Below are 115,343 nucleotides of genomic sequence, written 5' to 3' on the forward strand. Positions count from 1 at the left end.
CCGCACCGATCTCCGCCTGCGACAACTTGTAGACCTTCCTCAACACGAACACGCGCCGGCAGATCGGCGGCAAGCTGTCCACCGCCGAACAGAACGCCTCGAACCGACGGCGCGCATCCAGCTGCTCTTCGAGCTGGGGGCCATCGGAAGAGACGCCCAACGCATCGAAATCCGCCACCGCATCGGTGGCGCGGCTGACCCGGCGGCGGCCCAGCTCGACCGCCAGGTTGTGGGCGATGGTGATCAGCAGCGCCTTGGGCGACTCGACCGCGGCGTAGTCCTGGATGCCGTAGATGCGCAGGTACGTGTCCTGGATGACGTCCTCGATGTCCTCGGCGGAGTTCAGGTACTTGCGCAGGTACTGCTGCAGCATCTGCCGATGGCAGAACACCTGGTTGAGGAACCATTCGTGGCGGTCGGACGACATGATCGCGGGCGGCGGCTGACAGGCGGCGGTCGCCCCCATGGAACCGCGACGCTGCCTCCATGTAAAGCGGAAACCCGCCTGCAACCGCTTGTTTTCACGAATGAAGCGCCGGAGTGGCGGAAGTTCGCCGGTCGCCCGTCTTCATGGGGTTGAGCCTTGCCCGCACCATCGGCGGCAGGCGCAGGGAGCACGCCTGGACCACCGGGAACCGCGACCGCCGCGAGGCCCTGCGCCTCGCGGCCGCAAGCGTGCCGCCGCGGCTACTTCAGGCCGTCGAGGAAGCCCAGCAACGCCCGGTTGAACGCCTCGGCGTGGCTGGCGTTGCAGCCATGCGGCGCGCCTTCGATCAGCACCAGCTCGCTGCCGGCGATCGCCTCGTGCGTGCGCTTGCCCGATCCCTCGAACGGCACCGTGCCGTCGGCATCGCCATGCAGCACCAGCGTGGGCACGTCCACCTCCTTCAGGTCCTGGCGGAAGTCGGTGGTGCCGAACGCCTTCATGCAGCCCAGCGCGGCGGTCTGGTCGGACTGCAGGCACAGCGCCAAGGCCTCCTGCCGCTGCGCCTCGCTCACCTTCAACTCGCCGTTGGCGCTGAAGAACTCGCGGGTGAACTGGTCGAAGAACTCCTCGCGCGAGGCCTTCAGGCCGTCCTCCATCTCCTTGGCCTTGTCCTCGGTCAACGGGCCCTCGGGGTTGTCGTCGCTCTTGAGCATGTACGGCGGCACCGCCGCGGCGAACACCACCGCGCCCAGGCGCGAGGTTCCGTAGTTGGCGACGTAGCGCGCGACCTCGCCGCCGCCCATCGAGAAACCGACCAGCGTCGCGTCCTCGAGCTCAAGGTCCTCGACCAGCCCGGCCAGGTCGGCCGCGAGGGTGTCGTAGTCGTAGCCGTCCGACGGCTTGTCCGAACGGCCGAAGCCACGGCGATCGTAGGTGATCACGCGGTAGCCGGCGTCCTTGAGCGGGCCGACCTGCGCCTTCCACGACTCGCCCGACAGCGGCCAACCGTGGATCAGCACCACCGGACGACCGGAGCCGCCGGAATCCTCGACATGCAGGCGAACGCGATTGGGGCTGGCTGACATGGTCGACTCCTGTGGGATAAGTCGTCCCATGGTGCAGAAGCGCGCATAGGGCGCACGTGAGCGAGACGTTCCCGCCGCGTCAAGACCGTGGCGGACAGCGCCGGGAGCCGAGTTGCCGGATAGGGGCTATCCGGGGCAGGGATGTCGGCGGCACCTCAAGGCCAGGCGGGGGTTCTGCGGTCGAAAGCGGCTGCACCCGGAAGGCTCGGCGCAGCATCCCTCAGCGGCAGCGTGGTCTTCCCCTGAGGACGGGCGGAGCATGGCGCGACGGTGATCGGCCGGTCATGGTCTGTGGCGCCCAGGAGCAACTGTTCAGCGCAACCCGCGATTGCTAAGGTCGGCACCCCGATCCTTCGCGGTTGAAACGACCTGCATGCGCCCGTTGCTTTCCCAGTCACTCACCGCGCTGGTCCTGTGCGTGCTGGCCGCCTGCGCCAGCTCGGCAGGTCGTCCGACTGCCGCCTCAACGGGAAATGGGCCTTTCACCCATCCGATCGACCGCGCGGCGAATGCACCGCTGGTCGCACTGGGAAACGACGGCCTGCTGCACTACGGCCTTTATCGCGAACGGGACGGTGCCGAGCCTCGCCATATCGTGCCGGACTTCTCGCGTGCCGGCTATCGCGGCGGCGGCGTGGCGCTGCCGGCGCGTGGGGACCTGCCCGTGCGCTTCGTCCTCACCCCGTCCGGTAAAGGCGACGACCATGCGCGCATCCAGCAGGCGATCGATGCCGTTGCCGCACTGCCGCCGGACAGCCGCGGCGTACGAGGCGTGGTGGTATTGAAGCGTGGCCGCTACACCATCGCCGAGGGCCTGGTCATCCGCGCCGGCGGCGTGGTGCTGCGTGGCGAGGGCCGGGGCGCCCACGGCACCGTGATCCGTTCCACGTACGCGGGCAGGCAAGGCAGGATCATCGAGGTAGGCAACCGCGAACCTGCGGTACCGCAGGCCGCCGCGGATGCGCGACGGTCGCCGATCAGCGCGAAGATCGTGCCGGTGGGAGCGATGCGGGTTCCCCTGCAATCGACGGCCGGCTACCGCGTCGGCGACACCATCGCCATCGCGAGGGAGCCCAACGCCGCATGGGTCGGTGCCGGCGGCATCGACACGGAACGCTACGGCTGGGCGGCCAAGGACTACGTGATGTACTACGAGCGTGTCGTCACCGCCGTGGATCACGACACCTTGAGCCTGGATGCGCCGGTGGTGGATGCCATCGAGCGCCGCTTCGGCGGCGGCAGCGTCTACCGCACCGATGTCGCACGGATCGGCGAGGCAGCCGTCGAGGACCTGCGGCTCGAAGGCAACCCCGATACCGGCACCGCCCTGGGTACGCCCGACACCGGCCCCTACACCGCCATCCACTTTGGCGGCGTGCGCGATTCCTGGGTGCGCAACGTCACCGTGCGCTATGTCTCGCACGGCATCACCGCCCACAACGGCGCGCACTTCAACACCTTCGAGGACCTGGCCTACCTGGACCCGCGCTACGGCAGGACCCAGGGCGTGCGGCGCTACGTGTTCGACTACGAAGGCAACGCCGCCTTCAACCTTACCCAGCGCTGCTATGCCGAGCAGGGACGGCACAGCTTCGTGACCGGCGCACGCGTGCCCGGCCCCAACGTGTTCCTGGATTGCCTGGCCGTGGACGCAACCAATGACAGCGGCCCCCACCATCGCTGGGCCACCGGCACCCTGTACGACAACACCCGCGACCAGCAGCTGCGCGTGCAGAACCGACGCAGGAGCGGCTCCGGACATGGCTGGGCCGGTGCCCAGCAGATGTTCTGGAACACAGGCAGCGCCCATTACGTGTTGCAGGCACCGCCGCATGCGATGAACTGGAGCATGGGACAGATCGGCGAGGTGGCGGCCGGCAAGTTCCCGCCCGAGGAGCCGTCTGGCATCGTGCAGTCCCCGAAGCAGGTATTGACGCCACGCAGCCTCTACCTGCAGCAGCTGCAGGATCGCCGCGGCGAACAGGCGGTGCTCAACGTGACCAGCGCTGCGCAGCGGCAGGGGCGTGTATGGGATGACCTGGCGTCGCGGCGGGGAGAGTAGCGGCAACCATGTGGCATCCGCCGCGTCCGCTCCCGCACAGGCGAGGAGGAAGATCACCCCAGTGGCGAATCATGCTCCGCCAGGAATGCATGCCGCACCTGGATCAATCCGGAAAACAAGCGGTCCATCCTGCGGCGGTACGGCTTCCGTCGGCAATTGCCCGATCTGCACCATGATCCGCAGCCGCTCTCGACCCAATCTTCATCAATGCGAATCATCACCCCTTAGCCTTCGCGCGATGATCCGGGGAGCACAGCCGATGCCGATCCGCGCCAGCCACGCCCCGCTCCGACGCAGCGCCGGCACAAACCGGCTGGGGGACCGAGCGGTGCCTGCCGCGCTGCCAGCCATGGCCCACCGGCCACCGCATGACTGGCGCGATACTACTCATCGACTCACCGGAGAAATGCCATGAACACCTACCAGCACGTCGCCACCGAACGGCTCGACATCGCCTACCTGGAATGGAATCCGCAGGCAGACCGAACGGCCGTCCTGCTGCACGGCTGGCCGGACAGCCCCGAATGCTGGAAGAACGTCGCGCCCATCCTCGCCGAAGCGGGCTACCGCGTGCTGGTCCCGGCGCTGCGCGGCTTCGCGCCGACGCGGTTCCGCGACGCCGCCACACCGCGCAGCGGGCAACTGTCCGCACTGGGGCGCGACCTGCTGGACTTCATCGACGCGCTGGCGCTGGAGCATCCCGCCTTGATCGGCCACGACTGGGGCGCACGGGCCGCCGCCAATGCCTGCGGCCTGCGCGAGGACGTGGCCTCGCACCTGGTGCTGCTGTCGGTGGGCTACGGCACCAATGCCCCGGACCAGCCGATGTCGCTGCAACAGGCGCGCAACTACTGGTATCACTGGTTGATGGCCACGCCGCGCGGCGCGCGCGTGGTGCGGGAAGAACGCGAGGCGTTCACCCGCATGATGTGGGATACCTGGGCGCCCGAGGGCTGGTACGCACCCGCCGACTTCGACGAAGCGGCACGGGCATTCCATGGCGAGGACTGGGCCGAGGTGGTGCTGCACTCCTACCGGCATCGCTGGGGCTTCGCCGAGGGCGACCCGGCCTATGCCGGCGACGACGCGCGCCTGTACCCGGCGCCCGTGCTCGCGGTGCCGACGCTGGTGCTGCATGGCGGAGCGGATACCTGCAACCGCCCCGACACGTCCCTGGGCCGGGAAGCATTCTTCCAAGGCCGCTACGAACGGCAGGTGCTCGACGGCATCGGCCACTTCCCGCAACGCGAGGCCCCGCAAGCCGTGGCCAATGCCATCGTACGGTTCTGCCAGCCTGCATGAATCCCGTTTCCGGGCGCGCGGGCGCAATCGCGCGTTCTCCGTTCCTGCAGGAACGCGGAGGAACCGGGATGTATCGGCTTACCGCGAGCTGTCGACGGCGAAACGCTGCTGTGATGGAAAGTGCATTTTGACCCCGGTTCCGTAACGGGGTCACTCCAATGGCGAGTCATGCTCGGCCAGGAATGCATCAAGCCTGGTCTTCTGCTCGTCGTCCAACGCATCATCCAGGGCCCGCAGGGATTTCAGCCAGTCGGCGGTGTCCTGCACCATGGCCTCGTTGATGCGGGCCATGTAGTCCATGTAGTCCAGCTCATCGGACTCATCGGGGCTGGCATCGTCCGTCGCGAGCGATCGCGTACGCAGCATGGGCGCGGCGGTTTCCGCTTCGAAGGCGCGCCAGTACGCAAGCTGTGCCGGACGCGGCTGGAGCGTGCGCTGCAACTGCGCGCGGCGCTCCAGCCAGCCCGCCAGCGCCGCCGTTATCGGGTCGGCTTGCGCCTCCTGACGTTCTGGCGCACTCCATGCAGCGCCACCAGTGCCGTGGAAAGCGCCGCACCCAGCAGCACACGCGCCAGGACGAGGTTCATCGGGCATCTCCCACGAACATGCGATCGATCCGCTCGCGTTGCGAGGCATCCACCTGCGTGTACAGCCAACGCAGCGTGTCGACCCACAGACGCTGGTCGCTGGCTTCCGCCGCGCTGGAGGTATTGAGCAACTCGAGCTGATCCAGCTCGCGGGTCGGCTCGTGCGCCTTGGCATCCAGGTAGATCTGCGCGCCACGGATATGCAGCCCCGCCAACCGCTGCTCGACCTGCCGCCAAAGCCCGGCCTGATCGTCGCGAATCCCGACCACCTTCCGCAGGCCGTCCAGTTGCTCCTTGCGCATCCGCGCGATGTCTTCCATGTACGCCGCGCGATCCTGCACGCTCGACGGCTCGTCTTCCGCGTGAACGATCGAGGAAACCAGGAGCGCCGGGACGACAAGGAAAGGAAGACAACGAATACAGCGTCTACGCCAGGCAGCCAAATCCATGTTCGATTTATCGGGGGAAAATCTTTTTTATCTTAGGCCGCGCAAGGTCACCCTACAAGAATGACACCTTGTTAAGAACCGGACGGATTCGCACGCACCGGTGGCGGAAGGGCACCTGCCCACGAGTCTGTCCCCATGCTTCGCCAAGCCGACTCCAAGCAAGGAACTCGAAACAGGGGATCTGGATAAACCAGCCGTTCGAACCATGTATCTCCCCGTCCCCCTTTTCCCGGCGTCAACACCGCTGCGGATGCACTGGCGCGGCGAGCCCGCCGAAGAGAAAGCCCCACCTCCTTGCCCATGTCCGATCCCTGTAACATCCGGGCCAGGGAGGCCGCCATACGCAGACATGGAGTTCCGCTATGAGTGCCACCCACTCCAAGAATGAATTGCTGTACAGGCAGGTCAGGCGCGCCCTGCAATCGGGTCGCTACGTCCCAGGGCAACGGATAGACCCAGCCACGCTCGCCACGGAATTCGACACCAGCACCACGCCCGTCCGCTTCGCCCTGTATCGCCTGGTCGGCGAAGGCCTGGTCGCCGATCATGCCCGCAACGGGTTGCACGTCCCACTGCTCACCGAAGTCGCCATGCGCGACCTCTACGACTGGATGCAGCGCCTGCTGCTGATGGCATGCGACATCGGCTTCGCATCGACGGCCCGGAAAACCACACAACCGGAGTTGGCCCCCACCGACGACGATGTGGTGAAGCTGACCTGGAAGCTGTTCGATGCGATCGCCCGCGCTACCTCCCATCGATCCCTGCACCGTGCCGTGAAGCAGGCCAACGGCCGGCTGGCGCCGATACGGCGGGCCAAGCAGGAGCTGATCGAGAACGCCTGCGAAGAGCTTTCGGCACTGGACCGGCATTGGCAGGCCCGCGACATCCCGGCCCTCAGATCCGCATTACGCGACTATCACGAACGCCGCAAGCAACTCGTCCCGCGCATCGTGGCCGCGCTGAGCGACGGCAGCGACTACCTCCACTAGCAACACGCCCCTCGGCCAGCGACGCTCCGGCCGCCCGGCCGATACGGTTGGCGCCTGGCTGGCGTCTCCGGCTGCGCCGCACCTGAATCCGGCATTGCACGACAAGCATCACAGTCCCAGACAATCAACAGATTACAGCCGAATAATCATTTGAAAACAAAAAGTCCTGCTTCCTACGCTGCGCCTGTCATGGGACGTCCATGACGCAACCGAAGGAGACAGCGATGGATACGAACCAGAACACCCGCACCAACACGGCGGAAGACCTGATCGTGCTTGGCGTCGCCAGCGTCGAGACGAAAGGACAGATGGGCATCACCGAGAACTTCGGCGCCGTTCCCCTCGACGGCATTTCCGATGCATGACCAACCAGGTGCGCCGAAAGGCGCACCTCTTGGCAGGTATGAAGAAGATGATGCCTCTCAAACTGCATGACGACCTGTCGTACTGCAAAGTCGATGGAAACCTGATCTTCCTCGACATCCAGAACGATCGCTACTTTCGGTTATCGACCGATCTGGAGTCGTGTTTCGTCAATTATCTGGAAGGCGATGACGGCTCGCACCGTGCAATCCAGAGACTGATCGAACATCGGATCCTGATCGGCGCGGCGACCGACGCAGGCCGAATCCCTGTATCGCTGCCAGGAAGTCCAACACGCAGCGCAATGGAAGAACAGGTATCCACCCATCGCACGAGCATCAGCGAAGTCCTGGACACTTTCGCGATTGTCTGCTCGACACAGCTGTTGCTGAAAACCCGCAGGCTGAAGCATGTCCTCGCCCGACTCGCCTCCTATCGTGAGAAACGAGTGCCTCAAGCCTTGATCTCTCATCAAGACAAGTCACGCACGCTGGATGCTACCGCTGCCTTCCGCAGCACACGCCCGTACGTCCCGATCGACACGTGCTGCCTGCTCGACTCAATCGCGCTGGTCAAGTTCCTGGCCAAGCGCGAGCTTGCAGCGAAGCTCGTCTTTGGCGTTACTGCAACCCCATTCTCGGCGCACTGTTGGGCGCAATACGAAACCACGGTGCTCAACGACACCGTGGGACATGTACTCGCTCATACGCCAATCCGGGTGATCTGATGTGCGGCGACTACATCGCAATTCTGGGCCACGGCATGGCAGAGATCGTGGCACCCGCTTCTCCGCTGGCTGACATACTCGGCACCATGAGCACATATGTCCGTTATGCATCGGACACGATGGTATTGTTCTGCGGGGAGGACGTTTCGACGCTATCTCTACCTGACGGCAGCATTCTCCTCGGCAGCCTCTTCACCCGCGACGGAATTTCCCTGGATGAGGAAGCAGGACTGCCAGCGCTCACCAGCCAGGCTGCAACCCGGCAACACATCATCGAGAAATGCTGGGGTTCCTATCTTCTGATCCAGCCCGACATGGAGGGTTCCGGCGAGCTCACGATAACCCGTTCTCCAGCCGCTGCCGGCGCTCTCCCATGCATCTACTCGATCAGGAATGGATCTGGATTCCTGACATCCGACATCTCCCTGGCAGTCCAAGCCAACCTCTATCGGAAGCGGATCGACTGGGATTTCATGATCCGCCGCCTGAAGCATCCACATATCAAAATGCAGCGCACCGCATTGGCCGAAGTCGCCGAACTTCTGCCCGGATGCTCGTTGAGCCTGCATGGCACCACTCCCCTCTCTATCGACCAAGCGTGGTCTCCTTGGCACTTCGTCATTCCCGAACGTCGTCAATGCGACCCGCGCGAGGCAGCAGCTCGGATTCGTCATGCCGTCGCAAGTTCCATTCACGCATGGGCGGCCACGGACAGGGCGATCTTGCTGGAGCTTTCCGGCGGGCTGGACTCGTCCATCGTTGCCGCCGGCCTGAGCGACTGCCATGCACGCGTCACCTGCTGCAACCTGGCAACCCCTGTTCCGGGCGTGGACGAGCGGCATTACGCGGGACTGATGGCCAGCCAACTCGGCACCGGACTTCACACCGAGCAATTGGATCTCGACCGGGCACGCCTCGATTTCGACATATCTGCCTCTTCCGTCGCCCCTGGCATGGGACCGCTGCAGTACGCCATCGACCGGACGATGGAGGATCTTGCCGAACGACATGGGGCCACTGCTTACTACTCGGGAGGCGGGGGAGATTCCGTGTTCTGCTATCTACGAACTGCTGCACCCGCTGCCGATGCGTTCAGAGCACGAGGGCTGGGAGACGCGATCACCGCGGCCAAGGACTTGTCCAGCCTGCACCAATGCACACTCTGGAAGGCTGGCCGCCTGACGCTATCCAAGCTGAGGCGGCCACCGACGTCGCCTTATCGCGAGGATGCCACGTTCATCGCACCAGGGACGGCCAGCACCAGCCCGGAGCCACATCCATGGTTCGCTGCTCCTGACGACGCGCTGCCGGGAGACAGGGAGCGAATCTTCGACCTGGCGGGGAACCAGCTCTTCCAAGACCAAGCCGCACGGGGCTCCAAGCGTCCCCTGCGTTTTCCGTTGCTATCCCAACCTGTAATGGAAGCCTGCCTCCAGGCACCCAGTTGGATGTGGATTTCCGGGGGCAGGAATCGTGCGCTTGCAAGAGATGCGTTCTCCGACACCCTGCCTTCCGAAATCGTGAACCGCCAAAGCAAGGCCACGTACATGAGCTACCTGGGCGCTGTGTACGAAAGAAGCAAGCATGAAATCTCGGACTTTCTGCTCTCCGGCCGACTCCAGTCCCAAGGCCTCCTGGACAGGCGCGCCATTGCCGCCTTCCTGGCGACGCCGCTGGCGCCACGAGATCAAACCTTCCTCAGGATGTTCGATCTCTGCATGGTCGAGAACTGGGTACGCCATCAGCCCTAGCGGACTTTGCGCGTACCGTGCATGGCTTCTCGCATCACGCGCCAAATGGCGTATTGGGGCGCCTTTCCTGGGTTCGGATCCTCCAGGCCCAGCAACCAGAACCGGAACCAGTCCAGGTTGCGCTCATACACGGCAAGCTTGTGTCGCGGCTGGAACTTGTTGTGAGGTTCATGGGGAAAGACATAGACGTCCGCCTTGCTGCTCCGCATGAGCGGAATGGCGTAGTCGAGTCCATGCATGTATTCCTGCTCCGGGAGCTGCAGCAGGATGGGGGCACCGATCATCCCCAGGTTCAAGGTCGGTGAAATCCGTTGCCACTGCGATGGCGTTTCGTCCAGCGTACCCAGTTGCCAGTTCCCCCGCATCAGTGACAAGAAGGGGTCGCCGATATTGCTGCCCAGCAGGTGATACAGCGGCGAGGTAGTAGGTGATGCCATTGATGCGGCCGCGAGTACGTCGGAATGGATCAGCGTCCACATCGTCACTTCACTGCCGAAGCTGATGCCACCCATGCCTATCCTGGCCTTGTCGATACGCCCTTCCGAGGCGAGCCGCTCGATCACGCTTTCAACCGCTGAAAGGCCGAGATCGTAGCGCTCGCCGGCATCGGCAGGGAACGAAGGAGCGTTGATGCATAGAGTAGAAATCCCCTGCTCTGCCAGAGTGGCCAGCGGCCACTCATCACCTGATCCTCCCCGCGTAAAGCCCATGCACCGGTAGTAGGTCACGAACAGGGCCGGCGGTGTGTCGCCGGTCGGGCGTGCCGGGTAGAGCTGCCCCGAGAAATACCTCCCCTTCGCATCCGTCCAACGAAGCAGTTGCGTCGGGATCCCGGAAAGATCGTGGGTCAGGCTTGCATTGGGATCGAACAAGACTTGGCGCGCCCCCGTCTGCAGATCGACCCTTTCCAGCCGCGGGGGACGACTCGCGTCGGCAGTCACGCATGCCAGCGCCGCATGCGATACGCCACAGGTACCCGGCCCCCAGCGTCCTTCGCCACCGAACATGCCGCTGGAAGAGGCGACCGGGTAAACAGCACCAGTGACGACATTCCAGCGGTAGATGGATTGTGCGAATCCCGCATCGTACGGGGTGACAGTGAAGACCACATCGTCGCTTCCGGGCCGCCACTGGATCCCGCTGATCTCCTTGCCAGTGCATGGCTCGGCCGAGCACTCAACCCATCCATGCGCCTTCCTGTCCGGCAGCACCCCCAGGACGACACGTGGCCGATCCGTCGTTGCATCCGTGCGCGTCAACAGCGCGACACGCCCGTGCTCGCGCTCAGGTTCCAGCTTCCAGGCGTTGTCCACGTGTCCCGCAAGGTCCGAGACTGCCAATGCCACCGGCGGCCTTTCGGATGGATCGATATCCCGCACGGTACCGTCAGCCAGGTCCACCGCCTGCCAACGATCAGGCGAAGCGGCCGTGAGAGCAGTGCGGTTGAACATGAGCCCCAGACGCTGGGTAGCAGGACGCCCCCCGGTATAGCCGGATCGGAACAGGTTCTGTCCCAGGGGCGTGGCCTGGTCGATACGGATGCCGCGGTCGTACTCGGCCTGCTCCACCGCGGCCACCGCTTCGCGGGTCGGCCCCACGCTGTACTTCAGCACGTTGCCGTCGGAACTGAGCGAAAAGTCCCTCACGTCCGCCCCGCCCCCGGTTACGCGTTCGGCGGCAGTGCCGTCGGCCGATGCGCGCCAGACGTCGATCCGGTCGCCCAAGCAGGCGCGATAGTAGATCCAGCGCCCATCTGGCGACCAGACCGGAATGGCCGGCTCGGTGTTGCCAGCCGAGTCCCGCAGGGGGATACCTCCGTCGGCAACGCGGCGCGGCGGCGACGTTCCGTCCATCCGCTGGATGTACCAGGCGGCATCGTAGGTATTGCGCTCGATCGATGCCCGCAGCACCCGGAATGCAACATGCTCGCCATCAGGCGATACCACGGGGCTACTGAAGTCCGCGATCTCCACAAGCTGTCGTGGCGAGACCGCGAACACCAACGGGACGGCGGCCAGAGTGCCCAGCGACACTCCCAGGACATGCCTGAGGATGGCCTTCACCCAAACGAACCTCATGACCTCACTCCTGTGTCGATACAGCAATGCACGGCCCTGTCCATGAAATGGATTCACCAATGCTTCGAGACAGCGAAACCGAGATAGCGGCCGATCGCCGTGTAGTTGGTCGAGTCGTAGGGCGCATACGTCCGCGAAGTGACCGCGTACAAGGGCGGCGCCCGATCGAACACGTTCTGCGCCGACAGTTCCAGCGTCAGACCGGCCCATGCATCCACACGCTCTCCGGTGGCGTAGCGCACGGTGGTATCGAACGTGGTGAACGAAGCCCCCTTCCTGCCGTCCGCAGTGTTGGTCACCCCGCCCTTGTAGTTGCCGAACAGCGATGCGGTGAAGCCGCCCCAGTGCCAGATCGCGCCGATCCTGCTGCTGGTCTTCGCTGGATAGAACAACGTACCGGTGAGATCGTAGGCCGGCTGGGCCGACGAAACCTGCCGCGTGCTGTCCAACCAGCTGGTCGCGCCGCGGATCGTCAGCTGGCCTTGGGCCAGATCGAAACGATAGCTCCCCGACACATCCACCCCCCTGGCCCGCTGCCTGGATGTGTTCACGTACAGGTTGCTCGCGATTGCGACCACCTTGCCGGGATCGTAGGCAACCCCGGTGGCATTGATGAACCTGAAGGTCTGGAGCAGATCGGCCTGCTCAGCAGCGGATGGCGCATCGATGATGAATTCGGCGAACGCCGGATTGCTCAATGCCTGTGCCGGGACGAGAGGCTGCACCACGCGGTCGGTGTAGTCGATGTCGAACCAACCCACCTCCGCTTCCAGGCCGGCAAACGCCTCGGGATGGAATGCGAGCGAGGCGCTCCAGGTTCGCGCGCGTTCGGGCTGCAGGCCGGTACTCCCGCCACCGATGAAGAGCACCGTCGCATCGGGCGCGTAGCCCGTTCCGCCCAGCATCGCGGCGGGGAAGAGGATGGCGTCACGCGCCAGGTACTGCTGCGACAGCGTGGGCACCTTGAACGACTTGCCCCAGGAGGCCTTTGCCGTGAAATCGGCGCTGGGGCTATAGACCAGGCCCAGCTTTGGCGTGGTGACCCCGCCGAAGCTGTCGTAGTCCTCGCCCCGGACCGCACCGGTCAGTGCCAGGCGATGTACACCGGGAACGGCCTGCTCCGGACCGATAAATGGCAGGCTGAGTTCGGCATACGCAAAGCGGCTGCCGATATCCCCATCGACCTGCGTATAACCGCTGATCAGGTTGCGGTTCTGGAAGGCATTGTTCCTGTAGCCGGCGCCGACCGCGAGCCGTGCATCGCCACCGGTCAACGGGAACAACGGCCCCTCGGCACCGATCTCGTACGCCCGGCTGCGATTGCGATAGGCGGTGCGGGAAAGCGTCGATACACCGGTCGCCGCGGTTACCACCGTATAGTCGACACCGGTGCTTTCCTTGCCCCAGGTTCCGCCGATCGACAAAGTCCAGTCGTTGGGCAGGAAGACATCTACGCCGGGCGCTACCAGCGAGGTCGTCGTCTCCGGCGCGTTGTGCTCGTAGTTGCTCGCGTAGGCCAGGTCCGTAGTGATCCCGCGTTCCGTCCTGAACGTGTCCAACCTGAACTCGCCAACCTCCCCCAGCGACTGGTGCACGCTGAGCAATCCACTTCTCAGGTCACCCGCCTGGTGAAGCGTCGAAGGCGCATACATGTCCTTGGCGTAACTGCGCTGATCCGCACGGATCGGTTCGTTCTCGCTCTTCTTCCACGTCGCGATCAGCCCACCAGTCGACCAAGTGGTGCCACCCGTCACCGTGTACTCGCGCGTGGTCAACCCGCCATCGGTAGCGGTGCCGTAGCGTGCCCCGATCTCCACGCCATCGAAGTCACGGCGCAGGATCACATTGCCCACGCCACCCACCGCATCGGAACCATAGATGGCGGACGCGCCGTCGGCGACGATCTCGATGCGATCCACGGCCTCGACAGGAATGGCACTGATGTCCACCATCTGGACGAAGCCGCCGTAGGACATCCGCCGGCCGTTGAGCAACGTCAGGGACGCATCCTGGCCGAGGCCACGCAGGTTCAGGCCCGAGCCTCCGGTAATGTTCTGATTGCCCTGCCCTCCTCCCGTAGCGCCAGCCGCGATACCCGGGTTCTGGCCGCCGGAGAAGTTCTGCGGCAGGCTGCGGATCACCTCGCCCAGATCGGTGAAGCCCTCCTCCCGGATGCGCTCGCTGCCGATGGTGATCACCGGCGAGGGCGTCGTGCCGCCGCGGATGCGCGTGCCGGTGATCGTTACAGCCTCCAGATCGACTGCCGCCAATGCCGCTTGCGGCACGGACCTTGATGTAGTCGTGGAGGATGCAGGATGGTCTTTCGAGCCGGAGCCATCCTCCGCTGGCTCGTTCAAGATGGTCGCGCCCGTTGCGACCTCTTGGGCCGGGGCCAATCCGGTCGCTCCGGTGGCTGTCGCGAACAAGGCGACGGAAAAGGCATTGCGCAAAGTGCTTGTCTTCATGCTGCGTGTTCTTCCCCTTATTGACGCCTTCCAACCGCTGCCCGACCGCAGGTCTAGCTCGCACACCCGCAGCCAAGCCATCGCCTCAGCGTCGTGGCTTCGTCTCCTCTTGCCTATGCCAGCGCGCTTGCCCCATGCGCCAAATTGCCAGGCAAAAGATCCATAGCTACGATAAACGTAGCTACGTTAAAACTACGTTTTACGTAGTATCGGTGTCAAGTGCTTGTCCGGCACGTTGTGCGCGTCGAAGCCAGACAAGCACGCATGACCGAGAAACGGCCTGGCAACATCTACGGACGCCGCCTACGCGAGGCGCGGGAGAGTTATGGCTATTCCCAGGCCGAATTGGCGATCGCGATAGGACTTGATGTGTCTTCCGTAGCACCCAGCATCAGCCGCTACGAGAACGGCGTTCACCAGCCCAAGCTGGGGATGCAGCGACTGTTCGCGCAGGCGTTGGAACTGCCACTGGCCTACTTCTATACAGTGGACGACGAAGAGGCGCGACAGATCGCGAACTCTGAGCGTAGCGACAAGCCGGTACAAAGGCTCATCGAGATCAAGAAGCAGAAGATGATGATGAGGAGAAAGCGGAAATAAGAACTTCCAAGAGCTATGGGTGGCTACAGACTGCCCGTTCGTGCTTGCCTAACACTTATTGCCCTAGTTCAAGCCTGACCAGCGAGTCATCCGGCCCATCTTTCTGTCTTCCCGCGCCAGGTAATACGCTCGACCCGAACATGCATCGCTTTGCCGCTAACTAACTACGTTTAACGTAGTATCGCGGCCGCACGTGTATCTGGATGCTTCCACGCATGGAAGTTCAGAACACATGCCGACGTGGCTGACAGGAAATCGCTTCCCGTCTATAGCCGTCGGCTGCGCGAGGCGCGAGAAGCCCGCGACATCTCGCAACGTGCCTTAGGCATCAAGGCAGGCCTGGACGAGTTCGTCGCCAGCACGCGCGTCAATCGCTACGAAACGGGTGTACACCAACCCGATCTGCAGACACTGCAACGCCTTGCAGCGGTCCTCCAGCTACCGGTGGCCTACTTCTACGCTGAAGACGACGAACTAGCGCAGCTGATTGCCAACTTCAAAGGGCGAAACAAGGGCAAGCGCTGATAGGAAGCCGCCAGTGTAGCCAAGTCAGGGTACCTGCCGACCAGGACAGTGACATATTGGCTTAACTACCAAGAAGCAAGCCTTCTCTAGTTTGTTGAGGTAGGACAATTCCGACATGGCTTCGCGGCGGACACCGATAGTCGGTTACCGACGGAAAACAGCATCCTCAATCCCGCCAGCAACGCGCGATCCCCGTCTCCCCCGGGTAGCCAAACGCGCGGGCCGGGGAACGGAGCACCCCGGCCGCTGGCCCCTCGACAATGTGTCTTCCAACTTGATTTCCCCTCCCTCAGGGTCGACAGCCCAACGAGGGATGCTGCTGGTAACGCCGATTCAATGCTCACGTTCATTGGACTCCATAACCGCTCTAGAAAAAGGCTCATCGAAACCGATCAAAGAGCCCATGAAGGGCAAGCCCATTGAGTGCGGCCAACCCCCGGTGATACGGTGGCATCCGGCTAAGTCCGTAGAAAAAGGAGCATGCTTAGGTACGGGAATTAAGCACCGTGACCGGGGAAAGCATTGGCGGGGACAGGGTCAGAGCTGGAGGCCGAGTCCCCGAACTACTTGCCGGAGCTATATATTTTTGAATAGTTGTTAGACTGTGAACAAGCAATGATCACCTGCCCAGAAAAATGCATCGAATGGATCAAGATCGGGATCAGTGGTCTGACACTTGTTTCAATCTTTATTGCGTTTCTTACTTATCGAGCCAATCTCGGCAAGATCAACGACGATCGGGCCCGAGAGCGTGACAAAGAGTATGTGTCTCAGTTCAAATCGTCTCTGGAATGGTCGTTCAATGCTTTGACGGCCGATGGCAAGAGAATTCCTCCAAAGGCGGATCGCCTCAACTGGTTAACTGCAGCACGCCATATTCTGCGGGCAAAAAAAATTCAGGCTCTAATTACTCATCCAACATACATAACGATTGCAGAAGAGATCGAGGAATTCTGGCGTCACAAGTACTACCTAGCTCTAAGCGATCCCTCTCTGCTTAATTTTCATTATTTTATGAATAAAGACAGGCCTGCTTGGCCGGAGAACATTGAGATAACATCAGCGCTAGTAGTGATCGACTTCTCAAACTGGAAGAATGGCACAAGTGATCCAACTGACTTAGTCGATCATGAAGTGCTTATGACCCAGGGAGAGGGCCTTAATGGAAACGCTGGACGCGGGCTCAGGACATACATTCAGCACCTCGAGAACTTGAAAAAACTAGAGACGCCGGCTAACGGGACGGCGGTCTAACAATTCATTTAAGCCCGTGCGTCGCGGGGGGCATCGCCATGCAGAGCATTACACGTATCGACGCCCTTTCCTATAAAGGGCCGGACGGATACCGGAGTCGGCTAAGCTGGTTGGCTGTCAGTCCCACAAAACTTCTTCGGGCCGTCTACTGCTGACCTGCGTCTCGTAATCCGCGTCGACGTGCCCGAGGAACTGTTCAGTACTCGCAAATCCACCGGCGAGCCGCAATTTCGTCACCTCGTTCGCCAGGCCCACACCATTGAGCAGCAACACCGGGTACTGATCGTCGTAGACCTCTCGCTGGACGGCCTCCGAGAAGAACGAGGTAGTCACGTAAGCACCAACCCAGCCACGACGGAGCCGAGCCACGGTTCTAGCGATATGAACGCCTCCAGTAGGGGCATCGATCTTCTCGCACTTGGCCTGACCCAGTACGACCAACTTCGTTCCGCAGAGACCATCACCGATATCGATGCGGCCCACGAAATCAAGGCCGCCATCCCCAGTACCGCGAGTCAGCCATCCACGGTGATACTCGGCACCGGTACCGCGCACCATGGATTCGCAGGCAAGACTTGCCAATGCCTCGAAACGATAGCGCTTAGGCTCATAGAATCGATAGATCGCTTCCAATGTTCTTCCGGTTTCAGAAGTCTGCGGGGCGATCTGATCACGCTTCGGCAAGATGTGATAACGAGCGACGCGACGTTTGACGCGCTCGATCTCCGGGCTACCGAACTTCACCCACTGCCGCCAAGCTTTCGGTGCCGTGGCATTGGCAACGTCGGATGGACGCGTAGGATCGCGCCGATCATGAATCCATTGCATCGCCAGACTCTCGTCCTCTTGGGTAAGGGACAGCACGGCCAAGTCGAATAGATAGTTGGTGAAGAAGCCCCCATTCTTTTCGGAGAACTGCGTTACCCGTCGCGCGCCGATGATCAGCGCCAATCCGGAAAACTCCTTGAACCCCTTCTTTGAAGATCGGAACAGGAGAATCGGTGCGGCACGCTCGCGCTTAATTCGGTCGGGCGAGGTATGAAGCTCGAACTGACGAAGCAGGGTCCGGTTCCCTATCGCCGTCGATGGGTCGACTTCGGGTGTCTTATTGTCACCGAAATAGCGCGCAAAGCCGTCGTCCGGCGCCAACGTGTCGTGCCACGGGTTCTCCACCGAACCACGCTTGTTCTCGTTGCTGGACAGAAGTACTACCGAAAGTCGTTCTCCATCTACGGCTAGCGTTGAACTCGGCGCATTGATACCACGTTCCAACTGCAGTCGTGGGAAACCCTGGGCGGCCACCACATGGTGAAAATTGGAGATGCCATCAACCTCGGGCAGCTCCGGCAAAGGAGGTCTGGCGTATCGATATAACTCTCCCATCCGAAACCGCTTCACCGGCATGTTCTCCTACACACATGAAGATCTATTCAAAGCCGGCACTTGTTCTCAGGCAGGATCGTGCACAAGGATCTGTACAATAGAAGGCAAGGACGGCAATGCTAACCGCGAGTCTATCCCGAATTCGTCATGGCAGGCTTATGGCTGAGCGGATCGACAACAGCAGTTTTTCTGCCACGATCGGACTGACACTGTTGCCTATTTGTCGGAATGCATGCCATTTGGTGGGGTGGAATACGAACCAATCCGGGAAACCTTGAAGTCTCGCCGCTTCGCGCGGCGAAATCACTCGAGGTTTCTTAGGATGGATAGGACGCACCGCCTGAAAGCTACCTTTGTCGGAATTAGTGCCAGCACGCAAAGTAGGGCAGAATCCCTCGGGATCCAAACGCGGAGAACGATAGACAAGGTCTACTTCTCCTGGTGCCAAGGCGTCGAATCGCGCCACAGTTTCGCCGCTGTGACGAGTACCTAAGAAGCCGGAGACCTTTCGCTTACGAGCCAGATGGAGAGCCTCGGGATTGCCGACACCTTCCGGGACATGCCCCTCGACTCGTTCGGCGAAGTCGCCACCTCCAAGTTCCTTGACGGTCCGCCAACTCTGTTTTTCCTGCTGCCAGTTTGCGTCCACATCCGGCAAACCACACAAAGCTTGCTTCACCTTGACTTGCTCAGTCTCCGGATTCGGCATGAACGAGTCGACGGAGAGTGCAGCAACGCGGGATGGATCGAAACCAACGAAGAACACACGCGTACGCGTGGTCGGTGCACCGTAGTCGCTTGCTCTGACTCTGATGGGAGCCAGCACGCGGTATACCGGGGGCAACCTGGAGAGCGCTGCCTCGATGACCGGAGAGTTTCCCTCACGCAGGATTCCCAAGACATTCTCGGCAACGAAAAAAGCAGGACGCGTTTCCGCCACGAGCCGGAAGAACTGACCGAACAACAAGTTTCGGGGATCGTCCTTGTCGCGCTTTCCTATGAGACTGAATCCCTGACAGGGCGGACCTCCGATCAGCCCCGCAAGCTGCTCAGGCGCAACGCCGCAGGTTTCCAGCAGGCGGGCACCAGTCAAAGCACCTACATCTTCTCGGAGATGAGTCGAGCTTGGGAAGTTGAATGCGTGTGAAGCAGAGGCAATAGGATCCAACTCCACGCTTCCGGCCACGCGGAAACCCGCACGAGCGGCCCCCAGACTGAGGCCGCCCACGCCAGAGAAGAGATCGATCACGGTCGGTCGATTCATCATCCGAATTCTAAAGGCTCTCTGCTCGTCTGTCGATCGCTTGCGCCTAAGCTAGTCGAGGGTAGCATGTTCGACTAAGCAACTCTCGCTTACAGCCTTATTGACATTACAGCCACTTCTCATGACCGATAGGATTTCAACCGAAGCCAGAAGCGCCCTGATGCGCGCGGTGCGCGGCAAGAATACGGGTCCGGAATTGATAGTGCGTAGCATGGCTCACTGCTTGGGTGCTCGCTTCCGCCTATATCGCAAGGATCTACCGGGAACACCGGATCTGGTGTTTCCATCCCGTCGGCTCTGCATCTTCGTTAACGGCTGTTTCTGGCATCGTCACGAGGGCTGCCGTTTGGCCACGATGCCGTCTTCCAATGTAACTTTCTGGCAGAACAAGTTCACTCGCAACGTAGAACGCGACAAAGAGAAGGCCCAGCAACTTCGACAGGCCGGCTGGCGAGTAGAGACGATCTGGCAGTGCGAGACGCGCAATACGGCGGCCCTGGAAAAGCGTCTACGGGAAATTCTCTCCCCCTCCCCAAAGGGACTGAATCGACCAGCTAAAGGGATGGCACAATTAGGCTAGCGTAACGGCGCCAGGTCAATCCGGTTCCGCTAGCTCTTTTAGCTCGACCTGGCTCTCGTATCCCCAGAGAGGGATCAGTAAGCAGCCTCCATAAATACAGGAAATTGGCGATAGAATCTCCGATATTTTTCGACCTCATTTGCGTCTAGGCGCACTCCTTCGCCTGTTACAGCATCTTTGTATTCGTCCGAGGACTTAGATGTGGGAAGGTACCGATCTAAAGTTATTTTCTCTCTTAGCGTGACCGGTGCTAGATCCATGCGGCAGTATCTGGGGTTCCCCTCGCTATCAGCCAGGCCCTCCTGCTGCCTTAGCACATCTCTCCATGCCTCTCGGTCATGCTCAGCGATTAGTGCGCCACCGACCGTAACCATGTCTGCATTATCTTTATGATGCATCAGGAAAAGTGGCTGGAAGCCGTAGTCGCCCTCATCGCCAGCTCTCGATAAACTAAAGACCCTATGCCACATATAATTCGAAATGGCCTCTGCTAGAAACCTAGGAAAATCGAGATCCGAAACGTCCCCGGCGACGCCAGGCTTATCCAAGAGTTCTACGAACTCCTTTGGCACTGCGCTTTTACCTAAAAATTGAGCAACGACGCCTAACCCCGTCTTTGGCGACTGCGGGCTAGCACCAATTGCGGTTGGCTTGGGCCTGTAAGAACCCCGGGCGCCATTTATCGTAATGGCCACAATCGAATTGCGCTTCGCCTTTGCCAGCAGCATGTCGATGTCACCGATAACTGTCTCATCCATCCGACCATCGTAATCAAGCCAAGCCATTACCGGACGCTCCCATAGCGCTGCGGCGATACCTTCTTTAAGAAGTTCACCACACTCGCCCGCAAGCACCTTAATGGTCGAGAAAGGACGATTGAATTCTGCCCGCGGCGCATGAGCCTGACGCTCAATCGAGATCATATCGTCCACATGAAGTGTACGATGGGCGATCTTGAAATCACTAAACCACATAGACCCGAAGCCAAGATACCAAAGGTCTACGAGGGTGAAATTTTTCTTCGCCGATAACGCGAGGTCGAATACCAGCTTTCGCTCTATAGCTTTATTGGCCCTCAACCCATAGTCGAACCGCTGAAAAGATGGAATAGACATCAATCCATCTCCGTCTTCTTGTAATACTCAAACGTATAGATACCAAGATCTTTGAGAGACATTCCCACGTTTCCGATGTGATCTTTTACAGCCTCAACCTCTTTCCTATCTCGTTTATAGGAAATATTAACCAAGTCTGGCCTATCGACCATCGCCAACTTTGGAAGCGCCAAGGCCTGGGGTTGCATAAGCGTTGAGATGTCGACCTTTTCACTCTTTTCTTCGGCTGCACGTGCAGTAGTTATATCGGATTTACGTTTATTAGTGTACTCAGTGAAAGTCTTTGAGACTTCCTTCATTTTCACGACTGCGCGCCGGTAGAGGGGGCTTGATATATCAAGCTCTCGTTTGGTCGTAGTCCAAGGCAGTGCGCGCTGATCATCCGACTCAAAAAAAACATAGCCAGCGAAACCATTGTACTGCGGATGCCAAACATTAAAGCCGTCATTGCCCCAGATGGTTTTCTCGGTCTTATCTGCGGCCAGCACCACTCTTCCGTTGCAGATAACGAACCAGCCGAATTGCTCCACTTTATCGGGTTTCAGTTCATCTGGAATATCCTCCGGGAGCTCATCGGCCAGCCCGGCAAGTACTTTTACATGTACACTTGCATCTTCATATGATCCAACATATGGCCGAACATTATCTGACTGCTTGAGTCGATATTTGTACGATGGAACCAACGTGCCATTGACGACGATCTTTAGGCCTTGGGCAATGAAGAACGCGTAATCGCGCGCAACATCCCGGATAAATTGCGTCTCAAACGAAGGATCGTTCAGAAGGCTACTGACCCCATCGTTCAGACTCTGGACCTCAATTTTCGTCCCTTTATGCACATCAGGATGCAAGTCCTCGTACTCAAAGTCCCAATCTGGAGAGCGCTCCCAGTCATCTACATTTATGACGACTTTGAATGACGCATCCTCTGCATGACTGATCACTTCGCTGCGGCGGCCTAGCTTGAATATCGCACGCTTCATTCCGATGCCGTACAGGCCAATTCCGCCTTTCGTATCATCCTTGGCACCGGGTCTCCGACCAAAGTGGAAAGCGTAGTCAATTGCGTCGGACAGGAGGATCCCTCCGCAATTGTCCTCAATCATGAAATAATCTTTACGCCATCCGAGCTTTATCTCGAAGGCAGCTAACGATTGGCTTCGGTCTGCAGCATGGCCTCGTCTTGCACCGTCGATCGAATTGTCGAGCAGATCAAAAATACAGTCTCGTAACGTGATATCACGTGTAATCATGGTTACGAAGAAGTCTTTTGTGGCATCCGCGTGGATTTTTCGCTCTTTCGCCGTTTCCTTCGCCTCGACACTCATTACCTGCTCCTTGATCTAACTACACCATTGCCTTATTCAATTCCGCGGATCAGCGGCGTTCCTTAGGCCCATTGGGCCTAAGTCCTGGTAGCGTAGGCCGCCGATAAGACCGATCTTACCTCCAACAACTTCACCAGCCTCTTTAACTGTTGTCGCACATGCTCGCCACATCGGTCTAGCCACTCCGCAGGTTCTATGGCCTCGGCATCACTGAGACAGTGTGCCTCATGGAGAACCCATAGAGGCCTGTTGTCACATAGCACTCCAAGGCAGCCGATGCAATTACCTCGATGAAGTGGACGCTAGAGCAAGTAGGACTGGCAGGCACACGCGATAACGCTAACGGTTGCCAGGTTGGGGAAGTCAACCAGGTACATCTGCTAATGCCGTTGGCTTAGCGACCTTTGTAATTCGCAGAAAATTGCTTACCCCTCCCCCTTCGCTTTTCCTATAAGCGAAAGGCAGTAGTGCCCCCTAAGAGGAGGCGGCCGCTGGCCGCCTCCTCTTAGGTTCACACCCCAACCGGGTTAGCCTTCTCCGGATCGATCCTGTACTGCTTGATCGCCCGAGCCACATCCTTCCCGGTCATCTTGCCGTCCTTGGCCAGCGCGGCGATGGCGGCATGCGCGATGTAGTACCGATCCACCTCGAAGAACCGGCGCAGGTTGGCGCGGGTATCCGAACGGCCGAAACCGTCCGTACCCAGCACGGTGTACGACATCGGCACGAACCCGCGGATCTGGTCGGCGAACACGCGCACGTAGTCGGTGGCGGCGATGGCCGGGCCCTGGCGGCCTTCGAGCTGCTCGGTGACGTAGGCCTTGCGCGGGGCCTTGGCCTCCGGGTGCATGCGGTTCCAGCGCTCGGCGTCGAAGCCGTCCTTGCGCAGCTCGTTGAAGCTGGTGCAGCTCCAGATGTCGGCGGTGACGCCGAAGTCCTTGTCCAGCAGCTCGGCCGCGGCGATGGCCTCGCGCAGGATGGTGCCGCTGCCCAGCAGTTGCACGCGCAGTTCGCCCTTCTTGGGCTTGCCGGCATCGTGCAGCAGGTACATGCCCTTGATGATGCCTTCCTCCGCGCCGGCCGGCATCTCCGGGTGGGCGTAGTTCTCGTTCATCAGGGTGAGGTAGTAATACTCGTCGATCTGGTCCTGCATCATCGACTTCATGCCGTGCTGCAGGATCACCGTCACCTCGTAGCCGAAGGTGGGATCAAAGCTGCGGCAGTTGGGGATGGCGCCGGCCAGCAGGTGGCTGTGGCCGTCCTCGTGCTGCAGGCCCTCGCCGTTGAGCGTGGTGCGGCCGGCGGTGCCGCCGAGCAGGAAGCCGCGGGTGCGCATGTCCGCCGCCTGCCAGGCGATGTCGCCCACGCGCTGGAAGCCGAACATGGAGTAGTAGATGTAGAACGGCAGCATCGGCACGTCGCTGACCGAGTAGCTGGTGCCGGCGGCCAGCCACGAGGAGATCGCGCCGGGCTCGCTGATGCCCTGCTGCAGCACCTGGCCGCTCTCGTCCTCGCGGTAGAACATCAGCTGGTCGGCGTCGACCGGCTTGTACTTCTGCCCGAACGGGGCGTAGATGCCGATCTGGCGGAACAGGCCTTCCATGCCGAAGGTGCGCGCCTCGTCGGCGACGATCGGCACGATGCGCGGGCCCAGCTCCTTGTCGCGCAGGGTGATGTTGAGCGTCTGCACGAAGGCCATGGTGGTGGAGTAGGTGCGCTCGCCGCTGGCCTTGAGCAGACGCTCGTACTTGTCCAGGCCGGGCACGACGAAGGACTTGCTGGCCTTGGGGCGGCGCGACGGCAGGTAGCCGCCGAGCGCGGCGCGGCGCTCCTTGATGTACTGGACCTCTTCCGAATCCTCGCCCGGGTGGTAGAACGGGATCTGCTCGGCCTCTTCCAGCTGCTTGTCGCTGACCGGGATGTTGAAGCGGTCGCGGAAATGCTTGACCGAAGCGTCGTCGAGCTTCTTGGTCTGGTGGGTGGGGTTGAGCGACTCGCCGGCCGAGCCCATGCCGTAGCCCTTGACGGTCTTGGCCAGGATCACGGTGGGCATGCCCTTGGTGTTCACCGCCTGGTGGTAGGCGGCGTAGACCTTGTGCGGGTCGTGGCCGCCGCGGTTCAGGCGCCAGATGTCGTCGTCGGACAGGCTGGCGACCATCTCACGGGTCTGCGGGTACTTGCCGAAGAAATGCTCGCGCGTGTAGGCGCCACCGAAGGCCTTGCAGTTCTGGTACTCGCCGTCGACGGTCTCCATCATCAGCTTGCGCAGCACGCCGTCGGTGTCGCGGGCCAGGAGCGGATCCCAGTACGAGCCCCACAGCAGCTTGATGACGTTCCAGCCGCCGCCGCGGAACACGCCTTCCAGCTCCTGGATGATCTTGCCGTTGCCGCGCACCGGGCCGTCCAGGCGCTGCAGGTTGCAGTTGACCACGAACACCAGGTTGTCCAGGCCCTCGCGCCCGGCCAGGGCGATGGCGCCCAGGGTCTCGGGCTCGTCGGACTCGCCGTCGCCGATGAAGCACCAGACCTTGCGGTCGGACGGCTCGATCAGGCCGCGGTGCTCCAGGTACTTCATGAACTGCGCCTGGTAGATGGCGCTGAGCGGGCCCAGGCCCATCGACACGGTGGGGGTCTGCCAGAACTCGGGCATCAGCCACGGGTGCGGGTAGGAGGAGATGCCCTTGCCGTCCACTTCCATGCGGAAGTTGTCCAGCTGGCTCTCGCTGATGCGCCCTTCGAGGAAGGCGCGGGCGTAGATGCCGGGGGCGCTGTGGCCCTGGATGTAGAGCAGGTCGCCGGGATGGTTCTCGCTGGGGGCGCGCCAGAAGTGGTTGAAGCCGACGTCGTACAGGGTGGCGCTGGAGGCGAAGCTGGCGATGTGGCCGCCGAGGTCGCCGGGCTTGCGGTTGGCGCGCACCACGGTGGCCATGGCGTTCCAGCGGATGATCGAGCGGATCTTCCACTCGATGGCCGAGTCGCCGGGGCTCTTGGCCTCGTGCTGCGGGCCGATGGTGTTGACGTACTCGGTGGTCGGCGAGAACGGCAGGTAGGCGCCGTTGCGGCGGGTCAGCTCGACCATGCCCTCCAGCAGCTGGTGCGCGCGCTCGGCGCCCTCGGCGTCGATGACGGCCTTGAGCGATTCGATCCACTCCTGCGTCTCGACGGGGTTCGGATCGTTGTTGAGAACATCGGTCAACCAGTTCATAGCGCTCCCAGTTAGGCCGCGCTGCCGCGCGATCCACAGTGTCTTCGTGAAGCCTGCAAGTGTATCGCAACCGTTTCCATACTCGTCCCGCTACGCAGGCGTATGGAGGGCCGGGTTTGCCCTGGGGCCCGTTCACGATCCCAGGAGGGGCACGGCCCATGCTGGTCGGCGCTGTGGCCCGGGGATGACTGGCGGGGCGAGCCTTTTGTAGGAGCGACTTCAGTCGCGATGGGGCTCTACCGGTAAGGCCTCATCGCGACTGAAGTCGCTCCTACGGGGATCGTGGACGGGTTCTGATGGCCGGGATTGGTCCGACCAGAGGAGGGGCATGCCGGGTGGCGGGCCGGGGGGCGCCGTATGGGGACAACGGGGAGGGGATTGCCGGGTTCGGCGGCGAAAGGCACCCCTCCCCAGCCCTCCCCTTCGCCTTCGGCGAAAGGGAGGGGGCCTGGGTTCCCTCCCTTGCTGAGGGGGCCAGGGCTTCCTTCCCTTGCTGAGGGGGCCTGGGCTTCCTTCCCTTGCTGAGGGGGCCTGGGCTCCCTTCCCTTGCGATGGAGGGGCGCCTTGGCCAGTCCTCTTGCGATGGAGGGGCGCCTTGGCCAGTCCTCTTGCGATGGAGGGGCGCCTTGGCCAGTCCTCTTGCGATGGAGGGGCGCCTTGGCCCCTCCTCTTGCGATGGAGCGGAACCTTGGCCCCTCCTCTTGGGAGGGAGTCTGGCCCCTCCCCTTGCGAAGCAGGGGGAGGCTGGGAGGGGGTTGGCGCCGGCCGGGCGGACGTCCGCCGCTGCGCCGATGGCCACTGGCGCCGCGAGAACAGGGTTCAGATACCGCCGCTACTCGGCAGCGGCGCGGGGACGTTGAGCATGCCGCCGGCGGCGACGTAGGCGGCCAGGGCCTTGCCCTGGCTGAGCAGGTGGCGGTTCATGGTGCGCTCGGCGCCCTCGGCGTCGCGGCGGCGCACGCAGTCCATCAATTCGCGGTGCTCGGCCAGCGACTGCGCCATGCGCCCGGGCGTGAGCAGCTGGCGGCCGCGGTGCATCTTGAGGATGCGGTGCAGGTCGTGGGTGACGCGGATCAGCCAGGGGTTGCCGGCGCAGTCCTGCACGGTCTCGTGGATGAGGTAGTTGCAGCGGTAGTACTCGGCCAGGTCGCCGGCACCGGCGGCGGCCTCCATCGACTCGTGCAGCCGCTCCAGCCGCGCCACGCCGGCGTCGTCGATGCGGCGCACCGCCTCGTAGGCGCAGCGGCCTTCCAGCATCGCCATCACCGGGAACAACTGGTTGAGGTCCTCCAGCGACAGCCGCGTGACCCGGCTGCCGCGCCCGGCGTCGATCTGCACCAGCCCCTCGGCGGCGAGCAGCTTCAGGCTCTCGCGCAGCGGGGTGCGGCTGATGCCCAGTTCCTCGGCCAGCGCCGGCTCGTCGATCCACTCGCCCGGCGGCAGTTCGTAGTCGTAGATCTTCTGCCGCAGCCGCGCGGCCACTTCCTCGTAGAGCGGCACGCGCTTGCGGGTCGGACGCGGATCGGCGGCGGAGACCAGGGACATGGGCGTCATTCTACTTCGCGTGCCGTCACGCTCCCGTGGAGCAGGGCCGTCCAGGCCCTGCCCGGTGCCGGGCGCGCCGCTGCGCGGCCGGCTCACATCCAGCCCGGCACCACGAACAGCAGCCACGCCAGCAGCGGCCCCAGCGCCACCACCAGCCCGCTGTAGACCAGGAACCGGCGGAACAGCTTCTCGCGCTCGTCCTTGGCGGCCGAGGCCACCACCAGCGCGCCGTTGGTGGAGAACGGGCTGACGTCGACCACGGTGGAGGAGATCGCCAGCGCGCAGATCACCCCGGCCGCGCCGAGGTGGCCCTGCATCAGGAACGGCACCGCCAGCGGGATGGTGGCGCCGAGCACCGCTGCCGAGGAGGCGAACGCGGAGACGATGCCGCCGACGTAGCACACCAGCAGCGCGCCCAGCAGCGGGATGCCGATCCCCGACACGCCGTGGCCGATGTAGTCCACCGCGCCGGCCTGCTGCAGCACCGCGATGTAGGTGACCACGCCGCTGATCAGCAGCACCGTGGACCAGCTGATGCCGTCCACCGCGCCCTTCTGCGCGTTGGGCGAGATCAGCGCCAGTGCCACCGCCACTGTGATCGACACCAACCCGACGTTGAGGTCGTAGACCAGCGCCGCCACGCCCAGGCCGAGCAGGCCGACCAGGGTGATGAAGCGGTCGCGGTTGAGCCGCACCGCCTCCAGCGCCACCGGGTCGGTGGACGAGGTGCCGCCGCCGGCCGCCAGCAGCGCGCCGTGGCCCTCGATCGCGAACTGCCGCGAGGAGGCCTGCGTGCCCTCCACCTCCGCCGTCGCCAGCACGCCCTGCCGGCGCAGCAGCTGCAGCCCGCCGAACGCCAGGAAGCAGATCACCGCCATCAGCAGGTTGAAGCCCAGGCTGGTGAGGAACACCGCCATCTCGCTCACGTCCAGGCCGGCCTTGGCCACCACCTGGTTGGTGATGCCGCCGTAGACGCTGATCGGCGAGAAGCCGCCGCCCTGCGCGCCGTGGATCACCAGCAGGCCCATCATCAGCGGGTTGATCCGGTACTGCTTGGCGAAGCGCAGCGCCACCGGGCCGATGATCGCCACCGCCGCCGGGCTGAGCGCGCCGAAGGCGGTCAGCACCGCGGTGACGACGAACATCACCCAGGGGATGGCGACGATGTGCCCGCGCACCGCGCGCACCGCCCAGTGCACCAGCAGGTCGATGGTGCCGTTCTTCTGCGCGATGGCGAACAGGTAGGTGATGCCGACCAGGGTCAGGAACAGGTCGCCGGGGAACCCGGCCAGGACCTCCTTGCCGCCCATGCCGACCCAGACGCCGCCGACGATGAAGGCCAGCGCGAATGCCACCGCGCCCATGTTGATGGGCAGTGCGGTGGCGACGATGAACATGATCACCAGGCCGATGATCGTTGCGATTTGTGGACTCATGCGCCCTCCCGAGACACCTGATTCACGTACAGCGTCGAATGGCGGCCCGCCATTCCGGGGTTGTTGCACGTCTTGCGGTACCTGCTTGGCGTCGAGTGCCGGTGCTCGAAGCCCCTCTCCCACCGGGAGAGGGGTTGGGGTGAGGGTACGAGGCGAAGCCCTCGCGATGCCTAGCTGCACGAGGCTTCCGTACCCTCATCCGCCCCTTCGGGGCACCTTCTCCCGACGGGAGAAGGGACACTGGCACTCGACACCGATCGGGTGCCGGTAAAGCTCCATAGCCGCTCCCACATCGCTCCTGCGAAAACCGGAAAGAACCGCTGCTACTACTGCGCGCGGGCGCAAGCACCCGCGACCCATTCCGCGACGCCCTCCAGCGTCTGGAAATCCTCCACCGCGCGTGCCTCGCAGCCGGGGAAGCCGTCGCGCGTCATCCGCGCCAGCGCCCCGCCCGGGCCCAGTTCCAGGAACACGCGCGCACCGCGCTCCACCGCCTGGGCAAGCACGTGGTGCCAGCGCACGGTGTGGGCGATCTGCGCGGCGAGCGTGGCGACCACGCGTGCGCCCGTCGCCACCGGCAGGCCATCGACGCCCGCCAGCACCGGCGTGGCCGGCGCGCGTACCGCGGCGGCCTGCAGGCGCTCGGCGAAGGCATGCGCGGCCGCCCTCAGCCAGGGGGTGTGCGCCGGCACGGAGACCGGCAGCGGCACCGCGCGCGCGCCGCGCGCCGTGGCGGCCTCGGCCAGCGCACGCAGTGCCGCGGACGGCCCGCCGAGCACGTAGTGGTCCTCGCCGTTGACGATCGCCACTGCCGCGCCATGGCGGTCGCACAGCTGGCCAATCGCCATGGCGCGCAGGCCGGTGACGGCGAGCAGGCCGGCATCGGCCGGGCTGGCCTCGTCCATCAGCCGCGCGCGCTCGACGGCCAGCGCCAGGCAGGTGGCGTCATCGAAGCTGCCGGCCAGCGCGTGCGCGGCCAGTTCGCCGACGCTGTAGCCGAGCGCCAGCCGCGGCGCCGGAAGACGCGGTTCGAGCGCCCGCCAGTGCGCCAGCGCCCCGGCGCAGACCAGCGGCTGCGCGCAGCGGTTGTGATAGCGGTCGGCATGCGCGGCCAGCTCCTGCACGTCGCGGCCGAGCGCGTCGCTGGCGGCGGCGAGCACCGGCGCGGCGCGCGGGTGGTCCTGCACGCGCGCGAACATCGCCGCATGCTGGCCGCCCTGCCCCGGACACAGCAGCGCCAGGCTCACGCGATGCGCTCCTGGCAATGCAGGAACCAGGCGCAGGCCAGCAGGTCGGCGCTGCCGCCGGGGCTGAGCCGGCGCGCGACGAAAGCCTCGCCGATGCGCGCCAGCCGCGCCTTCCAGTCCGGCCGGTATGCGCCGCCGCCGGCGAGGAATGCGCGCGCCAGCCGCTGCGCGCTGCGCAGGCCGGTCCCGCCGCCGCGATGCAGCAGGTTGAGGTCGTCGACCTCGGCGACCAGGCACATCAGCGTCTGCGCCAGCGCCGCCTCGCGCGCGAGCCCGGCGGCCAGTGCCCGGCGCAGGGCCGGCAGCGCGACCGCGCGCAGCAATGGGTAGCCGTCCGCGGCCTGCTCGCGCACGCCCGCCACGCCATGGCGCACGCGCATGCGCTGGCCATGGCTGTGCGGGTCCAGCGGCGCGGCGAGCAGGGCCTCGCGCCATTCGCGCACCGCCATGCACACCGCTTCGGCGTCGGGCGCGCGGCCGTCGCGACGGTAAAGGCGCGCGGCCTGCGCGGCGAGCAGGCCGAGGCTGAAGATCGCGCCGCGATGGGTGTTGATGCCGGCGGTGGCGCGCAGCATGCCGGCCTCGGCGGCGATGCCGAGCCGGCGCAGGGTGTCGAACGCCGCCTCGCGAGCGCCGGCCTCGGCGATGGCGACGAAGTAGCCGCGCAGCGCGAACAGGCTGCGCATGAAGGTGGACGCGTCCATGTCGGCGTGGCTGCCGTTGTCGAACGGGGTGACCAATCCCGGCTTGGGAGCGCAGGCCAGTTCGGCGTGCAGGCTGGCGACGGCGAGGCGGCCGAGGCGATGGGCCAGCGGCGAGGCCGGGAGCGGGGGCCGCAACGCAGGAGTGCCGCCTGGAACGATGGACCGGGAAGATGCGGCGCGCATGCGACCGGCATCCCTCGCTTCGACGGCTTTTCGCCGTCCTGTAGGAGCGACTTCAGTCGCGATGGGGCTTTCCCGGTAGAGCCTCATCGCGACTGAAGTCGCTCCTACGGGGATCAAGGCGTCGGACGGGGTGATTGGCCCCGGCTTGGGCGCGCAGGCCAGTTCGGCGTGCAGGCTGGCGACGGCGAGACGGCCGAGGCGATGGGCCAGCGGCGAGGCGGGGATGGGGAGGGCAGTGGGAAGTTGCGATTGGATCCGCAAGTCGCTGCGATAGCCGTCGGCGGATGTACTCAGCGAAGTTTCGCCAAGAGCACCCTCATCCGCCCTACGGGCACCTTCTCCCGCAAGCGGGAGAAGGGATTGGCTTTCCCGCGGTTGTGCGCGCAATCCGTGGCAACTCCCTTCTCCCGCTTGCGGGACTGGGCACCCTCGCGGTGGAAGGTGGCGCGAAGCGCCGGATGAGGGCCGCTTTTCCGCGTTCATGCCGTGCTCCACAACGAAAACAGCGCCGCACGCGGCAGCAGGCGGCAACCACCTTGCGACTTCGCCAGTACCTGGCGCGCGTCGCCGGCGTACTCTCGCCAGCTCACCGCGAGGTCGCCGGGCAGCAGCAGTTCGCCGTCGGCGCGCAGGCCGTGGCGACGCTCCCATTCGCGCAGCAGCGCGGCGATGGCGTCGGCCTGCGCGGGCCCTTCCACCTGCCACAGCAGGTCGAGGTCGGAGCCGTCGCGCACGTAGGCCAGGCCGGTGATCGCCTGCCAGGCGAAGCTGCCGAACACGCGCGGCGCCAATGCAGCTGCCTGCGTGGCACGCACCAGTTCGTGCAGCGCCGGCCGGGCGGCTTCCGGCGCGTTGTCGATCACCTCACCCAGTGGCAACGGCTCCGCTTCGCGGCACACGTGCGCCACCGGTGCCAGCAGCGACAACCGCTGCTTGTGCTCGGCCGGCGGCAGCGGCACGCCCAGCCGCAGCATGCCTTCGGGCTCGCTGCCGTCGCGACGCGCGACCACGGCCGGATGGCCGGAGGCGAACCACGCCTGCAACCGCGGCTGCGCACCGGGCGTCAGCGCCTGCCAGCGTGCGTCCCCGCGCAACCAGACCAGGGCGTGGCGGGCGGCCATCTCAGCGCTCGCCCGCGGCCACGGCGGCGGCGACATCGCGCGCCAGGGTGCGGCCGCCGCGTTCGGCGCCGAGCGCGCGCCGCTGGTCGCCATCGACGGGGGCGGCCAGCGCGGCCAGCAGTGCGGCGGCCAGGTCGCCCTCCCATACCGACTCCACCGCGCCCATCCGCACGTAGTTCTCAACGCCGGGCGCGAACACCGGCGAGCTCTCGCTCAGTGCCTGCAGCTTCTCCAGCGGCTGCTTGGTCACGCGCGCCATCGCGCGCAGGTCCATCACCCGCACCTGTGCCTCGGGCAGGGCGTGGATATGGTCGGCCATCAGCCCGAACGACAGGAAGCCGCCGCTGACCGACTCGCCGTACACCAGCGTGACCAGCCGCGCGCCGCGGCGGCGCGCCAGCTCCAGCGACTTGGCCAGGTGGGCGAAGTAGCCGTTGATGCCGAGCAGTTCGTCGCGCCGCGACAGGCGCTGGCCGGCGGTGTCGGCCAGCATCACGATCGGCCGCCGCGGGTGCTCGCGCGTGCTCGCCAGCACGGTGGCGGCGAGCGCGAGCGCGTGGTCCACGCCGACTTCCAGCTTGTTGGCGGTACCGATGACCGTGACCTCGCCGGCCGCGGTGGTGGCGGCGCCGGCGAGCACGTCGTCCTCGCGGCGGATCGCGTGCCCGAGCGGGAACAGGCGGTCGAGCAGCGGCGTCAGTTCCATGGGGCGCTCCGGTCGGCGGTGGCGGCGAGGAAGGCCTCGGTGTCGAGCAGCGGCAGCCGCTCGGGTTCGGCGATGCCCTGGCGGCGCCAGATCTCCAGGCCGTCGCGGCACTCGCCGTAGCCGGCGATGCGGCGCGACAGCCGCGCGTGCTCGTGCTCCAGAGCGGCCAGCAGGTCATCGCCCTGCTGCAGGGTCTCGAGCACGGACACCGCGGCGTCGGCGAAGGCGCCGATGCGGTCGGCCACCAGCGCGTCGGCCTCGCCCAGCAGGTAGCGGTGCTTGCCGCCGGTGACGCGCCAGACCAGGGCGCGGTCGCGCGAGTCGAACTCCTCCACGCCGCGCACGGTCTCGATCACCTCCGGCCCCGAAAGCGACAGCCGTCCCTCCTCGGACATGATCACCGCGCTGCAGCAGCGCGCGACGATGCCCATGCCGCCGAAGGCGCCGTTGCCGCTGCCGATCAGCGCCAGCACCGGCACCCCGGCGGCGCGCGCGGACAGGGTGGCGCGCATGATCTCGGAGATGGCGACCAGGCCGGCGTTGGCCTCGTGCAGGCGCACGCCGCCGGTGTCGAGCAGCAGCAGCACGGCATCGGGCACGGTGGCGGCGGCGCGTTCGAGCAGGCCGGTGAGCTTGGCGCCATGCACCTCGCCGACGCCGCCGCCCATGAACGGGCCCTGCTGCGCGGCGACCAGCACCGGCCGGCCGCGCAGGCGGCCCTCGCCGACCACGATGCCGTCGTCGAAGGCGCCGGGCTGGTCGAGCTGGGCCAGGTGCGGGCTGGCCAGGCGCCGGCGCGGGCCGACGAACTCGGCGAAGCTGCCGGCATCGAGCAGCCCGGCGATGCGCTCGCGCGCGTCGGCCTCGTAGAAGCTGCGTGCGTCGGCGGCGATCGTGCTCATGCGCGTCCCCTGCAGCGATCGGCCGCTACCGTAGGAGCGACTTCAGTCGCGAAAAGCTTTCCCATTTGAATCCGCGCACATGGATGCGCGGGCGCTCGCAGAAGGACCTGCATGGACGCCCCATCGCGACTGAAGTCGCTCCTACGGGGGGCGCGGCGAGGGTGGGCGCAGAAGCCATGAGGGCGCGCGGTCTTCATGCCCCGCCCTCCCGCAGCGCTTCCAGTGCCTGGTCCAGGCGCAGGCCGACCACCGCCGGGGTGGCGCCGACGTCGTTGATCGAGATGCGCACGTCGCGCAGCGGATGGCGCGCGGCGAAGTCGTCCAGCACCGCCTGCCAGATCTCGCCGAAGCCGCGCGCTGCGGTGACGATCTCGATCTCCATCGCGCCGTCCAGCGGCACGCGCTCGACCAGCACCTCGAGGTTGCCGGAGGCGACCACGCCGACCAGCGCATGGTCGTGGCGTGCCTGCACGGGGTCGCGGCCATCGAAGCGGTAGCGCAGGGTTTCCATCTCGCACCTCACCAGTTGCGGAAGCGTTTGGGCGGGTCGTACAGGCCGCCCGACCAGCGCACCAGGTCCTTGACCGTGCGCGCGGCGAGCAGGTCGCGGGTGGCGTCGCGGGTGCGGATGCCCAGGTCTTCCGGGCGCCGGATCACGCCGCGGTCGCGCAGGTTCTCGACCATGGCGCGGTCGCGGCCGAGGCCGACCGCGGTATAGCCGGCGACGCCGCGGATGGCCTGCTCGCGCTCGGCCGGGCTCCGGCACAGCAGCAGGTTGGCGATGCCCTCCTCGGTCAGCACGTGGCTGACGTCGTCGCCGTAGATCATCACCGGCGGCAGCGGCAGGTCGGCGCGCTCGGCCAGTTCCCAGGCATCGAGCCGGTCGACGAACGCCGGCGCCATGTGCTCGCGGAAGGTCTCCACCATCTGCACCACCAGCTTGCGCCCGCGCGGCATCTCGCCCGGACGCGCGGCCTCGCGGCCGGCCTTGAGCCAGGCCTCGCTGGCGTGGCGGCGGCCGCGCGCGTCCGAGCCCATGTTGGGCGCGCCGCCGAAGCCGGCGATGCGGTCGAGGGTGGCGGTGGAGCTGTTGCCCTGCAGGTCGATCTGCAGGGTGGAGCCGATGAACATGTCGCAGGCGTACAGCCCGGCGGTCTGCGACAGCGCGCGGTTGGAGCGCATCGAGCCGTCGGCGCCGGTGAAGAACACGTCGCCGCGCGCGGCGATGTAGGCCTCCATCCCCAGCTCCGAGCCGAACGAATGCACCGACCGCACGAAGCCGGACTCGATCGCCGGGATCAGCGCCGGGTGCGGGTTGAGCGCCCAGTGGCTGCAGATCCGGCCCTTCAGCCCCAGCGACTCGGCATAGGTCGGCAGCAGCAGCTCGATCGCCGCGGTGTCGAAGCCGATGCCGTGGTTGAGCCGCTGCACGCCGTACTCGGCGTAGATGCCCTTGATCGCCATCATCGCCATCAGCACCTGGATCTCGGAGATCTGCGCCGGGTCGCGGGTGAACAGCGGCTCGATGTGGTGGGGCCGCGGCGCATGGGTAACGAAGTCCACCCAGTCGGCGGGGATGTCCACCCGCGGCAGGGTGTCGACGATCTCGTTGACCTGGGCGATGACGATGCCGCTCCTGAACGCGGTCGCCTCCACGATCACCGGGGTGTCCTCGGTGTTCGGGCCGGTGTAGAGGTTGCCGTCGCGGTCGGCGGCCTGCGCGGCGATCAGCGCCACCTGCGGGGTGAGGTCGATGAAGTAGCGGCCGAACAGTTCCAGGTAGGTGTGGATGGCGCCGATCTCGATCTGCCCGGCGGCCACCAGCCCGGCCAGGCGCGCGCCCTGCGGGCCGGAGAAGGAGAAGTCCAGGCGCCGGGCGATGCCGCGCTCGAACACGTCCAGGTGCGCCGGCAGCGACAGCACCGACTGCACCATGTGCAGGTCGTGCACGCGCGCCGGATCGACATCGGTCAGGCACTGGGCGAGGAAGTCGGCCTGCTTCTGGTTGTTGCCCTCCAGGCAGACGCGGTCGCCCGGCTCGATCACCGCCTCCAGCAGCGCGACCATGTCCGCGGACGGCACCACGCGCCCGCGCGGTGCCAGCACGGCCGCGCGCTGCAGGCGGCGGCGGCGGTCCTCGGCCATGCGGTCCCAGTCTCGATTCATGCGCGCTCCGGTCTCGGGGCCCCTGCCGGGCCATGTAATCTCGATCTAATTACAAAGTAATTATGAAAACCGGCAATGTCCCGCCGCGGCGCACCATGGCCGCCGGCGGCGATGCGATCCTCGTTCGCAGCGGATTGCACCGAGGCCGGTTCCGATATATCTTTTCGCCGATTCGATATATCGGAAACGATGATGAAACCGTCCTTCTCCCGCCGTCACGACACCGGATCGCCGGATGAGCGGCACGCCGGCGCGCGCGGTACGAGCCAGGGCCGCCATCCCGGCCGCCGGCTCGGCCATGGCGACCTGCGCCAGCTGCTGCTGGTGCTGATCGAGCAGCAGCCGCGCCACGGCTACGAGCTGATCCGCCTGATCGGCGACATGTTCCATGGCCTGTACGTCCCCAGCGCCGGCGCGGTCTACCCGGTGCTGGCGCAGCTGCAGGAACATGGCCTGGTGCTGACCGAGGACGAGGGCGGCCGCAAGCGCCACGCGCTGACCGCCGAAGGCCGCGCCTTCATGCAGGCCCATCGCGACCAGGTGGAAGCCACCCTGGCGCGTACCACCCGCAGTGCGCGAAGCTTGGCCCGGGCCAACCTGCCGCAGCCGGTGCGCGAGGCGCTGGAACGCATCAAGCGCGCGCTGGGCGAGCGCCTCGGTCGCTGGGACGACGCCGAGGCCGCGCGCGTGGCCGCGCTGCTGGATGCCGCCGCGGACACCATGGAACAAGGCGATCGCGCATGAAGCGCGACGGCCCGCGGCCGCTCGCCGGTGCGGGCCCGTGCATCGCCCCGCCCGGTTCCCGCCCTCCCCTTTGTTCCCGCATTCCAACTACAGGACATCCCCATGTCGCTGCATGAAAACCTCAAGCTCCGCCACGCCGTCCGCTTCCGCCAGCTGCAGGTGCTGCGCACCGAGACGCTGACCCCGCACATGCGCCGCATCGTGGTCGGCGGCGAGGAACTGGACGGCTTCCACAGCGCCGCGCCGGACGATCACGTCAAGCTGTTCTTCCCCAATGCGGAAGGCCGCATCGTCACCCCGGAAATGGGCCCGGACGGTCCGCGCTACCCGCAGGGCGTGCAGCCCTCGCCGGCGCGCGACTACACCCCGCGCGTCCACGATGCCGAACGCAGCGAGCTGACGCTGGACTTCGTGCTGCACGGCGACGGCGTCGCCTCGGCCTGGGCCGCGGCGGCGCAGCCGGGCGACACGCTGGTGGTGGGCGGCCCGCGCGCCTCGTTCGTGGTGGCCGACGACTACGACACGCTGGCGATGTTCGGCGACGAGACCGCGCTGCCGGCCATCGCCCGCTGGCTGGAGGAACTGGATCCCATGGTGCAGGCGCGGGCGTTCATCGAGATCGCCGATGCCGGCGAGCGGCAGCCGCTGCCGCCGGCCCCCGGCGTCGAGGTCACCTGGCTCGAGCGCAACGGCACCGACGCGGCCACCAGCACGCTGCTCGAGGACGCGCTGCGCGACTTCGCCGCGCCGCTCGGCGAGACGTTCTACTGGATCGCCTGCGAATCGCGCCGCGCACGGACGCTGCGCAAGCTGCTGGAGGAACGGCCCGAGGTGGATTCCGATTCGATCCGCGCCACCGGCTACTGGAAGGCCGGGCCGGAGGGCTGAGGCCGCACGCGCGCGTCGGCCGCGAGCGGCCGATGCGCGGGGGCCGCGGGGACCGGCGACGACGCGGCTACTCTCCCTCCGGCGTCCCCGCCGAAGCCGGCCCGGTCGCATCCAGGTAGGTGGTGCTCCAGGGGCCGATCGCGGTACCGATGATCGTGGTGTCCTCCGCCGCGCCGTCGTAGTGGACCGCGCCCGCCGGCACCACCAGGTAGCTGCCGGCCGGATACGCCTGTGCCGCGTCCCGGTCCGCGCTCGCTCCGTAGCCGATCCGCAGCACGCCGCGCACGACGAAGATCCGCGCCGTGGCCGAGTGGAAATGCGGCGCGTCCCAGCTGCCGGCGGGAATGAAGAAGGCATACGAGAAGGGCACGCCGGCACGGTCGCGCACGCCTTCCAGCAGCGTGTAGCGGGTGCCGTCCGGCGCTGCTTCGCCCCACTCGATCGCTGCCGGCGACCATCCTGCCGGCGCTTGCTGCGGAATCGCCGCGGCGGCGGCTGTCGGGATCATCGCCAAGGTGGTGAACGCGCGCAGGTGCATGGGCTGCCTTTCCGTCATCGTGGGAAGGCCAGTGTCGGCAGCCGCAAGAATCCGTGCCGGCCGTTCTCGGACATGGCTGTCGCCGACGCAGAAGGACCGGCCGTGCCGGCAAGGCCCGCGACGCGGCGATGCGGGTCGAGGGCAAAGTGCAGCGCCGGTACTTGCGCGCCGACGCGGCACCGGGCCTGGACGATCGTGACGCGGGCCCACCGCGCGGTGGCGCGCGCGGATACGACGAGGCCCGCCGTAGCGGGCCTCGTCCCATGCGGTCGCCGCCGTGGCGACCCGCCGGCGGTTACTGCGCCGCGGCCGGCGCCTCGGCCGTGGCCTCGGTGGTGATGCGCAGGTTGACCTCGTCGCTGACGTTGGGCGCGTAGGCGCCGACGCCGAAGTCGCTGCGCTTGAGGGTGGCGGTGGCGTCGAAGCCGATCGCCGGCTTCTTGGCCATCGGGTGCTCGCCGCCGCCGTTGAGGGTGACGTCCAGGGTCACCGGCTTGGTGATGTCCTTGATGGTCAGGTCGCCGGTGACGGCCAGCTTGTTGGTGCCGGTGGACTCGACCTTGGTGCTCTTGAAGGTGGCGACCGGGAACTTGGCGGCGTCGAAGAAGTCGGCGCTCTTGAGGTGATCGTCGAACTTGGCGGTGAAGCTGTTCAGGCCCGACAGCGGCAGGGTGACCTCGACGCTGGACTTGCTCACGTCGTCGGCGTCGTACACCAGGGTGCCGTCGACGTTGCCGAAGTGCGCGCTCGGGTGCGAGTAGCCGAAGTGGGTCCACTGCGCGAGCACGTCGGTGTGCGACGGGTCGAGCTTGTAGGTGCCGGACGCGGCCGCGATCGCCTCGGCGGACGCGGCCGGGGCCTGCGCCGGCTCGGCGGCGGCGGATTCGGCGGGCGCCTGCTGGACGGACGGCGCGCCTGCCGGCTCGGCCGGCTGGTCGGCGGTCTTGGAGCAGGCGGCGACGGCGGCGGCCAGGGCGAGGGGAAGCAGCAGCTTGTTGAGTGTGGTCATGGGGTGGACTCCGTGCTTGGAAAGGCGGCGAGGAATGGAAGGATGATGCGGTCGGAACGGACACGGCGGCGGCACGGGGCCGCCCGCGGTCACTCGATGCGCGCGGCTTCGTCGAAGCCCAGGCGCGGCAGGCGCGGGAACAGGCCGGCGGGATCACCGTACCCCAGATTGACCAGGAAATTCGACTTGATCGCGGTACCGGCGAAGAACGCCGCATCGACCTTGGCGTTGTCGAAGCCGGACATCGGGCCGGCATCCAGGCCCAGCGCGCGCGCGGCCAGGATCAGGTAGGCGCCCTGCAGCGTGCCGTTGCGCAGGGCGGCCTCGTGGCGGCCCTCGCGCGGGCCTTCGAACCAGCTGCGGGCGTCGGTGTGCGGGAACAGGTAGGGCAGCTTCTCGTGGAAGTCCTGGTCGAAGGCGACGATGACCGTCACAGGCGCGGCCAGGGTCTTGCCGCGGTTGCCTTCCGACAGCGCCGGCGCCAGCCGCTGCTTGGCCTCGGCCGACTTCACGAACACGAAGCGCGCCGGCGTGGCGTTGGCCGCGGTCGGCCCCCACTTCAGCAGCTCGTACAGCGCACGCAGCTGGCCGTCTTCCACCGGCCGGTCGAGGAACGCGTTCTGGCTGCGCGCGTTGCGGAACAGCTGGTCGAGATCGGCATCGCCGAGCGGTTGGGACATGCGGTGCTCTCCGGGAAGCAAAGGCCGACGGCGTGGCGGGAAAGCCCTTCCGCCACGCCGCGGCGACGAGGACGGCCAGTGTAGAGTGGCGCGCTGGCCACAATACCCGACCGGGCTGAAACGTATTGATGCCGAACATGCAACGATCCGACGCGATTGTCGCCATCAGCGACGGCCGGGCAGGCAATGCGCGGCAGGCACTGGCACTGGCCGAGGCGCTGGCCGAAGGCGCCGCGGTGCGCCACGTGCAGCTGCTGCCGCATGCGCCGTGGCGCTGGCTGGCGCCGCGCCGCTGTCCGGGGACACGATGGGCGTTCGGCCCCGGCTTCGCCGCCCTGCTGGCGGCCCCGCCGGCGATCGCGGTGGGCTGCGGCCGCCAGGCGGCGCTGGCGACGCGGCTGCTGCGCGGGCGCGGCAGCCGTGCGGTGCAGATCCTCGATCCGCGGCTGTCGCCGCGGCATTGGGATGCGCTGGTGGTGCCCGAGCACGATGCCCTGCGCGGCCCCAACGTGCTGACCCTGGTCGGCAGCCTGAACCCGGTGGACGACGCCTGGCTGCAACGCGGGCGCCAGGCGTTCGCCGCGCTCGGCACGCTGCCTTCGCCGCGCATCGCGCTGCTGGTCGGCGGCCCCACCGCACAGGCGCCGTGGGGCGAAGACGACGCCGCGGCCCTGTTCGCCGCTGTCGCCGCACGGCTGCGGCACGATGGCGGCAGCGTGCTCGCCACCACCTCCCGGCGCACCCCGGCGGCGGTATGCGATGCGCTGCGGCGCGCCTTCGCCGATGTCCCCGGCCGGCTCTGGTGCGGCGACGGCGACGGTCCCAACCCGTACCCGGGCCTGCTCGGCTGGGCCGAGCGCATCGTCTGCACCCCGGACTCGGCCAACCTGCTGTCCGAGGCCTGCGCCACGCGGGTACCGGTGCAGGTGGCGCTGCCCGGGTGCGCGCGCGGACGCATGCAGGCGCTGCAGGATCGACTGCTGCAGTCGGGCCGCATCGTGTTGGCCGGCGCGATACCCGCGGCCGCTGAAGCGGCGACGGCAGCACCCCTGCGCGAAACCGCGCGCGTGGCCCGGCAGCTGCGGCCGCTGCTGCGGCCGCTGCTGCTGCCGGCCTGAGGCCGCTGGCCGATCCCGCCCGGCCGCCGGATAATCCCCGCCCCTCGTCCCGCCCCCGCCGCCATGCACCGCAGCGCGCCATCGATCTCCCGCTTCACCCTGCGCTCGCTGCTGCTGGCGGTACTGGCGATGGGCGCGGTGGTGCTGGCCTCGAACGTGCTGGTGCAGTACCCGATCAACGACTGGCTGACCTGGGGCGCCTTCAGCTATCCGGTGGCGTTCCTGGTCAGCAACCTGGTCAACCTGCGCTTCGGCGTGCACGCGGCGCGGCGGGTGGCCTGGTGCGGCTTCGCGCTGGCGGTGCTGCTGTCAGTGTGGGTGGCCACGCCGCGCATCGCGCTGGCCTCGTGCACCGCGTTCATCAGCGCGCAGCTGCTGGACATCGCGGTGTTCGACCGCCTGCGCGCCGGCAACTGGTGGCGCGCGCCGGCGGTGGCCACGCTGTGCAGCGCCACGCTGGACACCACGATCTTCTGGTCGATCGCCTTCGCCGGCTCGGCGCTGCCGTGGGTGAGCTGGGCGCTGGGCGACCTGGGAGTGAAGCTGGCGATGGGCGTGTTCCTGCTGGCGCCGTTCCGCGCGCTGGCGTGGCGCGCGATCTCGATGCGACGCTGAACGCGTCATGGCGGCAGGCTGCCCAAGAGTCTGTCCTCGATCCCCGCAGGAGCGACAGGAGCGGCGTAGGAGCGACTTCAGTCGCGATCAGGCCTTACCGGTAGAGCCTCATCGCGACTGAAGTCGCTCCTACGTCGCTCCTACGGACGGCTATCGTGCTTTTCATTCCCGGGCCACAGCGGCCGCCCCATCCTGGGATCGCGAGCAGGCGCTAAGGCGTCGCCTTCACGTACACCGGGTTGCCGACCAGCGCCAGCCGGTCCTGCGCGTCATGGACGTTGGCGCGCAGCCAGTGGCGGCGGCCGTCGGCCTGCCAGTCGAAGCGCCAGCGGCCCGCCTGCCCCGCGACCGGGCGCGGCTCGATGGCCTGGCCGTCGCCGTCCAGCAGCAGCTCGACGCGGGCATCGGCCAGGCCGTCCACCTCGACCGTGCCCTGGCAGGCGGTGCCATCGCGCGGCGCCAGCTCGGCGCCCATCGGCTGCGGCCCCTGGCCGCAATCGAGGCTGAGCTCCAGCTTGCGATCGCGACTGCCCTGGACGTCGATGAACACGCGGCCGGCGCGGATGCCGTCCAGGATCGCGGCCTGCGACAGCGCCGCCGCATGCACCACGGTGGCCGGATGCCCGACCGGCGTGGTGGCGCCCTCGCCGACCTCGCGGCGGGTGGCGTCGTGGTTGTCGCTGCCGCCGACGCCGGTCACGCGCTGCCCCCGGTCCAGCAGCGCGTGCCAGAACGGGATGCCGGACACCGGCGTGCCGGCATCCTGGCCGTTGACCGCCTCGACCACGGCGATCCGCTCCATCGCCACCGGCCGCTCCGGCGTCCAGCCGCAGCCCATGCAGCGCTCGTCGTTGGGCAGCCGCGGATGGTTGATCGACAGCAGCAGGCCGCGCCGCTGCACCTCGTCCAGCACCGCGTTCCAGTCCTGCAGTGACGCGCTGCCGAGGCGGAAGTCGATCCAGTCCTGCAGCCCGAACACGTTGGCATGGCCCTGGAAGGTGGTCAGTTCCATGCCCGGGATCAGCAGCAGGTCGTCGAAGTAGGGCTGCAGCTCGCGGATCGGCTGCAGGTGCGAGACGGTGTTGTGGTCGGTGAGCGCGACGAAGTCCAGCCCGGCGGCGCCGGCCGCCTGCAGGGTCAGGAACAGCGGGCACGGCACCCGCGTGCCGGAGCGCGAGGCGCAGGACGCGTCGCTGTGGGCGCTGTGCATGTGCAGGTCGCCGCGGTACCAGCCCGGCTGTGCGCGCAGCACCGGCGCCAGCGCCGCCGGCACGGCCTCCGGATGCGCGCGCGGGGTCAGGGTGACGAGCGCGATGTAGTCGGCGCTGCGCCCGGGGCGGATGTTCGGTATGCCCAGCAGCAGCTGCCAGCGCCCGGCCGGCAGCGTGCCGGGCAGGTAGGACGGCGTGGCGTCGCTGGCGGCGACGGTGAACTCGCGCTTGCTGCCGCCGCTCCAGCCGCGGAATCCGTGCGGATCCAGCAGGCCCAGGTCGATGACGGTTTTGTCCTCGCGGCCGCCATGGTCGAACCGCACCGAGAGCCGCGCGGTACCCTGCGGCACGTCGAACGGGACCTGCACGTAGCTGTGCGCGTCGCGGTCATGGATGGTCCCGTGCAGCCGCAGCACGGTGGCACCCGCCGGCACGGCGTCCGCTGCGGCCACCGCGTCCACCGCGACCGCAGCGGATGCCGCCGTTGCCCACGCGGAGGCGGCGACGATCGCGGCCGCCAGCGCATGTCGCCAGACCCGCCAGGGGCCGTGTCCGCTGCGCATGCTCAGAACCGGTACATCAGCGCCAGCCGGTAGGCGCGTCCGAGCAGCGGCCGGGCGATGAAGCTGCTGGCACCGACGTCGGCGTTCTGCAGTTCGCCGGCGCGCGGGTTGCCCTCGGTCAGGCCCAGCGAATTGGTCACGTTGTCGATGTAGCCATACAGCGAGAGGCGGTCGCTGACCTCGTAGCGCGCGCTGAAGTTGAGCACGTCGTAGGACGGCAGCTGCACCGAGTTGGCGGTATCGACGTAGCGCTTGCCCTCCCACTCCCACGACAGCTGCAGGCGCAGCTTCTGCTCGAGCAGGTTCACGCCGGGCACCAGCCGGGTGCTGAGCCTGGGCACGCGGATCAGCTGGTTGTCCACGTAGTCGCGCAGCACCGGCGCGCCGTCCACCAGCTCGGAATACTTCAGGCCCTTGTACCTGGGGTCCTGCCAGGTGGCGGTCAACTGCGCGTCGAACCAGTGGGTCGGATACCAGCCGGCCTCCAGCTCCAGGCCCCAGGTCCTGGTGCCGGCATAGCCCTGCTGGTTGACCGAGACGCCGGTGTCGGGGTCGTAGACGTAGTTGCTGAAGGGAACGTTGTCGAACTTGGTGTAGAACGCGGTGGCGTAGACGTTGAACAACGGGCCGTTGAACTTGTAGCCGACCTCGCCCAGGTCCATCGTCTGGGTGATCGCGTTGCCGCCGTTGGCGGCCCCGCAGGCCTCCAGCGTGGCCAGCGGGCAGTTGCTGTTGCGGGTCAGGTAGCTGCCCAGGCTGGGCAGGCGGAAGGCCGAACTCCAGCGCGCGAACACGCCCTGGCGGTCGTCGAACTGGTAGTTGGCGCCCACCGTCCAGCCGGTCTTGCTGGAACTCTGGTCGTAGCGCACGTACCGGCCCGAGCCGGTCAGCACGCTGGAGGTGGCCAGCGTGCCCAGGTCCACGGTCTGCCGCACCTCGGCCCAGCCGTCGCTGTCGATCTTCTCGTGGCGCAGGCCGGCGTCCAGCCGCAGCGCGTCGCTCACCTGCCACTCGTCGGACAGGTAGAACGCCTGCGTGGTGGACTGGCCGCTGGCGTTCTCCCATTCGTAGCCGTAGCGCCACACGCCGTTGTCGCTGAAGGTGCGCAGCACGTTGCCGGCGGCGTCCACCGCCACCAGGTCGAGCAGGCGCGCCTGGTCCTGCGCGTCCAGCAGCACGGTGGAGGAATAGCGGTCGAAGTCCTCGCTGACGGTTGCGTAGTAATAGCCCAGGGTGACGTCGTGGCTCTGCCCGCCGAACTGGAACTTGCGCATCAGCCGGGTGTCGCTGCCGAACTCGCGCACCGGCATGGTGAGCCCGCGCAGGCCGCCCATGATCATCAGCCCGGTGCCGTTCTGGCTGGCCGGGTCGAATACCTGGCTCGGGCTGGTGATGTAGCGCAGCTGCAGCCCGGTGGCGCCGGGCACGCCGGCCAGCAGCGACTGCTGCTGCTCCAGGAAGGTCGCCGCCGGCGACAGCGCGTTGGGGAACACGCCGTTGCGGGTGGTGTCGGTCTTGCTGAAGCGCAGCGCCTGCGCCAGCTTCCAGTCCGCGCCCAGGTCCAGGTCCAGCTTGATGGTGCCCTGGTCGCGCTTGACGTGGGTGCCGTCGGCATTGTCGAAGTCGTAGAGGCTGCCGTCGCCCGTCTTCATCCTCAGGTAGCGCGTCTCCGGCCCGGCCACGGTGCCGTAGTGCGCGTCGAAGCCCGGCACGCCGACGATGTCGCCGCTGCCGTTGCGGTGCATCGGGATGCCCAGGTACAGCATCACCCGGTCGTCCATGTGCTTGGCGTCGAAGCTGATCCTGCCGCCGTCGAACTCGCGCGCCAGGTTGAAGCGGAACTGGCCGCCGTCGTTGGCGCGGTAGCCGGGATCGCGGATGCCGTCGTCGACCCGGTAGAAGCCGCCCATGCCCAGCTTCCAGCCGTTGCCGAGCGGGGCGCCGTAGTAGACGTCGACGCGGTTCAGGCCGTAGTCGCCGACGGTGTACTTGAAGATGCCGCTGGGCTCGTCGCCGACCTGGCGCGGGATGAAGTTGATCGCACCGGCCGGGGCGTTGGAATAGAACACCGACGACGGACCGCCGCGCACCACCTCGACACGCTCGATGGTCTCGTCCAGGCGGAAGGCCTGGTCGCCGTTGAGATAGCCCAGCGCCGGGTCGTGGACCACCGGCACCCCATCCTCCAGCAGCGTCACCGAGCCGAAGCCGTCGATCGGGATGCCGCGCGCACGCACGTTGCCGGACGCCTCGCCGCCGGTGGATTCGACCCAGAAGCCGGGGACCGACTTCACCGCCTCGGTCACGCTGGTGGGCGCCTGCAGGCGCAGCGCCTCCTCCTCGATGTTGGTGACCGAATAGCTGGTCTCCGCCTTGGTGCGGGAGTCCACGCCGGAGCGGCCGGTGACGATGACCGCGTCCAGGTCCTTGGCGGCGATGGCGTCGGGATCGGGCGGGACCTGCTGGGCGATGGCCGGCGATGCCGGCACGGCGGACAGGCCGAGCAGGCAGGCCAGGTGCACGGCCGCGGCCGACGTGGTGGAGCGAGCGGACATGCGATCGGGTCCCCGGGACGAAATGCAGCACGGGCATGTTGAAGCGGCCACGTTGCAACATGACGACATCCGGCCGCCAACCTTCGGCATCGGTCCACCACCCAGCTCGCGCCAGCGCGGGCGTGCCGGCGCAGCTGCGGCCGCAGCTGCGGTTCAGCCCGCCGGCAGCACCGCAGGCAGGCCGGCGCCGGCCCAGGCCGCGCGCACCGCGGCACGGGACGCCGCCACCCGCGCGTTCTCCACGACGATGCGCGGGCGCCGGTCCAGGGTGCAGTCCAGGCCTTCCTCCAGCAGCACCGCATGCGCCTGCAGCAGTGCGGCGGCGGTGGCCGGGTCGAAGCGGCCGGCGTCGCGCAGCGCGGCGATCAGTCCCGGCGTGTCGCGCAGCGCCAGCAGCGCGGGCGGCTGCCCGTGCGCGTCCAGCACCCGGTACTGCAGCAGGAATTCCAGGTCGACCAGGCCGCCCTCGCCCTGCTTGAGGTCGAAGCGCGCGCCTTCGCTGCGGTCCAGTTCGGCACGCATGCGCGCGCGCATCCTGGCCACGTCCGCGCGCAGCGTCTGCGGGTCGCGCGGATGTGCCAGCGTCTGCGCGCGGATGGCATCGAAGCGCGCCATCAGCGCGGCATCGCCGGCCACCGCGCGGGCGCGCACCAGCGCCTGGTGCTCCCAGGTCCAGGCGCGCTCGCGCTGGTACTCGCCATAGCTGGCCAGCGAGGACACCAGCGCGCCCTTGCCGCCGTCCGGGCGCAGACGCACGTCGGTGTCGTACAGGCGGCCGGCGCCGGTGACGGTGGCCAGCAGGGCGATGATCTTCTGCGCCAGCCGCGCGAACCAGCGACCCGGCTCCAGCGGGCGCGGGCCGTCGGAAGCCTCCGCGCCGGGCGCATGGTCGTACAGGAACACCAGGTCCAGGTCCGAGCCGAAGCCCAGTTCGCAGCCGCCCAGGCTGCCGTAGCCGATCACCGCGAACGCCCCGCCCGGCACCTGCCCGTGCATCGCCTGCATCTCGTCGCGGGCGATGCGCAGCACGGTGCGCACCACCGCCTGCGCCAGCTGCGCCAGCTGGTGCGCGCTGGCCGCCGCGTCCTGGCGCCGGTCCAGCGTGGCCAGGGCGATGCGGAAGCTCAGCGCCAGCCGCACCTCGTTGAGCGCGCGCAGCGCCGCTTCCGGGTCGTCGATGGCCAGCGCGGCATCGCAGGCGCCGCGCATCGCCGCAGCATCCGGCAGCGGGCCGGCGATGCGGGTGTCGAGCAGTTCGTCCAGCAGCAGCGGGTAGGCGGCCAGCCGTTCGGCCAGCAGCGCGCTGCGCGCGAACACGTCCACCAGCCGCTGCAGCGCGCTGGGCTGCTCGTCGAGCAGGGCCAGGTAGGAGCTGCGGCGCTGGATCGCCTGCAGCAGGCCGAGCACGCGGCGCAGCGCGGCGTCGGGCTGCGGCGAGGCCGAGGCCGCCTGCAGCAGCGCCGGAAGCACCCGGTCCAGCCGCGCACGCGCCGCATCGGACAGGCTGGCCACGCCGTTGGAACGGGCGAAGTCGCGCAGCGCCTGGTCGGCCTCGGCGGCGCGGGCGAAGCCGGCCGCGGCCAGCGCCTGCGCATCGCCGGCGGACGGCAGCGCGCGCCAGTAGCCGGCCAGCGCGCCGGGCGGCGCCTCGCGCTCGCGCGGCGCCAGCAGGACGGAGAACTCGCCGGCCACGCGCGTGCGCACCGCATCCAGGCGGCGCTGCAGCGTCTCCCAGTCGGGACAGCCCAGGCCGACGGCGATGCGCAGGCGGTCGAGCGCATGGCGCGGCAGCACGTGGGTCTGGGCATCGCGCAGCATCTGCAGGCGGTTCTCCAGCTGGCGCAGGAAGCGGTAGGCGTCGGCCAGCGCGCGGCCGTCGCCGGCGGCCATCTGCCCGGTGGCCACCAGCGCCTGCAGCGCCGGCAGCAGCCGGCGCTCGCGCAGCGTCGCCTCGCGGCCGCCGCGGATCAGCTGCAGCGCCTGCACCAGGAACTCGATCTCGCGGATGCCGCCGTGGCCGCGCTTGATGTCGTCCTCCATCTCGCGCCGCGCCACGTCCGCGGCGATCGCCGCCTTCATGCCGCGCAGGCCGTCGAGCGCGGTGAAGTCCAGGTAGCGGCGGTAGACGAACGGGCGCAGCGTCTGCAGCCAGGCCTCGCCGGCGGCGACGTCGCCGGCCACCGCGCGCGCCTTGATCCAGGCGTAGCGCTCCCAGTCGCGGCCCTCGCGCTGGAAGTACTGGTCCATGCCGGCGAACGACAGCGCCACCCGCCCGGCCGCGCCGAACGGGCGCAGGCGCAGGTCCACGCGATGGCAGAAGCCGTCCGCGGTGGTCTCGTCCAGCAGCACCGCCAGGCGCTGGCCGAGGCGGGCGAAGTATTCCTCGGCGGCCAGCGGCCGCGCGCCGTCCGACTCGCCGCCCTGCGGATAGGCGTAGACCAGGTCCACGTCGGAGGAGAAGTTCAGCTCGCCGCCGCCGAGCTTGCCGAGTCCGAACACCACCAGCCGCTGCACGCCGCCGTCGGCCGCGCGCACCACGCCGTGGCGCCGCGCGAACTCGCCTTCCAGCGCCTGCAGCGCGAGGCGCAGGCAGTCCTCGGCCAGCGCGGTGGCGCCGGCCAGGGTGGCCTCGACCTCGTCCAGGCCGAACAGGTCGCGCCACACCAGGCGGGTGGAGGCGGCGGCGCGATGGCGGCGCAGCAGGCGCGGCCAGTCGGACGGCTGCTCCGGGTCCAGCAGCGGCAACGGCAGCGGCGGCGGGTCGGGCTGCGCCAGATGCGGCAGCAGCGCCGGCTGCCGCACCAGCGTGTCGACGGCGAAGTCGCTGGCCACCGCCAGCCGCTGCAGTCGCGGCACCAGCGCCGGGTCGAAGGACTCGCCGGCGGCCTGGCGCAGGCGCGCCACGGCGCGTCCGGCCAGCGGCTGCAGCTCGGGAGGGAGCGGATCGAAGGTAGGTTCCATGCCGCGATTCTGGCATTGCCTGCGCATCCGCCGGCGATCGCGGTCGCGCGGTCCCGGGAGCGTGGGCGGCAGCAACGTCCGGGGCGAGGGGCCGGCCTGCACGGGGCCGGCGTTTCGGCGATTCGCCGGCCGGCAGCGGGACCACAGGCCAGGTAGCGGCAGAAGTCCGGATCACGCCGACGGCCCTGCAGCGCGGACGATCGCTGCCGCCCACGCTTCCCCCACGGCGCCGGTGCTACCGTGCCGCGGTACCGCCCGGTCGTGCCGGACGTCTCCCACAGGAGTCTGCATGAACGCCAATCCCGAAACCCTGCTGCAGGTGCCCTGTCCGCTCTGCCTGGCGGTCAATCGCGTGCCTGCCCTGCGCCTGGCGCAGTCGCCGCGCTGCGGGCGCTGCCACCGGCCGCTGTTCGACGGTACGCCGGCGACGCTGGACGCCACCAGCTTCGACCTGCACGCCAGCCGCTCGGACCTGCCGCTGCTGGTGGACTTCTGGGCACCGTGGTGCGGACCGTGCCGGGCGATGGCGCCGGCCTTCGTGCAGGCCACCGCGGTGCTGGAACCACGGCTGCGCCTGGGCAAGCTCGATACCGAGGCCAATCCGGAACTGGGGACGCGCTTCGGCATCCGCAGCATCCCGACGCTGGCGATCTTCTTGCACGGACGCGAACTGGTCCGCCAGTCCGGCGCGATGCCGGCGCAGGCGATCGTGCAGTGGGCGCGCGAGCACATCCACGGGGCCTAGCCGGCTGCGGCCGCGTGGCCCGGGCACCCGGATCATGGTTCGTCGCGAGGTGCGCTTGGCTTAGCCGGGCCAGGGCGCACCGCCATGGCCGCCAGGTCGTGGCCGCGTCCCCGACGCCTTGCCGATCGCGCGGCCGCCGCGTTGGGCCATCCCACGCCCGGGCATTAAAAAGCCCGCTTGCAGCTTTGGGCTGCCAGCGGGCTCTGCTCCCTCCCCCACGTCGGGATGCGGGACCGATATTGCAGGCTCTTTTCCGACTATGCACGCTGCAGCGCAAAACGATACCGGGCGGTATACATAAAGCCAGGAACCACGATCTTCCGCAGGAGCGACTTCAGTCGCGATGGGGCTTTACCGGTAGAGCCCCATCGCGACTGAAGTCGCTCCTACAGGTCGCTCCTGCGGGGGGATGTGCTGCAGGTCACGGCGAGCGAGCAACAGGCTGCATTCCCTCTTGGGATCGTGCACAGGTTCCAGGGCTCTCCGGCGCACGCGCACCGCGAGGGTCCGGCCTGCGATTCGGGCAATCCCGCCAACCGGTGACCAGCCGACCCGCTGCGCGGCTCAGTGCAGCAGGTCCGGCTGCGACTCGTACCACTGCCGCGCGCGCAGCAGGTGCCACTGCCGCTGCTCGCCGTCGAGCTGCACGCCCACGCCCAGCACGCCCCAGCGCGCATACAGTTCGCCGCGGCTGAGCTGCTGCCCCAGCTGCAGCCGCGCCTGCAGCGACAGGCGGTCGTTGTGCGCCTGCAGCCGGTCCAGCCACAGTCGCGACTTGCGCCAGCGCAGCTGCCCCTGCGCCTCGACCTGGCCGGCATCGACCATGTTGCCGATCCAGCGCGGGTAGTCGGCGCGCCGCGAGAACAGCGCCAGCACCAGCCCGACGTCGCGCATGCGCATGCGCGCGGTGGCATCGACCTGGAACGGCGAGGCCGCGTCGATGCTCCCGCGCGGGACCGTCACCGTGGCCCAGCTGCCGCGCGAGCCGGGGTCGCCTTCCAGTTCCACGTTCTGCAGGCGCAGGCCGGTGCCGTCCAGCGCGAACACCTGGCGCTCGATGTCGGCGCGCGCCAGCCGCGCATCCAGGTCGATGTCGCCGCGCAGCCGCGCGCCGGCCAGTTGCAGGCGTGCCTGGCTGGCGCGCAGCCGTGTCCAGCCGCGGCCGACCTTGCCGGCCGCATCGAGTTCGAGATCGCCGCCGAGGCTGCCGCTGCCCGACAGCACGCGCACGTTGCCGCCGGGCAGGTAGCGGTTGTAGACGCGCAGGTCGGGGATGCGGGCATCGGCGAAGCGCAGCTGCGCCTGCAGGCTGTCGTGCAGCCGGCCCAGCTCGCCTTCGCCGCGCAGTTGCAGGTGCAGGTCGTCGCCGCGCACCAGCAACTGCTCCGGTGCCGCCAGCGGGGCCGCCTCGAACGCCTGCATGGCCACGTCCAGGACCGCCTGGGTGCCATCGCCGGCGGCGACGATGCGCCCCTGCGCGCTGGCACGGCCCTGCGCGCGCACGCCCATCACCTCGGCCACCGCCTGCGCATGCGGCACCTGCAGGGTGCTGCCCGGCTGCAGCCGGCCGCGCTCGAGCCGCAGGTCGGCGTCCACCAGCCCGCCGCCGTGCAGCTTGAACCAGGGCTTGCGCACGAACAGCGCGCCGATCCAGTCCAGCGACTCGAAGGTCCAGCGCCCGCGCACCTGGCCGGAGGTGCGCGGCCACAGCGTGGACGGGTCCTCGAAGGGCAGGCTGCGGCCGGCGATGTGCAGGTCGGCATCGATGAGGGTGTCGGTCTTCTCGTCGTGCGGCAGGTGCGCGCGCACGCGGATGTCCTGCGCGGCGTCCAGGCGCAGGGTCAGCACGCCGCGATCGGTGGCGCCCACGCCCACCCGCAGCGGTATGCGCCACACCGCGCGGCTGCCCGGCTGCAGTTCGCCCCGTTCGAGCTTCAGGTCGGCGTTGAGATGCGCCTGCGCCGGCAGCATGCGGATGTCCACCTGCCCGCCGCCGCTGTCCACCCGCAGCGCCGCGCTGCGCCCGCTGAGCTTGAGCCCGGCGCTGAGGATGCCCAGCTTGCGGATGCCCGGCGCCTGCGCGCGGTAATGGCGCGGATAGGAGAAGCTGCCTTCCAGCGCGGCCTGGTCGGCCAGGGTGAGGCGGCCGTGCAGCAGGCGCGCGTCGGTGAAGGCCACGGTCGAGGGGAACAGCTCCGAGGGCCCGCCCCTGATCTGCTTGAGGAAGCCCACGGTGCCGCTGCCCTTGCCCTCCAGCACCAGCTGGCCGAAGCGGGCGCGGCGGATGCTGTCGCTGTGGATGGCGTCGAAGCGCAGCGTCCAGCCGCGGTCGCCGGCCGGCGGCGGCGGGATCTCCGCGTCCACCCGCTGCACGTCGGCATCCACGCCGGTGGCGTGCAGCCGCGGTATCCGCACCTCGCGCCGCAGCAGCGGCAGCAGCGCGATGCGCGCGCTGGCGCGATCGGCGCGCACCTGCCAGACGGTGTGCTGCACATGCCCGCTGGCGCGCACCTTCCAGGCGATCACGTGGGACGGCAGCAGGCTGATCGCCGGCCCGGTGCGCAGCACGAACTTCTCCGGCTTCTGGTTGATCGAGGCCTCGAACAGCGGCGTGTTGAGGTAGACGTTCGCCGCCACCAGGTAGGCCGCGTAGGCCAGCAGCACGGCGTACAACGCCCGCCGCAGGGGGGCGGGCCAGCGGCGCAGACGTCGGATCGGGGAAACCATGCGCGAAGGAACTAGGGCGGAGGACGCACACACTATCGCCAGCGACGGTGCGGTGCGGCGTGAATGCGCCCGCCACCGGATTGGCGCGGCGCACCATTCCACTAAGGTCGCAGGCCCGCCGCCGGCGCCGATCCGCGATAATCCGGGGCCCGCTCCGCAGACCGCCAGCCAATGACCCTCGACAGAATCCTCGATGCTCGCCTGCGCCAACGCGTCGTTTCCGCCGATACCGCCGCCGCCTTCATCCAGCCCGGCGAGACCGTGGCGATGAGCGGCTTCACCGGTTCGGGCTATCCCAAGGCGGTGCCGATGGCCCTGGCGCAGCGCATCGAGCAGGCGCACCTGCTCGGCCAGCCGTTCCAGATCAGCCTGATGACCGGCGCCTCCACCGCGCCCGAGCTCGACGGCGCGCTGGCCAAGGCCGACGGCATCGCCCTGCGCATGCCGTTCCAGAGCGACCCGGACGCGCGCAACCGCATCAACGAGGGCAAGCTGGACTACATCGACATCCACCTCAGCCACGTCGCCCAGCACGTGTGGTTCGGCTTCTACGGGCAGATCGACACCGCGGTGGTGGAGGTGTCGGCCATCCGCGAGGACGGCGCGCTGGTGCCGTCGACCTCGATCGGCAACAACAAGACCTGGCTGGACCTGGCCAGGAAGGTGATCGTCGAGGTCAACGAGTGGCAGCCCGAGCACATGGCCGGCATGCACGACATCTACTACGGCACCGCGCTGCCGCCGCACCGCCGGCCGATCCCGCTGGTGAACGTGGACGACCGCATCGGCGAGACCGCGCTGCGCTGCGACCCGGACAAGATCGTGGCGATCGTGCGCACCAACGGCCCGGACCGCAACAGCCCGTTCACCCCGGCCGACCAGGCCAGCCGCGACATCGCCGACCACCTGATCGAGTTCCTCAAGCACGAGGTCGCCAAGGGCCGCCTGCCGCCGAACCTGCTGCCGTTGCAGTCGGGGGTGGGCAACATCCCCAATGCGGTGCTGGCGGGGCTGGCGCGCAGCGGCTTCCGCGACCTGGAGGCCTTCACCGAGGTGATCCAGGACGGCATGCTCGACCTGCTGCGCGCCGGCGTGCTGCGGGTGGCCTCGTGCACCGGCTTCGCCCTGAGCCCGGAGGCCAACGAGGAGTTCAAGCGCAACATCGACTTCTACCGCGAGCGCATCATCCTGCGCACGCAGGAGATCTCCAACCACCCGGAACTGGTGCGCCGGCTCGGCTGCATCGGCATGAACGGCATGGTCGAGGCCGACCTGTACGGCAACGTCAACTCCACCCACATCATGGGCACGCGCATCCAGAACGGCATCGGCGGCTCCGGCGACTTCGCCCGCAACGGCTTCCTGTCGGTGTTCCTGAGCCCGTCCACCGCCAAGAACGGCAGCATCTCCTCGATCGTGCCGATGGTCAGCCACGTCGACCACACCGAGCACGACGTCTCCATCGTCGTCACCGAGCGCGGCCTGGCCGACCTGCGCGGGCTGCCGCCGCGGCGGCGCGCGCGCGTGCTGATCGACAACTGCGTGCACCCGGACTACCGCGACCAGATCGAGGACTACTTCGACCGCGCCTGCCGCGACAGCTACGGCAAGCACACCCCGCACCTGCTGCCGGAGACGCTGTCCTGGCACCAGCGCTGGCTCGACACCGGCAGCATGAAGCCCTGAGGGTCCGGCGCCGCAGGCGCAATGCATGGGCGCCTTGGGGGACTTGGGGGACTTGGGCGCCTTGGGCGACTTGGGTGCCTTGGGCGACTTGGACGACTTGGGCGCCTTGGGGGACTTGGGGGACTTGGGGACTTGGGCGACTTGGGGACTTGGGCGACTTGGGGACTTGGGGACTTGGGGACTTGGGCGACTTGGGCGACTTGGGGACTTGGGGACTTGGTGACTTGGGAGGACCTGTAGGAGCGACTTCAGTCGCGATGAGGCTTGCCCGGTAAAGCCTCATCGCGACTGAAGTCGCTCCTACGGGAGGCGGGGCGCCGCTGGCGCCGGTGGGCGGCTGCTCACGGCGCCAGCAGGAACGCCAGCTTGGCCGCCCGCGGCAGTCGTTTGAGCTGCCATTCAGCGCGCGAGGCGCTGGCGCGGTCCGGGTAGGGGCGGCTGCCCAGCAGCCGCAGCGGCGGGTTGGCGCGGGTGTAGCGCGCGCCCTTGCCGCTGGCATGCGCGCGCCAGCGTGCCTCCAGGTCGTTGGTGATGCCGGCGTAGTAGCTGCCGTTGCGGCATTCGAGCAGGTACAGGCACCAGGACGGCGAGGACGCGGACATGCGGTGGATTATCCACCGCCCCGCCCCGGCGGCGCGTCCCCCGTCCCCGCGCCGGTCGCGCCGGCGATGGCGCGCCCTGTCGCGGAACTTGCATCTGCAACCACCTGCCGCCCGCGCTCGCGACACGATCCAGGGGTTATCACGCGCGTCCATTAGCGCGACCATGGGCGGCCACATCGGATCCGATTCGCCAGGAGCGCGACATGTCAGAAGCCATCATCGACGAAGCCGTCCCGGCAGTCCCCCCGCACGCGCCGGCGCCGCCGGACTATCGCCGGTTCATGCAGGAGCTGTGCGTGCAAAGCGAGGCCGCGCGGCTGCACGGCGACCTGGACACCGGCATCAACGCCTACAGCGAGTGCTGCGGCCGCCACCTGGGAAGCGAGCGCACCGCGCTGCGCGCGATCGCCGCCGACGGCAGCCGCCGCGACTACAGCTTCGAGCAGCTCGACCGCTGGTCGGCGCAGTTCGCCAACATCCTGCGCGCGCGCGGCATCGGCGCCGGCGACCGCGTGGCGGCGCTGCTGCCGCGCAAGGTCGACCTGCTGGTGGTGGTGCTCGGCACCTGGCGCGCCGGCGCGGTGTACCTGCCGCTGTTCACCGCCTTCGGCCCCAAGTCGATCGAGCACCGCCTGCATGGCGGCGAGGCCCGGCTGGTGGTCACCGACCGCGGCAACCGCGGCAAGCTCGACGGCATCGACCCGCTGCCGCCGGTGCTGACGGTGGACGCGGCCGATCCGGCCGAGGACTTCGCCGCCGCGCTGGCGGCGCAGCCGGACGGCTTCGAGCCGGTACCGCGCCGCGGCGAGGACCTGTTCCTGATGCTGTTCACCTCCGGCACCACCGGCCTGGCCAAGGGCGTGCCGGTGCCGCTGAAGGCGCTGCTCGCCTTCAGCGCCTACATGCGCTACGCGGTCGACCTGCGTCCGGACGACGTGCTGTGGAACATCGCCGATCCGGGCTGGGCCTACGGCATCTACTACGGCGTCACCGGGCCGCTGATGCTCGGCCACACCATCATCTTCAACGAGGGCGGCTTCACCATCGAGGGCACCTACCGGCTGATCCGCGAGCTGGGCGTGACCAACCTGATGGGCTCTCCCACCGCCTACCGCATGCTGATGACCGCCAACGCCGACCACGCGCGCACGATCCGCGGCCAGCTGCGCGCGGTCAGCAGCGCCGGCGAGCCGCTCAACCCGGAGGTGATCCGCTGGTTCGCGCAGGTGCTGGACACCACCATCCACGACCACTACGGCCAGACCGAGACCGGCATGACCGTGTGCAACCACCACGCGCTGGCGCATCGCATCCAGCCCGGCTCGGCCGGCTTCGCCCTGCCCGGCTATCGGGTGGCGGTGCTGGACAAGCAGGGCAACGAACTGGCCGTGGGGGTGCCGGGCGAACTGGCGGTCGATCGCCCGAACTCGCCGCTGTACTTCTTCCCCGGCTACTGGCAGCAGGCCAAGCAGGACTGCTTCCGCGGGCCGTACTACCTCACCGGCGACACCGTGGAGCTCAACGAGGACGGCAGCATCGCCTTCGTCGGCCGCAGCGACGACGTGATCACCTCGTCCGGCTACCGCATCGGCCCGTTCGACGTGGAAAGCAGCCTGCTCGAGCACCCGGCGGTGGTCGAGGCCGCGGTGGTCGGCAAGCCCGATCCCAAGCGCACCGAGATCGTCAAGGCGTTCGTGGTGCTGCACGCCGGCCACGAGGGCAACGACGCGCTGGCGCGCGAGCTGGCCGGCTTCGTCAAGCAGCGGCTGGCCGCGCATGCCTACCCGCGCGAGATCGAGTTCTGCAGCGAGCTGCCGAAGACGCCCAGCGGCAAGATCCAGCGTTTCCTGCTGCGGCAGCAGGGGCTGGCGGCCGGTTCTGCCTGAACGCCCGCCGCGGTTCTGCCGGCGTGTGTCCGCGGCCGCCACCGGCCGCAAGACCGCTGACACCGCCGTGGGCGATAAAGGCGGCGTCCGCTCCACTGTCGCCGCGCATGAGACCTCTCTCCCTCGCGCGCGGCGGCAGGGTCCGGGCCCGAACAGGGCGCTGTTCGAACGCCGGGCGGGCGACCGCCCGGCTTTTTGCTGCGCGCGCGGCGGCATGCAGGAGCCCGGTCCCCGTGTACCCGTAGGAGCGACTTCAGTCGCGATGGGGCTTTCCCGGTAACGCCTCATCGCGACTGAAGTCGCTCCTACAGTCGCTCTACGATCGCTCCCGCCGGCGGTTGCTCCCGCGCCTGCTGCAGGAGACCGCGGGCCGGTTCGCTCAGGCCGCTTCGGCGCTGCGCACGGCCTGGCGGCGGTGGCGCACCGCCTGCGCCAGCCGCTGCAGCACCTGCACCGAGGCGTCCCAGTCGATGCAGCCGTCGGTGATGCTCTGGCCGTAGGTCAGGCTGGCGCCCGCGACCAGGTCCTGGCGTCCGCCGACCAGGTGGCTTTCCACCATCACCCCGACGATGCGGCGCTCGCCGCCCTCGACCTGCGCGGCGATGTCCTCGACCACCGCCGGCTGGTTCTCCGGCTTCTTGTGGCTGTTGGCGTGGCTGGCATCGACCATCAGCCGCGGCTCCAGCCCGGCCTTGGCCAGCACCTGCGCGGCCGCCTCGACGCTGGCCGCATCGTAGTTGGGCGCCTTGCCGCCGCGCAGGATCACGTGGCAGTCGGGGTTGCCCTGGGTGGCGACGATCGCGGTGGCGCCGTCCTTGGTCACCGACAGGAAGTGGTGCGGGTGCATCGCCGCGCCGACCGCGTCGGCGGCGATCTTGATGTCGCCGCCGGTGCCGTTCTTGAAGCCGATCGGGCACGACAGCCCCGAGGCCAGCTCGCGGTGCACCTGACTCTCGGTGGTGCGCGCGCCGATCGCGCCCCAGGCCACCAGGTCGGCGATGTACTGCGGCGAGATCATGTCCAGGAACTCGACGCCGGCCGGCAGGCCGAGCAGGTTGATGTCGCGCAGCAGCCCGCGCGCCAGGCGCAGGCCCTTGTTGATGTCGAAGCTGCCGTCCAGGTCTGGATCGTTGATCAGGCCCTTCCAGCCGACGGTGGTACGCGGCTTCTCGAAGTACACGCGCATGACGATCTCCAGCGCGTCGCCCAGTTCCTCGCGCAGCGGGCGCAGGCGCTGGGCGTACTCCATCGCCGCCACCGGGTCGTGGATCGAGCACGGGCCGATCACCACCGCCAGGCGGTCGTCGCGCCCGTGCAGGATCGAATGCAGCGCATGGCGCGCATCGTGGACGGTGCGCGAGGCGGCATCGTCGCAGGGCAGCAGCGCGATCAGCTGCGCCGGCGGGGTGAGCGGTTCGATCTTGCGGATGCGCAGGTCGTCGGTGTGCGGGGGCATGCGGTGGACTCCATGGGGATGCGTGAGTGGTGCCCCAGGCAGCGGCGGCAACAAAAAAGCCGCCAGGTGCGCTGGCGGCTTTTCGGGAATGCGGCTGAAGTTTCCTTCAGGGTGAACGCAATCCTTCCTCCGCCAGCGGCATCGGAAAGCCGTAGTACCAAAAGTAGAAGCGGGCGCGGTTTGCGTTCATGGGCAGCATTGATAGCACACGATCGGCGCATCGCCAACAGTTGCATCTGTAATCCAGCAGCGGCCGAATCCTTGCGCCTGCGCCGGGCTCGGGCTCGATGCGACCCGATCGCCCATCCATCACCTGCAGGCACGTGCCGCGCTCATCCTTGCCCTCCCCAAGATGCCGGCGAAAGCCGGCCCGCAAGGCCGGCGGACGGCGGCTAGGACCGCAGCTCAGGCGAATGCCTTGGCCAGTGCCTCCACGCTGCGCAGGATTTCGGCGTAGTCCGGCCGGGCGTCCTCGTTGCCGAAGTCGTGCGGCCCCTGGCTCTGCACCAGCAGGCCGTCGGTGCGCGAGGTCATGCTGACGTTCTGCGAGGTGTAGTACAGGTTGTAGTTCACCTCCGGCTGCGGCGCGAGGCGGCAGGTCTGCCCGCGCACGGGAATCACCGAATCGTCGCCGAGCAGGGCGCGCGCGCCGTAGCCGGTGGCGTTGACGATGACCTTCTGCCGCAGCTTGCCGATGTCGCCGATGCCGCCGAATTCGCGCAGCTCGGTGCTGCCGCCGGCGCGCACGAAATCGTCCATCAGCATCTTCGAGTACGCGCCGATGCCGAACACCAGGTTCAGGCCGCGGCGCACGCGGGCGGCGGCGAACGGATGCTGGTCCGGCGCCAGTTCCACGGAACGGGCGTGGAAGCCCTCGATCAGGTCCATCTGCAGGTCCGGGTAGTCCGGCTCGCCCTGGCTCTCCCAGTGCGTCTCGGCGGCCGGCCCGTCGGACAGCAGGTAGACGTCCTGCCAGGCGATCGGGTTGCCCGGCAGGCCGAGCAGGCTCTGGTACATGCGGAACGAGCTGCGCGCGGTCTTCTGCCACCATGCGCGGAACTCCGGCGTGGCGTGGTCCGCCGAGACGATGCGCGAGGCCGGCGTCCACGCACCGGTGGCGTAGCTGGAGCGCACCACCGGCGGGAATTCCCTGGCGTAGATGTGCACCTTCAGCCCGTACCGCTGCATCACCCGGGCCGCGGTCAGGCCTATCGCGCCGCAGCCGACGACGGCGATCTCCTTCTCGCCGGTGGCCAGCGCCAGCGCGGCGACCTGCTCGCCGGTGCCCCACGACAGCGACCAGCCGCTGCCGCCATGCCCGTAGCTGTGGATGATGGTCTTGCGCCCGGCCTTCTCCGCCTCGATGCGTGGCCCCTGGGCGCGGAACGGGCGGGTGCACACGTCCACCGAGATCACCCGCTCGGGCGAGGCTCTCACCTTCGCCAGCGGCGGTGTCTCGACGAACTTCGGTTTCTGGCCGATGGGCAGGGTGCCGGCGGGCACGGCTTGCGCCAGGGCGTGCCCGGTGGCGCCGGCGCTCAGGGCGGCGACGCCGGCGCCGCCGACTGCACGCAGGAAATTGCGACGTTGCATCTGGATTCCTCGGGTTCGGGTTGGCCGGCTCAGGGACGGACGACTTCGATCCGCGCCGTTGCCGCCGGGCTGGCCGACGCGGCCACCTGCACGGCCGGGCGCGGCCGCGCCCGGTGGCGCATCGTTGCATGGAACGCGCGCCAGGCGCTCATCCGTCCGGCGGACCATCCCGGCCGGAGGCGCGGAACGGCGTCATCCCCGCGATGGTGCAGCGACCAGCCCCTGCGGCAAGGCAGCGCGCGCCGGCGTTCGCCGCCGGCGCGCGCTGCAGGTTCGGCACGTCGCGGACGCAGGACGCCCGCGTCATCGCCATGTGCGCTTCCCCGGGCCTACCACTCGTAGCTCACCTTGGCGAACCAGCGCGTGCCGAAGAAGCCGAGCGGGCTGCCGAGCACGTAGTCGCGCGCACCGGTGCTGGCATAGCGCTCGATGTTGTACTGGGTGATGGCCGCCGGCGTCTTGTCCGGATACTCGTTGAACAGGTTGTCGGCGCCGGCGCTGAAACGCAGGTTCTTGTTGGGCCGGTAGCTCAGCTCGACGTTGGTGGTGTACAGCGTGCCGATCTTCAGCTTGTAGTAGGTCACGCCGTTGATGTCGACCAGGTCCAGCGTGTCCATGATCTGCGGGTACGCCGCGTAGGCGCTGGTGGTGCCCAGCGAGTACTGCGGGCCGTAGACGTTCTCGCGGATGTTGAGGCTGAGCTTCTCGCTGAAGTGGATCGTCGCGCCGAGGTTGACCCGGTACTTGGGGCTGTTGTTCTCGACCAGGGCGACGTCGGCATCGGTCAGCAGCGGCAGGCCGCCGAGATCGGCCGGCGCGTTGCCGACGCGGGTGACCTCGGTCTTGTTGTAGTTCGCCGCCAGCACCCAGTCGATGCGGCCCCAGTCGAAATCGCTGTTGTAGGTGGTCACCCAGTCCACGCCGGTGGTCTTGGTGTCCATCGCGTTGGTGAAGAAGTTCAGGCCGATGTTGGCGCGCGCGGTAGCGTCCATGCTGCCGCCGGCGGCGGTGGGATCGTCCCACTGGGAGATGAAGCCGCCGGCGACCAGCGCCATGCCCAGGGTCTGGTTGTAGGCATCGTCCGGGACGCCGTCGCGATTGGTGTCGGCCGGGTCGGGCAGGGTCGAGTTCGGCACGCAGCCGGCGGTGCGGCCGCACAGCGTGTCCACGCTCTGGCTGGTGGAGTACAGCAGCGTGCTGCCCAGGCGGATGCGGTCGTCGATGCGGATCTGGTACGCGTCCAGGGTGCTGGTCAGGTTGGGCAGTGGCTTGAACACCAGGCCGAGGCTGATGTTCTTGCTGGTTTCCGGCTTCAGGCCGCTGCCGACGTTGGCGGCCTGCAGGGTGGCGGTGGCGGCGGTCGGGCCGACTTGGATGGCGGTGTAGTAGTTCTCGCCCATCGTCGGCGCGCGGAAGCCGGTGCTGACGGTACCGCGCACGGCGAAGGTGTCGCTGAAGTCGAAGCGGGTGGTCAGCTTGCCCACCGCCTTGCTGCCGAAATCGCTGTACTTCTCGTAGCGCGCGGCGGCATCGACGATCCAGTTCTCGGTCGGGTTGAGGATCACGTTGACGAAGGCGGCCTTGTTGTTGCGTTCCCACTCGCCGGTCGCGGCCGGGTTGTAGCCGGGGAACGCGGCCGAGCCGGCGCCGTAGTACGAGGCCGCGTCGCCCGGGGAGATGCCGTAGGTGTCCTTGCGGTACTCCAGGCCGGCGGCCACGGTCACCGGCGACGCCAGGCCCCAGTCGAAGTCGCGGTTCACGTCCAGCGCGATGTCCCACTGCGAGGCGTTGAAGCGGCCGACGTAGAAGCTGTCCGGCGAAGCGCCGTACTCGTTCCACAGGCTGAAGTTCATCGAGTGGGTGTTGCGGATCTCCATCTGGTTCTTGCCGTAGTTGGTGGACAGGTCGTAGACCCACCCGGCCAGTTCGCCGGTGACGCCGACGCCGATCTCCCAGTCCTTCTCGTCGGTGTCGATGGAGGGGCTGAAGCCGTAGGGATACTTGTTGATGTCCGCCTCGGTCAGCGGCTGCCCGCTGCGCGCGCCGACCCCGCCGATCGGATCGGTGCGGTCGCCGTCGCCGTTGAGGTCCACGCCGCCGTCCTGCGACGGGCGGCGGTAGCTCTGCCAGCTCTGGGTCTTCTTCTTGCCGAAGCTGCCGGTGGCGTACACCTCGGCGCCGTTATCGAGGAAGAAGCCGCCGCTCAGGAACCCGATGTCGCGCTGGATCGCCGGCGAGTCGCCCTGGTGGTTGTTGTTCGGATACCAGGAGTTGTAGAGCATGTTGTATTCGTTCTCGCGATCCAGCGCGGCGGTGCCGGTGGAGCTCGGGTATCCGCTGGGCGTGGTCGCCGTGCCGGTGGCCGGGCAGCCGTTGACCGGATCGGCGAGCCGGTCGGCCGCGCACACGGCGGCGCCGTACGGCGCGCCCGGGCGGTTGATGGTCTCGCGCCGCTCGCTCTCCAGGGCGATGTTGAAGTAGCTGTTGTCGCTGCCGAGGCCGAAATCGGCCTGGTAGTTGGTGGTGAAGCCGCCGCCGTCGTCGTAGCCGGAGGTGCCGGCCGACACGCTGCCGCCGCTGCCGTCCTTCTTGGTGATCAGGTTGATCACGCCGGCGATCGCGTCCGAGCCGTACAGCGCCGCCGCGCCGTCGGTGAGCACCTCGGTGCTGGCGATCGCGCTGGTCGGGATGAAGCTCAGGTCGGTGGACGCCGCGCCGGCGTAGCTGCCGGTCACCGCGACGTTGGAGGTGAAGTGGCGGCGCTTGCCGTTCACCAGGATCAGCGTGTGGTTGGGCGACAGCGCGCGCATGTTGGCCACCAGCGTGCCGCTGGTCATGTCCGTGCCCTGCTGGCTGGCGTTGAAGCTGGGCACCTGGAACGCCAGCTGGTTCATCAGGTCCGGCGCGCCGGACTGCTGCAGCGCCTCGGCGGTGACGATCTGCACCGGCGCCGGGCTGTCGTCCACCGACATACCGGTCCTGCGCGTGCCGGTGACGATGACGTTGTCGAGCGTCTTGGCCTCCTCGCCGTCGGTGGCCGACTGGGCATGGACGGTGCCGGCGAAGCAGCCGGCGATGGCAATGGACAGGGCGATCGCGTCGCACAGCGGGCTTCGCTTGGACTTCGCGGCCGTCTTTTCAAGACGAGGCATATCTTTCATGCGCAGTTTCCCAGGGTGGGGGGAGGGGGAGGTGGAACTCGACGCTTCCGGGCCGCCGTGGGACCGCGGCCCGAGGGCTTTCGGCTGCGTGCCGGACATGGCGCGCATCAACAGGCAAACGGCATCCGCGCGGGGTCGGCCGCCGCTTCCCGCAGCGCCATGCGCGGCCGCTGCGGGACCGGCAGCGGCCCCCGCTGTCCCGCGGCGACCGCGGTGAATGCCTCGCGGAAGCGCTGCATCTCGGCTTCGGTGCCCACGCTGATCCGCGGTCGGGTCTCGTGGCCGGGCCAGCTGCGCCCGACCATGACGCCGTGCGTGGCCATGGCGTCCTGGAACTCGCGCCCCGGGCGCCCGATGTCGACGAGGAAGCAGTTGGCCTCCGACGTCGAGCACGGATATCCCTGCGCCTGCAGCCACGCCACCGTCTCGTTGCGCATCCGCGTGGTCGCGGCGCGGCGCGCCGGCACCAGCCCGGGATCGAGCAGGCTGGCGGTGCCGGCGGCCAGCGTCGTCATCGCGACGCTGCCGCCGCCGTGGGCGTTCATCCGTTCCAGGTTCGCCGGGCTTGCGACGGCATAGCCCAGGCGCAGGCCGGCCATGCCGTACAGCTTGGAGAACGTGCGCAGCACGATCACGTCGTCGGCCTCGACCGCCAGGTCGAGCGCGCTGACGGCATTGTCGGAAAAGTGGATGTAGGCCTCGTCGACCACCAGCACGCTGCCCGGCGGCCGGTGGTTCGCCGCGTACTCGATGTCCGCGCGCGAGGTGATCGCGCCGGTCGGGTTGTTCGGATTGCAGATGTAGAGCAGGCCGGCCTTCGGATCGGCCGCGCACATGGCCTCGACGTCGTGCGAGTAGTCCCGGCGCTGCGGCGTCCTGACGACCTTCGCCCCGACCCTGGGAGCGGTGCGCCATGCCTGCTCGTAGGTCGGATCCGCGGTGACCAGCGAACGCTGCGGCGAGGTGAACGTCGTCACCGCCAGGCCCAGCGGCGTCCCCGATCCCGGATAGACGGCGATGTGGTCGGCCGGGACCTCGAGCTGGGCGGAGAGGGTCTCCAGGAACTCCCTCGACTGCCCGCGGCCGTAGTCGCCGCTCAGCGGCGCGGTCCTCGCGATCGCTTCCAGCGCCGGCCGCGACGGACCGATCGACAGCGTGTTGGCGCCGATGTTGACGATCTGCAGATCCGCCGCCGCGTCCGCATTCGCGGCCATCGCCTGCGCGTATGCCGGCCCCACGCCCGCATGGATCCCGAGGCCGGCCGCGCCGGCGACATACAGGGACTGCCGGAGGAATGCACGTCGCGAAGAATCGGTACTCATGTCTGTCCCCGTTGTCAGAGCGAATGGACCGGAGAAACCGCAGGTGCCGCCGGTGCGTGCATTGCCTCGCCGCTCGACGGAAATCGTCGCGGTCCTGTCCACGGACCCTGCAGCGCCGTCACGCCGCGACTGCGGATCCACGGCCGGACCACGCCGCATCCCGCAACCCCGCCGCGGCATTGCCACTGGCCGTAATACGGGCCCCGCACCCCGTGCTTCCCCATCCCCTTCGGCTACCGCGTCTTCCGTGTCAGGCGACCGCAGGCGATGCCATCCACCAGAAGCATTCGTGCGCTTCTCCATCCGCCCGGGGCACGACCGGTTGCATGCCCCTGGCGTGTTCGCATCTATAGCAACCGCACCGGCGGTTGGTGCCCGCGGCGACGGGTAGGCCCGATTCGTTCGGGTAGGCTGCTGGCGGCGGCGCGGGTAGTGGCGACGATCCCGTCGTCCCGATCCGGCGCGCGCGCAGCCGCCATCCGGGAAAGGCACTGGACCAGGCAGACGCCCGTCGAAGCGGAGGGGCGGGTACAGAGCCCGGGCAAGGCTCAATGCGGTTTTCCTTGGGCGCCGGGTTCGCACTGCCGGGGCGGTAAAGCCGGCTGCCAGAGGTGGGGTTACGACCCGAGCCGGGCTGCGCGCCGTAGTAGAGCCGAGCTTGCTCGGCTGAAGCGTTCCCGGCAAATCCCCGGCCGAGCAAGCTCGGCCCTACGGCCAGGATGCATCATCGGAAAGTCGGGACGGGCTTGAGGAAACCGTATCGGGGCAAGGCCCAAGGCGCCCTGGGATGGCAGTCGCGCGCCGCCCTCGTGTCCCGGGTGCGCGGTGCTTACCGGGGCTGCGCCGGTCATGCCGGAAGGACCCGAACCCGCCGTCGCGCGCGAGCGAGCGAGCGCCGCCGCGACGGTCCGGGTTCCGCCAAAGAAAAACCCCGCCTTGCGGCGGGGTCCTTCGTGTTGCTCGCGGTGAAGCGGATGCGGGCCGGATCAGAAATCCATGCCGCCCATGCCGCCCATGCCACCGCCGGCCGGCATCGCCGGCTCGTCCTTCTTCGGCGACTCGGCCACCATCGCTTCGGTGGTGATCATCAGGCCGGCGATCGAGGCCGCGTTCTGCAGCGCCGAGCGGGTGACCTTGGTCGGGTCCAGGATGCCGAACTCGACCATGTCGCCGAACTCGCCGTTGGCGGCGTTGTAGCCGTAGTTGCCCTTGCCGTCCTTGACCTTGTTCAGGATCACCGAAGGCTCCTCGCCGGCGTTGGCGACGATCTCGCGCAGCGGCGACTCCATCGCGCGCAGGGCGATCTGGATGCCGTGGTCCTGGTCCTCGTTGGAACCCTTCAGGTCGCCGACGGCCACCAGCGCACGCACCAGGGCGACGCCGCCGCCCGGGACCACGCCTTCCTCGACCGCCGCACGGGTGGCGTGCAGGGCGTCTTCGACGCGGGCCTTCTTTTCCTTCATCTCGATCTCGGTCGAGGCGCCGACCTTGATCACCGCCACGCCGCCGGCCAGCTTGGCCACGCGCTCCTGCAGCTTCTCGCGGTCGTAGTCCGAGGAGGTCTCCTCGATCTGCGTCTTGATCTGCTTGACGCGCGACTCGATGGCCGAGGTGTCGCCGGCGCCGTCGATGATGGTGGTGTTCTCCTTGGACACCTGCACCTTCTTGGCGCGGCCCAGGTCGGTGATGGTGGCCTTCTCCAGCGACAGGCCCACTTCCTCGGAGACCACGGTGCCGCCGGTCAGCACGGCGATGTCCTCCAGGATGGCCTTGCGGCGGTCGCCGAAGCCCGGCGCCTTGACCGCGGCGACCTTGACGATGCCGCGGATGGTGTTGACCACCAGGGTGGCCAGCGCCTCGCCTTCCACTTCCTCGGCGACGATCAGCAGCGGCTTGCCGGCCTTGGCCACGCCCTCGAGGACGGGCAGCAGGTCACGCACGTTGGAGATCTTCTTGTCGTGGATCAGGATGTAGGGGTCGTCGAACTCGACCTGCTGGCTCTGCTGGTTGTTGATGAAGTACGGCGACAGGTAGCCGCGGTCGAACTGCATGCCCTCGACCACGTCCAGCTCGTTCTCCAGGCCCGAGCCTTCCTCGACGGTGATCACGCCTTCCTTGCCGACCTTCTTCATCGCGTCGGCGATGATGTTGCCGATCGACTCGTCGGAGTTGGCCGAGATGGTGCCGACCTGGGCGATCGCCTTGTCGTCGGTGGTGGGCTTGGAGATCTTCTTCAGCTCGGCGACGGCGGCGATGACCGCCTTGTCGATGCCGCGCTTGAGGTCCATCGGGTTCATGCCGGCGGCCACGGCCTTGGCGCCCTCGCGGATCAGCGCCTGGGCCAGCACGGTGGCGGTGGTGGTGCCGTCGCCGGCGTTGTCGTTGGTCTTGGAAGCCACTTCCTTGACCATCTGCGCGCCCATGTTCTCGAACTTGTCGGCCAGCTCGATCTCCTTGGCGACGGACACGCCGTCCTTGGTGATCGTCGGGGCGCCGAAGCTCTTCTCCAGCACGACGTTGCGGCCCTTCGGGCCCAGGGTGGCCTTGACGGCATTGGCGAGCACGTTCACGCCGCGCACCATGCGCGCGCGGGCGTCTTCACCGAAACGAATATCTTTGGCAGCCATGTGTATGTAACTCCGGGATTCGTGATTGGGGATTGGGGATGGCCGGGAAGCGGGATCCGGGGAAGGTCAGGGATGTCGACGCGGCAGGCGCGTCACCAATCCCGAATCTCCACTCCCGAATCCCGCGATCGGCGGCTTCAGCCGACGATCGCCAGGATGTCGTCTTCGCGCAGCACCTTGTATTCGATGCCGTCGGCCTTGTAGCTGCTGCCGGCGTACTGGCCGTAGATGACCTTGTCGCCCGCCTTGACGGCCGGGGCGCGCACGCTGCCGTTGTCCAGCGACTTGCCGGGACCCACGGCCACGACTTCACCCTTGGTGGACTTTTCCTTGGCCGAGTCCGGGATCACGATGCCGCCGGCGGAGATTTCGTCGGCTTCGATCGGCTTGACAACGACACGGTCGTGAAGCGGCTTGATGCTCATGTAAAGACCTCTGTAAGTTGTTGATTGGTCTGGAAAATACCGGCGATGTTAGCACTCGGCAGCAACGAGTGCCAGCACCGCTCGCGAAAAAACCCGACGGATCGGGACGGACCGAAGATGGGGCTGGGCGGAAGCCTTTCAAGGCCCGGGCAGAAGAATTTCGACCGCGCCCCGCCCGCGCGGCGCCGGCGCGATGCCGGCGGAGCGGCCGGCACGCCTCGATCCGCGGCCACGCTTCGAAAACTGCAACCGGGTTCCATCCGTTGTCATCGGGAACGGCTAGATTCGGCGGCGCAGTCCCCCCGATCACAAGGAGCCGTCGATGAGGTTGCTGTCTTCCCCGCTGTCCCTGGCCTGCCTGCTGGCGTTCGCCGCCGGCCCCGCGCAGGCCGCCGTGTTCATCAATGAACTGCACTACGACGATGCCACCGCCAGTGGCGATACCGGCGAGGCCATCGAGGTCGTCGCCACCGCCGGCGAGAGCCTGTCCGGCTACCGCCTCTATCTGTACAACGGCAGTTCGTCGTCGGCCGCCACGGTCTACGCCAACAGCAGCGTGCCGGCCGGCAGCCTGGCCAGCTGCGGCGGCCAGGTGCGCATCGCCACCGTCAGCTATCCCAGCAACGGCATCCAGAACGGCCCCAGCGACGGCGTGGCGCTGGTGGACGGCAACGGCCAGGTGGTGCAGTTCCTCAGCTACGAAGGTGCGATCACCGCCGGCAGCGGGCCGGCCGCCGGCCTGACCAGCCAGAACCTGCCGGTGAGCGAGAGCAACGGCACCGCCGCCGGGACCTCGCTGCAGCTCACCGGCAGCGGCAGCGCCTACGCCGACTTCGCCTGGGCCGGATCGTCGACGCAGAGCTTCGGCAGCTGCAACGCCGGGCAGAGCTTCGGCGGCGGCAACGGCGGCGGCGCGCCGTCGGTCACCGCCACCGTGCCGACCCAGGGCGCCGGCAACTTCCCCTCCGCCGGCGACCTGTCGGTGAGCTTCAGCGAAACGGTCACGCTCGCCGGCGGCGCATTCGCGCTGAGCTGCGCCAGCTCCGGCGGCGTGCCGCTGAGCCATCCGACCAGCGGCAGCAGCTTCACCCTGTCCACCGATACCGCGCTGGTGGCCGGCGAGAGCTGCACCCTGGACATCGCCGCCGCCGCCATCAGCGACGCCGACGGCAGCCACCCGGCGCAGGACGCCACCATCGCCTTCAGCGTCGCCGGCGGCAGCAGCGGCGCCACCGGCTACTACTCGCAGGTCAACACCTCCAGCCCGAGCCAGCTGCGCTGCTCGCTGCACCAGACCATCAAGGGCCACACCGTGTACCCGTACAGCGGCAGCGGCACCAGCACCTGGACCATCCTGGAGATCGCCGACGAGGACCCGAACGACAGCAGTCGCGTGCTCGACGTCTACCGCAACCGCAGCTACGCCAAGGGCAGCGACCGGGCCGGCACCGGCAGCGGCCTGACCTACAACCGCGAGCACACCTGGCCGAACTCGCTGGGCTTCGGCAGCACCAGCGGCGACAAGGGCCTGCCCTACGCGCCGTACACCGACACCCACATGCTGTACCTGTCCGACACCAACTGGAACTCGGACCGCGGCAACAAGCCCTACGCCAACTGCGACAGCAGCTGCGGCGAACGCGCCACCGAGTCCAACAACGGCGCCGGCGGCGGCAGCGGCGGCTACCCCGGCAACTCCAACTGGGTGCGCTCGCCGGACGGCAACGGCGGCACCTTCCAGGTCTGGAACCCGCGCAAGGGCGACATGGCGCGCGCGGTGATGTACATGGCGATCCGCTACGAGGGCGGCACCGACGCGGCCACCGGCCAGTCCGAACCGGACCTGGAACTCACCGACGACCGCAGCAAGATCGTGCGCACCTCGTCCTCGCCGGCCTACATGGGCCTGCTGTCGACGCTGATCGACTGGCACCTGGCCGACCCGCCGGACGCCGCCGAGCGCGCCCGCAACGAGGTGATCTACAGCTTCCAGGGCAACCGCAACCCGTTCATCGACCACCCGGAATGGGCCACGCCGACGCTGTTCACCTCGGCCAAGCCCGCCAGCTGCCAGCTGGCGCAGTGATCGCGGCGCGTGGCGGCGGGCAGGCTACCCCACGCGCACCACCGGCTTGCCCGCCGGCCGCGGCCCGGCCAGCGCGGCAAATGCCCTGTCCGCCTGTCCGAATTCGAACTGCTCGCCGACCAGTGGCACGATCCGGTAGCGCTCCAGATCGGCCAGCAGGCCGATGAAGTCAGCCCGGCTTCCCGCACTGATGCCGAACAGGGCGATCTGCCGGGCCAGCATCGGCCCGATCAGGTCACCGCTCAGGACGGGGCTGTCCAGGAAGCCGACGACGGCGACACGGCCGTTGTCGGCCACCGCGCCGAGCAGGTCCAGCAGCCCCTGGCCGCCGACCACCTCGACCACCCCATCCACGCCGTGCCCGCCGGTACAGGCACGGATCGCCGCGGCCATGTCCCCGCAGGCGCGATAGTCGATCACCGCGTGCGCGCCCATCCGCCGCAGCAGCGCGGCCTTGGCCGTCCCGCCGGTGGTGGCGATCACCTCGCAGCCTGCCGCCACCGCCAGTTGCAGTGCCATCAGCGACACGCTGCCAGTGCCCTGCACCAGCAGGCGCTCACCCGGCCGCAGCGCCAGCCGCCGCAACGCGGTCCACGCGGTCAGCGCGGAAGCCGGCAAGGTGGCGGCCTGGGCATCGTCCAGGTCGGCCGGAGCCGGCACCACCGCGTGCTGCGGCAGCACGATCCACTGCGCCAGCCAGCCCGGTCGCTGCCCGCCCAGCTTGCTGGCGTGATAGGCGGAACGGAACGGGCCGTCGCACCAGTCGCTGGCGTAAACGCCCAGGATCCGCTGGCCCGGCGCCAGCGCATCGACGCCGGCGCCCACCGCCTCGACCGTGCCGACGCCATCGGACACCGGGATGTAGGGCCGCGGCAGTTGCGGCAGGTAGCGGCCGGCGACCAGGGCGTAGTCGCGATAGTTGAGCGAGACCGCGCGCACCCGTAGCAGCACCTCGCCCGGTCCCGGCACGGGATCGGGCAGGCGCACGCGGCGCAGGGTATCCAGGCCATGGCCCTGCACTTGGTAGGCATCCATCGGGAGACATCCATCGTGCGAAGGGATGCCCAAACTACTGTTGAAAACCCGGCATAAAAACCACCATCATGGCAATTCATCAATGAGCCATGATCAATAGTGTCAAGCAGCCGCTACGCCGAACTGGAAGCCTTCCAGGCCATCCTCCACCACGGCAGCTTCACCGCCGCCGCCAGCGCGCTCGGGGTGACGCCCGGCGCGATCACCCGGCGCATCGGCGCGCTGGAGGCCAGCCTCGGCGTCAAGCTGCTCAACCGCACCACCCGGCGCCTGAGCCTGACCGAACCCGGGCGCCACTACTATGCGGAAATCGCGCCGGCGCTGGCGCAACTGGAAGCGGCGGCCGAGCGGACCCGTGCGCTGTCCACGCAGCCGCAGGGCGAACTGCGGGTTTCGCTGCCGATGAACTTCGGCCGCCTCCACGTGATGCCGCACCTGCCGGATTTCCTGCAGCGCTGGCCACGGATCACCGTGGACGCGCAGTTCGAAGACCGCTACGTGGACGTGATCGGAGAGGGCTACGACCTGGCGGTACGGATCGGCGCGTTGCAGGATTCGCGACTGGTCGCGCACCGGCTCGCCGACACGCGCCGGATCCTGGTCGCCGCCCCCGGCTACCTCGCCGCCCGCGGCACGCCGCGCCTGCCGGGCGAGCTGGTGGCGCACGACTGCCTGCACTACACCCTGTTCCGCGACACCGCGACCTGGGAGTTCCACCGCGGCCGCGAGCGCCAGCGCATCGCAGTGCGCGGACCGCTCAAGAGCAACTACGGCGAGCCGCTGGTGGGAGCCGCGGTACGCGGCCTGGGCATCGTGCAGACGGCGACCTTCGCGGTGGCGCAGGAACTGGCCGACGGACGCCTATGCGAGATCCTGGCCGACTGGAGCCTGGTGCCGATCGCGATCCACGCGGTCTATCCCGACCGCGACTACCGGCCACGCAAGGTCGATGCCTTCCTCGCGTTCCTGCACGAACGCCTTGGCCAGGCCAGCTGAAGGGCACTGCGGACCTTGCCTCCCCGATGTGCCAAGGCCGTGCCCGCCCGACTCGAACTCCGCCGTATCCCAGGCCGCAATGCGCAGGGGCCGCGTTGTGGTGCCACCGAGAGGAAATGTCCCCACCCGGCCGAGATCCCGCCCCGGTTCTCTATACTGCGGCCATGACCCCCGCCCCCGTGTTCGTAGTGCTGTGCACCTGCCCCGATGCCGGCAGCGCCGACGCCATCGCCCGGGCGCTGGTCGAGTCGCGCCTGGCCGCCTGCGTGACGCGCATCGCCGGCGCGGTCTCCAGCTACCGCTGGCAGGGCGAGGTGGAGCAGGCCGAGGAGGTCCAGCTGCTGGTCAAGACCGCGCACGCGCCGCTGCAGGCGGTGATCGCGCGGCTGCAGGAGTTGCACCCGTACGAACTGCCGGAGATCGTCGCGGTCCAAGCCGACGCTGGCCTGCCCGCCTACCTGGACTGGGTACGCGCCGAAACCTCCGAGGAAGTCTGACCAGATGACGTTGTTCCGCCGCATCGCCGCGCTGCTGCTCCTGGCGCTGGCCGCCCCGCCCGTGCTGGCCATCAGCGAGGCCGACCTGCTGCCGGTCGACCAGGCCTTCCAGCTGCAGGCCCATGCCGTCGGCCGCGACCGCATCGAGCTGAACTGGAAGATCGCGCCCGGCTACTACCTGTACCGCCATCGCACCAGTGCCACCGCCTCCGCGGGTTTCCACGCCCAGGCCCTGGCGATGCCGGCGGGCGAGAAGAAGCACGACGCGTTCTTCGGCGACGTGGAGACCTACCACGGCCGCCTGCTGGCGGCCCTGCCCGGCGCGCCCGAGGCCGGCCTGGACACGGTGGCGCTGGAAGTGCGCTACCAGGGCTGCGCCGACGCCGGGGTGTGCTACCCGCCGCAGAAGCGCACGCTGCAGGTGCGGCTGCCGGCGGCCGGCGGCGGCGACCCCGGCAGCGATGCCGCCCCGCCCGCCACCGGCTTCAACCCGCTGGCGGCGCCCCGGCGCCCCGGGTTCGCCCTGCCCGGCACCGACGCGGCGGCCACCGACGCGCTGCCGCTGCCGTCCGAGCAGGCCTTCGCCTTCGAGGCCATCGTCGGCGACGGCAACACCCTGCTGCTGCGCTTCACCCCGGCGCCGGGCTACTACCTGTACCGCGACCGCACCTCGTTCACGATCGAGGGCAGCGCCGGCATCCGCCCGGGCCTGGCGCGGTGGCCGCAGGGCACCTCGCACCGCGACGAGCATTTCGGCAACGTGGTGGTGTACTTCGACCAGGCCGAGGTGACGCTGCCGCTGCAGCGCTCGCGCGCCGACGCGGTCCAGGCCACGCTGGTCACCACCTTCCAGGGCTGCCAGACCGACGGCATCTGCTATCCGCCGATGACCCGCCGGGTGAAGCTGTCGATCCCGGCCGGCCATGTCACCCCGAGCGAGCAGGCGGCGGTGGTGCCGTTGCTGATCCCGCCGCTGGGCGACGCCGCGGCGGCGGCCGACGACACCGCCGCGGCCGACGTGCCGCCGCTGCCGCCCGCCGCGGCCGTGCCGGCACCGGACGCCTCGGCCGGCAATGCCGGCCGCAGCCAGCCACCGGCCAAGGTGCAGCCGTTGCTGGCGGCGCTGCTGCTGGCGCTGCTCGGCGGGCTGGTGCTGAACCTGATGCCGTGCGTGCTGCCGATCCTGTCGCTGAAGGTGCTGGGCCTGGCGCAGAGCGGCGAGAGCCGCGAGCGCGCGCGCAGCCACGCCATCTGGTACACGCTCGGCGTGCTGGTGGCGTTCGCCGCCATCGGCGCGCTGGTGATCGCGCTGCGCGCGGCCGGGCAGGCGGCGGGCTGGGGCTTCCAGCTGCAGCAGCCGTGGTTCGTCGCGGCGCTGGTGTACCTGATGTTCGCCGTCGGCCTGAGCCTGTCGGGCGTGTTCATGTTCACCCTGGGCAGCCGCCTGGGCGGGCTGGGGCAGATGCTGGCCTCGCGGCGCGGCCTGGCCGGCGACTTCCTCACCGGCGCGCTGGCCTGCGTGGTCGCCAGCCCGTGCATCGCCCCGTTCATGGGGCCGGCCCTGGCCTACGCCTTCACCGCGCCGCCGCTGCTGGCGATGCTGGTGTTCCTGGCCCTGGGGCTGGGACTGGCGCTGCCGTTCCTGCTGGTCGGCTTCGTGCCGGGCCTGGCCCGGCGCCTGCCCAGGCCCGGGGCGTGGATGGAGACGCTCAAGCAGGTGCTGGCGTTCCCGATGTACCTGACCGCGACGTGGCTGCTGTGGGTGCTGGGCAAGCAGCGCGGCGTGGACGCGCTGGGGCTGGTGCTGGTCGGGCTGCCGCTGTTCGCGCTGGGACTGTGGTGGTTCGAGCGCAGCCGCTGGCAGAGCCGGCGGCTGGGCATGGCGCTGGGCGCGGCGCTGGCGCTGCTGGCGCTGGCGCCGGTGTGGGGCGTTACCCGCCTGCACCCGCCGGCGGCCGGCAACGAACGCAGCGAGGGCGCGGTGGCGTATTCGCCGCAGCTGCTCGACCGCCTGCGCGCCGACGACCGCGTGGTGTTCGTCAACATGACCGCCGACTGGTGCGTGACCTGCAAGGCCAACGAGCGCAACGTGCTGGGCCGGGCCGCCTTCCGCGATGCGCTCAAGCAGGTGGACGCGGTGTACATGCAGGGCGACTGGACCAACGTCGACCCGCGGATCAGCGCCTTCCTGGAGGAGCACAAGGCAGTCGGCGTGCCGCTGTACGTGGTCTACGGGCCCGGTTCGCCGCCGCGGGTGCTGCCGACGGTGCTGACCCAGGCCATCGTCGAGGACGCCCTGCTTCGCGCCGGCGGCTGAGGGCGGAGGCGACGCAGGAACGCCGTGAAGGTCCCGCAGGAGCCCGTGGGAGCGCCTGCAGGAGCGTCCGTAGGAGCGACTTCAGTCGCGATGGGGCTTTACCGGTAACGCCCCATCGCGACTGAAGTCGCTCCTACCGTTCGTTGCCGCACGCGGCGCCATGGCCGCAGCGCGCACGGAGCGCCATGACCCTAGCGTTGCGCGCGCAGAATCAAACGACCATTTAAAACAGCGCAAACTTCGCCTATCTGGACAGTATCGCGGCCATCGCGCAGACTGCCGCCCTTTCCGCACCGTTTCCACGCATGGCACAGCCGCTGGCACCGCGACGCCCCGAACGCATTCCGCACCCTCGCGGAACGCGCGCGGCGTGCCGCGCCCGCGCACCGTGGCCCGTCGCCGAGGACCGTGCCGATGCCGGATGCTGCCGGCACCGCTTCCCCATCTCCCCCTGACCGGCGGCCGTCGCCCGGCGACGGCGCCCAGACGCTACCCAAGAGGCCTTTATGGATCTGCGCAAAATCAAGAAACTGATCGACCTGCTCGAAGAGTCGAACCTGGCAGAGATCGAGATCAAGGAGGGCGAGGAAAGCGTGCGCCTGGCGCGGGTGCCGCAAGGCGGCGTGGTCGCCGCCGCACCGGCGGTGGCGCAGGCCGCGCCGGCCCCGGCGATGGCGATGAGCTCGCCCACCGAGGCTTCCACCGGCGGCACCGCCAAGCCGGCCAGCGCCCTGCCCGAGGGCCACGTGCTGCGCGCACCGATGGTCGGCACGTTCTATGCCTCGCCGGCGCCGGACAAGCCGCCGTTCGTCAACATCGGCCAGGCGGTCAAGGCCGGCGAGACGCTGGCGATCATCGAGGCGATGAAGATGTTCAACCCGATCGAGGCCGACGTGTCCGGCACCATCGTGGCGGTCCTGGGCGAGAGCGGCCAGCCGGTCGAGTTCGACCAGCCGCTGTTCGTTATCGGCTGAAAGCCGGGAATCGGGAATGGAGAATCGGGAATCGTCCAAGCGCCCCCATGAACGTCTGGACGCTTGGCAGGACTCGATGGATCTGGTCGAGAGGGTGTATGCCCTTTCCGCGACGTTCCCCGACGCCGAACGGTTCGGCCTCACCTCACAGGTCAGGCGCTCGGCGGTGAGCATTCCATCCAACATCGCCGAAGGTGCGGCACGCCGCTCCACTCCCGACTACCTGCGGTTCCTGTCGATCGCACGCGGTTCCCTGGCCGAACTGGACACGCAGATGAAGATCGCCGAAAGGCTTGGCTACACCAGATCGAACGGAGCGCTTGCCGACCAGTTCGACCTGGTCTTCGCCAAGCTCACCGCATTGATGAACGCGCTGCAGAAACGAGGATCGCAATAGTGCCCGCTTCTTCCCATTCTCCATTCTCGATTCCCTATTCCCATGCTCGATAAAGTCGTCATAGCCAACCGCGGCGAGATCGCGCTGCGCATCCTGCGCGCCTGCCATACCCTGGGCATCCGCACCGTGGCGGTGCATTCCACCGTCGACCGCAACCTCAAGCACGTGGCCATGGCCGACGAGTCGGTGTGCATCGGCCCGGCGCCGTCCTCGGACAGCTACCTCAACATCCCGGCGCTGATCGCCGCGGCCGAGGTCACCGATGCCCAGGCCATCCATCCCGGCTACGGCTTCCTGTCCGAGAACGCCGACTTCGCCGAGCAGGTGGAGCAGTCCGGCTTCATCTTCATCGGGCCCAAGGCCGACACCATCCGCCTGATGGGCGACAAGGTCGAGGCGATCCGCGCGATGAAGGCCGCCGGGGTGCCGTGCGTGCCCGGCTCGGGCGGCCCGCTGGGCGAGGACCAGGCCACCAACGTCAAGCTGGCGCGCGAGATCGGCTACCCGGTCATCATCAAGGCCGCCGGCGGCGGCGGCGGCCGCGGCATGCGCGAGGTGCACACCGAGGGCGCGCTGAGCAACGCCATCGCCACCACCAAGGCCGAGGCCAAGGCGGCGTTCGGCAACGACCAGGTGTACATGGAGAAGTTCCTGCAGAACCCGCGCCACGTGGAGATCCAGGTGCTGGCCGACGGCCAGGGCAACGCCATCCACCTGGGCGAGCGCGACTGCTCGATGCAGCGCCGCCACCAGAAGGTGGTGGAGGAAGCGCCGGCGCCGGGCATCACCGCCGAGCAGCGCGCCGAGATCGGCAAGGTCTGCGTGGACGCGTGCATCCGCATCGGCTACCGCGGCGCCGGCACCTTCGAGTTCCTGTACGAGAACGGGCGCTTCTACTTCATCGAGATGAACACCCGCATCCAGGTGGAGCATCCGGTGACCGAGCGCATCACCGGCATCGACCTGGTGTGCGAGCAGCTGCGCATCGCCGCCGGTCGCAAGCTGACGCTCAAGCAGAGCGACATCGTCCCGCGCGGGCACGCCATCGAGTGCCGCATCAACGCCGAGGACCCGGAGAACTTCATGCCCAACCCGGGCCTGATCACCGCGTTCCACCCGCCCGGCGGCCCCGGCGTGCGCGTGGACACGCACATCTACAGCGGCTACAAGGTGCCGCCGAACTACGACTCGATGATCGGCAAGCTGATCGTGCACGGCCCCGACCGCGACACCGCGATCGCGCGCATGCGCGTGGCGCTGAGCGAGATGGTGGTCGAGGGCATCAAGACCAACATCCCGCTGCAGCAGCGGATCATGCGCGACAAGGGCTTCCAGGCCGGCGGGCAGAACATCCACTACCTGGAAAAGCGCCTGGCCGAACGCAAGAACAAGTCGATCGCGCTGGTGTGAGCGGCGCCGCTTCGGCCACGAAAAAAGGCGGGATGATCCCGCCTTTTTTCGTGGCTGCAGGGGCAAGCCGCCGCGCACCGCGCGGCGGCGCCGCCCCGCCGTGCTAGCGCTCGCTGGCCGGCTGCAGCTCGGCCACCGGCTCCACGCCCAGCGAGGAGGTCGGGTTGACGATGCGCAGGGTCTCGACCGAGCCGTCGGGCCAGACGATCTGGAAGGTCGAGCCCGGCGCCAGCGTCGAGAACGGCACCCCGCTCTGCGCGCGCAGCACCGCCGCGGCCTGGCTGGCGCCGGCACTGCGCACGTCGGCGCTGGCATGCACCGTGGCCTGCTTCACCTTGGACAGGTTGCGCAGCGGGTCCTGCGAGGTATCGATCAACAGCACGTGCGCCGCGGTCGCCGTGTAGGCGACGAAAAGCAGCACCCAGAACCAGAATTTGGCCCCGTGCAACAAGCGCCGGTAGTTCATGAGCGTTCTCCGGTTTGTTCGATCAGCTGGCTCACCATGTTTTCCATTGTGCTGGCACCTTGCCGCGGCACCGCGGCGTCGAATACGAAAGCGTAGAAATCCTGGGTCGGGTCCTGCGAGCAGATGCCGCCGTTGGCGCAGTAGTTGGTCATCAGCACGCTGTCCGGCCCGCAGGCCAGCCCCAGCCGGCACGCGGCCAGTTGCCAGGCCAGCTCGGCCATCGCGGAACCGGCCACCAGGCCTTCGTAGGCGTCGTCGCCGCTGGCGGCCAGCCCCATCGCCGGCGACAGCGCCAGGAAGGCCTCCGGGTCGCGCGACACCAGCACGCGCTCGACCAGGCCGCGCCGGTACTGCGCCGAGGCCTGCAACGGCTGGCCCTGCGCCAGCAATGCCGCCTCGGCGGCTATGCTGCCGGCCTCGGCGGCCTGGCGCCGCTGCTCGGCGATCGCCGCCCGGGTCAGGCCGTCGCGCGGCAGGAAGCCGGCGCAGCGCGCCAGCACCCGCTGCCGCGCCGTGGACATCGCGGCCGCTCCCTGCAACTGCAGCTGCCCCAGCGCATCGCTGTCGGCGGCATAGGCGGCCGGGTCCATGGCATAGCCGGCGCAGTAGTCGTAGACGCGGCTGACCATCCAGCGCGCGTCCTGGTCGCCCGCCGCGGCCGGCGCGGCCAGCGTCTGCAGATAGCGGTACAGGTCCGGTTCGCGCTCGAAGCCGCTGCGCGGGTCCAGCGGCAACCCGGACGCCACCGCGGTGGAGCGCAGCCGTTCGCGCTGGAGCTGCAGCGGCCAGCGCTCGGCCGGGGTGTGCGTCGCCGCCTCGGCGGACGCCTCGGCAACGGCCGGCCGCGAGGACGCCGAGGATTCGGCGTGCCGCCACCACGCCACGGCGACCGCCAGAACCGGCAGCAACAGCAACCACAGCGTGCGGGGTTGGACCTGGGTCATGGCGAGGGCGTCATGAGTCGCAAGCACGGCAGTTTACCCCAGCCCTTGCGGGGCCCTGTTCAGGCGGCGCGGTGCGCCGCGGGATTGGGGATTGGGGATTGGGGATTGGCGGGTGGCGAGCGTGGTGCGGCCGCCTGGTCTACGATGCACGCCCCCGACGAACGCCGCGCACCGATGCCGTACCTCGAACTGTCCCTGCATTGCTCCGAATCCACCCAGCCCCGCTACGAGAACGCGCTGGAGGATGTCGGCGCGCTGTCGGTCACCCTGCTCGACGCCGATGCCGACACCAGCAACGAGCGCGCGATCCTGGAGCCGGGCGTGGGCGAGACGCCGCTGTGGAACACGCTGGTGCTGACCGCGCTGTTCCCGGGCGACGCCAATGCGCTGGCGCTGCTGGCGGCGCTGGAGGCGTTCGACCCGGAGCTGCAATGGAGCGGCGCGCAGTTCCGCCAGGTCGAGGACCAGGACTGGGAGCGGGCGTGGATCGACCAGTTCGAGCCGATGCGCTTCGGCAGCCGCACCTTCATCGTGCCGTGGAACCAGGACATCCCCGAGGAGGCGCGCTTTGCCGGCGCCGCCATCGTGCGGCTGGACCCGGGGCTGGCGTTCGGCTCGGGCACCCATCCCACCACCTCGCTGTGCCTGCACTGGCTCGACGGCCTGGCCGAACGCGGCCGGCTCGACGGCGCGCGCGTGCTCGACTTCGGCTGCGGCTCGGGGATCCTGGCGCTGGCCGCGCTCAAGCTCGGCGCCTCCGCGGCGGTGGGCGTGGACAACGACCCGCAGGCACTGCTGGCCAGCGCCGACAACGCCGGGCGCAACGGCGTCGGCGCGCAGCTGTCGGTCTACCTGCCGCCCGACGAGCCGGTGCAGACCTATCCGGTCGTGGTCGCCAACATCCTGGCCTCGGCGCTGGACGCGCTGGCCGACACCCTCGCCTCGCGGGTCGCGCCCGGCGGCAGCATCGCCCTGTCGGGCATCCTGCACGGCCAGGAGGACGAACTGCTGGCGCGCTATGCGCCGTGGTTCGAGCAGCTGGCCTGCGAGCGCGACGGCGACTGGATGCGCATCGACGGCGTGCGCCGCGGCTGATCGCCGCTCCCGCGACCGCGCCGGGGCGCGTGGTCGCGGACGAATCCAGGCCGGCCGGCCCCGTTGCGGCCAGGCCAGTATCGATGTCTTTCATCCTGATGAAAGCCATACGAACCCATCCCACACGCGTGTGACGCTATATCTCGCCCCCGTTTCTTCCTGCCGGGTGGCCAGTGAGCAAGCTGTACGAACGCATTCGCGAGGCGCGCCGCCTTACCGGCCTGACGCAGGAAGTACTGGCCGGGGAACTGGGCGTGACGCGCAGCGCGGTCGCGCAGTGGGAGATGGCCGACGGCACCGCGCCGTCGGTGGAGAACCTGATCGGCCTGGCCCAGCGCAGCGGCCTGCATTTCGAGTACCTGGCCACCGGCCGCGGCGAGCGCGTGCTCGGCCCGCCCGCCTCGACGATCGCCGAACCGCCGGCCGACTACCAGCCGTTGAGCGAGCAGCAGCGGCTGCTGCTCGACCGCTTCGAGGCGCTGGCGCCGCGCCAGCGCAGCGCCCTGCTGGAGCTGTTGAACGACAGCCGCCAGCGGCGCCGTTGAGGCATCGGCCCGACCTGCCTCGTCGGTCTGGATCGGGCATTCCCCCCACGCTTGATCGAGCGCAGCGCGACGGCGCGAAGCGATGCCGGACAATGCGCGCCGTGGCGTGGCCGCTCGGCCACGGCCGCAGGCAGGACCGCCGGTGCCGCCGCAGGCTTTCGTGGCGCGGCCAGCCACCGGCATGGGACGAACGATCACCGACCGAGGAGCGGGGCATGGAGTGCAGGGGTTTCCTGTTCGATCTGGATGGAACGCTGGTCGACTCGCTGGCGGTGGTCGAACGGGCGTGGGCGGACTGGGCGCGGCGGCGCGGCATCGATCCGGCCGAGGTGCTGGCGTTCGTCCATGGCAAGCAGGCGGTCACCTCGCTGCGGCACTTCATGCCGGGCGCGGGCGAGGAGGACATCCGCCGGGAATTCGAGGGGCTGGAGACGGCCGAGGCGCGGGACACGCACGGCGTGGTGGCGATGCCCGGCGCGCTGGCCCTGCTGCAGCGGCTGGAGCGGCTGTCCATCCCATGGGCGATCGTGACCTCGGGCACGGTGCCCATCGCCCATGCGCGCCATCGCGCCGCGCGGTTGCCGCGGCCTGCGGTGTTCATCACCGCCGAACAGGTGGCCAGGGGCAAGCCGGCGCCGGACGCCTATCTGCTCGGTGCCCGGCGCCTGGGCCTGCCGCCGGCGCAATGCGTGGTGGTGGAGGATGCCGCGGCGGGCATCCGTTCCGGCCTGGCGGCCGGCTGCCGGGTGATCGCGGTCAACACCCCGGCCGATACGCCGGAGCTGGCGCGGGTCGATGGAGTGCTGCACTCGCTGGCGCAGATCGATGTCGGCTCGAACGGGCGCGGCGCGATCGTCTCTGTCGCCTGAGCCCGAGCCGGCCGTCCCGGCAAGTACGGCGCCGTCCCTGGCGCCGGACCGGGCAGGTCAGAACCGGTAGCTCGCCTTGAGCATGTAGCGGCGGCCCAGGGCGTCGTAGACGAACGGGAACGGGCCGATGTCGTCGGTCAGGTTGATCACCGAGAGGTTGATCCTGGCCCTGTCGGAGATCCGGTAGCCGACGTTGGCGTCCCAGGTGGTGTAGCTGTCGGCGCGCGGGTACTGGCGCGCGTCGGCGATGGCGGTCAGGCTGACCAGCGCCGAACTCTGGTAGTCGGCGTTGACGCCGACGTTCCACTTGCCCAGCTGGTAGCGCGCGCTCCAGCGGTACTGGCGCTTGGGCGCGCTGGTGGTGCCGACCTGCTCCACGATCGGCACGCCCGGCGCCGAGGCGCTGCCCAGCTCCTTGGGGAAGTAGCCGTAGAAGCCCAGGTCGAGGCGGCCGAAGCGCTGCAGGTCCCAGCGGTAGTTCACCTCGCCGGTCCAGCCGCGGAACGCCATGATCGGGCCGTTGCCGTACTCGGTGGCGATGCCGTTGGCCACGCCGGTCAGCGGATTGCGCGAGATCATGCTGCAGAAGCGATTGGCGTTGGCGATGTCGGCCGCGTTGAAGTCCTCGTTGTCGAAGCAGCCCGATACGATGTCGGTCGGGCTCAGCGCGGTGATGACATCGGTGATCTCGATGTCGTACCAGTCCGCCGCCACCCGCAGCCCGTCCAGCCACTGCGGCTGCAGCACGACGCCCGCGGTCCACGACCGGGCCTGCTCGTTGGCCAGGCTGGTGCTGCCGTTGCGGGTCCCCAGCTGGGTCGAGGGACTGGCGGTGAAGGTCGCCGGGTCGACGCCGGGATACGCGGCGAAGAAGGCCTCGCAGTTGCGCCGCCGCACCGCCGGCCGGGTGCCGCCGTCGATGTTGGTCGCGCTGCACAGCTCGGGAATGGCGAAGTAGGCCGGCTGCTCGCTGGTGTAGAGCTCGGAGATCGAGGGCGCGCGGAACGATTCGGTGCGGTTGCCGCGCAGCTGGATGCCGGCGAACGGCTCGTACTGCAGGCCATAGGTGTAGGCGGTGAACCAGCCGTTGACGGTATTGTCCACGCGCCGCACCTTGCCGGTCAGGTCGAGCCGGTGCAGGCCGGGAATGCGCCTGTCCGGGTCGACCAGCGGCGCGATGAACTCGGCGAAGTACTCGTTGGTGGAGAAATCGCCGCTGGCCGCCTGGATCGGCACCGAGCGGCCGAGCCCGAGCCGCTGGTACTCGCTCGGCTCGAACGCCCCCTCCTCCTTGCGGTACTCGAAGCCCACGTTGAAGGCGAACTCGCCCCCCGGCAGGTCGAACAGGCCGCCGGACAGGTTGGCGTTGAACACGGTCTGCCGCATCTCGGCCTTCGCATGCGTCGGCGTGTTGACGTAGGCCAGCGCCTCGGCGCTGGCCACGCCCTCGCCGAACAGGTTCAGCGGACGGCAGTCCGGATCGGCGGTGGTGCCGGCGGCCGTGGCGTCGCAGACGATCTCGCCGGCGGCGTTGCGGGTGACGTTGATCGCGTTGATGAAGTTCTGCTGGACGATGCCGGTGCCGTAGTAGTCGAAGTCGCCGCGGCCGTGGGTGAGGCTGGTTTCCCAGTTGAAGCCGCGCCCGGCCCACTCGAAGTAGCCGTCGAGCCCGGCCACCGCGCGGGTGATGATGCTGCGCGAGCTTGAGTTGTTCATGCTCAGGTCGCGCGAGGAGCGCGACAGGCGGAAATCGGTGATGCCCTGCGCCTGCAGCAGCGCGCGCGCCTGCTCGCTCAGGAACGGGTTGTCGACGTTGAACGGCAGGTTGCCGCTCTGCGCGCCGCTGCCGTCGGCGAACGCCGCGCCGAACGACGAGGCGTTGTAGACGTTCTGGTCGGCCAGTTCCTCTGCCTCGGAACGGAACCACGAGGCCTCGAAGAAGCCGCGGACCTGGTCGGTGAAGTCGAACCTGCCGTTGGCGTAGGCGGACTTGCGCTTGAGGTCCGAGATCAGCTGGGTGGTCTCGTTGAGGTCCATGCCGTCGCCGCCGGACGAGTTGGCGCCGGTGCCGAAGGTGGTGCCCGGATCGAACGGCAGCAGGTTGCCGCTGGCGTCGAAGTGGTACAGCACGTTGTCGGCGCCGAAGCCCAGCGGCTGGCCGCTGGCGTCGCGGTAGTAGTTGCGCGTCACCATCACGCCGGACGGCACCACCAGCCCGCCCCAGGTCATGTTGTTGATGCGGCGGTCGCGGATGTAGACGTTGTTGGGGATGCCGTCGTTGTTGCCGGTGTTGAACGGGATGCCGGGATCGATGCGGCCGTCGCTGGCGGCGTCGCGGCCGGGCTGGAAGCGGTCGATCGTGCTCTGCAGCGGGTTGGTCTGCAGCGAGTAGCCCTTACGGTAGAAATCGCGCTCCAGGCTGTACACGCCGTCGTTGTTGTCGTAGCTGAGCGCGATGGTGACGTTGCCGCGGTCCTGGGCGAAGTTGCTGCCGAGGATCGCCGACCAGTTGTGCCTGTCGTTGTCGCCCTTGCTGGTGCGGCCGAAGCCCAGCTCCACCTCGGCGCCCTCGAAGTCGTTGCGCAGGATGACGTTGCTGACGCCGGAGATGGCGTCGGATCCGTAGGTCGGCGCACCGCCGATGCCGATGGACTCCACGCGCTCGACCATGATGCTGGGGATGGCGTTGAGGTCCACCTGGATGCCGCCGTTGGCCGGCCCGAAGATGGTGGGCGGATTGGAGGTGACGAAGCGGCGTCCGTTGACCAGCGTGAGCATGCGGTTGGAGCCCAGCCCGAAGCGGCTGAGGAAGTTGACGCCGGCGCCGAAGCTGGCCTGGGCGCCGAGGTAGCTGGCGCCGGCACCGAAACTGGGCACGTCGAACAGGACGTCGGCCAGGTTGGTGTAGCCGTAGTCCTCGATGAACTCGCGCGACACCACCGCCGCCGGTTCCAGCGTGTCGAAGCCGGCGCGCGCGATGCGCGAGCCGGTGACCATGATCCTGTCCAGCTCGGCGATCCTCGCACCGGCGTCCGCCGGCGGCGGGGCAGCCGGTTCCTCGCCGGCGAACGACACCTCGGTGCCGCCGGCGGTGCCGACCGCCACCTCCTCGCGCACGCCCACTTCCACGCCATCGCGCCGCAGCGACACGCGATAGCGGCCGCTGGGCAGGTCGGCGGCGCGGTAGCTGCCGTTGCCATCGACCGGCAGCGTGCGGGTCGCGCCGGTATCGGGATTGCGGACGACGATCGTGGTCCCGGGCGCGGCCGTTACCCGGCCGAAGATGCTGCCGTTCGCCGATTGCGCCTGGGCCACCGAGGCCAGGCAACCTGCCAGTGCCACTGCAAGCGCCGCGCGGCGCCAGTTCCTGCGGTTGTACATGGGAATCCCCTGAATCGAGAAAGTGGAGGAAACCGGCGGCGGGCTCGCCGCCGGCCAGGTTAGATTCACTAACCGTTAACAATACTGACCATAATCGGCAAACATTTGCAACACCCGCCCACGGGCCGCCATCCATGTCGCAACCGGCCACACCCGTTGCCGGCCGGCACGCGCGCGGACGAAGTGGTTGAATAGGGCTGCGATCCGAGCCGTATCCCCCCTTTGCCGATGCCCGATTCCCAAGCCCCCCGCGGCCGCTCCCTGGCCTCCCTGCTGCGCCCGGCGTCCGCGCCGGACGCGCAGACGCCGCCAGCCGATGCGCAGGCCGCCGCCGACACCGCGCGTGCCGGCGTCGATGCCGCCGCGTCGCCGCAGCCGCCACTGGAACCTGCACCCGCACTTGCTTCGGCGGCGGCCGGTGCCGGCACTGCCGCGGCGGCGCCCTCGTTCCTGCAGCGCAGCCGTCCGGCGCCGCGCCCGCGTACTCCGGCCTGGCAATGGGCTCTGCTGGCCACCCTGGCGCTGCTGCTGGTGCTGCAGGTGCTGCTGGCCGACCGCGCGCGCCTTGCGGCCGATGCAGGATGGCGACCGATCGTCGCAGCACTGTGCGACGCCTTGGGTTGCCGGCTGCCGCCGTGGCACGAGCCGCAGGCGTTCACCATGCTCGGGCGCGAGGTGCGCCCGGTCCCCGGTGTCACCGGCGTGCTGCAGGTACGCGCGAGCTTCCGCAACGACGCGCGCTGGGCGCAGGCGTGGCCGCAGCTGCAGCTGTCGCTGACCGATGCCGACGGCCGCGTGATCGGCAGCCAGGCCTTCGCGCCGGCCCAGTACCTGGGCGCGGCACCGCCCGCCGACGCACTGCTTGCACCAGGACAGAGCGCCCAGGTGACCTTTCGGGTGCGTGAGCCCTCGGCCGGCACCGAAGCGTTCACGTTCGCCTTCCGCTGAGCGCCGCCGGCGGGATGCAGGCCGCGGATGCACGCGATAGACTCTATCCCCCGCGCCGCCACCCCACCCGTTCCCGGCGCCGCAATCGGGGATGCATTTGAACGCTGCCACCACTCGTCCTGACGCCAGTCGCGGCGCGCCGAAGCCGCCTTTGCGCGAGCACGTCGCCCAATCCGTCCGCCGCTACCTGCGCGACCTGGACGGCTGCGATGCGGACGACGTCTACGAGATCGTGCTGCGCGAGATGGAGATCCCGCTGTTCGTGGAAGTGCTGAACCACTGCGAAGGCAACCAGAGCCGCGCCGCGGCGATACTCGGCATCCACCGCGCCACGCTGCGCAAGAAGCTCAAGGAATACGGGCTCACCTGAGCCCCACGCCCGTAGCGCCGGGCTTGCTCGGCTGCACGGGTGTCCGAAGCCAATGCGGCCGAGCAGGCTCGGCGCTACGGCAATCGCGCCGATCGCGCGTGTCCGCCTGCAGTACCGAGCGCACCCGGGCCGACGCGCTCCGGGCCGGTGCCTCGCAGCCGCCGGCGTGGGCCGGGTCGCTATAATCGCGGGCTCCTTCCGCTTCGCTCCCCTGCCCAATGTCCTCCGACCTGCTGCCCGTGCGCCGGGCCCTGCTGTCCGTTTCCGACAAGACCGGACTGATCGACCTGGCCCGTGCGCTGGCCGCGCGCAACGTCGAACTGCTGTCCACCGGCGGCACCGCCCGCGCGATCCGCGAAGCCGGGCTGCCTGTCAGGGACGTGGCCGACGTCACCGGTTTCCCGGAGATGATGGACGGCCGGGTCAAGACCCTGCACCCGATGGTGCACGGCGGCCTGCTCGGGCGCGCCGGCACCGACGATGCGGTGATGGCCGAGCACGGCATCGCCGCGATCGACCTGCTGGTGCTGAACCTGTACCCGTTCGAGCAGGTCACCGCGCGCGCCGACTGCACGCTGGCCGAGGCGGTGGAGAACATCGACATCGGCGGCCCGGCGATGCTGCGCTCGGCGGCCAAGAACTTCGCGCGGGTGGCGGTGGCCACCTCGCCGGCCCAGTACCCCGGGCTGCTGGCCGAACTGGACGCCAACGACGGGCAGCTGTCGGCGGCCAAGCGCTTCGCCCTGTCGGTGGCCGCGTTCGACCGCGTGGCGCAGTACGACGCGGCGATCAGCAACTACCTGTCGGCAGTGGCCGACGCCTCGGCCGAGGTGCCGGTGCGCACGGAATACCCGGCGCAGATGAACTCCACCTTCGTCAAGGTGATGGACCTGCGCTACGGCGAGAACCCGCACCAGTCCGGCGCCTTCTACCGCGACCTGTACCCGGTGCCGGGCACGCTGGCCACCTTCGAGCAGCTGCAGGGCAAGGAACTGAGCTTCAACAACCTGGCCGACTCGGACGCGGCGTGGGAATGCGTGCGCCAGTTCGACGCCCCGGCCTGCGTCATCGTCAAGCACGCCAACCCGTGCGGCGTGGCGGTGGGCGTGGCCTGCGGCGACGCCTACGAGCTGGCCTACGCCACCGACCCGACCAGCGCCTTCGGCGGCATCATCGCCTTCAACCGCACGCTGGACGCGGCCACCACCCAGGCCATCCTCGACCGCCAGTTCGTCGAGGTGCTGATCGCACCGGACTACGAGGCCGGCGCGCTGGACTACGCGACGAAGAAGGCCAACGTGCGCGTGCTGAAGATCCCGCACGGCGCCGGGCTCAACAACTACGACAGCAAGCGGGTCGGCTCGGGCCTGCTGCTGCAGAGTTCGGACAACCGCGGCATGGCGGCCGGGGAGCTGAAGGTGGTGACCAGGCGCGCGCCCACCGAGGCACAGCTGCGCGACCTGCTGTTCGCCTGGCGCGTGGCCAAGTACGTCAAGTCCAACGCGATCGTCTATGCCAAGGACAACCGCACCATCGGCGTCGGCGCCGGGCAGATGAGCCGGGTGTACTCGGCGCGCATCGCCGGCATCAAGGCGCACGACGCCGGGCTGGTGGTGGAAGGCTCGGTAATGGCCTCCGATGCCTTCTTCCCGTTCCGCGACGGCATCGACGCGGCCGCCGAGGCCGGCATCGCCGCGGTGATCCAGCCCGGCGGCTCGATGCGCGACGGCGAGGTGATCGCCGCGGCCGACGAGCACGGCATCGCGATGGTGTTCACCGGCGTGCGTCACTTCCGGCACTGAGGTGCCGGGAATGGGGAGTGGGGATTGGGGATTCGCAACAGCGCGGTTCCTGACCGCTCCCCACCGCCAGCCCCAGCAACGCGACGCCTCCGTTCTTGCTCTTGCTTTCCTGCTCTTCCCAATCCCAAATCCCCACTCCCCACTCCCGGCTCCCCAATGAAAATACTCGTCATCGGTTCCGGCGGCCGCGAGCACGCCCTGGCCTGGAAGCTGGCACAGTCGCCGCGCGTGTCCGAAGTGATCGTCGCGCCTGGCAACGCCGGCACCGCTACGGAAGACAAATGCCGCAACGTGCCGGTCAAGGTCACCGACATCGGCGGCCTGTTGAAGCTGGCGCAGGACGAGAGCGTGGGGCTGACCGTGGTCGGTCCGGAAGTGCCGCTGGTGGCCGGCGTGGTGGACCGCTTCCGCGCCGCCGGGCTGCGCATCTTCGGGCCCACCGCCGCCGCCGCGCAGCTGGAGGGCAGCAAGGCCTTCGCCAAGGACTTCCTCGCCCGCCACGGCATCCCCACCGCGTTCTACGGCGTGTTCACCGAGGTCGAGCCGGCGCTGGACTACCTGCGCGCGCACGGCGCGCCGATCGTCATCAAGGCCGACGGCCTGGCCGCCGGCAAGGGCGTGATCGTGGCGACGACGCCGGAAGAAGCCGAGGCCGCGGTGCGCGACATGCTCTCGGGCAACGCCTTCGGCGATGCCGGCGCGCGCGTGGTGATCGAGGAGTTCCTCGACGGCGAGGAGGCCAGCTTCATCTCGATGGTCGATGGCGCCACCGCGCTGCCGATGGCCACCAGCCAGGACCACAAGCGCGTCGGCGACGGCGACACCGGCCCCAACACCGGCGGCATGGGCGCGTACTCGCCGGCGCCGGTGGTCACCCCCGAGGTGCATGCGCGGGTGATGCGCGAGGTGGTGGAGCCGACCGTGGCCGGGATGATCGCCGACGGCGTGCCGTTCACCGGCTTCCTCTACGCCGGGCTGATGATCGACAAGGCCGGCGCGCCGAAGGTGATCGAGTTCAACGTGCGCTTCGGCGACCCGGAGACGCAGCCGGTGATGCTGCGGCTGCAGTCGGACCTGGTCGAGCTGGTCGAGGCGGCGATCGACGGCCGCCTGCACGAGACCCAGGCGCAGTGGACGGAGCAGCCTTCGCTGGGCGTGGTGATGGCGGCGCGGCCGTATCCCGAATCGCCGCTCACCGGCGACGTCATCGCCGGCCTGGACGCGGTGCCGGCCGGCGCCAAGGTGTTCCATGCCGGCACCGCGCTGGACGCGGACGGCAACGTGGTCAGCGCCGGCGGCCGCGTGCTGTGCGTGGCGGCGCTGGGCCGCAGCGTGTCGGAGGCGCAGCGCAACGCCTACGCCGGCGTGGCCGCGATCCACTGGGCCAACGAGTTCCACCGCGGCGACATCGGCTGGCGCGCGATCGCGCGCGAGCAGGCGCGGTGAGGCGCTGCAGTTTCCCGGGAGCGCCGTAGGCGCGATGTCAGGGGCGATGTAGGAGCGACTTCAGTCGCGATCGGGCTTTACCGGTAGAGCCCCATCGCGACTGAAGTCGCTCCTACGTCGCTCCTACGTCGTCTCTACACCGCTCCTACATCGTCCCTACATCACCCCCACGACTATCCCTGCCGGCCCTCCAGGTAGTCCAGCGCCACCTGCAGCAGCGCGCGGCTGCCCACTTCCAGCGCCGCCTCGTCCGGGGCGTACTTGGGCGAGTGGTTGATCGGCATCGTCGCCGGGTCCTGGTCCGCCGGGGTGGTGCCGACGAAGAAATAGGCGCCCGGCACCTCGTTGGCGAACTGCGAGAAGTCCTCGGCCACCGTCACCAGCGGCATCTCGACCACGTTGTCGGCGCCGACCGCGCGCTGCAGCGACGGCGTCACCCGCCGCGCCAGTTCCGGATCGTTGATCGTCGCCGGCGCGTTGCCGATCACCTGCAGCTCGGCGCTGCCGCCGCCGGCATGGGCGTAGTCCTCGGCGGTGCGGCGGAAGCGGGCGATCACGTCCTCGCGCACCGCCGGGTCGAAGGTGCGCAGCGTGCCCACCAGCCGCGCCTCGTCGGGGATGATGTTGAAGCGCACGCCGGCGTTGAACTGGCCGGCGGTCAGCACCACCGGGGTGGAGGCGATGTTGACCTGGCGCGCGATCATGCTCTGCGTGCCCAGCAGGATCTGCGCGCCGATGGTGATCGGGTCCACGCCGTCCCACGGCCGCGAGCCGTGGGTCTGGCGCCCGCGCACGGTCAGCGCCCACTCGTCGGCGCTGGCCAGCGACGGCCCGCTGCGGAAGCCGATCTGCCCGGTGTGCAGGCCGGCCCACACGTGCAGGCCGAACACCGCGTCGGGCCTGAAGTCCTTCCACACGCCCTCGTCGAGCATCATCTTCGCGCCGAACGGCGCGCCCGGCTCGGCCGGGCCTTCCTCCGAGGGCTGGAACACGAACATCACCTCGCCCGGCAGGGTGTCGCGGCGCGCGGCCAGCGCCTGCGCCACGCCGAGCAGGATCGCCACGTGCATGTCGTGGCCGCAGGCGTGCATCACCCCGACCGGCTGGCCGCGGTAGGTGGTGGTGGCGGTGGAGGCGAACGGCAGGCCGGTCTCCTCCTTCACCGGAAGCGCGTCCATGTCGGCGCGCAGGGCGATGCGCGGGCCCGGGCGGCCGCCCTTGAGCACCGCGACCACGCCGGTGTGCGCCAGCCCGGTGCGCGGCTTCAGCCCGAGCTTGCGCAGCTCGGCGGCGACCAGCGCGGCGGTGCGCGTCTCCTGCCCGCCAAGCTCGGGATGCTGGTGCAGGTCGCGGCGCCAGGCGGTCATCTGCGACTGCAGCTGGCTCGTCTGCGCCTGCTGCGCCTGCGCGAACAGCGGCGCGGCCAGCAGCCAGGGCAACAGGCAGTAGGTGAGTGCGCGCATCGTCGATGACCTCGTGCAATGGGGACCGGCATGTTAGCGGGATATGCCGCGTCCGCGACGCACTGCCCAGGGCACGCCAGGCCCGGTCGCCGGCGAAGCACCGGCGCCACCGACGCCGTCGCCGCGGCGGATGCCGGCGTCCGCCCCGCGCCGCCCGGTCCGGCGGCACCGGGGCTCAGCGCGCGGCGTCGTCCAGCAGCCCCTGCTTCAGCACGCCCTGCCGCACCAGCCGCGGCTGCACGATGTCGTCGTGGTTGACCAGCATCTGGATGCCCTGCGCCTGCAGCGCGTTGAGCCAGTCGAGCTGGAAGCCGATGGCCACCGGGTCCTCGCCGATGCGCTCGATCTGCGCCCGCGGCTTGAGCCGCTTCTCGTCGATGCCGAGGTAGCTCCAGCTGACGTCGCCGGTGATGATGTACTCGCGCCCGTTCTCCAGTTTCGCGTAGACCATGACCTCGCCGGGCGTGTGGCCCGGCGCCTGCACCAGCGCCACGCCCGGCGCCACCGGCAGCACGTCATGGAAGTCGACCACGGTGAAGTCGTCGCGCTGGCGCGGCTGCATCCGCAGTTCCGGCATCTGCGGCGACTCGACCAGGGTGCGCAGCTGGCGCCCGGTCAGCAGCGTCTTCGGCGCCAGCTGCGCGTAGTGCGGCGAGCGCAGCACGCCGGCGACGTGGTCGCCGTGCTCGTGGGTGATCAGGATCGCGCGCGCGCCCAGCAGCGCCTGCTGGATGCGCGCGTTGGCCTGCGCGTCGTAGGGCTCGTCCTGACCGCGGCCGAAGAAGCGGTGCACCTGCTCGTCCATGCCGGCGTCGACCATGATCCAGCCGTCCGGATACACCAGCTGGTAGGCGGTGCGCGCCTGGATGTAGGGACGCCGGTCGCCGCCTTCCACGGTGGCGGCGAAGGTGCGCGGGCTCTCGGCGAACTTGAGGTAGCGCACCTCCCGCGGCAGCGCGCCGGGCACCGAGCCGGCGGCGACGCGCAGCTTGCGCAGCAGCGCGTCGTCGTACTTCAGCGCCGGCTCGTCGGCGCCGGCCGGCGTGGCGGCGAGCAGCAGCAGCGACAGCAGGATCGACAGGCGTGGCACGGGCTTCTCCTTGCTTCCTTGGACGGCCCCAACGCTACAGCAGCCGCGCGGCCGTGGCATGCCCCGGGCCCCTGCTTCATGTCGTCCCGCACCGGCAGCGGCCATAATGCAGGCCGTTTCCCGACCTGCCGCGCATGATCCAGTTCGAGTCCCGCCTGAGCCGCCTGTGGGCCCACGAGAAGGCCAGCTACGGCCTGCGCGTGTTCATCGCCCTGGCGGCGGCGATGGCGGTGTGCTGGCAGCAGCAGCAGGTCACCGCGGTGCCCTCGGTGTTCCTGGGCATCATCGCCAGCGCCATCGGCGAGACCGACGACAACTGGCTGGGCCGCTGCAAGTCGGTGCTGCTGATGCTGGCGTGCTTCGCCGTCGCCGCCTTCGCGGTGCTGTACCTGTTCCCGTATCCGCTGCCGTTCGTGGCCGGGCTGGCGCTGACCACCTTCGGCCTCACCCTGCTCGGCGCGCTGGGCGAGCGCTATGCCTCCATCGCCCAGGCCACGGTGACGCTGGCGATCTACATGATGATCGGGCTGGACCAGCACGGCGCCAGCGGCAGCCATGCGCCGGCCTGGCACGGCGCGGTGCAGCTGCTGGCCGGCGCGACCTGGTACGGGCTGCTGTCGATCCTGTGGGCGGCGCTGTTCGCCAACCGCCCGGTGCGCGAGGCGCTGGCGCGGCTGTTCGTCGAGCTGGGGCTGTTCCTGCGGCTGAAGGCAGCGCTGTTCGAGCCGGTGCACCAGGCCGACCTGCAGGCCGAGCGGCTGGCGCTGGCCGAGCAGAACGCCCGGGTGGTGGCCGCGCTCAACACCGCCAAGACCGCGATCCTGAGCCGCTTCGGCCGTTCCGGCCGGCCCGGCGTGCAGTCGGGCCTGTACTTCCGCCTGTACTACATGGCGCAGGACTTCCACGAGCGCGCCAGTTCCTCGCACTACCCGTACGAGCAGCTCACCGAGGCGTTCTTCCACAGCGACGTGCTGTACCGCTGCCAGCGCCTGCTCGCCCTGCAGGGCAAGGCCTGCGCCGCGCTGGGCGAGGCGCTGCGGCTGCGGCGCCCGTTCGTGTACGGCGAGACCACGCGCCAGGCGATGGCCGACCTGAGCCAGTCGCTGGAGTTCCTGCGCGCCCGCTCCGATCCGGCGCAGCTGCGCCTGCTCGGCTCGCTGGACCTGCTCGGCAACAACCTGCAGAAGATCGAGCAGCAGCTGTCGGAGGCGGAAAGCTCGGACAGCACGCTGGACAGCATCGACACCCGCCTGCGCGATTCCAATCCGCACACGCTGCGCGAGATGGCGGTGCGCATCGGCCAGCAGTTCACCCCCAAGTCGCTGCTGTTCCGCCATGGCCTGCGCATGGCCATCGCGCTGTCGGTGGGCTACGGGCTGATGAAGCTGGTGCATGCCGACAACGGCTACTGGATCCTGCTGACCACCGCCTTCGTCTGCCGTCCCAACTACGGCGCCACGCGGCTGCGGCTGATCCAGCGCATCGCCGGCACGCTGGTCGGCCTGGGGCTGACCTGGGCGCTGATGCAGCTGTTCCCGACCCAGCAGGTGCAGTTGCTGCTGGCGCTGGCCGCGGCGCTGCTGTTCTTCGTCACCCGCGCCGACCGCTACGTCACCGCCACCGCGGCGATCACGGTGATGGCGCTGCTGTGCTTCAACCTGCTCGGCGACGGCTTCGTGCTGCTGCTGCCGCGGCTGGTCGATACCCTGATCGGCTGCGCCATCGCGGTGGCGGCCTCGTTCCTGATCCTGCCCGACTGGCAGGGCCGGCGGCTCAACCAGGTGGCGGCCAACGTGATCTCCGCCTGCGCCCGCTACCTGGCCGAGGTGCTCTCGCACTACCGCGGCGACCGCCGTGGCCCGCGCGACGACCTGGGCTACCGCGTCGCCCGCCGCGACATGCACAACGCCGACGCGGCGCTGTCGGTGGCGCTGTCGAACATGCTGCGCGAGCCAGGCTACTTCCGCCGCAAGCTCGACGCCGGCTTCCGCTTCCTGGCGCTGTCCAACACCCTGCTGGGCTACCTGTCGGCACTCGGCGCGCACCGCGCGCCGCTGGGCGACCATCCCGACGACGCCCTGGTCGAGCAGGCCGGGCAGGCGCTGAAGCAGGCGCTGGACGACATCGCCGACGCGCTGTCCAGGCGCCGGCCGCTGCCGCAGCGCGACCGCGGGCAGGAGGACGCGCTGGCCGCCCGGCTGGAAGCGATGGCCGAGGACATCGACGAGAAGCACCGGCTGATCCGCACCCAGCTGTTGCTGGTGCTGCGCCTGCTGGCGCCGCTGCGCGCGGCCACCGACGAACTGGTCGGCCCGGACCCGGCGCCGCCGCGGCCGTCCCGCGCCAGTCCCGCGGCGGCCTGAGCGACTCCCAGGTCCACCGCCGCCGTCCAGGGCGCATGCATTCAATGTCGCCAGGAACCTGTTCACGATCTCCCTGCAGGGGCGACTTCGGTCGCGATGGGGCTTTGCCGGGAATGCCCCATCGCGACTGAAGTCGCTCCTACGCCGCTCCTACAGGTGACTCTCGAGCCACGGTGACCAACCGGCATCTGCTGCCTCCATGCCGAGATCGTGAACTGGCTTCATCCGCACGCGGCGGGCCGGGGTCCGCCCCATGCCTGATTGCCTCGCCTCCCGCCTCGCGGAGCCAGCCGTACCGACTGGCGCCCGAAAGACACGCGTCCAGGCGTTTTGCGCGGTCAGACCGAAGCGCCGGGCGGAGCCAGCGGCAGTTCCAGGATCGCCGACAGGCCGCCGCCGGGACGGTTGCGCAATTGCAGCGTGCCGCCGTCGCGCTGCGCGCACTCGCGCGCGATCGCCAGCCCGAGGCCGATGCCCCCGGTGCGGCGGCTGCGCGACTGCTCGCCGCGGTAGAACGGTTCGAACACCGCGTCCAGTTCCCGCTCGGGTATGCCGGGACCGTCGTCGGCGATTTCCAGCACGGCCTTGCCGTCGCGGCAGGCGATGCTCAGCGTCGCCCCGCCGCCGTACTTCACCGCGTTGTCGAGCAGGTTGCCGACCGTCCGCGCGCAGCGGACCGCGCCTGCCATGCAGCGCGGCGAGGGGCCGGCCTGCAGACGTATGCCGGCGTCGTGACCGCGCGTGCGGATGCACTCGGCCACGCACTGGCGCAGGTCCAGCGGCGCGGCGGCCTCGCCCTCGCGCGAGGCCGCCGAATACCCCATCAACTCATCGACCATGCGCTCGATGCGCCGCACGTCGGCGACCATGGCCTGGCGCTGTTCCGCTGCAGCGTCCACCATCTCGATGCGCAGCCGCAGCCCGGTCAACGGCGTGCGCAGGTCGTGGGCGACCGCCAGCAGCATGCGCATGCGCTGTCCGACCTGGGCGAGCAGGCGCGCCTGCATGGCGTTGAGCGCCTCGGCCACCGCGACGATCTCGCGCGGGCCGCGGGCGGGGAAACCCACCTGTGCCACGCCGTCCTGGCCGACCTGGCCGGCGGCGTCTGCCAGCGCCCTGACCGGCCCGGTCAGGCGCCGCGCCACCCACCACACCAGCGGCACCAGCACCAGCAGGCCGCCGAGCAGGAAGGCCAGGCCGCCGGCCCGCCAGCGCAGCAGCCACGACCGGTCCGGCCCCACCACCAGCCAGCCGTCCGGCGTGCGCAGCGCCGCCTCGAACGCCGGCTGCGGCAGCTGCGCGCCGACGTAGACCGCGACCAGCGCGTCGAGCATCCGCGGCGAAAGCGTGGACTCGATGCGAGAGCCGCCGCCATCGCGCAGCGTCACCGCGGTCACCGCCGCGCGGGTGTCGCGCTCGCCGCGGGATGTCCATCGATAGGGGCGTACGCGCACGTCCGCCAGCGGCCGGCCGAGTTCGCGCGCCAGGATCGCCGCCAGTTCCCGGCTGCGCTCGTCCGCAGGGAACGGCGGTTGCGGGCTCAGCCGCCGGCGCAGCCCCAGGTCCTCGGCGCGGGCCTGGTCGCGCAGGCCGGCCAGCGCCTGCGGCACGGTCATCATCGGCAACGGCGGCGGCCACAGCAGCACCGCCGCCATCGCGATCGCCTGCGATGCCAGCACCGCCGCCAGTGCCAGCGCGCAGACCTGCACCAGGATCGGCAGCGGCAACCGCCTCATCGGCCGCGCCCGCCATGGAAGCGGTAGCCGCGGCCGCGCACGGTCTCGATGAGGCCGTCCGCCCCGCGCCCGGCGAGCTTGCGCCGCAGGCGGCTGACGGCCAGGTCCACCGCCCGGTCGAAGCTCTCGGCCACCGGCCCGCGGGTCAGGTCGAGCAGGCGGTCGCGGCTCAGCAGCCGTCCCGGGTGGGCGGCGAAGGCCTCGAGCAGGGCGAACTCGCCCGCCGTCAGCGCCAGCGGCTCGCCGTCCGGGTCGAACAGCCGCTGTTCCTCCGGTTCCAGCCGCCAGCCGTCGAACACGATCGCCCGCCGCGGCGGCGACGGCCGCGTCCTGCCTTCGCGGCGCAGGATCGCGCGCAGGCGGGCAAGCAGCTCGCGCGGCTCGAACGGCTTGGCCAGGTAGTCGTCCGCGCCGGTTTCCAGGCCGACCACGCGGTCCATCGCCGACCCCAGCGCGCTGAGCATCAGCACCGGCGTGCCCGACTGCAGCAGGCGGCGACAGATCGACAGGCCGTCCTCGCCGGGCAGCATCAGGTCCAGCACCACCAGGTCGACCGGCTGCAGCGCCATGAGCCGGTCCAATGCCTGCCCGTCGGCGGCCAGCTCCACCGCATAGCCGTTGCGCGACAGGTAGTCGCCGAGCGCGCAACGCACGCTGTCGTCGTCGTCGACCACCGCCACGCGCGCCGATACGGTCCCGGGCATCTTCATACGGCCAGCTTGTCCGTGTTGCGTATCCGGATTGTGTCGGCAATGCATCGGCGCGACAACGCGCGGACAGCACGCCGATAGCCGCGGCATCCAGGATCGATCCATCCCCACGCTTCCAGGATCGCCATGAACCTACTGCGCCCCCTCGCCACCGCCGCGCTGCTCGCGCTGGCCCCTTTCGCCCATGCCGACGAATCGCTGTGCGATGCCGCGCGGAACGCACTTGCGCAGCCGGCCGCGCCGCACTGCGCGCAGACCGCGCACGGGATCGCCCTGTCCGGCGATGCCGGACAGGCACGGATGCTCGCCTGGCTCGGCGAAGACGGCGCCAAGCGGTTCGCCCGCCACTTCGACCGCGAGCCGGCGCGCTACGCGATCCTGGAGATGGAGCGCGACGAGCTCGACACGCAGCGGGAGCAACGGCTGCGCCAGGCCGGCTTCGCGGTCGTGCTGCAATGGCGCTCCCACGCCCGGTTCGTCGCCGACTACCTGGACTCGATCGCCCGCTCCAGCAAAGCCGCCGCACGCGCCGCGGGCCTGGACGAGGCGCGGGCACGCGAGAAGAGCGAGCAGACCCGGCAATCGCAGCAGGCGAAGCTGACGCCTTACTCCTTGTCGCGCCTGGACGCGAGCATGGTGGCCCACGAACTGGGGCATCGCTGGTACGTGGAAGCCTTCTGGCCCGGGGTTCACAGCGAAGGCCACTACGGCGGCCCGGGACCGGACTGGATGGACGAGACCGCCGCCGTGCTGATGGAGCCCGGCGACACCGCCGAGGAGCGCCGCGGGCAGTTCCGCGACCTCTACCGCGGGCGTGCCGCAGGCTTCTTCGGCAGCTACCGCTACCCGCAGTTGATCGACCTGCCCACCTTCCTCGCCAGCGACCATCCGAACCGGCGGCTGAAACTGCGCGGCGGCGTACATGCCATCGCCTCCCCGCAGGCCGCGCCCGACATCGCCGCGGCCAGCGCCTACTACCTGCAGGCGCGGCTGTTCGCCGACTTCCTGCTCGACCGCAGCGACGGCAAGCCCGTGTTCGCCGCGATCGCCGGAGCGCTTGCGCGCGGGGACGGCTTCGAGCGCTGGCTGGCCGAGGCCGGCAGCGACCACGGCCTGCCTTCCGACGTTCCCGCGCTGACGCGCGACTGGCACGACTGGCTGCATGCGCGCTTCGGTCCGCCCGCGGCATCGGCAGCGGCAGCGGCAGCGGCAATGACGCTGCCCTTCGTTCGCCATGGCACCGGCCACCTCATCGTGCCGGTGCAGATAAACGGGATCGAGACCCGGATGGTCGTCGACACCGGGGCCGGCCGCAGCGTCGTCGATGCAGGCCAACGCGCCCGGCTGGCGCTGCGGGCGGATGCATCGGCGGGTTCCGGCGCCACCGCCACCGCCACCGGGGCCGGCGGCGGTGGCCTGGCCATCGCGACATCGGGCGGGAACGCCCTTTCCGTCGGCGCCGTCTGCGAGGACGGCGTCGCGTTCGGGATCATGGACCTGTCCCACGTGGTTTCCGCGCTGAAGCGGACCGGCGTCGAGGTCTCCGGGGTGCTGGGCAGCGATTTCCTCCACCGCCACGGCGCGGTGATCGACTACGCCCGAAGCGAGATCCGCTTCAGGCGCGCGCCTGCACGCGCTGCCGTCGCCGCTGCCGCTGCTTCGCCATGAGACCGCAGCAGGCGAGCAGACCTTGCGCCCGCCCTGAACGAAGACGCGGAACGCTCATTCTCCCGTCCCTGCGCATCTGCGGATGAGAGGCCGCCTCGCTTCTTCGCCGGAATGCTCCCAACGGGAACGGGACAGTTCGCAAGGCCCGCCGGCATCCTCCCTGTCCCGCCGTGGCCGGCCCGCGTCAGGCGGCGGCGGGCCGGGAAGGGCACTTCCTATTCATACGACACCTTCACCGGCAGGCCGGTATCGAGCGACCGCTGCGCGGCGATGCAGCAGCGCATCGCGTTCAGCGCCTCCTCGCCGGTGCAGACGATCGGCTTGTCGTTCACTACCGAGTCGATGAAGCTCGCCTTCTCGAAGATATATGCCTGCTTGAAGCGATTGAGGTAGTAATCGAGGGGCTTCCTGAGGGAGATCGCCTCGTCGTTGTAAAGCTCGACGGTCGATTCCGTGACGTTCTCGGCCTTCAGCATTCCCTTCTCGCCAAAGACCTCCACCCGTTGATCGTAGCCATAGACGGCCTTCCTGCTTTCGTCGATCAGCCCGAAGCCATCCTTTTCCAGCTTGCACGACGCCGTCAGGGTGTCGATATCGTTCAATTCGGCCAGTCCGGGGTCGATGAGGGTGGTTCCCTGAAGATAGATCTCGGTGATCCGGGATCCTGCCTGGTAGCTGACCATGTCGAAGTCGTGCGCCGCAAAATCCTGGATCAGGCCGCCGGAGTTCCGGATGAAGTCGTAGGGCAGGACAAACGGATCGCGAGCGACCACCCGGACGATGTGCGGCCGTCCGATCTCGCCGGCCTTGACGCGCTCGTGGATATCGCGGAACTGGGGATCGAACCGCCGATTGAAGCCGATCTGCAGCTTGACGCCCTGTTGCCTGACGAAATCGAGCGTCGCCTCGCATTCCTCGATGCTCTCGTCCTTGCCCAGCGGTTTCTCGCAGAAAATATGCTTCTTCGCCGCGGCCGCCTTGCGTATATGCTCGATATGCTGGCCCGATGGCGTGAATATGAAGATGGCCTCGAAGTCCCCGTATCCGAGCAGCGCATCGTAATCGGTGAACGTGTGCTCGACGCCCGACAGGTCGACATGATCGCTCAGTTCGTCCAGGCGGGGATCCGACACCGCGACGATGTCGACGCTGTCCATCTGCTTCAGCTGCGCATAATGCATGGCGCCATTCGTGCCCAAGCCGGCTACTGCACATTTCAGTTTCATCTCAGCCACCTGTCTTGCAGTCAAATGAACTTGCCTGGACACCGGGGCGGGATGTCCTCGAAAGGGGGAGCGTCATCGCGCCAGGCAAGCACCAGGCCGGTGCTGCGCGCCGATGACGGCATCGACTGGGGCGGGAAACGATGCGCCTGGCTGCATCGGGTCGCATCCGGCTGCCGGGCCCGGTTTCCCGGTTCGGGAAAACCCTGAAGCCGGGCTTGGAGGACGCTGGCATCTCGTGTCTCTTATTCCCGGACTGTCGATACCTTTCAACCCATTGTATGCAGCGCCACGCCGGCCGCGTGGCGTTGCGCTTTAATGTCGCGTCGACCGTCGAACGCCCTGATTCCCATCAGGACGACCATGCCTGTCCAGGCATCCCGGATAAACCTGGCGCACCCGGGGACATGACCCGCCCCGGGTGCGCCCCTCGGTCCTACTTCCTGCCAACCGAATCCGGCACCGCCCCTCGACATTATGTGTCACGCGACACTGGGTCGCGTCTGCGCGAGCCATCCGGCAAGGGAATGAGCGCACCGATATCCAGTGCAGCCGTGATCGAACGAGCCGGCAGCTACGCTCCGTCCCGACCACGTACGCGCCGCTCCGCACACGACGGTTCACGGGCGACGCCGGAGCACACCCGCGTAGTCCTCCGTACGCGGTAAAACCCCGAAGAATCGACCCCTGTACGCCGAACCATAATCCGGAAAATCGGTATTCACTCCCGTCATCGGTGCGTTCTGGATTGCGGCAAATGGGGCAGCGAAAACAACCTGGAAAACCAACCGTCCGGCTCAATTACCGGTACTTTCCTGTGCCAGACGGACGCAGGCGGCGCATATTTTAAAAACCCGAATTATTTTCCCAAGAAACCATCACGTCAATGAATACCGTCAAGGACGTCCGCTGCGCATAGGCATCCAATGGCAGCGTAGGCCAGATATACCCGCGCCCCCGTTTTACTCGACTAGTAACGGAGCTTCGCCAATGGCCAGTATCCTCAACATACTGATCGGTCTCATTCCTGCGCTCGGCTGGGGTTCGCAGGGCATCGTGATGCAGAAGATCGGCGGGCGCACCGCCAACAAGACGATGGGCATGGTGCTGGCCACTCTCATCTTCGCGATAGCGGTCCTGCTCCTGCGTCCGGACGCCAGCGGCCCGCTCACCACCACCGTGCTCATGGCCGCGCTGGTCAACGGCATTCCCTGGTCGATCGGCCAGATCCTGCAGATAAAGTCGTTCGAACTGATCGGCGTCTCGCGCGCGATGCCGATCTCCACCGGCACCCAGTTGCTGGGCGCCACCGTGATCGGCGCGTTCTTCTTCCACGAGTGGACGCAGGGGTACCAGTACGGCCTCGGCATCGCCGCCCTGGTGCTGCTGGTCGTCGGCGTGTGGATGACCACCTACCGCGAGGACAAGTCCGATGTCGCCGCCGGCTCCAACATCAAGCTTGGGCTGATCATACTGCTGCTGTCCTCGGCGGCATTCGTCGCCTACGCCACGGCCGGGCGCTTCTTCCGCGTCAGCAGCTACGACCTGCTGCTGCCGCAGGCGGTGGTGATGACGCTGTCCACCCTGATCATCAGCGTGTTCATGTCCTCCCGGGAGGAGGTGTTCGACCGCGAGGTCGGCGTGCTGGGCCGCAAGACCTGGCAGAACCTGGCCACCGGCGCCTGCTTCGCGATCGCCAACTTCACCATACTGATCTCGATCGAGCGCAACGGCGTGGCGGTGGGCTGGACGCTGTCGCAGATGAACGTCATCGTCGCCACGCTCGGCGGCATCCTGATCCTGAAAGAGCGCAAGACCCGCAAGGAGCTCGGCTACGTGCTGGGCGGCCTGGCGCTGGTCGCCATCGGCGGCATCCTGGTCGGTTTCACCAAGAGTTGAGCGGCCCCGCGCTTTTCCCATCATCGAAGAAATGAAGGAGAACAGATCATGTTGAACCTCGGAGTCATCGGCTGCGGTTCCATCGGCCGCGACCACGTCGAGCGTCTCACCACCACCGTGGCCGGCGGCCGCGTCGCCGGCGTGTTCGACGTGGTGCCGGAAGCCTGCCGCAAGGCGGTCGCCGACTTCGGCCTGGACGCGGAGATATTTGCCAGCGCCGAAGCGATGATCGATTCGCCGAAGATCGATGCGCTGGTCGTGTGCTCGAAGAACGACGTCCACCTGGCGCCGCTGCTGCACGCGATCAAGATCGGCAAGAACGTGCTGACCGAGAAACCCCTCACCACCTCGGCGGCCGAAAGCCGGCAGGTGGTGGAGGCCGAACTGGCCGTCGGGCGCCGGTTCGTGCAGGTGGGCTTCAACCGCCGCTTCGACCGCGGCTACCTGCAGCTCAAGGCGATCGCCGATTCCGGCCAGATCGGCGCGCTGCTGCTGGCCAACTGCCGGCACTACAACGCGGCCCCGGCCACGTCCTACTACCGCACCGACGACGTCATACTCGACACCTTCATCCACGAGATCGACGTGATGCACTGGCTGTTCGGCGAGAACTACGCCAGCATCGAGATGAAGCTCGGCAGGCGCAACTCGCTCAATCCCGCGCCCGACCTGGACGAGCCGCAGCTGGCCATCATCGAACTGGCGAGCGGCGCGCTGATCACCGTGGAGATCAACATCAACTGCCAGTACGGCTACGACATCCAGTGCCGCCTGGTCGGCGAGCGCGGGATCGCCAGCCTGCCCGACGTGGCCACCCCGGAGGTGCGCCTGGACGGCAGGATCTACCACGCCATCGACCCCAGCTGGACCTCTCGCTTCGTCGACGCCTACAACAGCGAGTTCCTCGCCTTCATCCACGCCACCGTGGACAAGACGCCGCTGGCCGGGCCGTCGGCCTGGGACGGCTACGTCGCCTCGATCGCAGGCGAAGCCGCCGTGACCAGCCTGCACGAGCGGCGAAAGGTGGACATCGTCATTCCCGACAAGCCCGCGCTGTACGCCTGAGGCGCGCGACGCCCGCGCAACCCCGGCGCCGCCCTTCCCGGGACGGCGCCGGTCGGAGGATTCCCATGAGCACCGGCACGACGCCCATCCTCGGCATCGCCCTGGCCCTGGCCATCGGCGGCCTGCCGATCCCCGTCCACGCCGCCGACGCGGACTCGCCCGTCCTGAGCGGGGACTGGGGCGGCACCCGCACGCGGCTGGAGCAGGACGGCATCGCCTTCCAGCTCGGCTGGACCAACGAGGCCGCGCACAACGCCAGTGGCGGCGAACGCCACCTGACCCGCTCGGCCGGGCAGTTCGTGCTCGGCACCACCCTGGACCTGGAAAGGCTGTGGAACTGGCGCGGCGCCAGCTTCCAGGCCACCGTCAGCAAGCGCTACGGCGAGAACCTCGGCGCCGACGCCGGCATCGGCGCCAGCCAGCTCCTGCAGGAGATCTACGGCCGCGGCCAGACCTGGTGGCTGACCCGGTTCTCGCTCGACCAGGAGCTGTGGGACGGCCGGCTGGCGCTGCGCATCGGCAAGTCGCCGGTAGGCGCGGATTTCGGCTACGACGGCTGCGCCTTCCAGAACCTCACCTTCTGCGGCGCGCCGCCGGGCAACATCGAGGGCCGCTACTGGCTGAACTGGCCGATCGCGCCCTGGGGCCTGCGCGCGCGGCTGGCGACCGGCGACCGGACCTATCTCCAGCTCGGCGTCTACCAGGTCAACTCGCGCTACACCGACGATCGCTGGGCGCGCCGCAACGGCTGGAAGCTCGACAATCCCGGTGGTACCGAGGGCGCCCTGGTCCCGGTCGAGTTCGGCTGGATGCCGCGGCCGCGCGGACTGCCCGGCACCTACAAGCTGGGCGCCTGGATCAACACCGGCGGCGGCCCGGACCTTTACCTGAACAGCGAGCGCCTGCCGCTGGCCGGCGCCGGCGGCGAGCCGCTGCAGCGCAACAACAGCTATGGCGGCTATCTGTCCATCGTCCAGCAGCTTGCCGGCGAGGCCGACGGCAAGGGGCCGCAGCTGTTCTTCAACCTGACCAAGGCCGACCGCGCCACCGCCCGCTTCGACGGCCAGCTCGCCGTCGGCTTGATCTACCAGGGGATCTTCGATCGCCCGCGCGATTCGGCCGGCATCGCCTTCGGCGCCACCGAATCGAGCAGCCTCTACGCCCGCCACGCCCGTGCCTGGAATGCCGCCCACCCGGGCAGCGAACCGCTGGTGCCGGCCGGCGGCTACGAGAAGGTGGTCGAGGTGTTCTACGCCTGGTCGCCGCTGGCCTCGATCCGCGTGCAGCCGAGCCTGCAGTACGTCGCCGATCCCGGCGGTGCCGGCGAGCGGCATAACGCCCTGGTGCTCGGACTGAGAACCAGCGTGGCGTTCTGACCGGCGGCGGCGCCTGCCGCCGCGGATCGAGCAACGCCCGCCCTGGGCGAGGCCGGTCGCCGCCTGCCGCAGTTCGTCGATGCGCCGCCGTTGGCATGGCGGCGACGCCCGATGCGTCGGTGCCGCCGCTGGCGACGGCGTCACGCCCGCGATCATGGACCCGTCCACGCGGTTTCCGCGCTGAAGCGGACGACGCTGGAGTCTCTCCATGGTGCTGGCAGCGATTTCCTCGACCGCCACGGCGCGGTGATCGACTACGCCCGAAGCGAGATCCGCTTCAGGCCCGCGCCTGCACGCCTTCCCGTCGCCGCTGCCGCTGCTTCCCGGTGAGGCCGCAGCAGGCCAGCGTGGCCACCGCCAGCAGCGCGCCGGCGGCGGCCACGCCGTTCCAGCCGGCGATGGCGAAGGCCGCCCCGCCCAGCCACGAGCCCAGCGCACCGCCGATGAAGTAGCAGGTCATGTAGGCCGAGGTGATGCGGTTGCGGGCGGCGGCATCCAGGCGGTAGATCACTCCCTGGTTGGCGATGTGCACCGCCTGCACCGCCACGTCCAGCAGCAGCACGCCGACGATCAGCGCCGCCAGCGAGTGCGCCCCGGCCAGCAGCGCCAGCCACGACGCCAGCAGCATCGCCGCCCCGCCCCAGGTCACCCAGCCGCCGCGGCCACGGTCGACCAGCTTGCCCGACACGCTGGCGGCCAGCGCGCCGGCGGCGCCGATCAGGCCGAACAGGCCGATCTCGCGGGTGCCGTAGCCGTAGCCGGGGCCGGACAGCAGGAACGCCAGCGTGGTCCAGAACACGCTGAAGCCGGCGAAGGTCAGCCCGCCCAGGATCGCCCGCGAGCGCAACTGCGGCTGCTCGCGCAGCAGCGATGCCACCGAGACGATCAGCGCGCCGTAGCGCAGTGCCGGATTGCCGGGATGGCGCGGCAGCGCTCGCCACAGCAGGCCGGCCACCGCCAGCATCAGCGCCGCGGCCACCCAGTAGATCGTGTGCCAGCCGCCGATGCCGGCGAGCAGGCCGGCGGCGGTGCGCGCCAGCAGGATGCCCAGCAGCAGCCCGCTCATCACCGTGCCGATGACGCGGCCGCGCTGTTCCGGCGCGGCCAGGGTGGCGGCGAACGGCACCAGCAGCTGCGCCCCCACCGAGCACAGCCCGGCCAGCAGGGTGCCCGCCAGGAACAGCGCGAAGCCGCTGGACAGGGCACAGACCAGCAGGCCGGCGGCGCTGAGCACGTACAGCGCCACGATCAGCGTGCGCCGCTCCAGGCGGTCGCCCAGCGGCACCAGCAGCAGCAGGCCGGCGGCATAGGCGAGCTGCGCGGTGGTGACCACCGCGCCGGCCTGCCGCGCGCCCAGCCCGAACTCGTCGGCCAGGATCTGCAGCAGCGGCTGCGCATAGTAGTTGCCGGCCACGGCCAGGCCGCAGGCGGCCGCCATCAGCAGCACCAGGCCCTGGCCGAGTCGCGGCGAGGAACCGGAGGAAGAGTCCATGAAATCGAAAGTCCGTCGAAAAGTGCGGCAAGTCTGGGCGTGCCGTTTCGATCCGACAAATGTATTGTTTTCACCCCATCCATCTCGTATCGAGATCGCATGATCAGCCTGCGCCAGCTCGAATTCGCCGTGGCCGTGGCCGAGGAAGGCGGCTTCACCGCGGCTGCCCAGCGCTGCAACACCGTGCAGTCGGCGCTGAGCCACCAGATCGCCCGGGTCGAGCAGGAACTGGGCGCGCGCCTGTTCGTGCGCGGCGCGCGGCGCGTGCGGCCGACCGCCGCCGGCGAGGTGTTCCTGCACAACGCCCGCCAGACCCTGGCCGCGGCGCAGCGGCTGCACGACGAGATGGCCCTGGCGCTGGGCAACGTGCGCGGACGCATCAACCTGGGCCAAATCTCCTCGCTCAACAAGGTCCACGTGCCGGCGCTGCTGGCGCGCTTCCACCAGGCCCACCCGCACGTGGACGTGCACCTGCGCACCGGCATGAGCGAGGTGATGCTGCAGGACGTGGCCGAGGGCCGCCTGCACGCCGCCCTGGTCGGGGTCGGGCCGCAGCAGGCCCTGCCCGAGCAGCGCCTGCTGCTGCACGAGGAGGGCCTGTCGCTGGTGGTGTCGGCGCGCCACCCGCTGGCCGCGCGCCGGCGGGTGGCGCTGGCCGAGCTGGACGATGCGCCGATGGCCAGCCTGAGCGCCGGCTCCGGGGTACGCGGCATCACCGATGCCGCCTTCGCCCGGGCCGGCCTGCGCCAGCGGCTGCAGTACGAGGTCACCCATGCCGAACTGCTACGCCAGCTGGTGGCCGAGAACCTGGGCGTGGCCATCGTCCCGGACAGCATGGCCGCGGCGATGGCCGACGTGGCGGTGATCGCGCTGAAGCAGCGCTTCCGCTTCCTCACCTACGCGATATGGGGCCCCGACCCCACGCCCGCCGCGCGCGCCTTCATCGCGCTGCTGCGCGAGCATGCCGGCGCCAGCGCGCGCGGCTGAGACAGGATCTCCTGGCCGCCCGTGCATGCCTGCACCTGATCCGCATCGAGTACCGGGCGGGCGACCCGCGGCGCAGCCGCTGGACGCGGCGCGGTCGCCGCATCGGTACCGCGCCGCGGTCGTCTCCGCGCGTGCTGCCGGCGGCGCTGGCGGGCGTACGGCCGTCCCCGGCCAGGGATTGCCGCCGGCGGCAGCCTGCACCCCGGCCGAGCGCCCGTGCCCGCCGCCTGCCCGCATCCGATGAATCCCGCGCGAGCGCTGGCGCCGGCAGCGGCCGCGCCACGCGCAGGGCGCGGCTATACTGCGCCCCGCGATCGGCCGCACGGATTCGGGCCTTCGCCGTAAGCGTTCACGTCAACCAACGCATCCCCGGCGGTCCCGATGACCGGCGGTGGTGCGTGCTCGGGTTCGACGATGCGCATCCGCCCCGGCTCCGGCATCGCTCATTTTGCGCGAGGAGCGACGATGACGGCTTTATCCCAGGACATTCCCTCGCGCCGGCTGTCGTGGATGACGCTGGTGCTGTTTCTCGTCTACCTGACCGTGGCCATGGCGATGCCCGCGGTGGCGGTGCGGGTCTCGCACACGCTCGGCATGGGCAATACCGCCTCCGGGCTGGCGGTGGGCATCGCGTTCCTGGCCACCATCCTCAGCCGCGGCTGGGCGGGGCGCCTGGCCGACGAGCGCGGCGGCCGCCCCTGCCTGTACCTCGGCCTGGCCTTCTACCTGGCCGCCTCGCTGTGCTGCCTGGCCTCGGCGGCCACCGTGCTGCCGCGCGAGGCGTCCTACCTGGTCCTGCTGGCCGGCCGCCTGCTGCTGGGGCTGGGCGAAAGCCTGACCCTGTTGGGCATGCTCGCCTGGGGCATGACGCTGATGGGGCCGGCGCGCTCGGGCAAGGTGATGGCGCTGGTGGGCATGGGCATGTACGGCGCCTTCGCGCTGGGCGGGCCGCTGGGCTTGTGGCTGCTCGAGCGGCTGGGCTTCGCCGGCCTGATGGCGGTGTGCGCGGCGTTGCCGGTGGCCGGCGCGGCGATGCTGGCGCGCACGCCCGGCGAGCCGCCGGCCCGGCAAGGGGCGCGGCCGTCGTTCCGGCAGGTGCTCGGACGCATCTGGGAACCCGGCGCGGTGGTGTTCCTGCAGGGCATCGGCTTCGCCGCGCTGGGCGCGTTCTTCCCGCTGTACTTCATCGCGATGGGATGGCAGGGCGCCGGCTACGGGCTGAGCTGCTTCGGCCTGGGCTTCGTGCTGGTGCGGTTGCTGTTCGGCAGCCTGCCCGACCGGATCGGCGGGCTGCCGGTCGGCGCGATATCGCTGGCGGTCGAGGCGGTCGGCCAGGCGCTGCTGTGGCTGGCGCCGTCGCCGGCGCTGGCCTTCGCCGGCGCACTGCTCAGCGGCGCCGGCTGCTCGATGGTGTTTCCGGCGATGGGGCTGGTGGCGGTCAGGCGCGTGCCGCCGTACCTGCGCGGCACCGCGATGGGCGGGTTCGCCGCCTTCCAGGACCTGGCCTACGGCGCCACCGGCCCGCTGGCCGGGGTGATCGCCGACCGCTTCGGCCACGCCTGGGTGTTCCTGGTCGGCAGCCTCGCCGCGCTGGCCGGCCTGGCGCTGGTCGCCGCGATGTGGCTGCGCCCGCGCGAACCGCAGCGCTGAGACCGGAACCGTTCGTCGCGGGACGGGCAGCCCGCGTTCGCACCGCGGCGCGGCTGCCGCTTCCGGCCATTCGCCGAGACACGGCTCGTCCGGCGTTCGAGTGCGCACCGAAGCCTCCGCGCGTCAATGAACCCGGTCAATGACGCCGCTCGCGCACAGGCATTGAATGGCAGCGCAACCAGGATGCCCGCGCGCCCCACGTTCAAGCAACGGAGTTTCGGCAATGCCCGGTTACCGTCGACATCGCGCTGCGCGTGCCCGGCACCGCCGCCTCCTTCGCGCCGTCCTTCGGCGCGGACGCCACAGACGCGCTGCGCGCCCGGCGCCGGCCGCCGGCGACGAGCCCGCCGACCGACGTCGGGAATCGCCCCGTCACTTTCCCTGAAATTCAGAGCAGACAGACACAGGCAGGGTTTCGACATGAACAAGCAACTGACCGACAGGATCACGTTCCGTCATGGCGCGACGTCCAACAACCGGATCGTGCAAGCGCCCATGCTCACCAACAGCGGGGAGGGCGACGGCTTCGTCACCCAGGACACCATCGACTACTACGCTGCGCGCTCCCGATCCGCAGGCATCGTCATCGTCGAGTACTGCTATGTCAGTTTCGCCGGTGGCCCCTCCCGCAGCTGGGCCGATGACCGCCAGCAGCTCGGCATCTATACCGACGGCCACATGGAAGGGCTGGCGAAGATCGCCCGGGCGCTGAAGAAGGACGGAAACAAGGCGCTGGTGCAGTTGGCGCACGCCGGCCGCGAGTCGAACTTCCGCGCCCGGCAGGGGCACACGGTCTACGCGCCCAGCGCGTTCGATTTCGGCTTCCTCGACTATGAGGTGGAAGCACTGGCCGACGAAGACATCGAACGGATCATCCAGGACTTCGGAACGGCCACCCGGCGCGCGATAGATTGCGGCTTCGACGGGGTCGAGATCCACGGCGCGAACCATTACCTGCTGCAGCAGTTCTTCTCCGCCTGGTCCAACCGCCGCGACGACCGCTGGGGCGGCTCGGCGGATCGCCGCATGCGCTTCATCGTCGAGGTCATGCGCAAGGTGTTCGACGTCATCGCCGAGCACGCCCCCGACGACTTCATCATCGGCTACCGGATCAGTCCGGAAGAGGTGCACGGGGACCATGTCGGGTACTCCTGCGACGACTCGCTGAAACTGATCCAGACCCTCACCGCGACCTTCGACTTCGACTACATCCACGTGTCCCTGCCGCAGTACGACGCAAGGCCCAAGGGTTCGGACAGGAGCTTCGGCGAACTGTTCGGCGCCGTGCTTCCGGAGCAGACCAAGCTGATCGTCGTGGGCAACGTGATGAGCGAAGAAAGCGCCCGAGATGCGCTCGGCCATGCCGACCTGGTCGCCGTCGGGCGCGCCACGCTGATCGACCCCGAGTTCGGCAGCAAGCTATCCGAAGGTCGCGGCCAGGACATCGTCAGGGAAATCTCGCCGGAACAGGTGAAGAAGTCCAGGCTGCCCCCCGGGCTGGTCAACCTGTTCTCCGATCCGAACATGCATCCCTCGCTGCCGGGCCGCGAGTCGATCTACCACCTGCACGAAGGGGGATCCCTGGACAAATCCGTCCTGAAGGACGGGACCGGGTCGGAGTACAACCTGGACGACCTCAAGTAGCCGCGGGACGGCGGCTGTCGCCATGGCAGCAGCCGCCGTTCGGGACGACGGGCGCGGACGCATCCCGATGGGAACCGATGGCAGCGGGCGGCCGCTGCCCCCGTTCGCCCCGTCATCTGCATACGTCCGGGTCGAAGCAGGCGGCCAAGTAGCCAAGTATTCCTCGCCTGCATACGCTAGCGAAGCCGGATTCCAGTGCTGCGGGAGGCGCAGCTCCAGGCCGCGGACGGCACGAATGAACCGGCAACCGCCCTGCGGCATCGTCGCGGAAGCATTGAATCCGGCTTTCATGCATTCATCGCGACGAGGCCGGGGGCGAAGAGCCGGCGGGCAAGTCCGTGGCAGTAACGTCGTGGAAGCATTGCATGATCGCCACGAACTGCTCGTAGGCGCTTTCCACGGTCGCCGCATCGCTGGCCAGCGCCTCCAGGCACAACCCGCGAACGAAGCATCCGATCACGTAACGCGTGGCGAGCGGCGCCGGGACATGATCGAGTTCGGAGTTCAGCATCACGTAACGTCCGGCGATGACCTGCCCTTGCCGCGCACAGAACTCGGCGAACTCGGCCTGCAGCGTGGCATCGGTGCGCAGGGCGTTGAAGAATTCCTGCGACACCGAGAAATCAGCGCTCATGCGCGAGCGCGTGGCATCGATCTCCTCGCGCACGCTGCGCTGCCGCGCGCCATGAACGGAGACAGCCTGCTGCAGCTCGTCCAGGCGCAGCCGTTGTCGGTGCATGAACGCATCGACGATCAGCGCGTTCTTGCTGGGAAAGTGATGCAGCAGCGCCCCGCGCGACAGCCTCGAACGGGCGCAGATGCTGCTGACCGTGGTGCCGGCAAAGCCTAACTCGCCCAGGCATTCCAGCGTCGCCAGCAACAACCGGTTGCGCGTCTTCTCGCTGCGCTCGGCCTGGGTCTGCCGCGGCACGGCATCTGATCGCTTCATGCGGGGGCTCCTGCAACTCGACTTGGAATGCCACGCCGGTGCGGCGTAGCGAGCACCGCGAACAGATACCACCGGTAGTTGGCCATCGGCGCCACCTGCCCTGCCGGTTCGCCGAGCGGGGAGACGAGGAAGCGCTCGAAGCGTACACCATCATCCTCCCACGCCAGCGCGGCTTCCGATCCATCCTCATGCCATGTCGGGCATGGCATGCTCACGGGCAGGCGCCACCCGGTTCGCATTGCCGGAGGGCGGCAGCGTCCGCACCCGGCCGGTCGGCGCCCGCACCGTTCGATCGTCGCGACAGTCGCGCCTGGATCAACCCGACCTGGTGGCGCCCCAGCGGGAACCTCCACGCCATCCAGGCCGAAAGCAGGTTCAGCGCACAGGGAATCCAGACGATGGCGACGAAAAAGCCCTGCAATGCCGCCGTATCGTTGCTCTCCCGCTTCGGATCGAAGCCGAACCATCCGGCGATGACGAAGCCGGCACCGGCACCGACGGCAAGGCAGAACTTGTTGAGGAACGAGCGCACTGCGAAGTAGTTGCCAGCATGCTCACCATGGCTACGCAGGCGGCCGAAATCGACCACGTCCGCCAGCATCGCCACCTGCGCGGAAGTCGCACCGGCCACGCCGATGGCGGCGACAGAGAACACCACCAACAAGGCGGCGAAGGCGTGCGGCCCAGGCGCGATCAGGTACATCGAGACATTGGTCGCCGCCGTCAGCAGCGTGCAGATGGCCACGATCCTGTGCTTCTCCAGCCGCGTGCCCATCCGCAGCCACCACGATGCCCCCAGCAGCTGCAGCGCGTACACCGCCAGCATGACGTAGGAGTAGCGATCACCGATGTGCAGGTACTGGTTGAGATAGAAGAAGTACAGCCCCGATACCATGCCCTGCGACAGCCAGGTGGTGGCCGACAGCAGCGCGTACGACCGCAACGCGCGGTTGCCGGCCAGTGCGCGCCAGGCATCACGCACGATGCGGCCGCGGGTCGCACGCGGACGAGCGGATACTGGCGAATCAGGCACCCAGCGCAGCAGCGGAGGCAGCGTCAGCAGAAGCAGCGCCACAACCATCCACGCAGCCATCCGCGTCACCTCCGGCGTCATCTCGCTGGTAGCGAAGAACGGCAGCAGCGCGATCGCAGGGAACAGCGCAGTGCCCATCATCTCGGCGTTGTAACGCCAGGTGGCCAGGCGATGGCGCTCGCGCTCGTCGCGGGTGATCTCGTTGATCCATGCCGGATGCGGAATCTCGGCGAAGGTCCAGCCCAGAGTCATGAAGAAGTAGGCGATGGCGAAGTACGCATAGCCGGTCTGCGGGCCGGGCTGGAACGCCGCCAGCGTCGCCAGCCCGCCGACTACCGCGCCGAGCAGGATCCAGGGCTTGCGGCGGCCCAGGCGCGAGCGGGTATTGTCCGACAACAGCCCGACCACGGGGTCGATGGCCGCATCTAGCACCCGCAGCACGGTCAGGGTCAGCCCCACCCCGACCAGGCTCAACCCGGCATGCTGCACGTACAGCGCCGGCAGCACCATGAACGCCGGCGCGTGCATGACCGCGAACGGGACGTAGGCGGCCGCGTAGGCCAGGTCGCGGCGCAGCGTGGCGCGAGCGATCGCCATCGCGTGCTCAGAGGTCGAACTGCGCGTTGACCGCCAGTGTGCGCGGCGTGCCCGGGTAGAAGTACGCCGACTGCACGTATTGCACGTAGCGGCGATCGGCAAGGTTCTCGATCGCCGCACGCAACGTCACCTGTGTGCGCCCCAGCTGCGTGCGCCATGCACCGCCCACGTTGAACACGGTGTAGTCCGGAAGTTCGTAGTTGTTGGCGGCATCGATCGCCACCTCGCCGCTGTAGCGCGCACTGGCATACCAGCGCAGGTCTGGCAACGCCGCAATGCGATAGCCCACCTGGACGGCAGCCTGCAACCGCGGCGCGCCCTCGGCGCGATTACCCGACAGTGACGCTGACGTACGTTCGTACGCCGCCCGCTGCAGCCAGGTCACGCTGCCCTCCAGGCTCCACCGGCCGGCGAGGTTCCACTGCGAGGACGCATCCACGCCGCGGTAGCGCACCGTTCCGTCCTGCACGTAGACGTTGCGGGCGTTGGCGTAGGCCGCGCCGCGCTCGATATCGAACAGCGCCACCGCCGCCTGCCAACCGCGTCCGTCCGTCTTCATTCCCAGTTCGTACTGTCTGCTCTTGAGCGGTTCCAGCACCGCGTTGGCATTGGCGTAGGTGCTGGCCACCATCGCGCCCTGCTCGAGCGACTCGACATAACTAGCGTAGGCCGTGGTGTTGGGCAGCGGATGCCACATTACCGCCACGGTGGGGCTCAGCGGCGACTTCCTGTAGGTGGAGGTGGCCCTGCCGCTCCTGTCGAACGACTGTTGCCGGTAGTCGGTATGGCGTGCCCCGGCCAGCAGCGACCAATGCGGTGTGAAGGCTAGGGTGTCGCTCAGGAACAGTGCCCCCTGGGTGTACTCCGCGCCCCGGTACATGGCCGGCACCATGCTGCTGGCATAGCCCAGGTCGGTGGGCGTGTACAGGTTGCCGCTGCCGATCAGCGTCCAGACCTGGTTGGCGTTCAAATCGCGGGCCTCGCGCTGCCAGGCGCCACCGGCGACGATCTCGTGGCGTACCGGACCGGTGGAGAACACGCCCTGGACCAGGGCCTGGGCATGGTCGAACTTGCCGAAGCTCCTGCTGTCGTTCATCCACACGTCGTAGTTCCAATCGGCATCGGTCGGGTAGAACCAGTCGGCGACGAAGTTGCGGGTGTTCTCGCTATGGCCGACGTCGAGGCTGGCCTTCCAGCCATCGCGCAGGTCCCAGCGCAGGCCGCTACCAAGCAGGCGGTAGCGGCTTTCCACTACGGCGCCATCGGAGGCCTGCAGGCGCCTGCCCGGATCGAACGGGGGCGGCAGCGCGGTGCCGGTGTAGTAGGCGGTGCTGAAGCCCTGCACCACGTCGCGCGTGGTGCGGTCCTGGTAGACCGCGTCCAGTGTCCAGGTCAGGGCCGGGCCCAAGCGGGCGTCCAGCGAGACCGAGGCGGCGTTGCGATTGATGCTGCCGCCGTTGTACAGCCCGCCTTCCTCGTGCGTGGCATTGAACCGGTAGCCCAGTCGTCCGCCCGCGCCGGCACGTCCCCCCAGGTCTACGTGTTCGCTCAGGATTCCGTCCGAGCGATAGCCGGTATCGATACTCAACAGGCGTTGCTCGGTCGGCTTCTTGGTCACGTAGTTGACGATTCCGCCAGGTGCACCGAATCCATAGAGGAAGCCGGACAGGCCCTTGAGAAGGTCCACCTGCTCGAACGCTTCCAGCGGCAGCTCGCTGCCGAAATTGTAGGTCGCCAGGCCGTTGACCTTGTAGCCGTTGGTCTCGTCCAGCGGCAGGCCGCGCACGGCGATGCGGGTACTGTGCAGCGTATAGGTATTGCCCAGCGGCTTGACCGCCGCGTCCAGCGCGAACACGGCACCGATGCTGTTGGCCTGGCGCTCTGCCAGGTCATCGGCATCGATGCTCTGCAGAGAGAACGGCGTGCGCTGGATCGAGTGGCTGCCCAGCGCACCGCCGGCCAGCGGCGGATGCCGGGCCGCAGTGACGCTGACGCGGTCGAGATCGATCGCCGTGCGCGTATCTTCGGCGGCCAGGGACGGCATGGCGAGGCCGTTCGAGACGGCCAGGGCCAGCAGGTGGAGGCGGGCGGACACGGACATGAGGGCTCTTGGCTCTATTTACATACCGAACGTACGGAATATTTATTGCCACTGCTCCCTGCCGGCGTCCAAGAACGTGGATGCATGTGCTTATGCCGTTTCTGAGCCCGGGCCGGGGAGCCCGGCATGCCCGGCCTCCGGAGGGCCTTCGGCCCTTCGACGATGCGGCGATCGCCATCGGCTCGTGTCGCGAGCCCACTATCCACGGCATCCCGGCCCGCCGCCGCACGCCCCGGGCTACGGGACTCTGCGTTCCCTGCAATGCCCAGCAGTTGCGCTCCCGGGTCACGGCAGGCAAAGGCACGCATTTGCTAGGCTGCGCGCTTCGCCAAGGAGCCTGCATGTCCGGCCATTCCCAGTTCGCCCTGCTGCGCCAGCGCCGCTTCCTGCCGTTCTTCACCGTCCAGGCGCTGGGGGCGTTCAACGACAACGTCTACCGCCAGGCCATCATCGGCCTGCTGTTCTACCTGGGCGTGGACGATGCCGAGCGCACGCTCTACACCAACCTGGCGCCGGCGCTGTTCATCGCGCCCTACTTCCTGTTCTCGGCACTGGCCGGGCAGGTCGCCGAGAAGCTGGAGAAGCACCGGCTGATCGTGATCACCACCAGCATGGAGATCGCGATCATGTCGCTGGCGGCGGTGGGCTTCCTCACCCAGAACATGCCGGTGCTGCTGGTGGCGCTGTTCTGCACCGGGCTGCAGTCCACCCTGTTCGGCCCGGTGAAGTACTCGATCCTGCCCTCGGTGCTCAAGCCCGAGGAGCTGACCGGCGGCAACGGCCTGGTCGAGATGGGTACCTCGATCTCGATCCTGTTCGGCATGATCTTCGGCGGGCTGATCTTCCAGCTGGCCGGCAGCCACGGCCCGGTCGTCGCCGCCACCGCGGTGATCGCGCTGGCGGTGGCCGGCAACGTCGTGGCGCGGCTGGTGCCGCGGGTGGATGCCGGCGCCCCGGAACTGAAGGTCAACTGGAACCCGGTGCCGGAATCGCTGGCGATCATGCGCCTGACCCGGCGCACGCCGGCGGTGCGCAACGCCATCCTCGGGGTGTCGTGGTTCTGGTTCATCGGCACCGTGCTCACCGCGCAGCTGCCGACCTACGCCGAGGTCAACCTGGGCGGGCGCCAGGCGCTGTACGTGTTCGCGCTGGCGCTGTTCTCCATCGGCACCGGCGCCGGCTCGCTGCTGTGCGAGCGGCTGTCCGGGCGCACCGTGGAGATCGGGCTGGTGCCGCTGGGCGCGTTCGGCGTCAGCGCCTTCATGCTCGACCTGTACTTCGCCCGCCCGGGGCAGGCGCTGCTGGCCGGGCTGTCGATCGGCCAGTTCGTCGGCCAGCCCGGCAGCTGGCGGATCATCGCCGACCTGGTCGGCATCGGCGTGTTCACCGGGTTCTTCGTGGTGCCGCTGTTCGCGCTGATCCAGAGTCGCACGCCCAAGGCCGAGCTGTCGCGGGTGATCGCCGGGCTCAACATCCAGAACTCGCTGTTCATCGTCGCCGCGGCGATGATCGGCATCGCCGTGCAGCGCCTGCTCGGCTGGAGCATCCCGCAGGTGTTCCTGGCGCTGGCCATCGCCAACGCGCTGGTGACGCTGTGGATCTTCACCCTGGTGCCCGAGTTCCTGATGCGCTTCCTCAGCTGGCTGCTGGTCAGCACGCTGTACCGGCTGCGCGTGCGCGGGATCGAACGGCACGTGCCCGACGAGGGCCCGGCGCTGCTGGTGTGCAACCACGTCAGCTACATGGACGCGCTGATCCTGGCCGGCAGCATCCCGCGGCCGGTGCGCTTCGTCATGTACTACCGGATCTTCGACATCCCGGTGATGCGCTGGATCTTCCGCACCGCGCGGGCGATCCCGATCGCCGGTGCGCGCGAGGACCCGGCGCTGATGCAGCGCGCGTTCGACCAGGTCGACGCGGCGCTGGCCGCCGGCGAGCTGGTGTGCATCTTCCCCGAGGGCGCGCTGACCCGCGACGGTCGGATCGCACCGTTCAAGTCCGGCGTGGAGAAGATCCTGGCGCGGCGGCCGGTACCGGTGGTGCCGATGGCGCTGC

The 115,343-nt window shown here is 68.7% G+C and carries 87 protein-coding genes (2 of these 87 cut by a window edge); 40 read left to right on the forward strand and 47 right to left on the reverse strand.

The genetic code is table 11. The annotated features are described in order from the left end of the window. Window positions 1-427, reverse strand: the 5' portion of a protein-coding gene (locus LRX76_RS05280; protein WP_231802842.1) for an RNA polymerase sigma factor. It extends 158 nt beyond the left edge of the window; 427 of the gene's 585 nt are visible here — the first part of the coding sequence; it begins with the start codon at window positions 425-427; its stop codon lies off the left edge, out of view. Between the two features lie 260 nt (window positions 428-687). Next, window positions 688-1,512, reverse strand: coding sequence for an alpha/beta hydrolase (locus LRX76_RS05285; protein ID WP_231802844.1), 825 nt, complete (start codon window positions 1,510-1,512; stop codon window positions 688-690). Window positions 1,513-1,894: 382 nt separating this feature from the next. On the opposite strand from LRX76_RS05285, the gene LRX76_RS05290 reads away from it, so the two are divergent. Both LRX76_RS05290 and LRX76_RS05295 read left to right on the forward strand, forming a co-directional pair. Beyond that, window positions 1,895-3,574, forward strand: a complete 1,680-nt coding sequence (locus LRX76_RS05290; protein WP_231802846.1) for a hypothetical protein — start codon at window positions 1,895-1,897, stop codon at window positions 3,572-3,574. Between the two features lie 411 nt (window positions 3,575-3,985). After that, window positions 3,986-4,876, forward strand: coding sequence for an alpha/beta hydrolase (locus tag LRX76_RS05295; protein ID WP_231802847.1), 891 nt, complete (start codon window positions 3,986-3,988; stop codon window positions 4,874-4,876). A 150-nt stretch (window positions 4,877-5,026) separates the two neighbouring features. Here LRX76_RS05295 and LRX76_RS05300 read toward each other — a convergent pair whose 3' ends face one another. Together LRX76_RS05300 and LRX76_RS05305 are read right to left on the reverse strand one after the other, a co-directional pair. Then, complete coding sequence (locus LRX76_RS05300; RefSeq protein ID WP_231802848.1) at window positions 5,027-5,470, reverse strand: Spy/CpxP family protein refolding chaperone; 444 nt, start codon at window positions 5,468-5,470, stop codon at window positions 5,027-5,029. Continuing rightward, window positions 5,460-5,912: a hypothetical protein gene (locus LRX76_RS05305; protein WP_231802849.1), complete on the reverse strand. Its 453-nt coding sequence runs from the start codon at window positions 5,910-5,912 to the stop codon at window positions 5,460-5,462. Before LRX76_RS05305 ends, LRX76_RS05300 begins: the two co-directional genes overlap by 11 nt. Before the next feature lie 362 nt (window positions 5,913-6,274). On the opposite strand from LRX76_RS05305, the gene LRX76_RS05310 reads away from it, so the two are divergent. The 4 genes from LRX76_RS05310 to LRX76_RS05325 all read left to right on the forward strand — a co-directional run bounded on the left by LRX76_RS05310 (window position 6,275) and on the right by LRX76_RS05325 (window position 9,745). Beyond that, complete coding sequence (locus tag LRX76_RS05310) at window positions 6,275-6,904, forward strand: GntR family transcriptional regulator (RefSeq protein ID WP_231802850.1); 630 nt, start codon at window positions 6,275-6,277, stop codon at window positions 6,902-6,904. A gap of 224 nt (window positions 6,905-7,128) precedes the next feature. Further along, entirely contained in the window at window positions 7,129-7,269 is a 141-nt protein-coding gene (locus tag LRX76_RS05315) for a benenodin family lasso peptide (protein WP_231802851.1), read from the forward strand. Then, complete coding sequence (locus LRX76_RS05320; RefSeq protein ID WP_231802852.1) at window positions 7,266-7,994, forward strand: lasso peptide biosynthesis B2 protein; 729 nt, start codon at window positions 7,266-7,268, stop codon at window positions 7,992-7,994. Before LRX76_RS05315 ends, LRX76_RS05320 begins: the two co-directional genes overlap by 4 nt. After that, complete coding sequence (locus LRX76_RS05325; protein WP_231802853.1) at window positions 7,994-9,745, forward strand: asparagine synthase C-terminal domain-containing protein; 1,752 nt, start codon at window positions 7,994-7,996, stop codon at window positions 9,743-9,745. The genes LRX76_RS05320 and LRX76_RS05325 overlap by 1 nt, the downstream gene beginning before the upstream one ends. Here the strand turns inward: LRX76_RS05325 and LRX76_RS05330 are convergent. Continuing rightward, window positions 9,742-11,823, reverse strand: coding sequence for an Atxe2 family lasso peptide isopeptidase (locus tag LRX76_RS05330; RefSeq protein ID WP_231802854.1), 2,082 nt, complete (start codon window positions 11,821-11,823; stop codon window positions 9,742-9,744). The two genes, LRX76_RS05325 and LRX76_RS05330, sit on opposite strands and share 4 nt — an antisense overlap. A 53-nt stretch (window positions 11,824-11,876) precedes the next feature. Continuing rightward, the gene (locus LRX76_RS05335) at window positions 11,877-14,288 is read right to left on the reverse strand and encodes a TonB-dependent receptor (protein WP_231802855.1); all 2,412 of its coding nucleotides are present in this window, start codon (window positions 14,286-14,288) and stop codon (window positions 11,877-11,879) included. A 264-nt stretch (window positions 14,289-14,552) separates the two neighbouring features. On the opposite strand from LRX76_RS05335, the gene LRX76_RS05340 reads away from it, so the two are divergent. From LRX76_RS05340 to LRX76_RS05350, 3 genes are all read left to right on the forward strand, one after another. Next, window positions 14,553-14,888 (forward strand): helix-turn-helix transcriptional regulator, encoded by a 336-nt coding sequence (locus tag LRX76_RS05340; RefSeq protein WP_231802856.1) that lies wholly within the window; start codon window positions 14,553-14,555, stop codon window positions 14,886-14,888. A 240-nt stretch (window positions 14,889-15,128) separates the two neighbouring features. Then, window positions 15,129-15,413, forward strand: a complete 285-nt coding sequence (locus LRX76_RS05345; protein ID WP_231802857.1) for a helix-turn-helix transcriptional regulator — start codon at window positions 15,129-15,131, stop codon at window positions 15,411-15,413. A 615-nt stretch (window positions 15,414-16,028) separates the two neighbouring features. Beyond that, the gene (locus tag LRX76_RS05350) at window positions 16,029-16,667 is read left to right on the forward strand and encodes a hypothetical protein (protein WP_231802858.1); all 639 of its coding nucleotides are present in this window, start codon (window positions 16,029-16,031) and stop codon (window positions 16,665-16,667) included. A gap of 117 nt (window positions 16,668-16,784) precedes the next feature. Here the strand turns inward: LRX76_RS05350 and LRX76_RS05355 are convergent, their stop codons facing one another. Then, a complete protein-coding gene (locus LRX76_RS05355; protein ID WP_231802859.1) occupies window positions 16,785-18,071 on the reverse strand; it encodes a restriction endonuclease in 1,287 nt (428 codons plus the stop codon). A 124-nt stretch (window positions 18,072-18,195) separates the two neighbouring features. Beyond that, entirely contained in the window at window positions 18,196-19,314 is a 1,119-nt protein-coding gene (locus tag LRX76_RS05360; protein ID WP_231802860.1) for a DNA cytosine methyltransferase, read from the reverse strand. A 121-nt stretch (window positions 19,315-19,435) separates the two neighbouring features. Between LRX76_RS05360 and vsr the strand changes: the two genes are divergently transcribed. Next, window positions 19,436-19,894: a DNA mismatch endonuclease Vsr gene (gene vsr, locus LRX76_RS05365; protein WP_231802861.1), complete on the forward strand. Its 459-nt coding sequence runs from the start codon at window positions 19,436-19,438 to the stop codon at window positions 19,892-19,894. Between the two features lie 74 nt (window positions 19,895-19,968). Here vsr and LRX76_RS05370 read toward each other — a convergent pair whose 3' ends face one another. The 12 genes from LRX76_RS05370 to mdcA all read right to left on the reverse strand — a co-directional run bounded on the left by LRX76_RS05370 (window position 19,969) and on the right by mdcA (window position 35,552). Beyond that, window positions 19,969-21,009: an O-methyltransferase gene (locus LRX76_RS05370; RefSeq protein WP_231802862.1), complete on the reverse strand. Its 1,041-nt coding sequence runs from the start codon at window positions 21,007-21,009 to the stop codon at window positions 19,969-19,971. After that, window positions 21,009-22,337: an ATP-binding protein gene (locus LRX76_RS05375; protein WP_231802863.1), complete on the reverse strand. Its 1,329-nt coding sequence runs from the start codon at window positions 22,335-22,337 to the stop codon at window positions 21,009-21,011. The genes LRX76_RS05370 and LRX76_RS05375 overlap by 1 nt, the downstream gene beginning before the upstream one ends. A 511-nt stretch (window positions 22,338-22,848) precedes the next feature. Next, the gene (gene aceE, locus LRX76_RS05380; RefSeq protein ID WP_231802864.1) at window positions 22,849-25,542 is read right to left on the reverse strand and encodes a pyruvate dehydrogenase (acetyl-transferring), homodimeric type; all 2,694 of its coding nucleotides are present in this window, start codon (window positions 25,540-25,542) and stop codon (window positions 22,849-22,851) included. An 819-nt stretch (window positions 25,543-26,361) separates the two neighbouring features. Continuing rightward, complete coding sequence (locus LRX76_RS05385; protein ID WP_231802865.1) at window positions 26,362-27,087, reverse strand: GntR family transcriptional regulator; 726 nt, start codon at window positions 27,085-27,087, stop codon at window positions 26,362-26,364. A gap of 92 nt (window positions 27,088-27,179) precedes the next feature. After that, complete coding sequence (locus LRX76_RS05390; RefSeq protein WP_231802866.1) at window positions 27,180-28,523, reverse strand: SLC13 family permease; 1,344 nt, start codon at window positions 28,521-28,523, stop codon at window positions 27,180-27,182. A gap of 326 nt (window positions 28,524-28,849) precedes the next feature. Continuing rightward, complete coding sequence (gene mdcH / locus LRX76_RS05395) at window positions 28,850-29,770, reverse strand: malonate decarboxylase subunit epsilon (protein ID WP_231802867.1); 921 nt, start codon at window positions 29,768-29,770, stop codon at window positions 28,850-28,852. Then, entirely contained in the window at window positions 29,767-30,609 is an 843-nt protein-coding gene (gene mdcB / locus LRX76_RS05400; protein WP_231803355.1) for a triphosphoribosyl-dephospho-CoA synthase MdcB, read from the reverse strand. The genes mdcH and mdcB overlap by 4 nt, the downstream gene beginning before the upstream one ends. A 527-nt stretch (window positions 30,610-31,136) precedes the next feature. After that, on the reverse strand, window positions 31,137-31,778 hold the full coding sequence (gene mdcG / locus LRX76_RS05410) for a malonate decarboxylase holo-[acyl-carrier-protein] synthase (RefSeq protein WP_231802868.1): 642 nt from the start codon (window positions 31,776-31,778) through the stop codon (window positions 31,137-31,139). Window position 31,779: 1 nt separating this feature from the next. Then, window positions 31,780-32,484 (reverse strand): biotin-independent malonate decarboxylase subunit gamma, encoded by a 705-nt coding sequence (mdcE, locus tag LRX76_RS05415; protein WP_231802869.1) that lies wholly within the window; start codon window positions 32,482-32,484, stop codon window positions 31,780-31,782. Next, window positions 32,475-33,386 (reverse strand): biotin-independent malonate decarboxylase subunit beta, encoded by a 912-nt coding sequence (locus tag LRX76_RS05420; RefSeq protein ID WP_231802870.1) that lies wholly within the window; start codon window positions 33,384-33,386, stop codon window positions 32,475-32,477. The genes mdcE and LRX76_RS05420 overlap by 10 nt, the downstream gene beginning before the upstream one ends. 193 nt (window positions 33,387-33,579) lie before the next feature. After that, a complete protein-coding gene (gene mdcC, locus LRX76_RS05425) occupies window positions 33,580-33,897 on the reverse strand; it encodes a malonate decarboxylase acyl carrier protein (RefSeq protein WP_231802871.1) in 318 nt (105 codons plus the stop codon). 8 nt (window positions 33,898-33,905) lie between these two features. Further along, window positions 33,906-35,552 carry a malonate decarboxylase subunit alpha gene (gene mdcA, locus LRX76_RS05430; protein ID WP_231802872.1) on the reverse strand — a complete coding sequence of 549 codons (1,647 nt, stop codon included), beginning with the start codon at window positions 35,550-35,552 and terminating at the stop codon, window positions 33,906-33,908. A 192-nt stretch (window positions 35,553-35,744) separates the two neighbouring features. On the opposite strand from mdcA, the gene LRX76_RS05435 reads away from it, so the two are divergent. After that, entirely contained in the window at window positions 35,745-36,296 is a 552-nt protein-coding gene (locus LRX76_RS05435) for a PadR family transcriptional regulator (protein ID WP_231802873.1), read from the forward strand. Between the two features lie 102 nt (window positions 36,297-36,398). Then, window positions 36,399-37,184, forward strand: a complete 786-nt coding sequence (locus tag LRX76_RS05440; RefSeq protein WP_231802874.1) for a siderophore-interacting protein — start codon at window positions 36,399-36,401, stop codon at window positions 37,182-37,184. 67 nt (window positions 37,185-37,251) lie between these two features. Here LRX76_RS05440 and LRX76_RS05445 read toward each other — a convergent pair whose 3' ends face one another. The 3 genes from LRX76_RS05445 to LRX76_RS05455 all read right to left on the reverse strand — a co-directional run bounded on the left by LRX76_RS05445 (window position 37,252) and on the right by LRX76_RS05455 (window position 39,411). Continuing rightward, entirely contained in the window at window positions 37,252-37,722 is a 471-nt protein-coding gene (locus LRX76_RS05445) for a cupin domain-containing protein (RefSeq protein WP_231802875.1), read from the reverse strand. A 295-nt stretch (window positions 37,723-38,017) separates the two neighbouring features. Beyond that, window positions 38,018-38,731, reverse strand: coding sequence for a YceI family protein (locus LRX76_RS05450; protein WP_231802877.1), 714 nt, complete (start codon window positions 38,729-38,731; stop codon window positions 38,018-38,020). Window positions 38,732-38,820: 89 nt separating this feature from the next. Further along, a complete protein-coding gene (locus LRX76_RS05455) occupies window positions 38,821-39,411 on the reverse strand; it encodes a malonic semialdehyde reductase (protein WP_231802879.1) in 591 nt (196 codons plus the stop codon). A 137-nt stretch (window positions 39,412-39,548) separates the two neighbouring features. Here LRX76_RS05455 and LRX76_RS05460 point away from each other — a divergent pair, with 137 nt between their 5' ends. Next, window positions 39,549-40,529, forward strand: coding sequence for a mitochondrial fission ELM1 family protein (locus LRX76_RS05460; protein ID WP_231802881.1), 981 nt, complete (start codon window positions 39,549-39,551; stop codon window positions 40,527-40,529). A 63-nt stretch (window positions 40,530-40,592) separates the two neighbouring features. Then, complete coding sequence (locus LRX76_RS05465; protein ID WP_231802883.1) at window positions 40,593-41,144, forward strand: queuosine precursor transporter; 552 nt, start codon at window positions 40,593-40,595, stop codon at window positions 41,142-41,144. 211 nt (window positions 41,145-41,355) lie between these two features. Here the strand turns inward: LRX76_RS05465 and LRX76_RS05470 are convergent, their stop codons facing one another. The 3 genes from LRX76_RS05470 to glnE form a co-directional block, all read right to left on the reverse strand. Next, the gene (locus LRX76_RS05470) at window positions 41,356-42,918 is read right to left on the reverse strand and encodes a CehA/McbA family metallohydrolase (protein ID WP_231802885.1); all 1,563 of its coding nucleotides are present in this window, start codon (window positions 42,916-42,918) and stop codon (window positions 41,356-41,358) included. Between the two features lie 2 nt (window positions 42,919-42,920). After that, window positions 42,921-45,473 (reverse strand): TonB-dependent receptor, encoded by a 2,553-nt coding sequence (locus LRX76_RS05475; RefSeq protein WP_231802887.1) that lies wholly within the window; start codon window positions 45,471-45,473, stop codon window positions 42,921-42,923. A 153-nt stretch (window positions 45,474-45,626) separates the two neighbouring features. After that, the gene (gene glnE, locus LRX76_RS05480; RefSeq protein WP_231802889.1) at window positions 45,627-48,434 is read right to left on the reverse strand and encodes a bifunctional [glutamate--ammonia ligase]-adenylyl-L-tyrosine phosphorylase/[glutamate--ammonia-ligase] adenylyltransferase; all 2,808 of its coding nucleotides are present in this window, start codon (window positions 48,432-48,434) and stop codon (window positions 45,627-45,629) included. A 289-nt stretch (window positions 48,435-48,723) separates the two neighbouring features. Here glnE and trxC point away from each other — a divergent pair, with 289 nt between their 5' ends. After that, the gene (gene trxC / locus LRX76_RS05485) at window positions 48,724-49,179 is read left to right on the forward strand and encodes a thioredoxin TrxC (RefSeq protein WP_231802891.1); all 456 of its coding nucleotides are present in this window, start codon (window positions 48,724-48,726) and stop codon (window positions 49,177-49,179) included. Window positions 49,180-49,743: 564 nt separating this feature from the next. Here trxC and LRX76_RS05490 read toward each other — a convergent pair. Continuing rightward, the gene (locus tag LRX76_RS05490) at window positions 49,744-51,906 is read right to left on the reverse strand and encodes a hypothetical protein (RefSeq protein WP_231802892.1); all 2,163 of its coding nucleotides are present in this window, start codon (window positions 51,904-51,906) and stop codon (window positions 49,744-49,746) included. Between the two features lie 171 nt (window positions 51,907-52,077). On the opposite strand from LRX76_RS05490, the gene LRX76_RS05495 reads away from it, so the two are divergent. Then, window positions 52,078-53,592, forward strand: coding sequence for an acetyl-CoA hydrolase/transferase family protein (locus tag LRX76_RS05495; RefSeq protein WP_231802894.1), 1,515 nt, complete (start codon window positions 52,078-52,080; stop codon window positions 53,590-53,592). 341 nt (window positions 53,593-53,933) lie between these two features. On the opposite strand, the gene LRX76_RS05500 is transcribed toward LRX76_RS05495, so the two are convergent. Beyond that, complete coding sequence (locus LRX76_RS05500) at window positions 53,934-54,194, reverse strand: GIY-YIG nuclease family protein (protein ID WP_231802896.1); 261 nt, start codon at window positions 54,192-54,194, stop codon at window positions 53,934-53,936. 203 nt (window positions 54,195-54,397) lie between these two features. On the opposite strand from LRX76_RS05500, the gene LRX76_RS05505 reads away from it, so the two are divergent. Beyond that, window positions 54,398-56,080 (forward strand): AMP-binding protein, encoded by a 1,683-nt coding sequence (locus LRX76_RS05505; protein WP_231802898.1) that lies wholly within the window; start codon window positions 54,398-54,400, stop codon window positions 56,078-56,080. A gap of 379 nt (window positions 56,081-56,459) precedes the next feature. Here LRX76_RS05505 and LRX76_RS05510 read toward each other — a convergent pair whose 3' ends face one another. The 6 genes from LRX76_RS05510 to LRX76_RS05535 all read right to left on the reverse strand — a co-directional run bounded on the left by LRX76_RS05510 (window position 56,460) and on the right by LRX76_RS05535 (window position 66,664). Then, on the reverse strand, window positions 56,460-57,536 hold the full coding sequence (locus LRX76_RS05510) for a 3-deoxy-7-phosphoheptulonate synthase (protein WP_231802900.1): 1,077 nt from the start codon (window positions 57,534-57,536) through the stop codon (window positions 56,460-56,462). 405 nt (window positions 57,537-57,941) lie between these two features. Continuing rightward, entirely contained in the window at window positions 57,942-59,129 is a 1,188-nt protein-coding gene (locus tag LRX76_RS05515) for an FAD-dependent oxidoreductase (protein WP_231802902.1), read from the reverse strand. A 329-nt stretch (window positions 59,130-59,458) separates the two neighbouring features. Beyond that, a complete protein-coding gene (locus LRX76_RS05520) occupies window positions 59,459-62,290 on the reverse strand; it encodes a TonB-dependent receptor (protein WP_231802904.1) in 2,832 nt (943 codons plus the stop codon). A gap of 107 nt (window positions 62,291-62,397) precedes the next feature. Beyond that, window positions 62,398-63,612, reverse strand: coding sequence for a pyridoxal phosphate-dependent aminotransferase (locus LRX76_RS05525; protein ID WP_231803357.1), 1,215 nt, complete (start codon window positions 63,610-63,612; stop codon window positions 62,398-62,400). A 986-nt stretch (window positions 63,613-64,598) separates the two neighbouring features. Next, window positions 64,599-66,239: a chaperonin GroEL gene (groL, locus tag LRX76_RS05530; RefSeq protein ID WP_231802906.1), complete on the reverse strand. Its 1,641-nt coding sequence runs from the start codon at window positions 66,237-66,239 to the stop codon at window positions 64,599-64,601. A 137-nt stretch (window positions 66,240-66,376) separates the two neighbouring features. Further along, complete coding sequence (locus LRX76_RS05535; protein WP_231802908.1) at window positions 66,377-66,664, reverse strand: co-chaperone GroES; 288 nt, start codon at window positions 66,662-66,664, stop codon at window positions 66,377-66,379. Between the two features lie 322 nt (window positions 66,665-66,986). On the opposite strand from LRX76_RS05535, the gene LRX76_RS05540 reads away from it, so the two are divergent. Then, window positions 66,987-68,750, forward strand: coding sequence for an endonuclease (locus LRX76_RS05540; protein WP_231802910.1), 1,764 nt, complete (start codon window positions 66,987-66,989; stop codon window positions 68,748-68,750). A 24-nt stretch (window positions 68,751-68,774) separates the two neighbouring features. Here the strand turns inward: LRX76_RS05540 and LRX76_RS05545 are convergent, their stop codons facing one another. Continuing rightward, window positions 68,775-69,785 (reverse strand): NAD(P)-dependent alcohol dehydrogenase, encoded by a 1,011-nt coding sequence (locus LRX76_RS05545; RefSeq protein WP_231802912.1) that lies wholly within the window; start codon window positions 69,783-69,785, stop codon window positions 68,775-68,777. Window positions 69,786-69,884: 99 nt separating this feature from the next. Here LRX76_RS05545 and LRX76_RS05550 point away from each other — a divergent pair, with 99 nt between their 5' ends. From LRX76_RS05550 to accC, 6 genes are all read left to right on the forward strand, one after another. Continuing rightward, window positions 69,885-70,781 (forward strand): LysR family transcriptional regulator, encoded by an 897-nt coding sequence (locus LRX76_RS05550; RefSeq protein ID WP_231802914.1) that lies wholly within the window; start codon window positions 69,885-69,887, stop codon window positions 70,779-70,781. 164 nt (window positions 70,782-70,945) lie between these two features. After that, window positions 70,946-71,278, forward strand: a complete 333-nt coding sequence (cutA, locus tag LRX76_RS05555; RefSeq protein WP_231802916.1) for a divalent-cation tolerance protein CutA — start codon at window positions 70,946-70,948, stop codon at window positions 71,276-71,278. Between the two features lie 4 nt (window positions 71,279-71,282). Beyond that, window positions 71,283-73,595, forward strand: coding sequence for a protein-disulfide reductase DsbD (locus LRX76_RS05560; protein WP_231802918.1), 2,313 nt, complete (start codon window positions 71,283-71,285; stop codon window positions 73,593-73,595). 506 nt (window positions 73,596-74,101) lie between these two features. Then, complete coding sequence (gene accB / locus LRX76_RS05565) at window positions 74,102-74,569, forward strand: acetyl-CoA carboxylase biotin carboxyl carrier protein (protein ID WP_231802920.1); 468 nt, start codon at window positions 74,102-74,104, stop codon at window positions 74,567-74,569. 16 nt (window positions 74,570-74,585) lie between these two features. Next, window positions 74,586-74,966, forward strand: coding sequence for a four helix bundle protein (locus tag LRX76_RS05570; protein ID WP_231802922.1), 381 nt, complete (start codon window positions 74,586-74,588; stop codon window positions 74,964-74,966). Window positions 74,967-75,008: 42 nt separating this feature from the next. Next, on the forward strand, window positions 75,009-76,376 hold the full coding sequence (gene accC, locus LRX76_RS05575) for an acetyl-CoA carboxylase biotin carboxylase subunit (RefSeq protein WP_231802924.1): 1,368 nt from the start codon (window positions 75,009-75,011) through the stop codon (window positions 76,374-76,376). Between the two features lie 103 nt (window positions 76,377-76,479). Here accC and LRX76_RS05580 read toward each other — a convergent pair whose 3' ends face one another. Both LRX76_RS05580 and LRX76_RS05585 read right to left on the reverse strand, forming a co-directional pair. Then, entirely contained in the window at window positions 76,480-76,842 is a 363-nt protein-coding gene (locus LRX76_RS05580) for a hypothetical protein (protein ID WP_231802926.1), read from the reverse strand. Then, window positions 76,839-77,786: a hypothetical protein gene (locus LRX76_RS05585; RefSeq protein ID WP_231802928.1), complete on the reverse strand. Its 948-nt coding sequence runs from the start codon at window positions 77,784-77,786 to the stop codon at window positions 76,839-76,841. Before LRX76_RS05585 ends, LRX76_RS05580 begins: the two co-directional genes overlap by 4 nt. 174 nt (window positions 77,787-77,960) lie before the next feature. Between LRX76_RS05585 and prmA the strand changes: the two genes are divergently transcribed. The 3 genes from prmA to LRX76_RS05600 all read left to right on the forward strand — a co-directional run bounded on the left by prmA (window position 77,961) and on the right by LRX76_RS05600 (window position 80,295). Beyond that, window positions 77,961-78,881 (forward strand): 50S ribosomal protein L11 methyltransferase, encoded by a 921-nt coding sequence (prmA, locus tag LRX76_RS05590; protein WP_231802930.1) that lies wholly within the window; start codon window positions 77,961-77,963, stop codon window positions 78,879-78,881. A gap of 173 nt (window positions 78,882-79,054) precedes the next feature. Next, entirely contained in the window at window positions 79,055-79,426 is a 372-nt protein-coding gene (locus LRX76_RS05595; RefSeq protein WP_231802932.1) for a helix-turn-helix transcriptional regulator, read from the forward strand. A gap of 215 nt (window positions 79,427-79,641) precedes the next feature. After that, on the forward strand, window positions 79,642-80,295 hold the full coding sequence (locus LRX76_RS05600) for a sugar phosphatase (protein ID WP_231802934.1): 654 nt from the start codon (window positions 79,642-79,644) through the stop codon (window positions 80,293-80,295). A 57-nt stretch (window positions 80,296-80,352) separates the two neighbouring features. On the opposite strand, the gene LRX76_RS05605 is transcribed toward LRX76_RS05600, so the two are convergent. Then, the gene (locus LRX76_RS05605; RefSeq protein ID WP_231802936.1) at window positions 80,353-83,676 is read right to left on the reverse strand and encodes a TonB-dependent receptor; all 3,324 of its coding nucleotides are present in this window, start codon (window positions 83,674-83,676) and stop codon (window positions 80,353-80,355) included. 228 nt (window positions 83,677-83,904) lie between these two features. On the opposite strand from LRX76_RS05605, the gene LRX76_RS05610 reads away from it, so the two are divergent. The 4 genes from LRX76_RS05610 (at window position 83,905) to purD (ending at window position 88,242) form a co-directional block, all read left to right on the forward strand. Beyond that, window positions 83,905-84,624, forward strand: coding sequence for a DUF3426 domain-containing protein (locus LRX76_RS05610; RefSeq protein WP_231802938.1), 720 nt, complete (start codon window positions 83,905-83,907; stop codon window positions 84,622-84,624). Between the two features lie 97 nt (window positions 84,625-84,721). Continuing rightward, window positions 84,722-84,994: a DNA-binding transcriptional regulator Fis gene (gene fis, locus LRX76_RS05615; protein ID WP_231803359.1), complete on the forward strand. Its 273-nt coding sequence runs from the start codon at window positions 84,722-84,724 to the stop codon at window positions 84,992-84,994. Between the two features lie 218 nt (window positions 84,995-85,212). Beyond that, window positions 85,213-86,796 carry a bifunctional phosphoribosylaminoimidazolecarboxamide formyltransferase/IMP cyclohydrolase gene (purH, locus tag LRX76_RS05620; RefSeq protein ID WP_231802940.1) on the forward strand — a complete coding sequence of 528 codons (1,584 nt, stop codon included), beginning with the start codon at window positions 85,213-85,215 and terminating at the stop codon, window positions 86,794-86,796. 156 nt (window positions 86,797-86,952) lie between these two features. After that, on the forward strand, window positions 86,953-88,242 hold the full coding sequence (gene purD / locus LRX76_RS05625; RefSeq protein ID WP_231802942.1) for a phosphoribosylamine--glycine ligase: 1,290 nt from the start codon (window positions 86,953-86,955) through the stop codon (window positions 88,240-88,242). 173 nt (window positions 88,243-88,415) lie between these two features. On the opposite strand, the gene LRX76_RS05630 is transcribed toward purD, so the two are convergent. Together LRX76_RS05630 and LRX76_RS05635 are read right to left on the reverse strand one after the other, a co-directional pair. After that, the gene (locus tag LRX76_RS05630) at window positions 88,416-89,705 is read right to left on the reverse strand and encodes an amidohydrolase (protein WP_231802944.1); all 1,290 of its coding nucleotides are present in this window, start codon (window positions 89,703-89,705) and stop codon (window positions 88,416-88,418) included. Window positions 89,706-89,880: 175 nt separating this feature from the next. Continuing rightward, window positions 89,881-90,795: an MBL fold metallo-hydrolase gene (locus LRX76_RS05635; protein ID WP_231802946.1), complete on the reverse strand. Its 915-nt coding sequence runs from the start codon at window positions 90,793-90,795 to the stop codon at window positions 89,881-89,883. 134 nt (window positions 90,796-90,929) lie between these two features. On the opposite strand from LRX76_RS05635, the gene yccS reads away from it, so the two are divergent. Beyond that, a complete protein-coding gene (gene yccS, locus LRX76_RS05640; protein WP_231802948.1) occupies window positions 90,930-93,158 on the forward strand; it encodes a YccS family putative transporter in 2,229 nt (742 codons plus the stop codon). Between the two features lie 338 nt (window positions 93,159-93,496). Here yccS and LRX76_RS05645 read toward each other — a convergent pair whose 3' ends face one another. Both LRX76_RS05645 and LRX76_RS05650 read right to left on the reverse strand, forming a co-directional pair. After that, the gene (locus LRX76_RS05645; protein WP_231802950.1) at window positions 93,497-94,894 is read right to left on the reverse strand and encodes a HAMP domain-containing sensor histidine kinase; all 1,398 of its coding nucleotides are present in this window, start codon (window positions 94,892-94,894) and stop codon (window positions 93,497-93,499) included. Continuing rightward, window positions 94,891-95,604: a response regulator transcription factor gene (locus LRX76_RS05650; RefSeq protein WP_231802952.1), complete on the reverse strand. Its 714-nt coding sequence runs from the start codon at window positions 95,602-95,604 to the stop codon at window positions 94,891-94,893. Before LRX76_RS05650 ends, LRX76_RS05645 begins: the two co-directional genes overlap by 4 nt. Before the next feature lie 126 nt (window positions 95,605-95,730). Between LRX76_RS05650 and LRX76_RS05655 the strand changes: the two genes are divergently transcribed. Beyond that, window positions 95,731-97,272, forward strand: a complete 1,542-nt coding sequence (locus tag LRX76_RS05655; RefSeq protein WP_231802954.1) for a retropepsin-like aspartic protease — start codon at window positions 95,731-95,733, stop codon at window positions 97,270-97,272. A 215-nt stretch (window positions 97,273-97,487) separates the two neighbouring features. Here the strand turns inward: LRX76_RS05655 and LRX76_RS05660 are convergent, their stop codons facing one another. Continuing rightward, window positions 97,488-98,498, reverse strand: coding sequence for a Gfo/Idh/MocA family oxidoreductase (locus tag LRX76_RS05660; RefSeq protein ID WP_231802956.1), 1,011 nt, complete (start codon window positions 98,496-98,498; stop codon window positions 97,488-97,490). A gap of 987 nt (window positions 98,499-99,485) precedes the next feature. Between LRX76_RS05660 and LRX76_RS05665 the strand changes: the two genes are divergently transcribed. The 3 genes from LRX76_RS05665 to LRX76_RS05675 all read left to right on the forward strand — a co-directional run bounded on the left by LRX76_RS05665 (window position 99,486) and on the right by LRX76_RS05675 (window position 102,835). Further along, window positions 99,486-100,394: a GRP family sugar transporter gene (locus LRX76_RS05665; RefSeq protein WP_231802958.1), complete on the forward strand. Its 909-nt coding sequence runs from the start codon at window positions 99,486-99,488 to the stop codon at window positions 100,392-100,394. Between the two features lie 48 nt (window positions 100,395-100,442). Beyond that, window positions 100,443-101,459, forward strand: a complete 1,017-nt coding sequence (locus LRX76_RS05670) for a Gfo/Idh/MocA family oxidoreductase (RefSeq protein WP_231802960.1) — start codon at window positions 100,443-100,445, stop codon at window positions 101,457-101,459. A 65-nt stretch (window positions 101,460-101,524) separates the two neighbouring features. After that, on the forward strand, window positions 101,525-102,835 hold the full coding sequence (locus LRX76_RS05675) for a carbohydrate porin (RefSeq protein ID WP_231802962.1): 1,311 nt from the start codon (window positions 101,525-101,527) through the stop codon (window positions 102,833-102,835). Window positions 102,836-103,112: 277 nt separating this feature from the next. On the opposite strand, the gene LRX76_RS05680 is transcribed toward LRX76_RS05675, so the two are convergent. Continuing rightward, entirely contained in the window at window positions 103,113-104,327 is a 1,215-nt protein-coding gene (locus LRX76_RS05680; protein ID WP_231802964.1) for an MFS transporter, read from the reverse strand. A gap of 99 nt (window positions 104,328-104,426) precedes the next feature. On the opposite strand from LRX76_RS05680, the gene LRX76_RS05685 reads away from it, so the two are divergent. The 3 genes from LRX76_RS05685 to LRX76_RS05695 all read left to right on the forward strand — a co-directional run bounded on the left by LRX76_RS05685 (window position 104,427) and on the right by LRX76_RS05695 (window position 108,608). Then, window positions 104,427-105,314 (forward strand): LysR family transcriptional regulator, encoded by an 888-nt coding sequence (locus tag LRX76_RS05685; protein WP_231802966.1) that lies wholly within the window; start codon window positions 104,427-104,429, stop codon window positions 105,312-105,314. A 465-nt stretch (window positions 105,315-105,779) separates the two neighbouring features. Continuing rightward, a complete protein-coding gene (locus LRX76_RS05690; protein ID WP_231802968.1) occupies window positions 105,780-106,964 on the forward strand; it encodes an MFS transporter in 1,185 nt (394 codons plus the stop codon). 126 nt (window positions 106,965-107,090) lie between these two features. Beyond that, on the forward strand, window positions 107,091-108,608 hold the full coding sequence (locus tag LRX76_RS05695) for a hypothetical protein (RefSeq protein ID WP_231802970.1): 1,518 nt from the start codon (window positions 107,091-107,093) through the stop codon (window positions 108,606-108,608). A gap of 295 nt (window positions 108,609-108,903) precedes the next feature. Here LRX76_RS05695 and LRX76_RS05700 read toward each other — a convergent pair whose 3' ends face one another. The 3 genes from LRX76_RS05700 to LRX76_RS05710 all read right to left on the reverse strand — a co-directional run bounded on the left by LRX76_RS05700 (window position 108,904) and on the right by LRX76_RS05710 (window position 113,282). Continuing rightward, window positions 108,904-109,557, reverse strand: coding sequence for a TetR/AcrR family transcriptional regulator (locus tag LRX76_RS05700; protein ID WP_231802972.1), 654 nt, complete (start codon window positions 109,555-109,557; stop codon window positions 108,904-108,906). Window positions 109,558-109,768: 211 nt separating this feature from the next. Next, window positions 109,769-111,187: an MFS transporter gene (locus LRX76_RS05705; protein WP_231802974.1), complete on the reverse strand. Its 1,419-nt coding sequence runs from the start codon at window positions 111,185-111,187 to the stop codon at window positions 109,769-109,771. A gap of 7 nt (window positions 111,188-111,194) precedes the next feature. Then, window positions 111,195-113,282: a TonB-dependent receptor gene (locus tag LRX76_RS05710; RefSeq protein WP_231802976.1), complete on the reverse strand. Its 2,088-nt coding sequence runs from the start codon at window positions 113,280-113,282 to the stop codon at window positions 111,195-111,197. A gap of 347 nt (window positions 113,283-113,629) precedes the next feature. On the opposite strand from LRX76_RS05710, the gene LRX76_RS05715 reads away from it, so the two are divergent. Beyond that, on the forward strand, window positions 113,630-115,343 hold the 5' portion of the coding sequence (locus LRX76_RS05715; RefSeq protein ID WP_231802978.1) for an MFS transporter. 176 nt of this gene lie beyond the right edge of the window; 1,714 of the gene's 1,890 nt are visible here — the first part of the coding sequence; its start codon is at window positions 113,630-113,632; the stop codon falls past the right edge of the window.

It is taken from the genome of Stenotrophomonas sp. MMGLT7 (assembly GCF_021168555.1).
Lineage (GTDB): Bacteria > Pseudomonadota > Gammaproteobacteria > Xanthomonadales > Xanthomonadaceae > MMGLT7.

Bases quoted from the DNA above. Each gene is read 5' to 3' on its own strand.
- LRX76_RS05325 (WP_231802853.1), top strand. From the start codon at position 7,994: ATGTGCGGCGACTACATCGCAATTCTGGGCCACGGCATGGCAGAGATC.
- prmA (WP_231802930.1), top strand. From the start codon at position 77,961: ATGCCGTACCTCGAACTGTCCCTGCATTGCTCCGAATCCACCCAGCCC.
- aceE (WP_231802864.1), bottom strand. From the start codon at position 25,542: ATGAACTGGTTGACCGATGTTCTCAACAACGATCCGAACCCCGTCGAG.
- LRX76_RS05570 (WP_231802922.1), top strand. From the start codon at position 74,586: ATGGAGAATCGGGAATCGTCCAAGCGCCCCCATGAACGTCTGGACGCT.
- LRX76_RS05455 (WP_231802879.1), bottom strand. From the start codon at position 39,411: ATGTCCCAACCGCTCGGCGATGCCGATCTCGACCAGCTGTTCCGCAAC.
- LRX76_RS05360 (WP_231802860.1), bottom strand. From the start codon at position 19,314: ATGAATCGACCGACCGTGATCGATCTCTTCTCTGGCGTGGGCGGCCTC.
- LRX76_RS05390 (WP_231802866.1), bottom strand. From the start codon at position 28,523: ATGAGTCCACAAATCGCAACGATCATCGGCCTGGTGATCATGTTCATC.
- LRX76_RS05300 (WP_231802848.1), bottom strand. From the start codon at position 5,470: ATGCCCGATGAACCTCGTCCTGGCGCGTGTGCTGCTGGGTGCGGCGCT.
- LRX76_RS05340 (WP_231802856.1), top strand. From the start codon at position 14,553: ATGACCGAGAAACGGCCTGGCAACATCTACGGACGCCGCCTACGCGAG.
- LRX76_RS05685 (WP_231802966.1), top strand. From the start codon at position 104,427: ATGATCAGCCTGCGCCAGCTCGAATTCGCCGTGGCCGTGGCCGAGGAA.
- LRX76_RS05285 (WP_231802844.1), bottom strand. From the start codon at position 1,512: ATGTCAGCCAGCCCCAATCGCGTTCGCCTGCATGTCGAGGATTCCGGC.
- mdcG (WP_231802868.1), bottom strand. From the start codon at position 31,778: ATGGCCGCCCGCCACGCCCTGGTCTGGTTGCGCGGGGACGCACGCTGG.
- LRX76_RS05350 (WP_231802858.1), top strand. From the start codon at position 16,029: ATGATCACCTGCCCAGAAAAATGCATCGAATGGATCAAGATCGGGATC.
- LRX76_RS05385 (WP_231802865.1), bottom strand. From the start codon at position 27,087: ATGTCCCTGGTCTCCGCCGCCGATCCGCGTCCGACCCGCAAGCGCGTG.
- LRX76_RS05675 (WP_231802962.1), top strand. From the start codon at position 101,525: ATGAGCACCGGCACGACGCCCATCCTCGGCATCGCCCTGGCCCTGGCC.
- LRX76_RS05700 (WP_231802972.1), bottom strand. From the start codon at position 109,557: ATGAAGCGATCAGATGCCGTGCCGCGGCAGACCCAGGCCGAGCGCAGC.
- accB (WP_231802920.1), top strand. From the start codon at position 74,102: ATGGATCTGCGCAAAATCAAGAAACTGATCGACCTGCTCGAAGAGTCG.
- LRX76_RS05600 (WP_231802934.1), top strand. From the start codon at position 79,642: ATGGAGTGCAGGGGTTTCCTGTTCGATCTGGATGGAACGCTGGTCGAC.
- LRX76_RS05665 (WP_231802958.1), top strand. From the start codon at position 99,486: ATGGCCAGTATCCTCAACATACTGATCGGTCTCATTCCTGCGCTCGGC.
- trxC (WP_231802891.1), top strand. From the start codon at position 48,724: ATGAACGCCAATCCCGAAACCCTGCTGCAGGTGCCCTGTCCGCTCTGC.
- LRX76_RS05690 (WP_231802968.1), top strand. From the start codon at position 105,780: ATGACGGCTTTATCCCAGGACATTCCCTCGCGCCGGCTGTCGTGGATG.
- LRX76_RS05420 (WP_231802870.1), bottom strand. From the start codon at position 33,386: ATGAGCACGATCGCCGCCGACGCACGCAGCTTCTACGAGGCCGACGCG.
- LRX76_RS05465 (WP_231802883.1), top strand. From the start codon at position 40,593: ATGCACCGCAGCGCGCCATCGATCTCCCGCTTCACCCTGCGCTCGCTG.
- mdcC (WP_231802871.1), bottom strand. From the start codon at position 33,897: ATGGAAACCCTGCGCTACCGCTTCGATGGCCGCGACCCCGTGCAGGCA.
- vsr (WP_231802861.1), top strand. From the start codon at position 19,436: ATGACCGATAGGATTTCAACCGAAGCCAGAAGCGCCCTGATGCGCGCG.
- LRX76_RS05295 (WP_231802847.1), top strand. From the start codon at position 3,986: ATGAACACCTACCAGCACGTCGCCACCGAACGGCTCGACATCGCCTAC.
- LRX76_RS05370 (WP_231802862.1), bottom strand. From the start codon at position 21,009: ATGTCTATTCCATCTTTTCAGCGGTTCGACTATGGGTTGAGGGCCAAT.
- LRX76_RS05435 (WP_231802873.1), top strand. From the start codon at position 35,745: ATGAAACCGTCCTTCTCCCGCCGTCACGACACCGGATCGCCGGATGAG.
- LRX76_RS05505 (WP_231802898.1), top strand. From the start codon at position 54,398: ATGTCAGAAGCCATCATCGACGAAGCCGTCCCGGCAGTCCCCCCGCAC.
- LRX76_RS05440 (WP_231802874.1), top strand. From the start codon at position 36,399: ATGTCGCTGCATGAAAACCTCAAGCTCCGCCACGCCGTCCGCTTCCGC.
- purD (WP_231802942.1), top strand. From the start codon at position 86,953: ATGAAAATACTCGTCATCGGTTCCGGCGGCCGCGAGCACGCCCTGGCC.
- LRX76_RS05535 (WP_231802908.1), bottom strand. From the start codon at position 66,664: ATGAGCATCAAGCCGCTTCACGACCGTGTCGTTGTCAAGCCGATCGAA.
- mdcA (WP_231802872.1), bottom strand. From the start codon at position 35,552: ATGAATCGAGACTGGGACCGCATGGCCGAGGACCGCCGCCGCCGCCTG.
- LRX76_RS05450 (WP_231802877.1), bottom strand. From the start codon at position 38,731: ATGACCACACTCAACAAGCTGCTGCTTCCCCTCGCCCTGGCCGCCGCC.
- LRX76_RS05315 (WP_231802851.1), top strand. From the start codon at position 7,129: ATGGATACGAACCAGAACACCCGCACCAACACGGCGGAAGACCTGATC.
- LRX76_RS05630 (WP_231802944.1), bottom strand. From the start codon at position 89,705: ATGCGCGCACTCACCTACTGCCTGTTGCCCTGGCTGCTGGCCGCGCCG.
- LRX76_RS05490 (WP_231802892.1), bottom strand. From the start codon at position 51,906: ATGGTTTCCCCGATCCGACGTCTGCGCCGCTGGCCCGCCCCCCTGCGG.
- LRX76_RS05660 (WP_231802956.1), bottom strand. From the start codon at position 98,498: ATGAAACTGAAATGTGCAGTAGCCGGCTTGGGCACGAATGGCGCCATG.
- LRX76_RS05645 (WP_231802950.1), bottom strand. From the start codon at position 94,894: ATGAGGCGGTTGCCGCTGCCGATCCTGGTGCAGGTCTGCGCGCTGGCA.
- groL (WP_231802906.1), bottom strand. From the start codon at position 66,239: ATGGCTGCCAAAGATATTCGTTTCGGTGAAGACGCCCGCGCGCGCATG.
- LRX76_RS05610 (WP_231802938.1), top strand. From the start codon at position 83,905: ATGCCCGATTCCCAAGCCCCCCGCGGCCGCTCCCTGGCCTCCCTGCTG.
- LRX76_RS05515 (WP_231802902.1), bottom strand. From the start codon at position 59,129: ATGCAACGTCGCAATTTCCTGCGTGCAGTCGGCGGCGCCGGCGTCGCC.
- LRX76_RS05320 (WP_231802852.1), top strand. From the start codon at position 7,266: ATGACCAACCAGGTGCGCCGAAAGGCGCACCTCTTGGCAGGTATGAAG.
- glnE (WP_231802889.1), bottom strand. From the start codon at position 48,434: ATGGAACCTACCTTCGATCCGCTCCCTCCCGAGCTGCAGCCGCTGGCC.
- cutA (WP_231802916.1), top strand. From the start codon at position 70,946: ATGACCCCCGCCCCCGTGTTCGTAGTGCTGTGCACCTGCCCCGATGCC.
- LRX76_RS05670 (WP_231802960.1), top strand. From the start codon at position 100,443: ATGTTGAACCTCGGAGTCATCGGCTGCGGTTCCATCGGCCGCGACCAC.
- LRX76_RS05520 (WP_231802904.1), bottom strand. From the start codon at position 62,290: ATGAAAGATATGCCTCGTCTTGAAAAGACGGCCGCGAAGTCCAAGCGA.
- LRX76_RS05305 (WP_231802849.1), bottom strand. From the start codon at position 5,912: ATGGATTTGGCTGCCTGGCGTAGACGCTGTATTCGTTGTCTTCCTTTC.
- LRX76_RS05605 (WP_231802936.1), bottom strand. From the start codon at position 83,676: ATGTACAACCGCAGGAACTGGCGCCGCGCGGCGCTTGCAGTGGCACTG.
- LRX76_RS05460 (WP_231802881.1), top strand. From the start codon at position 39,549: ATGCAACGATCCGACGCGATTGTCGCCATCAGCGACGGCCGGGCAGGC.
- LRX76_RS05335 (WP_231802855.1), bottom strand. From the start codon at position 14,288: ATGAAGACAAGCACTTTGCGCAATGCCTTTTCCGTCGCCTTGTTCGCG.
- LRX76_RS05500 (WP_231802896.1), bottom strand. From the start codon at position 54,194: ATGTCCGCGTCCTCGCCGTCCTGGTGCCTGTACCTGCTCGAATGCCGC.
- LRX76_RS05540 (WP_231802910.1), top strand. From the start codon at position 66,987: ATGAGGTTGCTGTCTTCCCCGCTGTCCCTGGCCTGCCTGCTGGCGTTC.
- LRX76_RS05655 (WP_231802954.1), top strand. From the start codon at position 95,731: ATGAACCTACTGCGCCCCCTCGCCACCGCCGCGCTGCTCGCGCTGGCC.
- LRX76_RS05445 (WP_231802875.1), bottom strand. From the start codon at position 37,722: ATGCACCTGCGCGCGTTCACCACCTTGGCGATGATCCCGACAGCCGCC.
- LRX76_RS05545 (WP_231802912.1), bottom strand. From the start codon at position 69,785: ATGGATGCCTACCAAGTGCAGGGCCATGGCCTGGATACCCTGCGCCGC.
- LRX76_RS05705 (WP_231802974.1), bottom strand. From the start codon at position 111,187: ATGGCGATCGCTCGCGCCACGCTGCGCCGCGACCTGGCCTACGCGGCC.
- LRX76_RS05680 (WP_231802964.1), bottom strand. From the start codon at position 104,327: ATGGACTCTTCCTCCGGTTCCTCGCCGCGACTCGGCCAGGGCCTGGTG.
- mdcE (WP_231802869.1), bottom strand. From the start codon at position 32,484: ATGGAACTGACGCCGCTGCTCGACCGCCTGTTCCCGCTCGGGCACGCG.
- purH (WP_231802940.1), top strand. From the start codon at position 85,213: ATGTCCTCCGACCTGCTGCCCGTGCGCCGGGCCCTGCTGTCCGTTTCC.
- LRX76_RS05375 (WP_231802863.1), bottom strand. From the start codon at position 22,337: ATGAGTGTCGAGGCGAAGGAAACGGCGAAAGAGCGAAAAATCCACGCG.
- LRX76_RS05475 (WP_231802887.1), bottom strand. From the start codon at position 45,473: ATGTCCGCTCGCTCCACCACGTCGGCCGCGGCCGTGCACCTGGCCTGC.
- LRX76_RS05310 (WP_231802850.1), top strand. From the start codon at position 6,275: ATGAGTGCCACCCACTCCAAGAATGAATTGCTGTACAGGCAGGTCAGG.
- LRX76_RS05650 (WP_231802952.1), bottom strand. From the start codon at position 95,604: ATGAAGATGCCCGGGACCGTATCGGCGCGCGTGGCGGTGGTCGACGAC.
- LRX76_RS05355 (WP_231802859.1), bottom strand. From the start codon at position 18,071: ATGCCGGTGAAGCGGTTTCGGATGGGAGAGTTATATCGATACGCCAGA.
- LRX76_RS05495 (WP_231802894.1), top strand. From the start codon at position 52,078: ATGACCCTCGACAGAATCCTCGATGCTCGCCTGCGCCAACGCGTCGTT.
- LRX76_RS05695 (WP_231802970.1), top strand. From the start codon at position 107,091: ATGAACCCGGTCAATGACGCCGCTCGCGCACAGGCATTGAATGGCAGC.
- LRX76_RS05510 (WP_231802900.1), bottom strand. From the start codon at position 57,536: ATGCCCCCGCACACCGACGACCTGCGCATCCGCAAGATCGAACCGCTC.
- yccS (WP_231802948.1), top strand. From the start codon at position 90,930: ATGATCCAGTTCGAGTCCCGCCTGAGCCGCCTGTGGGCCCACGAGAAG.
- LRX76_RS05585 (WP_231802928.1), bottom strand. From the start codon at position 77,786: ATGACCCAGGTCCAACCCCGCACGCTGTGGTTGCTGTTGCTGCCGGTT.
- LRX76_RS05525 (WP_231803357.1), bottom strand. From the start codon at position 63,612: ATGAGTACCGATTCTTCGCGACGTGCATTCCTCCGGCAGTCCCTGTAT.
- accC (WP_231802924.1), top strand. From the start codon at position 75,009: ATGCTCGATAAAGTCGTCATAGCCAACCGCGGCGAGATCGCGCTGCGC.
- LRX76_RS05470 (WP_231802885.1), bottom strand. From the start codon at position 42,918: ATGCGCAGCGGACACGGCCCCTGGCGGGTCTGGCGACATGCGCTGGCG.
- LRX76_RS05330 (WP_231802854.1), bottom strand. From the start codon at position 11,823: ATGAGGTTCGTTTGGGTGAAGGCCATCCTCAGGCATGTCCTGGGAGTG.
- LRX76_RS05560 (WP_231802918.1), top strand. From the start codon at position 71,283: ATGACGTTGTTCCGCCGCATCGCCGCGCTGCTGCTCCTGGCGCTGGCC.
- LRX76_RS05580 (WP_231802926.1), bottom strand. From the start codon at position 76,842: ATGAACTACCGGCGCTTGTTGCACGGGGCCAAATTCTGGTTCTGGGTG.